This window comes from Vibrio sp. S/42/10, from assembly GCF_029890535.1.
Taxonomy (GTDB): domain Bacteria; phylum Pseudomonadota; class Gammaproteobacteria; order Enterobacterales; family Vibrionaceae; genus Vibrio; species Vibrio cyclitrophicus.
Map to the genome: position 1 here is coordinate 1 of NZ_JAKMZC010000008.1, position 115,343 is coordinate 115,343.

Genomic DNA, 115,343 nt, shown 5'->3' on the forward strand with positions numbered 1-115,343 from the left:
ATACATCGAGTACTACAATACCAAACGTATAAAAGTGAAACTAAAAGGCCTGACTCCGATAGAATATCGAACTCAGGCCTTGAAAGCCGCTTAACAGAAATGTCCAACTTTACGGGGTCACTTCATTACATGCTGGCTTTTTGTTATTCATTGTATCTGTTTTAGGATAAAACAGTATTATCGAACACTAAACTTCGATTCTGCGCCCCGTTCAAAGTTAAAACGGAACCATTTGTCTACATCATCACAAATCCCCAGATAAGTCTCACCTCGGCGTCCTAGCGTTCTTGGGTTCTGAGAACAATACTGAGTTTTACCGACTTCATAACCTTGGCCATAAGCAGCATACAAATTTGCATCAATAGAAGGTGAAGATGCAGCTTCAGCCAAACTTTCTTCCGTCTGTTTTGTTTTTCCTTTTAGTGCCATCTCTTCACCAAAACTCTGCCAATCCATAGTGTTGGATGATGTTGGCGGTGGAGTTTGCGCACAACCAAATAGCATTACCGAAAATACCACTAGTAGATATTTCATAATTTCCTCCTTTTGAAAATATGATTAGCCTATATCGAGACTTTTAACTATTACGTCAGAATGCTCTCAGTAGTTCATCAACTAAAGCGGTTATTTCGCTTACACCAGTCACCCGAAAGTATTTCTTTATTCTCTGCTAGATCAAGCTGATACAAATATACCCATGCTAATCCAAATATAGTTTCTATTTGCTCGCGACGATACTCAACCGGGACATCCTCTAACCGATCGAGCGATGCCAGAACTTCGTCGTTAATTAAATAGACCTCACCAGCGACACTTTTCTTTCCAAAAACCATCGCTGGATATGCAACTAAATCAAAAATAGCATAATATTCAGGTGTATCAAACCTTCCTAAGTACTCGCACTGCTGCAAATAGTGATGGTTAGATTGACCTTGTCTCAACGTTCCATATACAAAAACAAGATGCTGCATACGCCCTCCATGACCCTTTCTATTTGTGTACCAATCAATGTATGAAACTACAGCAACTCGAATTCAAATGAATTTACTCAAATTCGAATTGATAAAGAAGGTCCACAGCACTATCAAGGCCAGATACTGCTTCCACGTAGAGATCCTGCATCAATCGATAACGAACGGTAAACTCACCCAATGAGTTGAAGATACCCACGCCATATTTGACTTGTAACCCCGGAAGGATATAACCACTCACCGTCACTTGAGAGTCATCTCCAGAGCCTGCGGTATCCAATTGTAGATCCTGTACGCCAAATGCCTCGCCAATTTCGCCAACGACCTTACCGCTCTTCGCTAAGCTCAAACCAATTAATGTGGTCGTCATAGAACCACTCGACTCTCCATCGATATCTTGGCCCCGTAAGATATAGGATAGCGCGTTGGCTTGCGGCATCGCAGGGTCAGAATAAATCTCGATGGTCGGCTCTGTAGCAGGGCCTGTAACTCGAATCCCAGCAGTCACGTCATCCTGAGTATTATCAGGGTTGCGAATCGCATTTATCGCTACATATGGCTGATCCGGTGGCCCATTCATTAGGATCTTGCCCTCTTCAATCAGGAGGTCTTGACCGAATGATTGATAAGTACCATCTACGATATTTACTTCACCGGTGATAAACGGGCCTTGATCTTTTTGAGCCACATTCAACTTACCCACTAAATCACCTTCAAGGCCAAAGGCTGAAAGCTTAAAGTCATCACCAATTGAAATATTAATATTAGTCATCACATTGAATGGAATCGTATCTTCACTTTCTGGTTGAAGGTCTTTATTCAAAATAACTTGATCAGAAGACACACCAACTGCTGACGGAGGTAAATCTTCTACGACAATTCGCCCCCATGGCAATGCAATGTCACCCGTAATTTTTGCAAGCTCCGGCGTAACATCAATGGTCATATCAGGAACTACTTTAACCTTGACCATCGGTGGAATATCAACCATCAACTCATCAGCAAAGATCCGGACATTTGATCGCCATGCTTGAAGATCCTGCCAATCTCCGGAGCCCTCAATATCAAGGTGGCCGTCTGGAGTCTCGACATTCGCATCAAGCTTTGCGCTGTAACCGTTAAAGTCGAGATCAATACGACCGTCTTTAACATCCACAGGCGTCACATCCCCTTTAACTTGAATCCCATTAACCGAGAATTGACCAAAAACTTGGGGGTGCATCAAAGAACCTTGGACCTTTAAGTCAGTCTCAAGATCAGCCTTCAGCATGCTGTATTCACCAAGGATCGGCTGTAAGAAGTCCAAATGGAATGTCGTTAGTTTAATTGCCGCATCGACCATTTTGTCTTCAGCAACAATATCTGGTAACGACACCGTGCCAGATAAGTCACCATTATCAGAAACATCCAACTTAAAGTCGGCATCCAGTTTGTTGTCTTTCAGCCGTGCATTCAATGCAACACTTTCCCACCCCAGTGTGATTGGCTCTCCGACTTGCTGAACAACCTGACCTTTTGGCATATCGACGCTAACCGTTACTTCAGGTTCGCCTTGTTTCGACCATTTGGCATGAGCGGTCGCATTCACTAAGCCCTCTAGTTGCGTCTCTTTAGGCACAAAGGCTTTAATCTGATCGAAGTCGAATTGGTTGATGGCCAACTTGGCCTCACCCGAATTTCCAACACGAACGTCTTCATCCAAACACACACTAGAACCGGCCTGTTTCCAACAATGAGCTTGAATATCGGCAAACTGCTTGTCGGCATCGGCTTTAATTGCGACGGGTTGGTCTAGCACCCAAGGTCCTTGTTCCGTGGCGATTTTGACTCGATCTAACGACCCATTCCAAATAATAGAAGGCTTTTGAATCAGCTCACCCGAAATAGCCAAGCTTGTGGAAATCACGTCGGATACCACGTCGAGCGTCACGGTATGCTGCTTCTCACCACCTTTCACGGTGAGATCAATGCTGTCAACCTTTTGCTCTTGATAGGCTAGGTTATTCGCTTTCAATACTAAATCAGCCTGAGGCGCAGGCAATGGAATCACTGAACCACGAAGAGATAGAGATTCTAATGTAGCTTCATCGTTCCAATCGACACGGTCGACGTTAAGAACAATGTCAACTTCCGGCTCTTTGAAAGGTCCGCTGAGACCAATATCGCCAATCACTGTACCTTTCAGTTCAGGAATACTTTTCGTTAATTGGGGAAGGTTAATAGCAACGCCCATATCCCACTGCTTGTCGAGTTGACCCTGTGCTTTTATAGAATTAACACCGTGAGCTAAGCTCAGGCCGCTGGTTTTTAGTTTAGGCTCACCGCTCGCGCTGCGGTCAGACGCTGATAACTGGCCTTCGATATCCAGAGGATATTCTCGCAAGATCCCCTCGATATCTAACTTAGGCAGCTCAATCGCCCAACCACCCGCTTCGGTCAACTCACCCGAAGTAACGATGCTTCCGCTAATGTTACCTTCGGCTTCTGGCCACTGCAGACCCGGCTGAATATCCTTCAGCGTCACATCGGCTTGCCAGTTAATAAGCTTCTTCCAACTCGCTTTAACCACACCATTGAGTTCACCACCCAGCGTGTTCAGTTTTAAGCGCTCAAGTTCAATCTGCTCGGTGGTGCCCTTACCCTCTAGGTCGATGGTTAAGGCAGGTATCTCCTGACCATCCGCTTCACCTTTAAACTGCACATTAAAACCATCTAATGAGCCATCGGCTTTAAACTTCTCGATAACCGCTTGGTAATCACTTTTACCAGTAAGAGGCCATTGCGCTTTACCTCCCTCTAAAAGAAGGTCAAATGGCAGAGTCGGCTCTAAAGATTGAATATCTCCTGACAGCTTTGCCTCAATCAGTTCAGAAAACTGAGAATCGAAGTGTAGCTTCGCGACACTCCCTTGTGCTTTCAGCGACAGTTTTTGACCTGTAAGATCAGTTTCTTTCACCTGTGCATTTAAAGAAAGGTCTAACGGATAGCCATCTTTAAGCTCAACTTTAGCGGCAAGGTTAGCGCTTGCTTGTGGCATATCAAGTTCAAGAGTAGAAACTTCGACCGTGTTTTTACCCGCTCGAGCTTCAAGCCCAAGGTGGTTTACCACAATCGGTGTTTCTTGTTCTAAGGTGAAACGGTTGAGGTCAAAACGCTCCAGCACAATCTGTAAAGGGACCCAAACTTCAGGCAACTCGATAGCAGCCTTAGTTGCAGTCTCTGGTTCGACGATTTCTGCTTGCGGCTCTTCGGTAGACTCTGCAAGTTTAACCTTAAGATCATTAAATAAGGTTGGCGATACAGTCAGCTTCTCACCCTGCATACTCAAAGCCGTTGAAAACAACCCCCATTCAATCTCATGCCCCAAGATATTCAGTTTAATATCAGACAAAGCAATACGGTTGATCACGATTGGCAGCGGTGTTTTCACCGATGTCACTGGCGGAGTCGGTTCTGTTTCTTCTGTAGAGGCAGGAGGCAATTCAGTAAATGCGAAGTCCAATCCTTGAATCGCTAAACGATCGACACACAACTTAGGATCAAGCAAACAGCGAGGGTTGATAGCCAATGCCATTTTTTGAACCTTGGTATCAATATGAAGACTGTCATCTTTAAATTGAACATTATGGAGAGTAAAACTCGGAAAAAGTGCCCCATTAGTACTTTCAACTTTAAGCTGTGGCAGCGCTTTTTCAGCCCCCCACAACACCGTGTTAAGTCCTAGGTTAGTAAATAAAACAAAACCTAAAAGTGCTATCAATAACAATAGAATCGACGTCAAAGATATCGATGTCCACTTAATGCACTTACCCATCACTTTGATCATAATTCAGGCCCTAAACTGAAGTGCACTTGAAACTCATCACCTGGGTCAGCATCAAGCCCCCACGCAAAATCTAAACTTACCGGTCCAACGGGCGATGCCCAACGAACGCCAACACCAGTACCGCGCTTCCATTCTGGTTTATCATTGAAGGCATCACCAATATCGTAGAAGGCCGCTCCCCACCAATTTCCAACTAGGCGGTATTGGTATTCAAACGAGCTGGTTGCAATAAATTTTGCACCGGTTAATGCACCACTTTCATCTTTAGGAGATATAGACTCATAGCCATAACCACGGAGACTATTATCACCACCCGCGAAAAATCTTAGTGAAGGTGATAATTTATCAAACTCGTCAGCAAAGTTACCGCCAAACTGAAGCCGAGTTAAACCTCGATGATTATCGCCAATACTTCTGATCCATGCAGTTTGTCCTTGGAAACGAACTACCTTAGTTTCAGACAATATTGTGTCATCGCCCGCTTCAATCATGACGCTCTGTTTATCTCCCCACATCGGCATCGAACCACCTCGAGTTCGAGTTCGGGAAAACGCCACGCCTGGTAACACAAATTGCGCTAAATCGTCTTGTAGACCTTGTTCATAGTTTTCAACTAGGTATCGAATGAACACCGTACGTTGCCAGCCGTTATCTAATCGCCAATATCTTTCCAAAGCGAGGTTTGACTCCAAACTCTTGGTATCACGATTATCCAGATTCTTCATACCGTACTTAATTTGATAGTAATCATTAAGTACATCATCCAAAGGGATTTTATACGTTGCTGTTATCGTCTGCTCTGGTTTAGAGATAGACAAACTGCTATTGAAACTATGACCAAGTGAGTTTACCCAAGGTTTCTTCCATTTGAGGGTACCTTTTACGCCAAGGTCAGTAGATACACCGATACCTGTTTCGATTTGGTTACGCGCTTGCGGAGCAAGGCTCACCTTCATCGGAATTTCTCTGCCATCACCCAACTGACTTAAATCAGGCTCAACAAAAACAGATGAGAACCAATCAGTATTAGAGAGATTTTGGTTATACTCGCCTACTTTTGTGATCGAGTACGGTTCACCATCTTCAAATGGTTTAAGGGATTGCACCTTTTCATCTTCAATTTGGCTACCCGTCACCTGGGTAGCACCAAAGTGATATCGAATGCCACTGTTATAGTGAAGGCGAACATAAGCACGATTTAATTCGGGCGCAACTTCTAACTTACTAAGCTCATACGAGCCATCGAAATAGCCTTTGGCTAATCCAAGATTACGGATAGATGATTTCAAAGAGTCATAATTGCCGTGGTTAAGAATCGAACCTTTCGACAGTTTGCTCTTGGCGATCAGTGCTAGAAAATCAGGATCATCTTCTGCTTCACCACTTAATACGATATCTGAGGTATAAATAACAACGGGTTCACCTGGTTCAACCGTAACGGTCAATTCAGTGTCGTCTTCGGAATGGGAAAAAGCGATACGAGGTTGGTAGTAGCCTAACGCATTCAACGCTTCTTTAATAATAGACTCCAAGCGAGATTGGAACCTCAATGAAGCCGAATACTCTTCTTCGGGGATCGCACTCAGATAAGCATCAACATTATCCTCAAGCGCTCCATCAAGCCCTTTAATCTCAAGGGAAACATCAGCGAAAGCAAGCGTCGATGACAATAGAGTGCTAATCAGAACTGGTAAAGTTTTTCTTATCATGTTTAATTGGTGCAGAAGTTATAAATACGTTAATAAAGTGAATAGAAATAATACCGCTAAAAAGGCATTGAGTCTGTAATAAATCCTAGAATAACAAGGTCTAATTTAAAGACTGATTCAATATAAACCAACAGTAAATATGAGCCTACAGTTAATATAAACCTAGATCTAATGTTAACTAACGCGGTAAACGTATGCGAAAAGGAATACAACATGCTAAATAAACAACAACTGGTTTCCGCTACAACCGCATTACCGGGGAATGCTGATCCAATCCGTATCACTGAACGCCATTTCATCAATCAAACCGACTTACTCGATGCGCCTACAGGTTCCCAACAAGAAGTATTACTTGGTATGGGGTGCTTCTGGGGAGCAGAGCGACTGTTGTGGCAACTTGATGGTGTAATTTCTACCTCCGTTGGTTACGCTGGCGGATACACAGTTAATCCAACTTATGAGCAAGTATGTACCGGGCAAACAGGCCATACAGAAGTTGTTCGAGTTATTTTTGATAGTGAGCAAACGTCTTTAGCACTAATACTTGAAACATTCTGGGAACGTCACGACCCAACTCAAGGGATGCGCCAAGGTAATGACTTAGGCACTCAATATCGCTCAGCCATATATACTTTCAGTGAAGAGCAACAGGCTATCGCTGAGCACTCTAAACGTGAATACCAGCGAGCAATGACTGAATCTTTAGGCAACGAGATCACAACGGAAGTTCTGCCTGCTGGAAAATATTTTTTCGCCGAAACTTACCATCAGCAGTACCTAGCAAAAAATCCGAATGGTTATTGTGGACTAGGTGGAACAGGTGTTTGTTTCCCACCGCAATAAAGTATAACCGGATATAAAACTAGAACGACTCGCATTAAAAAGGGCTTCATTAACGAAGCCCTTTTCAATTGTTAGCATGTTTTAGGTACGACAATAAACGAAGTTAAGTTACACGGGCAACGCAGCTATCGTGCCATTAACTTCTTTAAAAATAATCAATTTTTGTTTATCTGAAACTTCAGGGAGAAGCACCTTGCCTTGGTCGAAGCGAAACTCGCCGATACCTTCAATAGCAAACTGGCCTTTGAATAGGACTTTAACGAAACGCGCCACCTGATGTGGACGGTAAGTAGAAAACTCTCTTAACATAATACAACCTCAATTCCATTTGAGTACAACTGCTGCTTCTCTGAACAAAGCCTTATTCAAAGCACATCTCATTGCTAAATCCGTTAGCTAACAGCAAGATAATCTATTGTTTACCCTGATACTGTCGCATTATACCTTTTAGTAACAAGCCCGCAACTTGTTTCTACACCGTACGATAAAAAAGTTAAAGAGGCATTTTTCAGATTTCATATTATACTTCCAATGCAAACCAATAAGCGGAACAAAAATATAATGAAAAACAAAACTCTACTGGCTTTTTTAGCCGCAGCCTCTCCACTCCTCGCCAACGCTCACAATCTATCTGTAGGCTCTTCTCTGCCTTCTGTCGATGTTAGCAATTATGGTGAAATTGTCATAAACGACGGTAAAACAGGATATCAAACTTGGGCAACCAATGAGCTCCTAGGAAAAGTTCGCGTCGTTCAAGCTATCGCTGGTCGTAGCAGCTCTAAAGAGCTAAACGCACCACTGATGGCTGCAATTACAGCATCGAAATTCTCAGAAGACAGCTACCAAACCACCACAATCATCAACCAAGATGATGCCATTTGGGGTACTGGGTCTTTTGTTAAATCGTCAGCAGAAAGCAGTAAAGAAGAATTTCCATGGTCTTCGATGGTACTAGATGAAGACGGAACGGTAGCGTCATCATGGGCTCTAAAAGAAGAGAGCTCAGCGATTATCGTTCAGGACAAGCAAGGTAAAATCTTGTTTGTTAAAGAAGGCGCACTTAACGAAACTGAAGTCACTCAAGTCATTGAGCTGATTAAAGCGAGTCTTTAATCAGATATTCGCGTCTTTTTCGAGACCTAACCAAAGGATATTGTTATATTATAACAGTATCCTTTTTTAATTCTGTGGTAAATCATCTTCATGTGGCAAAACACACCTAACAATGTGAAACGCAAAATAGGCTTTTTGCTCGGGCTGATGCTCTTGCTCAGCGTATTAGCAGCCACACATATGGTAGACTCTGATCCAGGGCATCATACTTCACACCACTGTGAACTGTTTTCGATAAACCAATTCATCACGGCGCACTCACTTCCACAGGTTCCAGAGTTCCCTTCAGAGTTTACTGTCGCTACCACAGAGTCAATAATTTCGTTACAACGCTTATATTTTGCCTATTTAGCACGCTCACCTCCTGTAAAGATCGCTTAATTACCATTACTTTTTAATTAACCTTTATTCAGGAAAAAAACATGAAACCTACTATTTTAGCCGTTGTTATCGGCATGGCTGTGTCTACGAACGTTTTAGCAAACGAAGAATTCCGCTCTCACGAAGCACATGTGCACGGTAAAGTTGAAGTGAACATAGCTCAAGATGGGCAAGAACTGCTTGTTGAAGTGACGGCTCCAGGCGCTGATGTGGTTGGCTTTGAACATGCTCCAAAAACTGCAGAGCAGAAAGCTTTGTTTGAGCAAGCTATCGCACAATTAAACAAGCCAGAAGAGCTATTTGGTTTCAATAACACTAGCTGTACGCTGAAGTTCAAGTCAGTGACTAACACACTGGAAGGCGATCATGATGACCATGAAGGCCATGACCATACAGAACACGATCATGATGACCACGAAGGCCATGACCATGCAGAACATGATCATGATGACCACGAAGGCCATGACCATACAGAACACGATCATGATGACCACGAAGGCCATGACCATGCAGAACATGATCATGATGACCACGAAGGCCATGACCATGCAGAACACGATCATGATGACCACGAAGGCCATGACCATGCAGAACACGATCATGATGACCATGAAGGCCATGACCACTCAGAAGGCGGCCACGGTGAATTTACAGCCGAGTACCACTACCAATGTTCAGATATTGCTAATCTGAATACTGTTAATACCCAATGGTTCTCGAAATTCAGTAATACAAAGTCAATGACCGTGAACTTACTGACAGATAGTGTTCAAACGCAAGAAGTTCTTAATGCAGAACGTGTTAGCTTCCGATTCTAATAAGAATTCGATAGATTTTGCGTAGATAAACAACCAAGTAAGTATTCACTTACTTGGTTGTTAAAACCGGTGTACTTGGGGAATTAATTGTCTTTTAGACTGTCCAGAAGAGACACCGCTTTAAATATTGGAGCTAGTATGTCTTTTGACAGTTCATCACTTGTGGTCAAACTAGAAAATATCAGTTTTCGTTGGAAACCTGAATTACCCCCAACGTTAGAAATACCTTCATTACATATTCAACCTAAAGAGCACCTTTTTATTAAGGGGCCAAGTGGTTGTGGTAAATCAACACTGTTAGGGTTACTTACGGGGATAAACCAAGCGCAACAAGGCGAAGTGTCTATCTTAGGCCAAGACCTTACCCAATTGACACCACGTCAGAGGGATAAGTTTAGAGCCGATCATATCGGTTATATATTCCAACAATTTAATCTACTGCCTTACTTATCAGTAATCGACAATGTGACACTTCCTTGCCAATTTTCAAAAATTCGTAGACAGCAAGTCATTGAAAGTCAGAACAGCCTACAAGCAACCGCTCAAGAATTGTTGATCAGACTAAAGCTGCCTCAAGCCTTGATGGATAAACCCGTTACTGAGTTGAGTATAGGCCAACAGCAACGTGTCGCTGCAGCTCGAGCCTTGATAGGCCAACCTAAAATCATCATTGCCGACGAACCGACATCGGCTCTGGATCATAACAACCGAGAAGCCTTTATCGAGTTGTTACTAGAACAAGCGAACCAAGCAGGTTCCACTCTCATCTTTGTTAGTCACGATCCGACATTAGAGAAACTGTTCACTCGAACCATAGATTTAAAAACCGTTAATCAAGCTAAGGTTGTCGTATGAAAGTAATTACTCACTTAGCCCTAAAAAGCGTACTCAACCGTAAAGCCACAGCCATTCTGACGATTCTTACCGTAGCGGTGTCAGTCATTCTATTACTCGGTGTGGAACGTGTAAGAACCGAAGCTAAGAGCAGCTTTGCTAATACGATTTCAGGCACTGATCTTATTGTCGGAGGTCGATCCGGTCAGGTCAACCTACTGCTTTATTCGGTATTTAGAATCGGCAATGCCACCAACAACATCGACTGGAAAAGCTATGAAGAATTTAGCCAGCACAACGCTGTAAAGTGGGCCATACCAATCTCATTGGGTGATTCACATAAAGGCTTCCGCGTAATGGGCACCAACCATAGCTACTTCGTGAATTATCGCTATGGAAGTAAGCAGCCACTTACTTTTCAAAAAGGCAAAGAGTTCGAAGAGCTATTTGATGTTGTGATTGGTGCTGATGTCGCGAAAAAATTAGATTACAAGATCGGTGATAATATCATTCTTGCTCATGGCATCAGCGACGTCGCCTTCAGCCGACACGATAACCTGCCTTTCACTATCGTAGGAATCCTTTCTCCAACTGGAACGCCAGTAGACAAAACCGTGCACGTTTCATTAGAAGCCATTGAAGCAATTCATGTCGGCTGGGAATCTGGAGCAAATCTAGGGCATACACCGAACGCTGAAGTATTGAAGCAACGTGACTTCCAGCCTAAACAAATTACCGCAATGATGCTGGGGCTAAACTCGAAGATTCAAACCTTTGCACTGCAACGAGAAATCAATAACTACCGTCAAGAACCTTTGAGCGCAATTATGCCGGGCATTGCATTGCATGAATTGTGGGGCATGATGGCCGTTGCTGAACAAGCACTGCTGATTGTGTCAGGGTTTGTTGTCGTTGCTGGATTATTGGGTATGCTGAGTAGCCTACTCACTAGCTTACAAGAGCGACGTAGAGAAATGGCCATCCTCCGAGCAATGGGAGCAAGGCCTCGACATGTTTTTGGTTTGCTGATTAGTGAAGCTAGTGCCCTAACCTTCCTTGGCATAACCTTAGGTGTCGCACTCTTGTTTGCACTGATCGCAGTAGTTGCTCCAATTGTGCAACAAAGTTATGGTATCAACATATCGATATCCGCAATCACACCTCATGAATGGAAACTACTTATGTTGGTTCAAATTGCAGGTATTATTATCGGCTTTATTCCCGCTTTCCGGGCTTACCGTCAGTCATTGTCTGATGGCATGACTATTCGAATCTAAATTAGGAACCTACGATGCAACGCAAATTCCTACTGATACTTGGACTGCTTTTGTTTCCATTTATCAGCACAGCTCACGCTGACACAACTCAGACTGACGAATCGGTATTAACACTCGATTGGATTGACTTAATTCCAGAATCAGAGCGAGCACAACTAGACTCATTTGGCATGCCGATGGTTAACCACGACAGTATGGACAAACCTCAACAATCGACAATTGGTGCTGTTCGCCCCGAGTTGAATGGCAGCACAGTGAAGATTCCTGGTTTTGTCATTCCATTGGAGGGTGATGAGAACATGATCACAGAATTTCTACTGGTACCGTACTTTGGCGCATGTATCCACGTACCACCACCGCCACCAAACCAAATCATCTACGTGAAATTCCCACAAGGAGCACCAATACAGCAATTATGGGATGTGATCTATTTAGTAGGCACGCTGAAAACAGAGTCGATCAGCCACGAATTAGCGCAAACAGGTTATCTTATTGAAGGTACAGCGATTGAAGAATACGACGACATGTAGTCATTAGAAGGGTGGCTCATGGATGAGCTACCGTCACTGAACAAATGATCTTATTCAATAACAGTTTAATAACGATGTTGTTTATCTAACTTACGCGATGTAATCAGATAAATAAGCTAGCACAGCGACATATGTAACGAGTAATAGCCCTATGCCAAGCTGTTTCTTCAGCTTGTTATCATTGACTTGATTCATAACTCCTCCTTGAGAATTACAACAAATTTAACATTTTATTATCATTAGCAAAAGTAAAATTTTGTTGAAGTATTCAACTCTGCACGCAAAATCTAGCCACCATTAAGATAAAGAGTTACATTTTAGACAGTTAAGTCGTCTCGTAACGGTACTCTTATGTCAGAAACCAAACAGCCAGTAATCATCGAACATGCTAGCGATACCCAGCATAAGCATGAAAAAAAGCCTCACATTGCCGACAGTGCCAGCAGAATGTTGCACATCGCACAAAGCTTCGGTTTAGATTCCTTAATCAGCCATAGTGCAAAACCAACTGATAAAAGTGAAAGTACACTTATCGAGCGGGCACTGTTACGAGAAAAAAAACGTAGAGAGCAGCGTCAAAAGAACCTAGAGCAGATTCTAAAGTTGGCACACTCTTCATGTAAGGATGAAGCGGCTGGAGACCCTGATCAGGACTGGCTATACCGTTTCTTCGATATGGCACAAGAGATCCACAATACATCGATGCAGAGGCTATGGGCTCAAGTACTGAAACGAGAAGTCACCAACCCAGGATCGACGTCGATGAAGGCGCTTCAGATCTTAAAAGACATGACACCAAAAGAAGCGCTCACCCTGCAACGAGCAGCGTCACTGGGTTGTAGTTTTGGTAGTGATAACAGCAGGAAGCTATTACTCGGTTTCAAAAACCATGCAGGGATATTCAGCTTTGGCAAAAGAGACACCACCAATACCATTAACCTTGGTGGGCATAACCTACCCTATTCAAGCCTATTACATCTGATTGAACTCGGGATTATTCTGGGGACTGAGCTAGAGTCTGGGGAGATTGATTTCGATCCAGCCTTGCACCTAACCTATCAAGGGAAAGGTATGTCACTGGCACCGTTGTCAAAAGGGGTGAAGCTGATTTACTACCGATTCAGTCCTACTGGAAATGAGCTGTGCGCCTTGCTTGGGAATAAACCCAATGGGCAATACTACGACCAACTTATTGCTTTATTAAGCCAAAAATTTACGGTACAAACAGAAGTTAAAAGCACCGTAAACTACACCGTCTAGACAATAGACGGTGTAAGCAATAGACAATATAAAAAGTGACGATTATTGAGAGGAATAGAAATCTAGTAGATAGGTTTCATGTCTCGATAAACCCAAGCTGGATTACTTATGAAAGCGTAAATATGCAGATAAGTAAATGGGTAGCCTTAGTCATACCAACCCTATTAATTGGCTAAAATATTACGCTTCTCTAACGCATCAATACACAATTCGACCAGTTCATCGAGTGTCTTCTCACCTGCCGGTAGATCGATTTCTGGGTTCTGAGGGGCTTCATAAGCAGAGCTAATGCCCGTGAAATTCGGGATTTCTCCAGCACGTGCTTTTTTATACAAGCCTTTAGGGTCGCGCTGCTCACACACCTCGAGCGGCGTGTTAACAAACACCTCTAAAAACTCGCCTTCCGGTAGCAGGTCTCGCACTAACTGTCTCTCCGCTTGATGAGGAGAAATAAAAGCAGACAGTACAATTAAACCTGCATCCGCCATCAATTTAGCCAGCTCACCAATACGTCGGATATTCTCTCTACGATCTTGCTCAGAGAACCCCAAATCACTACACAATCCGTGACGAACATTATCACCATCCAATAAGTAGGTATGATAACCAAGCTGTGCTAGGCGATTTTCTAATGCTCCAGCGACTGTCGACTTCCCAGAACCAGATAACCCCGTGAACCAGAGCACAGCTGGCTTTTGTGATTTAAGATCAGAGCGAAATGCTTTATCAATCGAATGTTGATGCCACACAACATTCTCATCTTTTGGTTTGAGTACTGCGGTCATAAATAGTCCTTTAAATAAACAGCATTAAAATGGAAAAAAATAAGGAATTAGGGTCAATACCAAGCCCGAATAAACAATCGAGATTGGGATACCGATACGTAGATAATCCGTGAGACGGTAATTACCTACGCTATAAACAAGTAAATTGGTTTGGTAGCCGTATGGCGAAATAAAGCTGGCGCTGGCACCAAACAGAACCGCCATAATAAACGGCATAGGATCAACTCCATAACCTACTGCCATACTATAACCAATCGGAAACGAGAGTGCTGCTGCCGCATTATTGGTCACCAGCTCTGTAAGAACCAACGTCATAAAGTAGGTCGCGACTAACGCACCAAACACGCCCCACCCATTGAAGGCTTCTATGAACATCAGCCCCATACGCTCAGATAGCCCAGATGAAATCATCAGTTGAGCAATAGAAAGAGCAGAGCCCACTATCACCACAATATCAACAGGAAAACGACGACGAAGCTCACCCAGTTGCACCACACCAAATGCCACCAGCAATAGTAAGAAACCTGCTAGTCCTTTGATAATCGGCACCACGTCAGCAAGGGCTAAACCAATCACACTGGCAAAACCGAGCAACACGAACGTCGATTTATCTGCATCAAGCTTGGCACTTGAGTCCAAGTCATTCATCAGCACAAACTCTTTGTTATGCTGCTGACGCTGCTCTTCAAAGCGTTTTCCGGGAACCAAAATCAAGGTATCACCTGCGGTTAATGTGATATTCCCTAACCCACCTTCAAGGCGTTCATGCCCACGGCGAATGGCAACCACAACTGCATCGAAGCGGTCTCTAAATTGACTAGTTTTCAGTGTTTTATTACAGAAGCTTGCCGATGAGCTCACCACTACTTCAACAAAGCTTTGTCCGTTAAGGTGGTGTTGACCAAACAAGGTTAGCCCTTGAATCTCTTGTAATGTCGCTACGCTCTCAACATCACCACAAAACAGCAGTCGATCACGAGCTTGGAGAATAAAATCAGGGTCAATAGACGCCGTAGTTTTCCCGTCTCTAATAACTTCGGCTAAGAACAGTTTTCTCAGCGCTCTAAGGTTGTTTTCACTGACACTGCGACCAACTAACGGTGAGCCGGGCTCAACCCTTGCTTCAAGAAAATACGGAAGGTCGTCCTGCGATCCATCATCGTAGCTAGGTAAAAAGTAACTCAGAGGAATAAGGATCAATACCCCACCGACCAAAACAGCTAAACCGATCAAAGTTGGCGTGAAAAAGTTTAAACTCGGCAGTCCTGCATCTTCAACAAAGCTATTAATGATCAAGTTGGTTGAGGTGCCGATCAATGTCAGGGTTCCACCTAAAATGGCAGCGTATGACAGAGGGATAAGCAGTTTAGATGGCGCGTGTTGTTGATTGCGTTTGATTGCGCCGATCAAAGAGACAACCACCGCCGTATTATTAGTAAAAGAAGAAAGTAACGCTGTGGAAATACCCAACTTCGCGACCACGGTGCCTAGCCGGCCTTCAGAAATATTGCGGCTAACCCAGCTGATCAAGCGAGTTTTCTCCAACGCACTTGATGCGAGGATAAGAAGAATTAAAGTCAGTAGCGAAGAATTCGTGAAATTACTCGCTAAGCTCGACAGATCTATCATGCCTGCCATAAAAGCAATAAACGCTGCACCAGCAAAGATAAAACTAGGCTTAATTCGGGTAACGAGCAGGCAAGTAACAATGCCGAGCAAAATCGCTAATACAAATCCTTGTTGCCACATATACCCGTCCTTTATGGCGGAAACGATGAGTTTCCGCCTTACACCATTGATTCAATGAGCAATTACTTGTCGTTTATGACTTCAGTAACTGGCTTAAATCCTTGGCATCCCAATGAGGGAAGTGTTTACGAACCAATGCGTTGAACTCAAGTTCAAATGCAGAGAAGCTACCTACTTGCTGTTCAACAGAGTCCAAACGATCTCGAATCAAACCTGCACCAACCGTTACGTTGGTAAGACGGTCAATAACAATAAAACCACCGGTATCGGCACTTTCACGATATTTATCCAGCGCAACAGTTTCGTTCAATGACCATTCACATAAACCAATACCATTCAGTGGCAGCTCATCCACTTCATAGGTCGACAAATTATTGATGTCATACTGATGACGAACTACTTCAACCTGACCAACCGTTTTCTTGCCCGCGATTTTGATGTCGTAAGCTTTACCTGGTTTCAGGGGTTGTTCAGTCATCCACACGATATCTGCCAATACATGGTTAGTGGATTCAATTTGCGCGTTTTCCAACACAATCAAATCACCACGACTGATATCGATCTCATCTTCAAGGGTCAACGTTACCGCCAATCCCGCTTGTGCAGATTCCAAATCGCCATCAAAAGTCACAATGCGTGCAACTTTAGAGGTCTTGCCAGATGGAAGCGCCTTGATCTCGTCACCCACACTCACACGTCCAGAAGCAACGGTGCCAGCAAATCCGCGGAAGTCTAAATTAGGACGGTTCACATACTGCACAGGGAATCGGAATTCACCTGCAGAGCGTTTTTGGTCAATGTCTACATTCTCTAGCACTTCTAATAGAGACGGGCCTTCGAACCATGCAAGCTCTTTGCTTGGCGCTGCAACGTTAATACCTTCAAGCGCAGAAACAGGCAGGATTTGAATATTGGTTTCGCCTTCTAGGTTTTCAGCAAATTCTAGGTACTCATCGCGAATCTCTTCAAAACGATCTTGTGCATAATCCACTAGATCCATCTTGTTGACTGCTACAATGAAATGCTTCAGACCAAGTAGATTGGAGATAAACGAATGACGACGCGTTTGATCCAATACGCCCTTACGAGCATCAATCAAGATCACAGCCAGATCACACGTTGAAGCGCCTGTTGCCATGTTGCGCGTGTACTGCTCATGCCCTGGAGTATCAGCAATAATGAACTTACGTTTTTGCGTCGAGAAGTAGCGGTACGCTACATCGATCGTAATGCCTTGCTCACGCTCAGCCTGCAGACCATCAACAAGCAGTGCTAAATCAGGCTTCTCACCCGTAGTACCTACTCGCTGACTATCAGAGTGAACAGCTGCTAGCTGATCTTCATAAATCTGTTTTGTATCATGGAGCAAACGGCCAATTAACGTACTTTTGCCATCATCTACCGAGCCACAAGTTAAAAATCTAAGCATAGATTTATGCTGATGCTGACTTAGATAACCTTCAATCCCTAGTTCAGCCAATTCGGCTTCTACTGCACTATTCATTTTTCTTTCCTTAGATTCTTAGAAATAACCTTGGCGCTTTTTCAGCTCCATCGAGCCCGACTGATCATGGTCAATCGCTCGACCTTGACGCTCACTAGAAGTAGCCACCAGCATCTCTTCAATAATGCCTGTTAACGTATTGGCTTCAGATTCAACCGCTCCAGTTAGTGGGTAGCAACCTAAAGTTCGGAAACGAACACTTTTCTCTTCAATCACTTCACCTTCTTGCAGCTCCATACGGTCATCATCAACCATGATCAGCATGCCATCACGCTCAACCACAGGGCGTTTGTCTGAAAGGTAAAGTGGAACAATATCAATGCTCTCTAAATAGATGTATTGCCAAATATCGAGCTCAGTCCAGTTTGATAGAGGGAATACACGAATGCTCTCGCCTTTATTTACTTGGCCGTTATAGGTATGCCAAAGCTCTGGGCGTTGGTTTTTTGGATCCCATGTGTGATTCTTGTCGCGGAAAGAGTAAACACGCTCTTTTGCTCGAGATTTTTCTTCATCACGACGTGCACCACCAAAAGCAGCATCGAATCCATACTTATTTAACGCCTGCTTAAGGCCTTGAGTTTTCATGATGTCAGTGTGTTTCGAAGAACCATGCACAAATGGGCTACATCCCATTTCAATACCTTCTGGGTTCTTATGGACTAAAAGGTCAAAGCCGTACTTTTTAGCCGTACGATCACGAAATTCAATCATCTCGCGAAATTTCCAATCGGTATCAACGTGTAACAGCGGGAATGGAATCTTACCTGGGTAAAACGCTTTGCGAGCTAAATGAAGCATCACAGAAGAATCTTTACCTATGGAGTACATCATCACTGGGTTATCAAACTCAGCCGCTACTTCACGGATAATATGAATACTTTCCGCTTCTAGCTGTTTTAAGTGGGTTAAACGTTCTTGGTCCATTTCAGTGCTTCCTTTAAGGCTCGCGTTACGAGCAATTCATTACTTGGCATACCAAGTAAGGGATTTAACTCATCCACTGGTGTGAATGGGAGTATTGGCACTAGAAGAAAACAGAAGCTTCGTATGAGCTATCCTTGCTATTCATCTGCCTGATACGTCCTTGATATAGGCATTATGACGAGCCTCTCATATTACTGGAAATTCTAAAATTTCATTTTTTATTCGAAAAGCTGATAAGGGATTGGATCTATCGATAAACAGATGAAATGAATGGACTAATATTATCGATATCATTTGTACATTGATGGGCAGCTTTGAGAGGTATATTGCAGAACACCATAAAGTAATCGATCAAAGTCACGATTTAACATTCGTTGTAATCATTGTTTCATTCGATTTTGTTACATTACGCAACAAATTTTCTACTATCCACTTTGGAGCTACACAATGAAAGTTGCAATAAAACCTTTGTCATTGGCTGTACTTGCGGGTCTTGGTTTGACTCTAGCAGGCTGCACAACAACACCAGATACCGATGAAGTGATTAAACTACGTGTCGTAGAAACGACGGATATCCATACCAACCTAATGGATTACGACTACTACAAAGACAAGCCATCGAAGAAAATCGGCTTAGCACGTACTGCAACTCTAGTAAAAGAAGCTCAAAACGAAGTAACCAATAGCGTATTAGTTGATAACGGTGATTTACTGCAAGGTAGCCCAATGGGTGACTACATGGCAGACAAAGGCATCGTTGCTGGTGAGGTTCACCCTGCATATAAAGCAATGAACCAACTAAGCTACGACGCTGCAAACCTAGGTAACCACGAGTTCAACTACGGTCTTGAGTTCCTAGAAGAGTCTATCAACGACGCTGATTTCCCATACATCAGTGCTAACGTTTACGACGCAGAAACCAAAGAACACTACTTCACGCCTTACATCATCAAGACTCACACGTTTGAAGATACAGCAGGCGTAAAGCATGAAGTAAAAGTCGGCTACATCGGTTTTGTTCCACCACAAATCATGACGTGGGATAAGAAGAACCTAGAAGGCAAAGTGATCGCTCGCGATATCATTGAGACAGCTAACGAGTTAGTACCTCAAATGAAAGCGGAAGGCGCTGAAGTTATCGTTGCTATCCCTCACTCAGGCGTATCAACTGACCCGTACAAAAATGGCGAAGAAAACTCAACGTTCTACCTATCTGAAGTAGACGGCATTGATGCAATCGCATTCGGCCACTCTCACGCAGTATTCCCAGGTAAAGGTTTTGATGACATTCAAGGCATCGACAACGAAACGGGCACAATGAACGGCGTTGCGGCAGTAATGCCTGGTCGTTGGGGTAGCCACGTTGGTGTTATGGATCTAACACTTGCACAAAAAGACGGTAAGTGGGAAGTCGTTAAAGGCCAATCAGAAGCACGCCCTATCTACGACAAGATAGAAAAGAAATCACTTGCTGCTGCTGATGAAGGCATCGTAACAGCACTAGAAAAAGACCACGCAGGTACTCGTGAGTTTGTTAACCAACCGATTGGTAAAGCAGACGATGTGATGTACAGCTTCCTGTCTCTAGTACAAGACGATCCAACAGTTCAAATCGTTAACCTTGCACAGAAAGATTACGTTGAACAGTTCATCCAAGGTGACCCAGACCTAGATGGTACGCCAGTACTTTCAGCCGCTGCACCATTCAAAGCCGGTGGCCGTAAGAATGATCCAGCGAACTTCACTGAAGTTGAATCTGGTCAACTGACATTCCGTAACGCAGCTGACTTGTACCTCTACCCGAACACACTAGTTGCGATGAAGGTTACAGGTCACGAAGTAAAAGAGTGGCTTGAGTGTTCTGCTGGTCAGTTCAACCAAGTGGATGTTAACTCAACTGCACCACAACAGTTGATCGAATGGGATAACTTCCGTACTTACAACTTCGATGTAATCGACGGTGTTGATTACCAAATCGACGTAACTCAACCTGCGAAATACGATGCAAACTGTAAAGTGGTTAACCCTGACTCACAGCGTATTGTTGGCCTAACTTACCAAGGTAAGCCAATCGACATGAAGCAAGACTTCCTGATCGCAACCAACAACTACCGTGCATACAGCGCTAAGTTCCCAGGCACAGGTGAAGACTTCATCGCATTTGATGCACCAGATGAGAACCGTACTGTTCTTGCAAACTACATATCTCGCGTAAGCAAAGAGCAAGGTCAAGTGAGCCCAAGCGCGGATAACAATTGGTCATTTGCGCCAATCAAAACGGATAACAAACTAGATATCCGCTTTGAAACATCTCCAAGCGACAAAGCAGCAGAGTTCATCAAAGAGAAGGGTCAATACCCGATGAAACGTGTTGCGACTGACGATATTGGTTTTGCTGTTTACCAGATTGACCTAACTAAATAGATTGCTTAAGTAATCCATAGTTAACATTCTGAAAGGCTGAGTTTAACGACTCAGCCTTTTTCTTTTTCACATGGGATCCCCATATCCAACGCCCGGCTTTCAAATCCAAAATCTCGATACATCTACTTTAAAAACAACACATTATTCGCTTTCATTTCGCTTTCATTTCGCTTTAAGATCGACTTAAACAACGCATTTCAAACCACGGATGGAATCAAGCTCGCACAAAAAATCCTCAATCATCTGTAAGTTTTTCTCAACTCCTCGTGTCTATTTAATTTACTACACTCAATGAATGACCAATAAGCCATTCATTTATAGGATAGATAGGACATTTGATGAGCACCGTCGAGAGTATCCAAGCATGGTTAAATACAGGAGAGGAATCGCTGCTATGGCTGATGCTTGGCATTATCGCGCTTTCTTATCTGCTTGAAGATCTGGCGATTGTTACGGCGGCAGGTATAGCGACTCAAGGTCTAATACTTCCTCAATATGCGCTGCTTGCCATTTTCATCGGCATTGCCACGGGTGATCTCGGTCTTTATTACTTAGGAAAGTCAGGACGTTACTTCCGAGGTGTGCGATATAAAGCTCTCACGAATAAGTACTTTCGTTTGCTTCGTACCAAACTACGTCAGAACGCATTCAGCAGCCTTTTTGTCATCCGCTTTATTCCCGGGCTTCGTACCGTCGGCTTTACCTTAAGTGGCTTTTTCGCAGTCCCACTCCCTACTTTCTTATTTGCCGTTATTAGTGCCACTGCGATCTGGACTGGCATTGTCTTCTCTGCCATCTACTATTTAGGGACATCAGCGTGGCTGCAAGCCTCTGAATATCAATGGGTCGTCATCCCATGTGCCATCGCTTTGCTGTTTATCTGCAATCGATTAATGAATAGAACCTACTCTAGAGGATTATCATGAGTTCATCGCAAGATATTCGCATCATTCCATCACATCAAATCAATGCTGGCATGCCCCTACTTGAAAAAGATACCGTGCGCAGTGTCTCTCCTTATGAGTTTCTTCCGGCTTGGTTTTTCTACACGCCAGTGGTGATTCAAAGCCTGATGCAAGGGTTACGGCACTTTGACTGGACACTGCCGCTCATCGCTAACCCGAGCATCAAGTTAAGCGGAATGGTCGGCGAATCAAAACACGAGATACTGAGCCTTGCCGGATCATCGAGTCAGCGTTGGATCTCTCCGTTTATCACCTTAACCAAAACGGATCTTAGCAGTAAGAAACAAGCTGAAGATGCGCGCAGCGCACTCATACAGTCGGATCTCTATTTCCCGATTGTGGCTAAACCGGATCTTGGTTGTCGAGGTGTTGGTGTTAAGCTGATCAACACACAAGATCAACTAGAACAGTATGTTGAATCTTTCCCAAATAATGCTCGCTTTCTATTGCAAGAAAAGGCGCCTTATCAAGCCGAAGCGGGTGTATTCTACGTTCGTTACCCAAACAAAAAGCAAGGCGAGATCATCTCGATCACACTCAAGTATGCGCCAATGGTGGTGGGTGATGGCAGCTCTACACTCAAACAGTTAATTGAAAATAGCCCGCGTGCAGGACAGCTCAGTCACCTCTATCTGCCAAGACATCAAGGTAAATTGGATCAAGTGCTCGCAGAGGGCGAAGAGTTTCAACTCGCGTTCGCAGGCAGCCATAGTCGTGGTTGTATCTTTCGAGACGGTAATCAATACATCACTCAGGCTCTAACAGAACGTTTAGACGAGATATTCGATGATTTCGATGGCTTTCATTTTGGCAGACTCGACGTCAAATTTAAGGACATGCATAGCCTAATGAACGGCGAGAATTTCACTATCCTCGAGGTCAATGGTGCGAGTAGCGAAGCCGGACATATCTGGGATCGCAACACACCACTACGAGAGATATTTTCTACACTACTTCTGCAATACCGCATTCTTTTTGATATAGGTGCTCAACAGAAGCACCGAGGCCATAAGACTCCCTCTTTCAAGAGCTTATTTGCTGCGTGGCAAGAAGAGCGACGTCTTGTTCAACAATATCCGACCACCGATTAACTTTGTACGAGGACCATGAATGAACCCCATAGCCCAACCAAGCGCCCTCACTTCTTTCTCTCCAAGTATCACAGGAGCGGTAGAAATATTGAACCAGGGGCTAGAGTTTTTGTTAGCGATATCCGACAGCGACTACCTGACACGAGCAAAGCCGCACGTTACAAGCTCTATTGGTGAACATACTCGTCATACGCTCGATCTTTTTCACGCCTTGATCTTAAAAGAGAATGCAACCGTTGATTACAACACTCGCCGTCGTGGTCATCCCGTCGAGTACGAGCGCTCAATTGCAGTAAAAGAGATCCATTATGTGATCAACTGGCTTGAGCGATTAGACCGTCGGGATCTCGAAGCGCCTATCATGATCCAAACCGAAGTTTCAATGGATGCTCAAGTATTCGCAAGCCTACCTTCTACGCTAGAAAGAGAAGTCACCTTCGCCGCGCTGCATGCCAATCATCATTACGCGATGATCAAAGTGATCACCACCTTCCTAGACATTGACACCTGCAATACCTTTGGTTACGCCCCAACGACTAGCAGCTATCTGAGGGAACAATAATATGTGCTCAGTCTCTTGGCTACTTGAAGAAAATGGTTATCAGGTCTTTTTCAATCGTGATGAACAGAAAGCACGAGCACTGGCGATGCCGCCTAAACAATATCGAGTCAACGGTGTCGATATCATAATGCCACTCGACCCTACTGGCGGTGGTAGTTGGATAAGCATTAATGAGTTCGGGCTTTCTTTATGCCTACTCAATAACTATCAAGGCATAGTACCTGCTGGTCCTTTGGTCAGCCGCGGTTTATTACTTAAAAACCTATCATCGAGTCGTAACATCAGTAAGCTCTCTGAAGCATTTCATCAGCTAGACCTACACTCTTTTGCTCCTTTTACCTTGTTGGCTTTCGCCCCGAATTTAACTCAGAACAGTGGTTTGGTTATCGCCTACATGTGGGATGGTATTCAACAAAAAATCGTCGACACTGATTCTCCACTCTTCTCATCCGGTGTCGATTTAGAACGCGTGCAAGCTTATCGTAAAGCGAAATATGATCAGCTGATGGAAACCGGTAAGAATCAACAGAACTTACTGATGTTCCACTCTCATCATCACAGCGAACAACCTCATTTAGCAACCTGTATGCATCGTGAAGACGCACACACGGTGAGCTTTACTCATTTACGCAACCTACACGGCCAAGCTTCGATGTTTTATGCACCTGGCTCGCCTTGCGAACCCATTAAGCCATGTCGGATAAATCAACAGCGCTTTACCTTCGATTTATCACCCGCAATCAATCTATAGATGGAGTCTATCATGAGAAAACTATTAACCATGGTTCTGCTACTTGTTAGCCCGTACGTATTTGCCGCCGATGAAATCTACACCGGATTCTTTAGCAGCAAGGCACTCGATGGCTACGATACTGTCGCGTATTTCACTTCCGGTAAGCCCGTCGAAGGCAGTCAAAAATTCAGCACCGAGTACAAGGGTGCAGACTGGTATTTCTCTTCTGAAAAGAATTTGACTTTATTTGTTAATAATCCTGAAAAATATGCCCCTCAATATGGAGGTTATTGCGCTTGGGCTGTATCAGCCAAGAGCGACTTTGCACCTGGAGACCCTCATCAATGGACGATTGTTGATAACAAGCTTTACCTCAACTACGACCAGGAGATTAAGCAACGCTGGGAGCAAGACCAAGCACAACATATCCAACAAGCCGATAAAGTTTGGCCGAAACTGATCAAGTAAGGGAATAACGATGACATTCACTCCAACCAAGCATATCCCTGCGGCATTTATCGCGTTTGTGTTTATTCAGTCACTGTTTTTTAAGTTCACTGGCTCATTCGAGACTGAACATATCTTTGGCACTCTCGCGACATGGTCTGGACTAAGTTGGTTCGGCTCGCTTGGCGGCTATTTAATTGGATTCGCGGAATTGATTGCTGCTATTTTGCTATTCACACGCTGGCATGGCCTTGGAGCCATCATGACAGTGGGAATTATGAGTGGCGCGATTTTCTTCCACCTGTTTACGCCACTCGGCATTCAAATGCCTGAGTTCAATACAGCGGGTGACATTGTCGGTTATGACGGCGGGTTATTGTTTGGTATGGCATGCCTAGTCTGGTTATGCGGTGCATTTTTAAGTGTGAAAGATTTCAAGAATCAAGACGGTTTCCTAAACAACTTTAGTCAATAAGGTAGCTTCATTATGATTGATAGTCCTTTTCGTTTACCACGTTACACACCTTTTGGTTTAGGTGAGTCTGTTGTCGAGTGGGCAACTGGGCTATCTAAGCTAGACAAACTCTATCAAGATAGACCGAACGAGTTATCTAGCTTTGAGTTTATGCATCACACTCTATCGGCACTCAATATCGACTATTCGGTTTCATCTGGAACCACAGAGAATATTCCAGAAGATGGGCCTGTGGTGATTGTGGCCAATCATCCTCTTGGCGCGATTGAAGGCGTGATCCTTGCTGATCTCGTAGGATCGGTAAGGAAAGATGTAAAGGTACTGGCGAATGAGTTGCTCAAGCGACTGCCTGAACTGGATGATCTTTTCATCGGAGTCGATGTCTTTAATAGCAAAGAATCGAAACGAACCAACGCCAAAGCGATTCGAGATGCCAATCGTCACTTAGCAGATGGTGGACTGCTGATTGTGTTCCCTGCGGGCGAAGTCTCGAGTTACCGCAAAGGGGCAAAGACACTGACAGACATCGAATGGAGCAAATCGGTAGCCAAATTCGTCAAACGTCATCAAGCCACTACGGTACCTATCTTTATCAATGGTAAAAACAGTGAGCTTTTCTATCAAGCTGGCCGTGTCCATCCACTATTAAGAACAGCTCTACTCGGCCGTGAACTCCTCAATAAGCAAGCGACCACGATCGCTATCTCTATTGGCTCTTCGATTCCATATTCAGAAATAAAATCGTTTGAACAAGAAATGGATATCGTCAACTACCTGCGACTCAATACCTACCTGATGAGTCAACAAGATAGCCCGAACACACCAATCCACGCGCCCTCTTTTGATACTCAAGTGATTGCTCCGATTCCACAAGAAGTCTTGGCAATAGAGATAAATTCACTCCCTGAAGAGATGAAACTGCTCGAGCAAGGTGACTTCGAGGTCTACTGCACGCCAAGCCAATCTATCCCTAACTTAATGCGCGAGATTGGTCGAGTCAGAGAAGAAAGCTTTAGAGAAGTCGGAGAAGGCAGCGGCCTTGCCTGTGATTTGGATGAGTATGACCTTTACTACCATCAACTGTTTGTGTGGAATAAAACTAAAGCAGAACTAGTCGGTGCGTATCGACTCGGTATGGTCGACAAGCTAATCGCTGAGCATGGGCTTGATAAACTCTACTCTCGTAGCCTGTTTAACTACAATCAAGAGTTCATTAACACCTTAGATAACAGTATTGAACTAGGACGCTCCGTAGTGAGTAAACCTTATCAAAAGAGTCTTAACTCACTGTTACTATTATGGAAAGGCATCGCGGCCTTTGTATATCACCACCCTCAATATACCCATTTATTTGGTCCGGTAAGTATCAGTAATGATTACAGCCACAATGCACGATTATTGATAGCGACCACCTTATCCATACATCATTACGATGAACAAAAGGCGAACCTGGTTTCTCCTTCGTCACCACTCAATACCAGTAATAATGTGTTCTGGCAGAATCACCTACTATCGTCATTGGCGAGTGTCCCTCTGCTTTCTAAAGTGTTGGCTCGTATGGAGCAAGGAAAAGGCCTACCAGTACTGCTTCGCCAATACCTGGGGATGAACGGTAAACTGGTGTGCTTTAACGTCGACCCATCGTTTAATGATGCTTTGGATGGCTTGATTGTCGTCAACCTCAAGAAGGTACCATTGAAAACTCTAGGCAAATATATGGGCCGAGAACTTGCTCAAGACTATCTAGAGCAGCATTCAAAGCATTAGGTCATTAATACTGACCCTATATTGATATTCAAATTCTGTACCTCTCCCCAAATAAGTGCGATGATTTCGACACTTATTTGGGCTAGGTCACCTTCATGCACACGTCTTTTATCGAACAACTACAAAGCTTTGATTTCTCTGAAAATCAGATTGAATCTCTATTAGCCGTCGCAAAGCCCCTTGAGCTCCCAACAAGACACATCCTGATCAATCAAGGTGAGATGGCGAGTTCAATCTACTTTGTGCTTGAAGGCTTATGTCATGCTTGTTACCTCACTAATGACGGAAAACAATACAGTAAAGAATTCTACTGGGAACAAGACTGGATCATAGGCTTTGAGAGCTTGATAAAAAACCAAGCGTCCCCTTACCTATTAGAAACGCTCACACCCATCACCATGTTAGAACTGCCAATGAACGCCGTAATCGAGTGGCGAGCATCAAACAACCCTCTATACCTAAAGTTGTTAGAAACTCAGCTCATGCATAAAGAAAACAAAGAACGCTTTATGCTGCTCTATACTCCTGAACAACGTTACCAACTGTTCTGCGAACATTATCCTGATCTTGAACAGCGCTTGAACGACAATCAAATTGCCGCTTACCTAGGAATAACCGCCATCAGCCTTAGCAGAATTAAAAGTCGAATTAACAATAGTTAATGCCAACAATCATCGCGCATAGTACATTCAGAGCATCGATAATCTCTGGATGTAAACATGATCACTTGGCACTCAATTCCTTTTTCTGAACTCTCAACACAACAGCTGTATCAACTACTTAAATTAAGAGTCGATGTATTTGTGGTTGAGCAAACTTGTCCTTATCCAGAGCTCGACGGCAAAGATATACTCACAGGTGTTGAGCACCTACTTGGTTATTCTGATAAAGAGTTAGTAGCGTGTGCACGCATACTCCCTCCTGGCACCACATACGATAACGTCAGTATCGGTCGTGTCGCGACCAAGCAATCAGCAAGAGGAAATGGCTTAGGGCACCAATTGATAAAAGAGGCATTGATTCGTTGTGAAGAACTTTGGCCAAACGCGACCATAGACATCGGTGCACAAGAACACCTAGAAAACTTCTATGCAAGCCATGGGTTCAATACGGTGTCTGAGATGTATCTGGAAGATGATATTCCACATCTAGACATGAGATTAGAGAAATAATGTCGAATATCACTGTCGGTATTTTATTACTGATTGCAGGTAACTTGTTTGCCTCGTTTTCCGACGTAGCGGTAAAACTGTTGAATGGCGAAGTGCCGCCACTTCAGTATATTTTTTTCCGACAGTTGATATCTCTGATCATCATTACGCCTTTGTGGCTGCAGCAGAAAAAAGAAAAACGGCACTTAAAACAAGCTAAAATAACCTTCATACGAGGGCAGCTTATCTTAATCGGTAGTGGATGTATGGTTGTTGCAATCACTCACTTATCTTTGGCCACCGCTAATGCTGTATTTTATGTCGCGCCCTTATTGATGTTGCCTCTATCGATGTTTCTACTAAAAGAGCAACCAGCACTCGGTAAAGTTATCGCCACCACAATAGGCTTTATTGGTGCGCTGATTGTATTGAGACCTTCGCAATTTCATTGGGCAGCGCTGTTTGCTTTGGGGACAGCACTCACTCTCGCACTATTTAATGTACTCGTAAGAAAGCTTCCTAGTGAACAAACCGTCATCACAACACTGTGGTGGACAACGCTATTTTCCATTCCTGCATCATTGATACTGTGCTTTCTATACTGGCAACCCGTGTCTGTCGAGCACTTGGGATACATAGCCCTGAGTGCAACACTCATATTAAGCTATAACGGCTTTGCCGTTTCCGCTTACCAAAAAGCTCATTCCAACCAAATAGCATTAGCTGAATATTCAGGATTAGTCTTTGTCGCACTTATAGGTGCGCTATGGTTTAACGAGATTCCAGACACATTAACTTTTACCGGAATAATGCTCATTATCTTACCACTAGCACCTTTTAAGCGACCAAAAAAAAGAGCTAACGCTTAGCTCTTTTTATCACTGATCTATGTCTATGAAGTGCCTTAACTAACGGGTCAGAATCGCTCTATTTGCTTCGACCAAAACCACCGTCAGACAGTCTAAAGAACATTACCGAAGTATCACCCTTCTCTAGCTGAAGAATATCCAGTTGCCCAGTCTCAGCAAGTTTGAAACGAACGAGCTGACCCTTGCGGATCTGGCTTAGTGGCTTATCAGCACCTTCAATACGAACCAAGGCATTAAGATCAGACAATGGCAAATCATTATTTCGGAAAACCTGCGCTAGAGTATCTCCTTGTTTAACAAGGTACTCTTGCCAATTACTGGGTTCTGATGAATTGCTTTTGGCATTTTGCTGTTCACTTAAACCAACGGTGTTTATCTCAAGCTCAACGCGCGATGTTATCGGAGCAGAATCCACTTTCGGTTCTGGTAGCGGCACAAAAAGTAAAATTAATACAATCGGCGAAATCACCATCAATAATCTCTGGTGCAGCTTTGGTAATGAACTCCAAGTTTCCGTTATCGAAGTCTTCATCTTCTTTATATCGATTGAGTTCAATTTCGCTTTTATCTGTTCCAGTCGAACCTTGAGCTCTGCTAAGTGGTCAACTTTTTGCTTTTTCTTTTGACGACGATTCATGCCACTGCGTCCTATATATTGAATAACTACAGTATAAAAACCAAAGTACCAACAGTATAGATCTTTCCGTCACAACGGAGAGCAAAGCGAGAAAATTGACATCCCTGTGATATCAGCACGGTAAAGCACAAGTGATCATAGGCTAGCCGTTTCTTCACGCTGCTAATACTGGTATTCTTACCCTTTTCGTACTGACAAAAAGAGTGACTTTTCATGTCTGAAGTAAAATTTGAAACTGTAGAGCAAAAAGCTAGCTACGGTATCGGTCTACAAATGGGCCAACAACTTGCTGGTTCTGGTCTTGAAGGCCTAAACGTTGACGCAATTGCTGCTGGTATCGCAACAGCTCTAGTTGGTGACATGCCAGCTATCGAAGTTGACGAAATCAACAACGCACTACAAGAACTACACACTCGTGGTGAAGCTGCACGTCAAGAACTAGCTAAAGCTGCTGCTGCAGATGGCGAAGCTTTTCTAGCTGACAACGCTCTTCGTTCAGAAGTAACAGTTCTTGAGTCTGGTCTTCAATACGAAGTACTAACTGAAGGTACTGGTGAAATCCCAACTGCAGACAAGCAAGTACGTGTTCACTACCATGGCGAACTAACTGACGGTACTGTTTTCGACAGCTCTGTATCTCGCGGTCAACCAGCTGAATTCCCAGTAACTGGCGTAATTCAAGGCTGGGTACAAGCTCTACAAATGATGCCTGTTGGCTCTAAGTGGAAGCTATACATCCCTCAAGATCTAGCATACGGTGAGCGTGGCGCAGGTGCTGCAATCCCACCATTTGCTGCTCTAGTATTTGAAGTAGAACTTCTAGCTATTCTTTAATTTTTATAAAAAGCCTCAGTGAAACAAATTACTATATAGGCAAATAAAATTAAAATAATCCAACGGCGATGTGACTACATCGCCGTTTTTCGTTTATAGTGGAAGAGTAAATGACTTTATTACTTAAGGACAAATAATGAAGAAAGTACTCATCACTGTTTTAAGCAGCCTTGCTGTTGTCTCTTGCGCTAGTACTAGCGATTCTGGCACAACCAGTTCTACTTCTGATACCAACTATTCCCAATTGACTCAAACTGCACTTATGGCTGCGGTGAATATGTGGTCTCAACAAAATGAAACAACACCTCTGGCAGATACCGTTGCCAATCAAGCATCAGTTACGAGCGATCAAGCTGTTGGCGGGATTGGTTCGATGCTCGCTCTTGCACAGAATTCACTTGGCACAGCAGATAACAACGAGCTTGCGTCACTCATTCCAGGAATGTCTACGCTTGAATCTACTGGCCTAACATCGGTACTAAATTCGCAAGGCGCGGTTGAAAGTGCTTTCTCAGGTTTAGGAATGGATTCGTCAATGATCAGCACGTTTGCGCCAATCATTCTTCAAGCACTTCAATCCCAAGGTGCGACGAGTGGCCTAATGGATTCACTTGCAGCTGTTTGGCAATAAGATTAGCGATTAGCGATTAGCGATTAGCGATTAGCGATTAGCGATTAGCGATTAGCGGAATAATATCGATAAGAAGAGCACAGAGGTGCTCTTTTTTGTACGTGGAAGAAAGGAGATACGAGATATTTTTGGAAAATGGCTCAGATCAAGCAAGTAAAAATGCCAAACATCATGGTACAAGTTCTTAATATACATTTCCTTACTCTACAGATACAAAAAAGCCGAGCTAATGCTCGGCTTTTGTATTAAGAATCTAGTTTAGATTACTCAGCAGCTTCTTCAGCAGCTGGGCGGTCTACAAGCTCAATGTAAGCCATTGGAGCTTTATCACCAGTACGGAAACCACATTTAAGAATGCGAGTGTAACCACCTTGGCGAGCCGCGAAACGCGGGCCTAGTTCATTAAATAGTTTTGCTACCACTTCGTTATCACGAGTGCGAGCAAATGCAAGACGACGGTTAGCAACACTGTCTGTCTTAGCTAGGGTAATCAATGGCTCAATTACGCGACGTAGTTCTTTTGCTTTTGGCACGGTAGTTTTAATAACTTCGTGACGAACAAGAGAGCTAGCCATGTTGCTGAACATCGCTTTGCGATGACTGCTGTTGCGGTTGAGTTGACGACCACTTTTACGATGGCGCATGACCTAATCCTTCTAACTTTTCGATTAATCTTCAGCGATTGACGCTGGTGGCCAGTTTTCTAGACGCATGCCTAGAGAAAGACCACGTGAAGCAAGCACATCTTTAATCTCTGTAAGAGATTTCTTACCAAGGTTTGGCGTTTTAAGTAGCTCAACCTCAGTGCGCTGTACAAGATCACCGATGTAGTGAATCGCTTCTGCTTTCAAACAGTTAGCAGAGCGAACTGTTAGTTCAAGATCGTCTACAGGACGTAGTAGGATAGGATCGAATTCTGGCTTCTCTTCCTTCTCCTCAGGTACACGTACATCACGAAGATCTACGAACGCATCCAATTGTTCAGCTAAAATAGTAGCTGCGCGACGGATTGCTTCCTCAGGTTCTAGAGTACCGTTCGTTTCCATATCGATAACAAGCTTGTCTAAATCAGTACGTTGTTCTACACGTGCTGCTTCTACAGCGTAAGCGATTTTATCAACCGGGCTGTAAGTAGCGTCAACTAGTAGACGACCGATAGGACGCTCATCTTCTTCAGTATGGATACGAGCTGAAGCTGGAACGTAACCACGACCACGTTCTACTTTGATACGCATAGCGATCTCAGCATTGTCATCCGTTAGGTGACAAATTACGTGCTCAGGGTTAGCGATCTCTACATCACCATCGTGGGTGATGTCACCTGCAACAACAGGGCCTGAGCCTGATTTGTTCAGTGTAATAAACACTTCATCTTTGCCTTCAGCAACGCGTACAGCTAAACCTTTAAGGTTTAGAAGGATTTCCAGGATATCTTCCTGAACGCCTTCTTTAGTGCTGTATTCGTGTAGCACACCTTCAATTTCAACTTCTGTTACGGCACAACCCGGCATAGAAGATAGAAGAATGCGGCGAAGAGCATTACCTAGAGTGTGGCCGAAACCGCGCTCTAATGGCTCAAGAGTTACTTTCGCGTGTGTCGTATTGATCTGTTCAATGTCAACAAGACGCGGCTTAAGAAATTCTGTTACAGAACCCTGCATTGTGTCCTCTCTTTTTTTAACCTTACTTAGAGTAAAGTTCGACGATCAAGTGTTCATTGATGTCAGCTGATAGGTCAGAACGCTCAGGCATACGCTTGAATGTACCTTCCATTTTGCCAGCATCTACTTCAATCCAAGTTGGCTTTTCACGTTGTTCAGCAACTTCTAAAGCCGCTTTAATACGAGATTGCTGTTTAGCTTTCTCGCGGATAGAAACAACGTCGTTTGCCGCTACTTTGAAAGAAGGAACGTTTACAACTTTACCGTTAACTAGGATAGACTTGTGGCTAACTAGTTGACGAGATTCAGCACGAGTAGCGCCAAAACCCATACGGTAAACTACGTTATCAAGACGACCTTCAAGAAGCTGAAGCAGGTTTGCACCCGTGTTGCCTTTAAGACGTGCAGCTTCTTTGTAGTAGTTGCGGAATTGTTTTTCTAGAACGCCGTAGATACGACGAACTTTTTGCTTCTCACGAAGCTGAACGCCATACTCAGATAGACGACCGCGACGAGCGCCGTGTACACCTGGTGCGTTATCAATTTTACACTTGGTATCGATCGCACGGACACCAGACTTAAGGAATAAGTCAGTACCTTCGCGACGGCTAAGCTTCAGCTTAGGACCCAAATATCTTGCCATGATCTTTCTCCAATATTCCTAGAAACGAAACTTAAACGCGACGTTTCTTAGGTGGACGACAACCGTTATGAGGGATTGGTGTCGCATCAACAATGTTAGTGATACGGAAACCAGCAGCGTTCAGTGCACGAACAGTAGATTCGCGACCTGGACCTGGACCCTTAACCATAACTTCCAAGTTCTTTAGGCCATATTCTTTAGCCATTTCACCACAACGCTCAGCTGCAACTTGTGCTGCGAACGGAGTAGATTTACGAGAACCACGGAAACCTGAACCACCTGCTGTAGCCCATGCAAGAGCATTGCCTTGACGGTCAGTGATAGTTACGATTGTGTTGTTGAAAGAAGCATGAATGTGCGCTACGCCATCAGCTACTTGCTTGCGTACGCGCTTACGCGCGCGAGTTGGTTGTTTTGCCATTGTACTCTACCTTATCCGACTATTTCTTGATCGGCTTGCGCGGACCCTTACGGGTGCGAGCGTTGGTTTTAGTACGCTGTCCACGTAGTGGTAGACTGCGACGATGACGAAGACCGCGGTAACAGCCAAGGTCCATAAGACGCTTGATGTTCATCGATACTTCACGACGTAGATCACCTTCTACAGTGTATTTAGCTACACCATCACGCAGTTGATCGATCTGCTCTTCAGTTAGTTCACTGATCTTAGCATCTTCAGCAATACCCACTTCAGCTAGAATAGCTTGAGAGCGAGTTTTACCAATACCGTAGATTGCAGTAAGTGCAATTACAGAATGCTTATGATCAGGAATGTTAATGCCGGCTATACGGGCCATTATTCACTCCTAAGGGGTTCATAAAAGAATTATCCGCAGCAAAGCCCGTTATGGATACGCTGCGGCATACTACTTCTTTTGCACGCAAAAGGTAGGCCGAGGAATATACTCGACTCTACCTAGTATTTCAAGTAAAAATTTCTGCTGATTAGCCTTGGCGTTGCTTATGCTTTGGCTCACTGCAAATCACGCGAACGACACCGTTACGCTTGATAACTTTACAGTTACGGCAGATTTTTTTAACGGAAGCACGAACTTTCATTGCTAAACTCCGTAAATGGAATCGAAATAATTACTACCGAATTAACGGCCGTAACCTTTCAGATTCGCTTTCTTTAACACAGAATCATACTGTTGTGACATCAGATGAGTCTGTACCTGTGCCATGAAATCCATGATAACTACCACTACGATTAGTAGTGATGTGCCGCCGAAGTAGAAACGAACGTTCCACGCGACCATCATGAATTCAGGAATCAGACATATAAAAGTAATGTATAGAGCGCCCGCAAGGGTTAGTCTAGTCATCACTTTATCGATATATTTCGCTGTCTGCTCACCTGGGCGGATACCGGGTACGAATGCACCAGACTTCTTCAAGTTATCAGCTGTCTCGCGAGGGTTAAACACCAACGCTGTATAGAAGAAACAGAAGAAGATTATAGCTGCTGCATAAAGCATTACATACAAAGGTTGACCTGGGCTAAGAGCTAATGACACGTCAGTTAACCAACCGAACGCGCTGCTTTCACCATTTTGACCAAACCACTGCGCTAATGTTCCTGGGAACAAAATAATACTTGATGCAAAAATCGCTGGAATAACACCTGCCATATTAATCTTAAGAGGCAAGTGAGAGCTTTGTGCTGCAAAAACTTTACGACCTTGTTGACGTTTCGCATAGTTAACGACGATACGACGTTGACCACGTTCCATGAAAACTACGAAGTAAATAACAGCAAAAGACAATACAGCAATCAACAGCAGAAGAAGCACATGCAATTCACCTTGACGCGCTTGCTCGATTGTTTGACCGATTGCAGAAGGCAATCCAGCAACAATACCTGCAAAAATCAGAATGGAAATACCATTACCGATTCCTCGCTCAGTGATTTGTTCACCTAACCACATTAAAAACATGGTACCAGTTACTAAACTCACGGTAGCAATAAGCGTAAACATGGTTTGGTTGATAACAACCAGATTGTCGACCATGTTTGGTAAGCCTGTTGCGATACCAATAGCTTGGAATGTTGCAAGTACAAGCGTGCCGTAGCGTGTATATTGGCTTATCTTACGACGGCCTGCTTCACCCTCTTTCTTGAGTTCCGCTAACGCTGGATGAACTACAGTTAGCAATTGGACTACGATCGATGCCGAAATGTACGGCATGATACCCAATGCTAATATAGATGCACGCTCAAGAGCACCACCGGAGAACATGTTAAACATTTCAACGATGGTACCTTTTTGCTGATCGAACAAATCGGCAAGTACAGCTGCGTCAATACCAGGGATCGGCACAAAAGAGCCGGCTCGGAATACTAAAAGTGCACCAATTACGAATAATAAGCGCGACTTTAGTTCACTTAAGCCGCTCTGAGCACTACGAAAATCTTGTCCTGGTTTCTTAGCCATCTGTACCTCGTTCCTCGAGATTATTCCTCGATTTTACCGCCTGCAGCTTCGATTGCAGCTTTAGCGCCTTTAGTCACGCGTAGACCTTTAACAGTCACAGCTTTGCTTAGGTCACCAGAAAGAACGATCTTAACAAATTCGATGTTCTTAGTGATAACGTTAGCAGCTTTAAGGCTGTTAAGATCAACTACGTCACCTGTTACTTTCGCTAGCTCAGCTAGACGAACTTCAGCAGACACTAGGCTCTTACGAGAAGTGAAACCGAATTTAGGTAGACGTTGTTTTAGAGGCATTTGACCGCCTTCAAAACCTGGACGAACAGAGCCGCCAGAACGTGACTTTTGACCTTTGTGACCGCGGCCACCTGTTTTACCAAGGCCAGAACCGATACCACGACCTACACGCTTCTTAGAAGGTTTAGAGCCAGCAGCCGGCGATAGAGTATTCAAACGCATTCTGATTACTCCTCAATCTTAACCATGTAGTAAACCTTGTTGATCATACCGCGTACGCACGGTGTATCTTCAAGTTCTACTGTATGGTTGATGCGACGAAGACCTAGACCTTTAAGGCACGCTTTGTGCTTAGGTAGGCGACCAATTGAGCTTTTAGTTTGAGTTACTTTAATAGTTGCCATCGTGTTCTTACTCCGAAATAGATTCAACAGTTAGACCACGTTTAGCAGCAACCATTTCTGGTGACTTAACGTCTACTAGAGCACCAATCGTTGCACGAACGATATTGATAGGGTTCGTTGAACCGTATGCTTTAGAAAGTACGTTATGTACGCCCGCAACTTCAAGTACAGCACGCATTGCACCACCGGCAATAACACCTGTACCTTCTGCAGCTGGCTGCATGTAAACTTTAGAGCCCGAATGACGACCTTTCACCGGGTGGTGAAGAGTGCCTTCGTTAAGCGCAACAGTAACCATGTTACGACGCGCTTTTTCCATTGCTTTTTGAATCGCAGCAGGTACTTCACGAGCTTTGCCGTAACCGAAACCTACGCGACCATTACCGTCACCAACTACTGTTAGTGCAGTGAAGCTCATGATTCGACCACCTTTAACCGTCTTAGATACACGGTTAACAGCGATCAGCTTTTCTTGCAAATCATTAGCTTGTTGTTGTTCTTTAGCCATCTTCCAACCCTACCTTAGAATTTCAGACCAGCTTCGCGAGCAGATTCTGCTAGCGCCGCTACTCGACCGTGGTATTGGAAACCAGAACGATCGAATGCAACCGAAGCTACGCCTTTTTCAAGAGCGCGCTCAGCAACAGCTTTACCAACTGCTTTAGCTGCATCAACGTTACCAGTGTTCTTAACTTGCTCACGGATCGCTTTTTCTACAGTAGAAGCAGCTGCGATAACCTCAGAGCCGTTTGCCGCGATAACTTGTGCGTAAACATGACGAGGAGTACGGTGTACTACCAAGCGAGTTGCGCCAAGTTCTGCAATCTTACGACGTGCACGTGTAGCACGACGGATGCGAGATGCTTTCTTATCCATAGTGATACCTTACTTCTTCTTAGCTTCTTTAGTACGCACATTTTCATCTGCGTAACGAACACCTTTACCTTTGTAAGGCTCAGGAGCACGGTAAGAACGAATGTCAGCCGCAACTTGACCTACTACTTGCTTATCGCAACCAGTAATAATGATCTCAGTTTGGCTAGGGCACTCAGCTTTAATACCTTCAGGTAGAGCGTGCTCTACTGGGTGAGAAAAACCAAGAGTTAGACCTACAGAGTTGCCTTTCATAGCAGCACGGTAACCAACACCCTTAAGAGTTAGCTTCTTAGTGAAGCCCTCAGTAACACCCACAACCATGTTGTTAACTAGAGCGCGAGCTGTACCAGCTTGTGCCCATGCGTTAGCAACACCTTCTTTCGGACCGAAAGTTAGGTTGTTTTCTTCTTGTGCAATAACTACGGCGCTGTTAAGAACGCGAGTAAGCTCACCTTTGCTACCTTTTACAGTAACTTCTTGGCCGTTTAGTTTCACCTCTACGCCAGCTGGAATAGCGACAGGTGCTTTAGCAACACGAGACATAATCTACTCCTTAAGCTACGTAACAGATGATTTCACCGCCAAGACCTGCTTTACGAGCAGCACGGTCAGACATCAGACCCTTGGAAGTAGAAACAACTGCAATACCAAGACCACCCATCACTGTAGGTAAAGAGTCTTTATTTTTATAAACTCTTAGACCAGGACGTGATACACGCTTGATTTGCTCGATTACAGGTTTAGCTTGGAAGTACTTAAGAGTAACTTCTAGCTCAGGTTTTGCTTCGCTGTCAACAGCGAAGTCTACGATGTAACCTTCAGCTTTAAGTAATGCAGCAATTGCAACTTTAAGCTTTGAAGAAGGCATTTTTACAGCAACTTTGTTTGCTGCCTGACCGTTACGAACGCGGGTCAGCATATCCGAAATCGGATCTTGCATGCTCATAAGATTTACTCCAAATGATTAAGTGGCAATTACCAGCTAGCCTTACGAAGACCCGGAATCTCGCCTTTCATGCAAGCTTCACGAACCTTAATGCGGCTTAGACCGAATTTACGTAGGTAACCGTGTGGACGACCAGTTTGGTTGCAACGGTTGCGCTGACGTGATGCACTTGAATCACGTGGAAGAGATTGCAGTTTAAGAACCGCATTCCAACGATCTTCTTCAGATGCGTTTACATCGCTAATGATAACTTTTAGCGCAGAACGCTTTTCAGCGAACTTAGCTACTAGTTTTGCACGTTTAGCTTCACGTGCTTTCATTGATTGTTTAGCCATAACAGTAACCCTACCCTTACTTACGGAATGGGAAGTTAAAGGCAGCCAGCAGAGCTCGGCCTTCCTCATCGGAACCCGCAGAAGTCGTGATAGTGATATCAAGACCGCGGACGCGATCGACTTTATCGTAGTCGATTTCCGGAAAGATGATTTGCTCGCGAACGCCCATGCTGTAGTTACCGCGACCGTCAAAAGACTTAGCGCTAACACCACGGAAATCACGTACACGTGGAAGTGCAATAGAGATTAAACGCTCTAAAAATTCCCACATGCGCTCACCACGCAAGGTTACTTTACAACCAATTGGGTAGCCTTCACGAATTTTGAAACCAGCTACAGATTTACGCGCTTTAGTGATAAGTGGCTTTTGACCAGAGATCGTTGCCATATCAGCTGCTGCGTTTTCTAGCAGTTTCTTATCGTTGATTGCTTCACCAACGCCCATGTTTAGGGTGATTTTCTCAATCCTAGGGACTTGCATGACGCTTGTGTAGCTGAACTCTTTGGTAAGCTCAGCGACTACAGACGACTTGTAGTAATCATGCAGTTTCGCCATAGTAGAACTCCAAATTACTTCTAATTAGTTAGAAACAGTTTCGCCGTTAGATTTGAAGAAACGAACTTTCTTGCCATCTTCGATACGGAAACCGATACGGTCTGCTTTACCAGTAGCCGCGTTAAAAACAGCAACGTTAGAAGCATCAATAGCTGCTTCTTGTTCAACGATGCCACCTTGTTGACCTAGAGCCGGAACCGGCTTTTGGTGTTTCTTAACAAGGTTGATGCCTTCAACGATAACTTTACCAGTTGTCAGAACCTTAGTTACTTTACCTTTCTTGCCTTTATCTTTACCAGCAAGAATGATTACTTCGTCATTACGACGGATTTTAGCTGCCATGTTGCCGCTCCTTACAGAACTTCAGGTGCTAGTGATACAATCTTCATGAATTTCGCGTTACGAAGTTCACGAGTCACAGGACCAAAGATACGTGTGCCGACTGGTTGCTCAGTAGTGTCATTTAACAATACACAAGCATTACTGTCGAAGCGAATGACAGAACCGTCTGGGCGACGAACGCCTTTACGGGTGCGCACTACTACCGCCTTCAGAACATCACCTTTCTTTACTTTACCGCGAGGAATCGCTTCCTTCACTGTAACCTTGATGACGTCACCGATATGTGCATAACGGCGGTGAGAGCCACCCAGAACCTTAATACACATTACCTTGCGCGCGCCAGAGTTATCTGCTGCGTCAAGTGTACTTTGCATCTGGATCATTGTTAGTGCTCCGCTAAATATTAAAACTAGACCCTCTCGGGTCGGGCTGCCTCTTTAAAAGGGACGCGAATTGTACCACCCTTTTTTTAAATTGGGTAGACAAAAAACAAGCGGCTCCAAAAAATAATTTGGAGCCGCTTATAAGTTATAGAATTACAAAGATTAAATCTTCGCTTTTTCTAGAACTTTAACCAATGTCCAAGACTTAGTCTTAGACAGAGGACGACACTCAGCGATTTCAACTTTGTCGCCTAGGCCACAAGTGTTGTCTTCGTCGTGTGCGTGTACTTTAGTCGTGCGTTTGATGAACTTGCCGTAAATCGGGTGTTTTACAGTACGTTCAATAGCAACAACGATAGACTTGTCCATCTTGTCACTTACTACACGGCCTTGCTGGATGCGGTTAGTTTCGCTCATTATGCGCCTGCCTTTTCAGTCAAAACAGTTTTCACACGTGCGATGTCACGGCGTACAGCTTTTAGAGTATGAGTTTGCTGAAGTTGACCAGTTGCAGCTTGCATGCGCAAGTTGAACTGTTCACGTAGCAAATTCAATAGCTCAGCGTTAAGCTCTTCAACGTTCTTTTCGCGTAGATCTTGTGCTTTCATCACATCACCTGCTTAGTTACAAAAGTAGTTTTAACAGGCAGTTTACGTGCCGCTAGGCGGAACGCTTCACGTGCCAACTCTTCAGGTACGCCATTCATCTCGTACATAACTTTGCCTGGTTGGATTTGAGCAACCCAGTACGCAACTGAACCTTTACCTTTACCTTGACGAACTTCAAGAGGCTTTTCAGTAATCGGTTTGTCTGGGAAAACACGGATCCAGATTTGACCTTGACGCTTAATGTGACGTGTCATAGCACGACGTGCCGCTTCGATTTGACGTGCAGTCAGACGACCACGGCCAACAGCTTTAAGACCGAATTCGCCGAAGCTTACTTCAGTACCTTTAGCTAGACCACGGTTACGACCAGTCATAACCTTGCGGAACTTAGTACGTTTTGGTTGTAGCATCGTTCGACTCCTTACTTACGGCCTTTACGCTGCTTCTTAGGCTTATCGCCTTTTGGCTCTACTGCGTTAGCAGCTGGCATACCGCCTAGAATCTCACCTTTGAAGATCCAAACTTTAATGCCGATCACACCGTATTGAGTGTGAGCCGAAGAAGTTGCGTAATCAATGTCTGCACGTAGAGTGTGTAGAGGCACACGGCCTTCACGGTACCACTCTGAACGTGCGATTTCAGCACCGCCAAGACGGCCGCCTACTTGTACTTTGATGCCTTTAGCGCCTAGACGCATAGCATTTTGTACCGCACGCTTCATTGCACGACGGAACATAACACGACGCTCTAGTTGAGACGCGATGCTATCAGCTACAAGCTGACCATCTAGCTCAGGCTTACGTACTTCAGCGATGTTAATTTGCGCTGGTACACCTGCGATTTTAGCTACAGCTGCGCGTAGCTTCTCTACGTCTTCACCTTTCTTACCGATAACAACGCCAGGGCGAGCAGTGTGAATAGTCACACGGATGCTCTTAGCTGGACGCTCGATAACGATACGAGATAATGATGCTTTTTGTAGTTCCTTTGTAAGGAACTGACGTACCTTGAAGTCGCCGTCTAGGTTGTCAGCGAATTCGTTGGTATTAGCAAACCATGTAGCATTCCAAGGCTTAACGATGCCAAGACGAATACCATTAGGATGTACTTTCTGACCCATTGCTTACTCTCCTAGTCTTTAGCGATCTGCTACAACAATAGTGATGTGGCTTGAACGCTTCAAGATACGATCCGCACGACCTTTAGCACGAGGCATAATACGCTTCATGATAGGGCCCTCATCTACGAAGATTTTAGCGACATTTAGATCGTCGATATCTGCACCTTCGTTATGTTCCGCGTTAGCGATAGCTGACTCAAGAACTTTCTTAACTAATACAGCAGCTTTTTTGTTGCTGAAAGTTAGAATTTCTAGAGCCTGGTCTACCGACTTACCGCGAATTTGGTCTGCAACTAAGCGAGCTTTCTGTGGAGAAATACGAGCAAAGTTATGTTTAGCTAAAGCTTCCATCATCTACTCCTTATTTCTTCTTAGCTTTCTTATCTGCAGCATGACCGCGATAAGTACGAGTTGGTGCAAATTCGCCCAGTTTGTGACCGATCATTTCTTCGGTAACGAAAACTGGAACGTGCTGACGACCATTATGGACAGCGATGGTCAAACCAATCATTGTTGGGATGATCATTGAGCGACGGGACCAAGTCTTAATAGGCTTTTTGTCTCCGCTTTCCACCGCTTTCTCTACCTTCTTCAGCAAGTGTAGGTCAATAAAAGGACCTTTCTTGAGAGAACGTGGCATGGCGATTCCTCTTTATAAATTATTTAGTGCGACGACGTACGATGTACTTGTCAGTGCGCTTGTTCTTACGAGTCTTGAAGCCCTTAGTAGGAACGCCCCAAGGAGATACTGGGTGACGACCACCAGATGTGCGGCCTTCACCACCACCATGTGGGTGATCCACCGGGTTCATTACTACACCACGTACGGTTGGACGTACGCCGCGCCAGCGTGAAGCACCAGCTTTACCAAGTTCACGTAGCATATGCTCAGAGTTACCAACTTCACCGATCGTTGCACGACCTTCAGAAAGTACTTTGCGCATTTCACCAGAACGTAGACGGATAGTTACGTATGCACCATCGCGAGCGATGATTTGAGCATAAGCACCAGCCGAACGAGCTAGTTGAGCACCTTTACCAGGCTTAAGTTCAACACAGTGTACAGTAGAACCTACTGGGATGTTGCGCATCGGCAGAGTGTTACCTGCTTTGATTGCAGCATCTACGCCAGATTGAATCTGGTCGCCTGCGTTAACACCTTTAGGTGCAATGATGTAACGACGCTCACCGTCTGCGTACAGAACTAGAGCGATGTTAGCACTACGGTTTGGATCGTATTCTAGACGCTCAACTTTCGCTGGGATGCCATCTTTAGTACGTTTGAAGTCAATTACACGGTAATGGTGCTTATGACCACCACCGATGTGACGTACTGTAATACGACCGTTGTTGTTACGACCACCGTTCTTAGAGTTTTTCTCTAGAAGTGGTGCGTATGGCTTACCCTTGTGTAGGTCAGCGTTAACAACTTTAACGACGTGACGACGACCAGGGGAAGTCGGCTTACATTTAACAATAGCCATTTTTACTACTCCTGTTATTCCGCGCCGCCAACGAAGTCAAGATCTTGACCTTCTTTCAAAGTAACGTAGGCTTTCTTAACGTCTGAACGACGGCCTTCACGCATACCTTGACGTTTGGTCTTACCCTTTAATACAAGAGTATTTACAGACTTAACTTCAACTTCAAATAGCTTTTCTACAGCTGCTTTGATCTCTTTCTTAGTTGCATCTTTAGCTACTTTGAAAACGATAGTGTTCGCTTTCTCAGCTGCCATAGTTGCTTTTTCAGAGATGTGCGGAGCACGTAGAACTTTTAAGATACGCTCTTCAGTGATCATGCTAGCATCTCCTCAACTTGCTTAACTGCGTCAGCAGTCATTAGAACCTTGTCGAAAGCGATAAGTGATACTGGATCAACACCAGCAACATCACGTGCATCTACTTTGTATAGGTTACGAGCAGCTAAGAATAGATTTTCATCTACTTCGCCAGTTACAATCAGAACGTCGCTTAGCTCAAGCTCTTTAAGCTTAGCTACAAGTTCTTTTGTTTTTGGTGCTTCTACAGAGAAGTTATCAACAACGATTAAACGCTCTTGACGAACTAGCTCAGAAAGAATGCTCTTCATAGCACCGCGGTACATTTTTTTGTTTACTTTTTGGCTGTGATCTTGTGGTTTCGCAGCAAAAGTAACACCACCTGTACGCCAGATTGGGCTACGAATTGTACCAGCACGTGCGCGGCCAGTACCTTTTTGACGCCATGGCTTAGCGCCACCGCCAGATACTTCAGAACGAGTCTTTTGAGCACGAGTACCTTGACGAGCACCTGCTGCATATGCAACAACTACTTGGTGTACAAGAGCTTCGTTGAAGTCACGTCCGAAAGTAGTCTCGGAAACAGTTAGTGCATCAGCACCTTTAACCATCAATTCCATTACTTACTCCTAGACGTTATGCTTTAACAGCAGGTTTTACGATCACGTTTCCGCCTGTTGAGCCCGGTACTGCACCTTTAATAAGGAGTAGATTGCGCTCAGCGTCAACACGTACGATCTCTAGGTTTTGAGTCGTTACACGCTCAGCACCCATGTGACCTGCCATTTTCTTGCCTTTAAACACGCGGCCTGGAGTTTGACATTGGCCAATTGAACCCGGTGCGCGGTGAGACAAAGAGTTACCGTGAGTCATATCTTGAGTAGAGAAGTTCCAACGCTTGATAGCGCCTTGGAAGCCTTTACCTTTAGATGTACCAGTAACGTCTACTTTTTTAATTTCGTTGAAAAGTTCTACGTTTAGCTCAGCGCCAACTTCAAACTCTTCGCCGTTTTCTAAACGGAATTCCCAAAGACCGCGACCTGCTTCTACACCCGCTTTCGCGAAGTGACCAGCTTCAGGTTTAGTTACACGGTTAGCTTTCTTAGCACCAGTAGTTACTTGGATTGCTGCGTAGCCGTCTGTCTCAAGAGTTTTAACTTGAGAAATACGGTTCGCTTCAACCTCAACAACAGTTACTGGGATAGAAACGCCTTCTTCAGTAAATACGCGGGTCATACCCACTTTACGTCCGACTAGACCAATCATTATTCTTATCTCCCTTAACCTAGGCTGATTTGAACATCAACGCCAGCTGCAAGATCAAGACGCATTAGAGCATCAACAGTTTTATCTGTTGGCTCAACGATGTCGATCAAACGCTTGTGAGTACGAATTTCGTACTGGTCACGTGCATCTTTGTTGACGTGTGGAGAGGTAAGAACAGTGAAACGCTCTTTACGAGTAGGTAGTGGAATAGGACCACGAACCTGTGCGCCAGTACGTTTTGCTGTTTCAACGATTTCCGCAGTTGAAGCATCGATTAGCTTGTAATCAAACGCTTTAAGGCGGATACGAATACGTTGGTTCTGCATGAGACAGAGCTCCAATTATTAAAAATTACACAAACAATATCGCCACTCAAGCTCGAAAGAACGAGAGAATGCCGATTGATTTATGTGAAACCGTAGCATCCAAAATCAGGACGCATTGTCAGTTAACTTTTGAAGTAAATGCAAGATTTACTATTTTTATTAACCGCGAACATAAGCTGAGTATACATTACTAGGTAAGACCTACTCCTCAGTGCTCATTGGTTCACAAACCGGCGTTAGCCAGTGCGATGCATTATACAGATCACACTTTAGTATGCAAGTGGTGTTGGAAAAATAATCGGAATATATTGAAAAAGGAGCTTAAAGGATGTGAGGTATTGCGCGGGAAAAGGCTTTATTTATAAACAAAAAAAGGGAAGCTAAAGCTTCCCTTTTTAAATGCGTGCTCTTCTAATGAAGAGTGTGCAAAAATCTAAATGCTATTAAGCGAAGATTTTAGCTACAACACCAGCACCAACTGTACGGCCACCTTCGCGGATTGCGAAACGTAGACCTTCGTCCATTGCGATTGGAGCGATTAGCTCAACAGTCATTTGAACGTTGTCACCTGGCATTACCATTTCTACGCCTTCAGGTAGAGTGATGTCGCCTGTTACGTCAGTTGTACGGAAGTAGAACTGTGGACGGTAACCCTTGAAGAAAGGAGTGTGACGGCCGCCTTCGTCTTTAGAAAGTACGTATACTTCAGACTCAAACTTAGTGTGTGGGTTGATTGAACCTTTCGCAGAAAGTACTTGACCACGTTCAACGTCATCACGCTTAGTACCACGTAGAAGTGCACCAACGTTCTCACCTGCACGACCTTCGTCAAGCAGTTTACGGAACATTTCAACACCAGTACAAGTAGTAAGAGTAGTCTCTTTGATACCAACGATTTCTACTTCGTCACCTACACGTAGGATACCGCGCTCGATACGACCAGTTACAACAGTACCACGACCTTGAATTGAGAATACGTCTTCAATTGGTAGTAGGAACGGCTGGTCTACTGCACGCTCTGGCTCAGGAATGTAAGAATCTAGTGCTTCTGCAAGCTCAACGATCTTGTCTTCCCATTGCTTCTCGCCGTTTAGTGCGCCAAGTGCTGAACCTTGGATTACTGGTAGGTCATCACCTGGGAAGTCGTATTCAGAAAGAAGTTCACGAACTTCCATCTCAACTAGCTCAAGTAGCTCTTCGTCATCAACCATGTCACATTTGTTCATGAATACGATGATGTAAGGGATACCAACTTGACGACCAAGTAGGATGTGCTCACGAGTTTGAGGCATAGGGCCGTCAGTCGCAGCAACAACTAGGATACCGCCGTCCATTTGTGCAGCACCAGTGATCATGTTTTTAACATAATCCGCGTGTCCTGGACAGTCTACGTGTGCGTAGTGACGTGCTGGAGTGTCGTACTCAACGTGAGAAGTTGCGATTGTGATACCGCGCTCACGCTCTTCTGGAGCGTTATCGATAGATGCGAAATCTTTAGCAACACCGCCGTACACTTTTGCAAGAGTAGTACAGATAGCAGCAGTTAGAGTTGTTTTACCGTGGTCAACGTGGCCGATAGTACCAACGTTTACGTGCGGTTTCGTACGTTCAAATTTTTCTTTAGACACAATCGTGTTCCTTCCTAGTTATGATTCGCCACGTTCATTATTGAGCGAGACGCGCCAGAAATTGCTATTTTATGCGCCAACTCTCGTTAGCGCAATATTTGGACGCATTGTTCTTTCAAAAAATGAAAAAAAATGCGTCCGTCTTGTTTAACCACGTTCTGCAATGATTGCTTTTGCAACATTGTTAGGCACTTCAGCGTACTCACTAAACTCCATAGAGTAAGAAGCACGACCTTGTGTCGCAGAACGTAAATCAGTTGCGTAACCGAACATGACAGACAACGGAACTTGTGCACGAATTATCTTCAGGCCAGCTGTCCCCTCGTCCATACCTTCAATGAGGCCGCGGCGACGGTTAATATCACCAACAACATCACCCATCCAGTCTTCTGGAGTAGTTACTTCAACTTTCATCATAGGCTCAAGCAGAACTGGTTGCGCTTCAAGTGCACCCGTTCTGAAAGCCATAGAGGCAGCGATTGTAAACGCCATCTCACTTGAATCTACTTCATGGTAAGAACCATCATATAGTGTAGCTTTGATATCCAAAACTGGATAGCCAGCAAGTACACCATTGTTCATCTGCTCTTCAACACCTTTAGCAACTGAAGCGATAAACTCTTTTGGAACGATACCGTTGGCAATTTCGTCTACAAAGACAAAACCTTCGCCAACTTCTGATGGTTCGAGCTTAAGCCATACGTGACCGTACTGACCTTTACCACCATGTTCGCGGATGAACTTACCTTCCGCTTTCGCTGTACCACGAATGGTTTCACGGTAAGCAACTTGCGGGTTACCAACGTTGCAGTTAACGTTAAATTCACGTTTCATGCGGTCAACGATGATATCTAAATGCAGTTCACCCATACCAGAAATTAGTGTCTGGCCTGTTTCGTCATCCGTTTCAACACGGAACGATGGATCTTCTGCTGCTAGCTTACCTAGAGCGATCGTCATTTTGTCTTGATCAGCTTGAGAGCGCGGCTCTACAACGATCTGAATAACTGGATCTGGGAACTCCATGCGCTCAAGAACGATTTTATGGTTCTGGTCACAAAGCGTTTCACCAGTGGTCACATCTTTAAGGCCAATAATAGCTGCGATGTCACCTGCTCGTACTTCTTTTACTTCTTCACGTTTGTTTGAGTGCATTTGAACAATGCGACCTAAACGTTCACGTTGTTGCTTCACTGAGTTGTAAGCCGTTTTACCGCTTTCAACAACACCAGAGTAAACACGGATGAAAGTTAAAGTACCAACAAATGGGTCTGTTGCAATTTTAAATGCCAGTGCAGAGAACGGTTCTTTGTCGTCTGCGTGACGCTCTGCTTCATTCTCGTTCTCATCGATACCTTTAATAGCAGGTACATCAACAGGTGAAGGAAGGAAATCAACGACGGCATCTAGAACAGCTTGTACGCCTTTATTTTTGAACGCACTACCGCAAGTTGCGAGTACGATTTCATTGCTAAGGGTACGAGTACGTAGACCTTGTTTGATTTCAGCTTCAGTCAGTTCACCTTCTTCAAGGTACTTATCCATTAGCTCTTCAGATGCTTCTGCAGCTGCTTCAACAAGTTCTGTACGATACTCTTCAGCCATTTCTTGCATGTCTGCTGGAATATCTTCGTACGTAAAAGTCATGCCTTGATCAGCGTCGTTCCAGTTGATTGCCTTCATCTTGATAAGATCGACAACACCTTGGAAATTATCTTCAGCACCAATGTTCAGTTGAATTGGAACAGGAGTCGCGCCTAGGCGGTCCTTGATCTGTTCAATTACACGCAAGAAGTCTGCGCCTGTACGGTCCATTTTGTTAACGAAAACCATACGTGGAACTTGGTACTTATCAGCTTGACGCCAAACTGTCTCTGACTGAGGTTCAACACCCGACGAGCCACAGAACACGACAACGGCTCCATCAAGTACACGCAGAGAACGTTCTACTTCAATAGTGAAGTCAACGTGTCCTGGAGTATCGATGATATTGATACGGTGGTCTGGGTACTGAGCTTCCATACCACGCCAAAACGTAGTAGTTGCAGCCGAAGTGATCGTAATACCGCGCTCTTGCTCTTGCTCCATCCAATCCATGGTTGCTGCACCATCGTGAACTTCGCCGATTTTGTGAGAAAGACCGGTATAGAACAGAATACGTTCACTTGTGGTTGTTTTACCTGCATCTACGTGAGCAACGATACCAATATTTCGGTATTGCTCTATAGGAGTTTTACGAGCCACGGTTGAATCCTCTTATTCGAGACTTAGGGACTATTGCTATGTCTAGATTATGCGTTAATGGCGATACTTCGCTAAAAAAGGCTTGCCCTAGAAATAGCAATAGTTCCTAGCATAAGCATAGGAACTAAAGAAGTACTGCAAGGAACCTTGCAGTACTAAAAAGGTATTACCAACGGTAATGTGCGAACGCTTTGTTTGCGTCAGCCATGCGGTGAACGTCTTCACGTTTCTTAACCGCAGTACCTTTGTTCTCAGACGCGTCTAGCATTTCAGCAGCTAGGCGTTGAGCCATAGATTTTTCACCACGCTTACGCGCAGCTTCAACTACCCAACGCATAGCAAGAGCGTTACGGCGAACCGGACGAACTTCTACAGGTACTTGGTAAGTTGAACCACCTACACGGCGAGATTTAACTTCTACCGCTGGGCGAACATTTTCAAGAGCTTCTTCAAATACAGCTAAGTGGTCTTTACCAGACTTCTCAGCCATTGAATCTAGTGCAGTGTAAACAATTTTCTCTGCAGTAGATTTCTTTCCGTCAACCATAAGGATGTTAACGAATTTTGCCAGCAATTCAGATTTGAACTTAGGATCTGGAAGGATCTTACGCTGACCTATTACGCGACGACGTGGCATGGATATTCTCCGTTGTCTTCTTCAGGTTTTTTCCAAAACTTTTCAGAATAATAAATAAAATAGTGTTTGGCCTTACTTAACGCTTTCTTTTAAAAAAGAAAATGCATTAAGACTTAGGACGTTTCACACCGTACTTAGAACGACCTTGTTTACGGTCGTTAACGCCAGCACAGTCAAGCGCGCCGCGAACAGTGTGGTAACGTACACCCGGAAGGTCTTTTACACGACCGCCACGGATTAATACAACACTGTGCTCTTGAAGGTTGTGACCTTCACCACCGATGTACGAAGTTACTTCGAAACCGTTGGTTAGACGTACACGACATACTTTACGTAGTGCCGAGTTAGGTTTTTTAGGTGTAGTAGTGTAAACACGAGTACATACACCACGTTTTTGTGGGCACGCTTCTAGTGCAGGCACGTTGCTTTTAACAACTTGCTTTACACGAGGTTTGCGAACCAACTGGTTAATAGTTGCCATTAACTAGCTCCTGAAATTTACTTGAAAGTAAGCTTTGTGAAAAATCTATCCCTAATTACAAGTCGTAATTAGGGACGCAAAATTCTATTCAGCAGTGGGAGGTGTGTCAAGAAATATACAGATCTTTTTTAGCCATCTAGAGCTCAGGATGGTTTATTTTTGACCACAATGATAAAAGATAGTTACCAAGTTACTGATTTGTCGTTTAAAACCGTTAATTTAACAAATCCATCGAAGTCTACTTGAGCCAATGAACTTGAAGCCAACTGTTGTAAACCTCGACTGTCGAGATCCGGTTTTAATACCGACACATCTTCAACTGCAGAAATTTGAGTGTATAACTCATGATTTGGAAGGCAAACATACACAGCATCCTCGACCAAAATAAACTGATCCTGTGGTTGGGAATACAATAATGCGAGTTTTAGTTTCTCTGCCGATTTTACAATATGAAGCATAGCGTTTCCTAAAAAGTCAGTATTTGTTGGCATTGAGCTAACTTTCGCGCTAATTGATCCACTTCAACAACCGTCACATCAATCAGTAAATTGTCCGTCGATAAACCAAATTGATTTAGGCTACGTTGACACACATACACCTGTTCGATGTCGTATAGGTCCATTAATTTAAATGCAGAGATGTAGTCACGTGATAGTGTTTCGCTTGGCTGCTGTGCTTTGAGAAGCTGTGTCACACCATCTCCGACAAAGAACACGGTAATATCTTCACTGAAAGCTGAAGCCGCGAGCAATGCATCTAGCCCTTCTCTACCAGCCGCGGTTGTGTGAGGAAAACTATTAAATATAAAGGCTAATTTTCTCAAAACTGCACCACCCTATCTTGTGTTAGTAACGCTTCAGATAAGCTTCCCAACCCAGTTTGAGTGAAGCCAGATGCTAGATTAGAACCGCTTAATTGATGTTGCTCAGATTCTTCAGAGCTTACCACACCTCGTCTTAAGGCCGCTGCGACACAAGTTTCAAGGCTAATATCATATTCACTTGCAAGCTTTTGCCACTCAGAAGCTAAATCAAATTCATCATTAGCAGGCACAGTGAGATTCGAGCCATTGCTCACACCGTCTTGATAGAAGAATACACTGTGTAGCTTATGGCCCTGCTTTAGTAGAGCCAATGCAAACTGGTAAGCACTTCTGGCAGATTGTGAACCATAAACAGGTCCATTGACTAAGAGCGTATAACTTAACAACCCTCTTCATCCTCTGTTTTACGTTGACGGATGTACAAGTACACGGTGTGCTTAGAGATATTCAAACGCTCAGCAACACGGTTAATCGCGTCTTTGATGTCGAAAATACCTTTGTCGTAAAGCTCCATCACTATTTGACGGTTCTTGGTGTTGTTCGATACAGACTTGTCTGCATTGATTTCTTCAATGGTTCGTTCAACCGTTTGGTCAACAAGTTCCTCAACATCACTAGCAAAGTTAACCGAAGATGCAGCTTCGTCAGCATCTTGCGTCGGCATAAAAGATTGCAGCACTTGTGAGAAAGGTGCATCTAAGTTGACGTTAATACACAACAAGCCAATCACTCGGTCTTCACCATTGCGAATAGCAACCGTGATTGACTTCATTAATACTCCACCTTTAGCGCGAGTAAAGTATGAACGAGAGAAGTTACGCTTAGAACCTTCAATATCTTTTAGCATCTTTAGCGCAAGATCGGTGATCGGTGATCCAACCTGACGACCTGTGTTTTCGCCATTGGCAATTTTGATTGCAGAAGTATTGAGGTCTTCTAGAGAGTGTAAAACGATTTCACAAAACGGACCAATCAGGCTCGCGATACCGTCGACCACGGCCTCGTAAGATCTTAAGATAATTTTATCGTGTTCACTGAATGGCATGACATGGACTGATTCCATTTCGAGTAACACGTCCGCATTGACTGTTTCTGTAGTAGTCACTTATTCCTTACCTTCGTGTGAAAAATCAACAAATTTATGTAAGTTTATCAGAAAATTTTAATTGCACACCTAGCTAACATTGCAACTAGTGATTTAGAACAAGTTTAAAAATCAAATACTCACCTTCAAATCATAAAAAAAGCCTAACTTGAAGTTAGGCTTTTTGTTCAATCAACGAATTTGAGAACAAGAGTTCTCACTGATATTACTGAGCAGGAGCCGCTTCAGCGTTATCAATGTTTAATAGTTCAACTTCGAACACTAACGTTGAGTTAGCAGGGATAGTCGGTGTGTCTTGCTCACCGTATGCTAGCTCTGGCGGAATAACGAACTTGTACTTAGAACCAACTTGCATCAGTTGTACGCCTTCAGTCCAACCCGGGATTACGCGGTTTAGTGGGAATGTTGCTGGTTCGCCACGATCGTAAGAGCTGTCGAACTGAGTACCGTCTGTTAGCGTACCTTTGTAGTGTACTTGAACGGTATCAGTGTCTTTTGGAGAAGCACCTTCACCAGCAGTCATTACTTGATAAAGTAGGCCTGATTCAGTTTGCTTTACGCCTTCAGTTTTTGCGAACTCAGCGCGGAACTCATCGCCCGCTTTTTTCACTTCTGCTGACTTTTCTGCAGCTTGTGCTTGCATCGTTTCAGCAACACGCTTGTCTAGAGCTTCAAGAGCAGCGCGAGTTTCTTCTTCGTTCAGTGCTGTTTTCTCTGCGAATACGTCTTCGATACCTTGAAGAACCATATCTTTGTCTAGGTTAATGCCTAGCTCACTTGGCTTATCAATACTTGTGCTTAGGTAGTTTGCGAAAGATACACCGATTGCGTAAGCCGCTTTGTCATCTTCTGTTTTAAAGTTTACTGCTTCTACTTTAACTTCTTCAACCTGTGGAGCTTCTGCCTTTGGTTCTTCTTTCTGACAACCAACTGCTAGCATAACCGTTGCGGCAAGCAGTGATACTTTTAAAACTGATTTCATTGAATTCTCCAATTAATGGCCAAGCCATTGGTTATTGTGCACAAATCTAATGATTAGATTGGTGTGAATACGTTAGTTATAACAATATACTAGTCATATGTCTTTCGACACAAACCGGATTATTAGATGTGATGCGAATATTTTTCCACTCATTGCTATATACAATTGTCATCACCTTGTTAAATGGTTGCTTTTTCTTCCAGGATGATGAACAGCGTTGGGAAATAGAACCCAATGGCGCCACCAGCTTTGCACTCAGCAGAGATGGACGTTTTGCCCTGCTCTACTCTCAAGAAAAACAACTGCTCCTTTGGGATTTAGATCAAAACAAAGAACTCGCTCAACTTGGCCCCCAAGACCAATCCGAAAACCAAGTATCGCGAATCCGCATCTCAGACAATGGCCGCTTTGCCATTACCGCCAGCCAGATGAACTTCGCCGTTTGGGACTTATCTTGGACTCAGGCTGAGGGGCTCTGGTCTATTTCCGATGGCTTGATTCGTGATGTCGATATTTCTAGCAATGGTGAAAAAGTCTTGCTTGGCCTATCTAATGGCAAAGCTATCTATGTGGACTTAGTCACCGGACGCCGTCTTGAGTTCCTCGCTCACAGAGAAAAAGTAAATTCAGTCTCCCTTTCTTCGAATGGGCGCTACGCATTATCAGGCGGTAACGACTACAAAGCTTACCTTTGGGACACCGAATCAGGCTTAGTGTTACGTACCTTCAAGCATGAACAAAGAGTAGTACGAGTTGCACTACAACGGGATGGAGAATTAGCTTTTACTTCCGATGGCGGCAACCAAGCGATGATATGGGATTTGGAAACAGGTGAACCTCAAGCGCAATTGCAAAGCTGGTCTCGACAGCTGATATTCTCTAGCGCTCGCTTTTCTGATAACGGCAGTATGCTGGTGACAGGTACGCCATCAAGCCAAGTGAGTGTGTGGAATACTCAAGATGGAAAACGAATTTCTCGTCACGATGCTGAGCCACTAAAAGATGCTCGCCCTCCCCGTGCGGTAGTGTATGATGCAGCCTTTGATGAAAAGAACCGTGTGATATCGGGCACCTCTGCGGGCATCGCCCAAGCTTGGAATGTGGATTAGAACGATGACAGAAAAGCGAATTGAACAACTAGAAAGCCGTGTGAATGACCTAGAATGTCAGTTGGCTTTCCAAGAACAAACCATTGAAGAACTCAATGAAGCGCTTAGCCAACAACAGATGTTGATCACGAGAATGCAAGATCAAATGAAGTTCGTGGTGGGTAAAGTAAAAAATATGGACGGCTCCAACTTAGCTGACGCATCAGAAGAGACGCCACCTCCGCACTATTAAGCGCAGTTCAAAATGACGAATAGATTCTAGTGACGCATATCGCTAGTCTCTCGCCCTCGATGTGTAAACTCATTTCAGGACGGGACATAGAAAACTAAAAGGGCGACAGATGCTTATCTGTCGCCCTTTTGTTCGTTTAATCTTCGCTAATTCAACTAAAGCTAGTTAAGCTAATAAAAGCTTAGTCATCAGCATAAATTTTCACTTCCACACAACCGTTAGTATCAACACTCGCGCGATACATCCCTGAACTGTTCATGCCAAAATGAATATCACCTTGGCCATCAATAGCGATCAAGCCACCTTCTCCACCCATGGCCTTCAACTCACCTTGAATGATAGTTTCACAAGCCGTATGTACATCTTCTTTGAGATAACGCATTCGTGCTGCGACATCACTGGCGACCATTTTACGTAGGAAGAACTCGCCCATACCTGTTGTTGAAACAGCCACGTTGCCATTTTCAGCAATAGTGCCTGCGCCTATAATTGGAGAGTCTCCCACACGACCGTATTTCTTATTGGTCACACCACCAGTACTGGTTGCTGCAGCTAAGTTCCCGGATTGATCTAACGCCACGGCGCCAACCGTGCCGTACTTCTTATCATCTGGATATTTATGGGCTTGCTGTTCATCATATTTCGCTTCAGACAAAGCAAAAATGCCCTTCTCTTTCATTGATAGAAGTTGGTCATAACGACGCTCGGTAAAGAAGTAATCCTGCTCGGTGAAGGTGTACTCATGCTCAAAGGCGAACTTCTCAGCGCCTTCACCAATCAACAACACATGATCGCTTTTCAGCATTACATCACGTGCAAGTTCAATGGGATTCTTGATATGACGAACACCCGCAACCGCACCGGCATCCATTTCACTACCATGCATAACAGAAGCATCCATCTCAACAAACTCATCATGAGTCAGCACCGAGCCTTTACCAGCATTAAAGTGTGGGCTGTCTTCCATCACTTTTACCGAAGCAACTACAGCATCCACAGCATCACCGCCCGATTGCAGCACCTGGTAACCAGCTAACACCGATTTTTTTAAAGCTTCTGTGATGCCTGTTTTTAATTCATCACTCATTTGCTCTCGCAAGATGGTTCCTGCACCACCATGAATGGCAATTGAAAAAAGCTGTGACATGTGAATTCTCCACTGACGTATTTTTATAATGTTGTTCTATCAATACCACATCCATGATCCGATGTCTGATAGTAGAAACTAAACTTTTTCGGATGGTTGCCTTATTAGATAAACAGTTAATCCAAACAAGCCTCGGCTCCAATACGAAAAAACCTCCACAAGGGAGGTTTTCAGCGTTCTTAATCTAAACCGTTCATTCGGTATTAGTGAGAACCACAGCTACCGCCGCCGCAGCAGCCTTCTTTTTTCTCTTCACCGTGGTCATGGCCTTCGCCACCACAACAACCACCTTCGTGATCATGGTCGTGATCACCACAGCCACCTTCTTGGTGTACGTGACCATGTTGAACTTCTTCTTCAGTCGCTTCACGAACCGCTACAACTTCAACGTCAAACGTTAGAGTTTGGCCAGCTAGCATGTGGTTACCGTCAACAACAACTTCGTCGCCATCTACTTCAGTCACTTCAACTGGGATTGGACCTTGGTCAGTATCCGCTAAGAAACGCATACCAACTTCGATTTGCTCAACACCTTGGAATACGTCAGCAGGAACACGTTGAACTAGGTCGTCGTTGTGTTCACCGTAAGCGTCTTCTGGAGTAACCGTTGCAGAGAACTTGTCACCAGCAACTTTGCCTTCAAGCTCTTTTTCAAGACCTGTAATTAGGTTGTTGTGACCGTGAAGGTAATCTAGTGGAGCTTCTGCAGTTGATTGGTCAACTACTACGCCATCTTCAAGTTTCACTTGATATGCAACACTAACTACTACGTTCTTTTCAATTTTCATGAGAGCTCCAAGGAGGTTTGGACTAGGCTCGAACAGTTGAGCCTAGGAATAAATTTTATACACCCGGTATTATGGGGATGAATTAGTGAAACTCAATCATTCTGGTTTAAAAATACCGATCATTTCTTGATTCGCGTGTTCAGATTTCTCTACAGTTTTCGGTTTCCGCTGCTCATTGAAATTACAATCAACACATTCCACCAATTCGATATTATTCTCTATCCACCAGCGAAGAGTATCTTGAGTGTTGCAGCTTGGGCAGCTCGCCCCAGCGATAAAGCGTTTTTTCTGTTTCACGTTAATGTCCTTTACTACTCTGGATTCGCAGTTCATCCCGCCCGCTCTATTAGAAACTAAGCAGAGACCGCGTTTATTATTAGGTTGGTTCTTTAGACTGCTATTTCTGAGTTCAGTTATATTCCTAAGCTCGGGTTATTCACTCTAGACTCAGGCTACTGCCAATAGTTTCGAGACTGATGATCATTTTCCATCTCGTGTCCAAAAATTTCTTCCAGCTCTTTACGAGCCTCTTTCGCTCTTTGAGCTAGCTCGGCATCTTCGTTGTGCTGAGGAAGTAACTCTTTGAGCATACCATTATCCAATTTCCTAAAATGTGCTTCTGCTCGCTTCGCTTTATATGGATGCATGCCAAGTTCAGTCAATGTTTGACGTCCTAAGTCTAATGCTCCAAGGAAAGTTTCACGAGAGTAGTTGCTCACACCATGGTTAAGTAATTGATAGGCTTCAACACGGCTTCGTGCACGCGCTAAGATCTTTAAGCGCGGGAAGTGCTGCTTACATAAATCGACGGTTTTCATGATTTCATCGGGAGAGTCAGTACACAGTACAATCGCCTCCGCTCTATCAGCGCCTGCGGCACGTAACAGTTCTAGATGAGTTGAATCACCGTAAAATACCTTGTAGCCGAATTTTCTAAGGATATGTATTTGGCTGGCATCACTTTCAAGGACGGTGATACGAATCTTATTAGCGTACATCAAGCGACCAATGATCTGACCGAAACGACCAAAACCAGCAATGATCACTCTAGGGCTACGATCAACCACATCAGAAGACATCGCGCTTTCACTGATTTGATTAAGTTGACGAGCAAAGAATCGGTCTTGCAGCTTAAGCATCAATGGCGTAGTCACCATTGATAAACTCACCACGACCAGTAAGAACGATACCTGTTCACCACTTAAAATACCCTGTGCACTCGCCGCAGTAAAAATAACAAAGGCAAACTCACCACCTTGGCTGAGTATCATCGCCATTCGGCTACGCGCTTTTGTCTGTGTACCAAAGATACGGGCAAGTGCATACAGTACCAAACCTTTCAACACGACCAATGCACAAACTGCAATCAGTATCGCGAATGGGCTTTCGGCTAGTAAACCTAAGTTCACCGCCATACCCACAGAGATAAAGAACAGGCCAAGCAATAACCCTTTGAATGGGTCAATCGCAATTTCAAGCTCGTGTCGATATTCACTTTCTGCTAGAAGAACACCCGCTAAGAAAGTACCCAGCGCCATCGACAAACCAATCTGCTGCATGATGACGGCAATACCAATCACCAATAGCAGCGCTGCAACGGTAAACAACTCACGAACACCGCTCATGACCACATAGCGGAATAGTGGTCTCAGTAAGAAATGACCACCAACAAGTAAGCCAATCACGCCGCCTAGCATCCACAACATGTCAGCCCAACTACCGCCCGTATTGCCCGCAAGCAGAGGCAACACCGCTAACATAGGGATTACTGCAATATCTTGGAAAAGTAAGACTGCAAAGCCTGACTGTCCCGCTTCTTTACCACCAAGCTCTCGCTCTTCAATAACGCGCAAGGCGATGGCTGTCGAAGATAAGGCTAACCCCATACCTATCACGAGGCTAGTTTGCCAAGTCAATCCGAACAAACAGGCGATGGCGGTAATAATCAAGGTGGTGATCAACACTTGCGCCCCCCCTAAGCCGAGAATAGGCGCCCGCATCTGCCACAGTTTTTTGGGGTTAAGCTCTAAACCAATAAGGAAGAGCAGCAGCACCACCCCGAACTCTGAGAAATGTAGAATGGCCTCTACGTCACTGATTAGGCCAAGCCCCCATGGACCAATAGCGACACCCGCTAATAAGTAACCTAATACTGAACCTAAGCCTGCTCGCTGCGCGATAGGAACCGCAACCACAGCCGCCGCTAAAAATATAGCGCTACTTTGTAGGAAATCATTAGTCAGAGCCATCATTTGCTCCTATATCTTGTAGCGGATCTCGCAACCAATTTCGATATTCTTCAGCGTGTTGGTAACGCGTCATATCCGAGACATTTCGAGCCCAATGTAAAACTAAAGGTGACATCCAGTGCATCTGGCACAAAGCGGCAGTTAGCTCAAACGGTTGCAAGATCTCTTGTAAGGGATACTTATTATAGCCTGCAGCACCAAACGCCTCTTCTTTACCACCCGTGGTGATAACACTGCGCCAATGCTTACCCTTAAGTGCACTTTGCTCACCAAACGCAAAGCCCTTGCCTAATACTCGGTCAAACCATTCCTTCAATAACGAAGGGCATGAGTACATAAACAAAGGATGTTGGAATACAATCACATCGTACTGCAGAAGCAGTTCATGCTCATAAGGCACATCAATAAAGAAGTCAGGATAGAGGGCATAAAGATCGTGGATTTTAACATTCCCAAGCGACTCTATCTTTTTAACCATGATCTGGTTAGCGATAGAGGTTTGCGGCTCTGGGTGCGCATAGATCACTAATACCTTTGGCACGGGTTTGTCTATCGAGGGAGTAATACTCATTCCTTTGAAACATTCCTTTAAGGGCTAAACGGTGGCAAGGCCACTAGAATTTAAATAAAAGTTATTAATATGTTATTGGCATCATAACGCAAATTGCATTGTGATCGACTTTTATCTGGATTCAGCCTACTATGCAGGCGTCTGTTCACCTCTAATTTCTATGCTACCTCTATATGATTACTTTCTCTGATATTCAATTGCTACGCGGCGGTAAGCCACTCCTCGACCAAGCATCTGCGACTTTTCATCCTGGCGACAAGATCGGTTTGGTTGGTAAAAACGGCTGTGGTAAATCTACGCTGTTCGCCTTAATTAAAGACGAGCTGTCTATTGATGCTGGCTCATTCAGTAAACCAGCCCATTGGGAAATGGCTTGGGTTGCTCAAGAAACGCCAGCACTAGAAAGAACAGCGATTGAATACGTGATTGATGGCGACCGTGAATATCGCGGCCTTGAAGATCAACTAGAGAAAGCTGAACAAGCCGACAACGGCACATTAGTAGCAGAGATCCACGGCAAAATTGAAACCATTGGTGGTTACAGCATCAAAGCACGTGCTGCTGAGCTATTGGATGGCTTAGGATTTCGCCAAGAACAAATGACATGGAACCTAACCCAGTTCTCGGGTGGTTGGCGTATGCGTTTGAACTTAGCGCAAGCCCTATTGTGCCGCAGTGACCTACTGCTACTCGATGAGCCAACCAACCACTTGGATTTAGACGCAGTAATGTGGCTAGAACGCTGGTTACAAAACTACCCTGGCACACTCGTTCTTATCTCGCACGATAGAGATTTCTTGGATCCTATCGTCAACCGCATCGTGCATGTTGAAAACCAGCTGCTCAATGAATACACCGGCAACTACTCATCGTTCGAAACTCAACGCGCGCAAAAACTGATCCTGCAACAAGCGATGTACCAAAAACAGCAGAAACAAATGTCTCATATGCAGAGCTACATTGACCGTTTCCGCTACAAAGCCTCAAAAGCTCGCCAAGCGCAAAGCCGTATCAAAGCATTAGAGAAAATGGAACAAGTGCTGCCCGCTCAATTTGATAACCCATTCAGCTTTGAGTTTAGAGAACCAGACGCGCTACCAAATCCAATCATGATGATGGATGAAGTCTCTGCGGGTTACGATGACAACCTGATTCTAGAGAAGATTCGCTTGAACCTAGTACCGGGCAGTCGTATTGGTCTACTTGGCCGAAATGGCGCTGGTAAGTCAACGCTGATTAAACTCCTTTCTGGCGAACTGAAACAGCAAGGTGGTGAACTGAGCTATTCACAAGGCGTTAAGATGGGTTACTTTGCACAGCACCAATTAGAGACGCTGCACCCAGAAGAAACACCGCTGCAACACATGATGCAGATTGCCCCTAAACACACAGAGCAACAACTGCGTGATTACCTAGGTAGCTTCGGTTTCCAAGGTGAAAAAGCGCTCGATAAAGTAGCCCCCTTCTCAGGCGGTGAAAAAGCGCGTTTAGTTCTGGCGCTACTAGTATGGCAAAAACCGAATCTTTTGCTGCTCGATGAACCAACCAACCACTTGGATCTCGACATGCGTCAGGCACTGACGTTTGCATTGCAGACGTTTGAAGGCGCAATGGTTATCGTATCGCATGACCGTTACCTACTCCGTGCGACTACCGATGATTTGTATTTGGTACACGACCGTCAAGTTGCACCGTTTGATGGTGACCTAAGCGATTACTACAAGTGGCTAACCGAACAGCAGAAAGTTGAACGCAAAGAAGCACAAGCATTGGCACCAGCAAAAGACGGCGCCAACAGTGCGGCAGCAAAAAAAGATCAGAAACGTAAAGAAGCAGAGTTCCGTAAACTAACGGCACCAATTCGTAAAAAGCTGAGTCAATTTGAAAAGCAGATGGATAAATTAACGTTGGCTCTTGAAGAAGCCGAGCAAGAATTATCCGACACTTCACTGTATGAAGCTGAAAATAAGGCTAAACTGAATAAAGTACTCGCTCTCCAAGCGAGCAGTAAGTCACAGCTAGAAGAAGTTGAAATGGATTGGATGTCCACTCAAGAAGAGCTTGAGCAGATGGAACAGGATATGGATAGCTTATGAGCCCAGAGCACGCCCCAATATCACTAACACTGGAACGACTATGGCAATTTAGCCTTCAGTATTACAGTGTGCGTGGTGTAAAGGATGCGTGCCTAGCTTTACAAAACCAGTTTCACGGCAACGTCAATCTACTGCTGCTGCTCAAATGGCTTGATGAGCAGCAATTGTCTTTTGCCGAAGAAGAGTGGCACAAAGTTCAACAGTGCTTGAGCCGCTCTGAAACCCTGCTTCATAGTTATCGAGAGCTACGTAAGCATCTCAAAGCACACGTTGTTGATTCACTCTACCGTGAAGCCTTACAGTTCGAATTACAACTAGAGAAGCAACAACAATCTGATCTCGTCGACTACATAAACTCTCTTCAGCTTTTCGCAAACCAACAAGCGCCTCTCGCTTTTCAATACTGTCGATTATTAGGGGCAGAAAACCTCTATGTTGCTTTTTCTGAACCAGCCCCTCAGCCCTAAGGCATTCCCTTTTCCTTTTGTTAGATCAAGATCCAAGCTTATTGGGGACTATCGTTCTTCGTGTTCACGCGATGGTGGCTCGGATTATTAGCAATATATAGAGCTTAACCTCGATAGTATTCAACCAGTTACCTACAACCTGTTTTGTAACCTGTATGAGTGAAACTCTTGCGCTTATGCCGAGAATCAACCAAGCTCAAATAAAAACATGGGCGTTTCACTAAAAGCTCAACACTTTATCAAAGCCCATAAAAGAAGCATGGACTGTTTTATGACAATATTTACCGCAGCGGCTGGTCTCTCTAATCCGCACTTACAAACCTTAGTGCCACGGTTTATTAGAAAGCAGGCGTTATTTGATCCTCAATGGCAAACCTTAGAAACTCCCGACGGTGATTTCCTCGACCTTGCATGGAGCGAGGACCCGAAGGGAGATAGCCCCAATAGTGATAATAAAAGCAGAGGAGATGCGAATAATAAGCCCATTTTCGTTCTATTCCACGGTTTGGAAGGCAGCTTTGAAAGCCCTTACGCCAATGGACTGATGAATGCGTTTGCTAAAGATGGTTGGTTATCCGTGATGATGCACTTTAGAGGATGCAGCGGAAAACCGAATCGCTTGGCTCGCGCGTACCATTCAGGAGAAGTAGAAGATGCTCGTTTCTTTCTACGACACTTACACGCGCAATTTCCCAATAACCCAAAGGTTGCGGTTGGTATATCTCTAGGCGGAAACATGCTGGCGAACTACTTGGCTGAGTATGCGGACGACCCATTACTGTCGGCGGCAACGATAGTTTCTGCTCCTTTTGATTTAGCTTGCTGCTCCAGTCGTATTGAAAGAGGCTTCTCTAGGCTCTATAAAAAATACCTGCTCAACTCACTCAAATCGAATGCCTTGAAAAAGGTTAAGCTGTTACAAGAAAAAATAGGTATCTCCGCTGAAACCATCAAAAAAATAGACAAACTGTATGAGTTTGATGAAAGGATCACTGCGCCTCTGCATGGATTTAAGAATGCTCAAGACTACTATGCTCAATGTTCAGCGCTTCCAAAACTGAATAAGATTAAGCTACCGACTCAGATCATTCATGCTAAAGACGATCCTTTCATGACTGATGATGTTATTCCAAAATTCGTACTACCAGACAATATTGATTATCGCCTGTTTCAGAAAGGTGGCCATGTGGGGTTCATTACCGGTAGCACGCTCAAGCCCAGGTTTTGGCTAGAAGAAGCATTGCCAGCCTACTATGAAAGTATCCAAGATTCGGCATAATGACCGAGCCTTAGTAAATAGAAGTAAAAACATTACTAATTAATAAACATAGTTATCAACATATCCATGAACATAAAAGAGAGAAGTATTTATGATCATCCCATGGCAAGACATTGCACCAGAAACACTGGAAAACCTCATCAAAGAGTTCGTGCTGCGTGAAGGTACAGACTACGGTGATGTAGAGGTTTCATTGCAAAACAAGATTGACCAAGTGAAACATCAATTAGCCTCAGGAGAAGTCAGTATCGTATTTTCTGAGCTGCATGAAACCGTTGATATTCAAGTCACAAAACGCTTCTAGGCTGCGCTCATAAAGGAGCCGTGTTATAGTGGTAAACGATTGCTAACAAGTAAGTTACTCAAAAGACAAGGGTTGTCATGTCCGCTAAACATCCAATTATTGCGGTGACGGGTTCATCAGGAGCCGGCACCACCACCACCTCAGAAGCCTTCCGTAAAATGTTCAATATGATGGACGTGAAGGCCGCTTGGGTTGAAGGGGATAGTTTCCATCGCTTCACTCGACCAGAGATGGATGTCGAGATCCGTAAAGCGCGCGAGCAAGGTAAGCACATCAGCTACTTTGGTCCACAAGCCAACGACTTTGGTGCGCTAGAAGAGTTCTTCCGTAAATACGGTAACGAAGGTACAGGCAAGGTACGTAGCTACCTGCACACGTTCGATGAAGCCGTTCCTTACAATCAAATGCCAGGCACCTTTACGCCATGGCAAGAGATCCCAGAAAATTCAGATGTGATGTTTTACGAAGGCCTGCACGGCGGTGTGGTTGATGGCGATATCAATGTTTCTCAACACGTCGACTTGCTGATCGGCATGGTACCTATCGTCAACTTAGAATGGATCCAGAAATTCGTTCGCGACACACGCGATCGTGGTCATTCTCGTGAAGCAGTAATGGACTCGATTGTTCGCTCGATGGATGATTACCTTAACTACATTACTCCTCAGTTTTCGCGTACTCACATCAACTTTCAGCGTGTTCCAACGGTAGACACATCAAACCCTCTCAACGCTAAAGGGATCCCAAGTTTAGACGAAAGCTTCGTTGTTATACGTTTGCGCGGCATCAAAAACGTCGATTTCCCTTACCTTTTAGCTATGATTGATGGCTCATTTATGTCTCGCCACAACACGCTTGTGGTACCAGGAGGGAAGATGAGTTTTGCTATGGAGCTCATTGTAAGGCCGATCCTACAACAACTCATCGAAACCGGAAAAATTGGTTAACAGAGCACCATTCTGGTTGATTACTTTTCATACCGTGATCATGTGCACAATTTTGCGTAAAAAATCGTAGCTTGGTCACGATTAAAATCAAGAAATAGTACCTGAAAAAGGATACTATTCTTAAACGAAACACAAGATAGCTTGCAGCGCTCAACGAGTGCTCTTATCCTACAAGTCAATCCAGGCTTAGCTAAAATACGGAAAGCGGCAAGCATACCCTGCAGAGGAAGTGAGATATTATGGTTCTAGGTAAACCTCAAACCGATCCAACATTAGAGTGGTTCCTTTCACACTGTCATATTCATAAGTACCCATCAAAAAGTACTTTGATTCATGCTGGTGAAAAGGCAGAAACCTTGTACTACATTGTTAAAGGTTCTGTGGCAGTTCTTATCAAAGACGAAGAAGGTAAGGAAATGATTCTTTCTTACCTAAACCAAGGCGACTTCATCGGTGAGCTAGGCTTATTCGAAGAAGACCAAGAGCGTACAGCTTGGGTTCGTGCAAAATCTCCTTGTGAAGTAGCTGAAATTTCTTTCAAGAAATTCCGTCAACTTATCCAAGTGAACCCAGACATCCTAATGCGTCTATCAGCGCAAATGGCAAACCGTCTACAAGTAACTAGCCAAAAAGTTGGTGACTTAGCGTTCCTTGACGTAACTGGTCGTATCGCACAAACGCTACTAAACCTAGCAAAACAACCAGATGCAATGACTCACCCTGACGGCATGCAAATCAAGATCACTCGCCAAGAGATTGGCCAGATCGTTGGTTGTTCTCGTGAGACAGTTGGTCGTATCTTGAAGATGCTAGAAGAGCAGAACCTAATTTCTGCACACGGTAAAACTATCGTGGTATATGGCACTCGTTAATCTCGATTAACTGAGCCTAAAATTTGAAAGCCACCAAATGCAAATTTGGTGGCTTTTTTGTTTTCTAAAGATCTACAAAGAAAATACGAATGAAACACCTACAGCTTCGAAGCGCAAACACTCTCGAAGCGAAGCCTATCTGCATCTTTAGGGTAAAGTCCGTACTCGTATCTTTCTTTAACCGTTAGTGCTTTCGAAGATCTTGTCAGCCGATGCTGCCACAAAACCGGTATAAAGCTCACCATTAGCCGTCGCATAACGCTTAGCGAACTCATAGAAGCCTCCAGGAATCATCTCATTGCCCTCAACAAATGAAACTGGGACTTTATCTGCCATTGTTGATGATTGCTCTAATAAGACCTCTGGAGAGCCTTTAACCTGGCCACCAGATGCATTGATCGTGAAGCCTGATTCGCTCAAATAATCATTCACTGCCTGCACTTCATCAAAAGCATCGAGTTGATTAACGCTCACTGTAAAGTGGTTGGCACCGTAACCATGAGCTGCGAGCCAAGACGCGTATTCACTTTCTTTTGCAAGCACTTGGAAATCTGCGAAGCTCAAGTCCCATAGACGACCACCAAATAAGAATTCATGGCCTTGAAGCTTGCTTACGTCGACTTGCTCAACCAATTTAGCAACGATCTGTTGTAAGTCACTTGAACACTCTTCGACCTTCAACTCACTAATGAACACTTTAGGTTGATTTGGATCTGGGTGCTCGTAATGCTTCGCGACTAGCTTCTTACTCTCAAACAAGTAATCGCCACACGCTTTATAACCTAGCTCAAGGAAAGGCTTAGCCAATGTTTCAATACCTAGCGGAGCAACATTGAAAGTACGCAGTGCAATGTGATCATTAATCAGAGCTTCGTCTTCTTTCAGCAAGTGATGTACTTTCTCAGCCGATGGACAAAGCCTGTGAATGTAATCGTCCCAAAGTGATTTAAAGAGTAGATCGGGCGTCATGGTGACTCCTTGTCAGAGGTTCTAGCAAGCTAGTAATTTGGATTAGAAAGGGAGAGGCTGAGACACAGAGTCAGCAGCCATCAGCCTGTGACATACTTTTCTATTATTATCTACCGCCCAATCTAGGTGTTGGGCGTGATGGAAAAAGGAAGCGATAGCACCGCTTCCTATTTCAAACTTAACGCATAAGCCTAAGACTCATTAGCCTAAATTAAAGCTCAATACCTGGGCTAAACGTTGCCGGAAGTTGAGTTTCGCCACCTTCCATTGAAGCCATAGGGTAAGCACAGTAGTCAGCCGCGTAGTAAGCACTTGGGCGTAAGTTGCCCGAAGCACCTGGACCACCAAATGGAGCATCGCCACTTGCGCCTGTTAGCTGGCGGTTACGGTTAACAATGCCCGCACGGATATGGTCAACAAAGTATTCCCATTCAGAATCATCTGTTGATACTAAGCCAGCAGATAAACCAAAGCGTGTGTCGTTAGCTAGCTCAACCGCTTGCTCTAGCGATTGATAACGGACCACTTGTAGCAATGGACCAAAGTACTCTTCATCCGGCAGTTCAGCAATGTTGGTTGCGTCGATAATACCAGGAGAAACAAACGCCGCTTGACCCGCTTTTGCTTCTACTAGACTTACACCGCCTAACGATTGCAGATTCGCTTGTGCGTCCAGAATGAACTTAGCCGCAGCTTCAGAGATCTGTGGGCCCATGAAGGGTGCTGGCTCAGCGAATGGCTGATCGACACGAATTTTCAAGGTCGCAGCAACGAGCTTATCCAGTAGTTGATCGCCCTTATCTCCTATTGGAACATACAAGCGACGTGCACATGTACAACGTTGACCCGCACTGATGAAAGCTGATTGGATGATAGTGTATACCGTTGCGTCTGCATCACCGTATTGGTCGCTGATCACCATAGGGTTGTTGCCGCCCATTTCTAGTGCCAGCATCTTGCCCGGTTGGCCCGCGAATTGACGATGCAGGATATGACCGGTATTGGCACTACCTGTGAACAGCACGCCATCAAGGCCTTTAGCATCAGCCAGTGCTATACCTGTCTCTTTGGCACCTTGTACTAGGTTAATTACGCCAGCAGGAAGGCCAGCTTCTTGCCATAGTTTCATCGCAAACTCACCCGTCCAAGGTGTCTGCTCTGACGGCTTAAATACCACGGTATTACCCGATAGCAGTGCTGGAACAATATGACCGTTAGGTAGATGACCAGGGAAGTTATAAGGACCAAATACTGCCATTACGCCTAATGGACGATGACGCAGTACAATTTGGTTGCCTGCAGCTTCACGTGAAGCTTCACCAGTACGTTCATGGTAAGCACGAATAGAGATAGCAATTTTGCCCGCCATCGCGCCCGCTTCAGTACGCGTTTCCCAAATCGGTTTCCCCGTCTCTTTTGCAATAATTTGTGCTATTTCTTCGCTGTTCTCTTTAACTTTCTCAGCAAAATTCAACACGACCGCTTCACGCTCGGCAAAGCTCAGTTTTTTCCAAACTAAGAAGGCTTCACGAGCCGCTGCTACTGCAGATTCAACCTGTGCAGGAGTTGCGCTATCACCCTGCCATACTACTTCATTATTGTATGGGCTTACTGATGCCATGGCGTCACCTTGACCTGCCACCCATTGTCCTGCTATCCACTGAGTCATACTTCTATCCTTAAAATCTTCGACAGATAATCGCTGCTCTTACTGAGCTAACATGCGAACGAATTCGCCTTCTTTTACTTCAAGAGCGCTTGCTACTTCAGATGATAAAATCACTGTGTCACTTGCTTGGTCATACGCACCTTTCGCAGCGACTGCGCGGAAGTTCTCGAACGAGGTATTACCAATTAGGAAGTCTTTAGAGCTGGAGTGCTCTGCAATTTTTACTTGAGCACGAATCGCATAACGTACCGATTCAATGTTTCTTAAATCACATTCAACCGTTGGCCCCGCATCAAAGATGTCAACGTAGCCTCGGTTAGTGAAACCTTCACGTTCCAGCAACTTAAGTGCAGGGCGCGTATTATCATGTACCTCTCCAATCACCGCCTGAGCCTCTTTGCTCAGTAGGTTCACGTAGATAGGCAGCTTCGGCATTAGGTCAGCAATGAAGCCTTTCTTACCAATACCGGTTAGGTAATCAGCAAGCGTGAAATCAATCGAGAAGAAGTGCTCTTGCAGCCATTGCCAGAAAGGAGAGTTGCCTTCGGCATCCGATACACCACGCATCTCAGCAAAAATCGTTTTTGAGAAACGCTCTGGGTGTTCCGCCATGATCAAAAACCGACACTTCGACATCAAACGACCGTTCAAGCCGCCACGGAAATCTGGACGCAAAAATAGCGTACAGATCTCACTGCACCCGGTGTAGTTATTACCGAAAGTCAGTAGCTTAACGACGTTGTTCACGCCTAGCTTTTGTGATGAGTGGACTACTTTGCTGATGTGGTAAGAATAAAACGGTACATCCCAGCCAATCGAGGCTTCTATGCCGGTCGTACCCGCCACTTCTCCGGTTTCGGTATCGTAGCCAACCATCAGGTAGCCTTCATCACCGGGCTCGGTCACGTCTTGTTTCGCGAAGCTGTATTCAGAGTGAGTAATACGATTGGTTAACAGTTCTTCGTTAACCGGAAGAGATGTGAATCCATGTCCTGACTCAACAGCGCAGGTATGCAACGCGTCGTAATCAGATAGTTTAATTGGGCGAACAACTAGCATCAATATTCCCTCCAGATGCAAAATAGGCCCAAAACCAGAAGCTTGGGCCTTTAGCAAAACGTCATGGGATCGCTCTAATGGCGATCATTCCTATGACGCCGCTTAGGCTAAACTAGCGTAGCGATTGCTTTGTCTAGTTTTGATAAGCCTTCTTCAATTTCTTGTGTAGTAATAACCAGTGATGGCGTAAAACGAACCACGTTTGCACCCGCAACCAATACCATCAAGCCTTGTTCGCCTGCTGCTACTAATACGTCACGTGCACGTCCTTGCCACTCGTCATTTAGTGCAGCGCCTAATAATAGGCCTTTACCACGAACTTCACTGAATATTTGATATTTGTCATTAATCTTAGCTAAGCCGTCACGAAATAGCTCTTCACGCTCTTTTACGCCAGCTAAGGTTTCTGGTTGGCTAACGACGTCAACAACCGCTTCAGCAACGGCACACGCTAGTGGGTTACCGCCGTATGTTGAACCGTGCGTACCGACTTTTAGGTGTGTCGCGAGTTCAGTCGTTGTTAGCATCGCGCCGATAGGGAAACCACCACCGAGTGATTTTGCTGTACTTAAGATATCAGGTGTCACACCTAGGCCTTGATACGCATAAAAATTGCCCGTACGGCCATTACCTGTTTGCACTTCATCAAAAATAAGCAGCGCATTGTGCTTGTCACACAGCTCACGAACCGTGTTCACAAACTCAGAGGTTGGAGAGATGATGCCACCCTCACCTTGCAGAGGTTCCATCATGATTGCACATGTGCGATCAGAGATGTGCGCTTCTAGCGCGGCAATATCATTGTAAGGCAGGTGAGTTACATCGCCCGGTTTAGGACCAAAGCCATCAGAATAAGCTTCTTGACCACCTACAGTTACAGTAAAGAAAGTACGACCATGGAAACCTTGTTTGAATGCAATGATTTCAGACTTCTCAGGGCCATGAACATCTGCCGCCCAACGACGAGCCAACTTCAATGCTGCTTCATTCGCTTCTGCGCCAGAGTTGGCAAAAAATACTTTTTCTGCAAAACATACGTCGGTTAGCTTCTTCGCTAGACGAAGTGCAGGTTCGTTGGTCATCACGTTACTCAGATGCCAAATCTTGTTTGCTTGCTCAGTTACGGCATTCACCATTGCTGGGTGACAGTGACCCAAGCAGCTCACAGCGATACCGCCAGCAAAGTCGATATACTCTCGGCCTTGTTGGTCCCAAACGCGTGCGCCTTCCCCTTTTACCGGGATCATTTCCATTGGGTTATAACAAGGCACCATCACCTCATTAAAAAGACTACGTTCTACATTATTTTCCACTGTCATCGTACATTCCTTCTCGATACCGCAAGCTTCGCAAATAAGCGTAATGGTTCATAAGTGAGATAAAGATATTTTGTCCCGCCATAATCCCGCTGCAGCATTATATTTACATTTAATTAACCTTTTCAATAGTAGATTATTCTTTAGCCATCCCTAACAACCAGCTAAACGCCACTACCTATGACTATTTATGCATCAAACAATCTGTTTTATGAAGCTTTTTTTAACTAAACGTCTATCCATCAACAGCAAAGCCTTACTGGTACAGCGGTATAAGGGGTTCGAGAGGAAATAAGGCGAATAATATTGCATAGACTAAAAACTTAGCCTGAAGAGGGAGAAATGTTATAAAAAGTGATCGGCGTCAGAGGGATGAAGACGCGGCGCGCCCGAATTAAAACGCTTAACGAACGAGGTAATACGTTTAACTGGCTTATTTGAACGAATGAAAAGCCAAATTTAAACACTCAACGCGCTAAGAAGTTAGCAAGAAGCTGGTGTCCTTGCTCTGTTTTAATCGATTCAGGGTGAAATTGGACGGCATCAATCGGCAAGGTTTTGTGTTGATAACCCATGATCTCATCCATACTGCCATCTTCAAACTCTGTCCAAGAAGTGAGTTCAAAGCAGTCAGGGAGCGTACCATTTTTCACCACTAAAGAGTGGTAACGAGTCACAGTCAGAGGATTATTGAGACCTTGAAAAACGCTCTTACCGTTATGACGGATCGGAGAGGTTTTACCATGCATCACTTGTCTGGCTCTCACCACTTCACCACCAAAGACTTGAGCAATGGCTTGATGACCAAGACACACACCTAAGATCGGCAACTTACCCACGAAGTGCTCAATGACTTGCAGAGAGATTCCCGCATCATTCGGCGTACAAGGACCCGGAGAGATAACAAGATGGCTAGGGTTCAGCGATTCGATACCCGCAATATCAATCTCATCGTTGCGAACAACTTTCACAGTGACCCCTAACTCACAGAAATACTGATACAAGTTATAGGTAAAAGAGTCGTAGTTATCGATGATAAGTAACATGGGTCGAAATCGTTTGCTAAATACTAAATGATTGAGAGATATAGGGGCGGTATTGTGCAATACCCATGGCGAAAGGCAAGTGGAAACTGCATTTCGCCAATAATTAAGGCCAACCTAAGTTGACCTTAATTGTTTACAGATAGCCCTAAGTTATCTGAACTGGCTTGTCTCGCTTCTAGCGGACTTAATTGTGACTAAGCGGCTTACGACGACGCCACATTGCTAAACCAAACAATGACATCAGTGCACCGAAGCCGAAAGAACCGCCAACAGTACCCTCTGGTTCGGTAGGAACGGTGGGAGTTGTATCTGACTTCTCAACAGTAACCTCACGCTCAGAGCTGAACTTAACCGTTTCACCAGTAGAGTCAGTTAATTTTTCTTCTAGTAGGTACTGCCCTTGATCTAACTCTTCGTTAAATTCAACATTTACACTTCGAGCATCAATATCAGCCTGGTCCAAAGTCACACTAGCAGTGTAACCTTGAGCTTCAGAGTCGGATGAGGCAGCTTGAATTGCCCCAGTTAGAGTTAAGCTGACCGTAACAATGTCATTCACGGCTGCATTTGGTGGCAGACGAACTTCAACTGCGAACTTCTCACCTGGGCTAGGCAAATCAAGATCGGTGTTAGGAAAGTCTATAGCAATGATCACTGGATCATGGTCCGACGCTGAGAATGCATCTTTGTACTTCGGCATATTACCAGTGTACTTGCTGCTATATTCGAACAAGTTACTTTCTAGCGAGTTAATGTGCCAATCTTCAATAGCAACTACTTTTTGAGCCAAACTACTGCTCGCCAGTGCATGATCCAAGTTACCTAGCTCACCAGAATAAGTGTATGAAAAAGTATCAGAACCGTGCAGTACCGTATTCAAATTGTGGTAACCGTAACCTTGTTGAATTTGCGTTTTTTCTACCTGTAGCTCGCCACCATCTAATGTTGTGTAAGACGCAGTGTAAATATCACGCTCGTATTTATCTTTTGAGTAGTCGGTTAAAGTTAATAAAGGATCTTCCATACCGTAGGCATTCAGATCACCCATGACCAACATATCACCTTGAATGTCTTTCAATGCTTCACCAACAACATGGGCAGCGGAAACACGGAAGTTATTACAGTTACCTTGAAGGTCAGTTGGCTCTGAATCTTCAACACCTGCGAGCCACTCTTCAATACACTCAGAGCCCTTCGATTTAAAGTGGTTAACTACAATTGAAAGATCTTCACCCGTCTCTTGCACTGTAAAGGTTTGCAACAAACTATGACGCTGATATTTATCGTATGACGGGTTATTTTCAGCACCTTCATTACGAGTTATTGTATTTGCCTCAATGTGTTGTTCAGGAGTCACAATGACTTTAGCCGCTTGCTTTGGCATCACGGCCTTCGCGCGGTACAAGATAGCAACCATGATTGCATCGCTACCAAAGTACTCATCTTGATATTTATCTTGTTCAGAAACCTCAACATAAGTGTAATGATCATCGACATCATCGATCTCAGCGTTTAATGCGTTAACTAGGTTATTCAAAGCACTATCGTCACCGAAACCGTTGTTCTCGATTTCCATTAAACCAATAATGTCTGCATCCATTTTGCTCATCGCTGCAACGATTTTTGCTTGTTGAATTAAGAATTCATCAAGGTTTGTAGCACCCCGGTTTTGTCCGGTTGGATTGTCATGACCACTGTCAGCAACAGAAGTAAAATAATTGAGAACATTAAAACTCGCGACACGCAGATCAGACTCAGCAATCGATGGTGTTGCTTTTCGAGCTACGTCGAAATTATCACCTGATGTCACAAAGTTTGTGTTATTTACCTCATTTGTGGCGATCAAACGATATTCGTTGTAACTGTAACTGACCACACCATGTAGACCCTCAACACGAGAACCAAGGCGAATATGTTGCTCAGAAGTACCATCTTGATCAGCATCTTGGCCAAATTCTGGGTAATAAGGGATCTGACCGTTAGCCGCTTTGTCATCGGACTCTAAGAACACGCGATTACTAGCATTCTCTTTTGCTAGATCAGTCGCACCTTCACTTTCCGCCGCATACAGTTGAGTTGGTTTAAGTAAAGGCGCTTGATATGACAGCATCATATTGTTGCGCTTTGAATCATAGTCATAAGAAAAATTACGTGTAACAAACAAATCGCTCGCTGAGCTCAATTCAACTTGCATTCCTTCGTGACGCTCTAGCGCATCACGTAAGGTTTCCCCTTCTTTGATGTTCAGTTCAGTAACAAGAGAGATATCGGACTCTCCCGTCTTAATGTAGCTATTTGCATCAGAGGAAAGCTGAGTACTACTATAATACTCTTGGACTTTACCTTTCACACACACAACATCTCCCGGCTTTAAGTCTGTATCTGCGGTATCGGTATGAATAAATAAGCCTTCGGAAGTCTTATCATTATTATCGTTCTCAATAGCCTGCAAATAGAAACCTTTTGTTAAACCAGTGGTTACGGCACTGACAACACCAGTTACAAAGTGATCTTCTTCTGTAATGTACGGATAACCGTCAATAAGTGGAGAGGAGCCTTCTTCACCCTGAATATCTTGAATGGTTGTGAAGGTAGGTTGTTGTCCATCGACTTCACAAACAAACGGAACTGGCGGTTCAACGGTATTTAAATCTCCAAGACCATCAATGTTATCTTTTGCGAATGCAGTCCATTGTGCAGCTTGGTAGGTCGCAGAGGGAGTTAAGGCATCACTATTACGAACTAGAGTGGTATCTTTACCAAAATCAACATCCCCCATAACACCGAGAATGTCGTGTACTTCGCCATTTTTCAGTAATGCTAATGGGTCATCACCGTTGAAATTAGCTACACTTTTATCGGTAAAGTCAGCAATAGCTGTAATCGCGGCGCTCGAGTCACCATGAGCAACAACATATACTTGGTTCGCTTGCAAAGTCACTGTGCTCAGGTCTAGCTTACTGCCCCAACTACCATCTCCATTCGAAGATTTAGCCAATTCATAGCCAGTCAAGGTTACTGCTGTATCCCCAATATTCGCGATTTCTACCGCTTTATTGTATGAGCCACCTTCGACATACTGGGAAATAATAATTTCAGCATTAGCATTGGCACTGAGCGTGCTAGCAATTGTCAATGCAAGTAAAGAGGGTTTGATTAACGTGTCCATTGTCGTACCTGATATTTATTTAAATACAAACTAAGCCCTAAGCAAAGAGCCCACCATTTGTGCTTACTATCAGGTTTATTTATGAAACAAATAAGAAAGAACAACAGAAGCCGTGAAATCAATCACATACGAATGTTAAAAATTATGCCAGAGCTGCTCATTTAAACAATTTTTGTAACAAATATATCAATTAACTAAATCAAAACTAATAATTGGAGTTATTACTCAGATTTATATTTTTCATTATGTTAAGTGAGCTGAGCAATAAAATAACTAGTCTAATCTTTTAGCTCCGATGCAGGTGGTGTATACGATTTAGAACAAAACGAATAGATAACCTGAGTAGAATAAGCGATACAATCCATCACAATAGTTTAATTCGATTCTCCTCTTCATCTTATAAGAAGAAGTGAACCTTACGACGCAGCACTCTTATATTAATACCTCATCGACAATAGACATAAAAAAGCCCCGCCAGTGGCGAGGCTCTAAAGTCTTATTATCATCTCAGTAAGGTCTACGGACGAGTTACAAAACCTACCGCTTCGTATGCTTTTTTCAGTGTTACTGCAGCACGCTCAGAGGCTTTTTCAGCACCCGCTTTCATTACTGCATCCATGTAGGCACGATCAGCACGGATACGGTGATATTCAGATTGAATCGGCTCAAGCATCTCAACCAATGCTGCGCCTACATCTTTCTTGAATGGACCGTACATTTCAACGCCTTGATATTGCGCTTCGATCTCTTCAAACGTTTTACCCGTCGCCGCAGAGTACAGACCCATTAGGTTAGAGATACCCGCTTTGTTTTCCCAATCGTGAGCAATACGTGGTGGCGTTTCTGCATCGGTTTGCGCTTTGTTGATCTTCTTGATGATCGACTTAGGCTCTTCTAGCAGAGTAATTACGTTCTTACGGTTGTCATCCGACTTAGACATTTTCTTAGTCGCATCTTGCAGGCTCATAACACGTGCATTCACTGTTGGAATGTAAGGTTCTGGTACTTGGAAGATTGGCGTTTCAGGGCCGTAGATGTTGTTGAAACGAGTTGCGATATCACGCGCTAGCTCTAGGTGTTGTTTCTGGTCGCTACCTACCGGCACCTGGTGAGCACCGTAAAGCAGGATGTCTGCAGCCATCAGAACTGGGTAGTCGTATAGGCCTACGTTTACATCATTTGAGTGACGTGCAGACTTATCTTTGAACTGAGTCATACGGCTCAGTTCACCCATTTGTGTGTAACAGTTAAGAAGCCAACCAAGTTGAGCATGCTCTGGTACGTGTGACTGAACAAATAGCGTGCTCTTCTTTGGATCAACACCGACAGCAAGACAGATTGCTAATGCGTCTAGAGTCGCTTCATGCAGTGCTTTCGGATCTTGGCGAACCGTAATTGCGTGAAGGTCTACAACACAGTATTGGCAATCGTAATCATCTTGCATCTGTTGCCATTGACGTAGAGCACCCAAGTAGTTACCGATACTTAGTTCACCAGATGGTTGAACACCACTCAATACGATGGGCTTGCTCATGGTTTTAATTCCTTTGCTTGTTCGCTAAGCTCGTTAACTTAGTTTCTTAACGTAGTATCTGAAAAACTTAGCTTCTTAACTTTAAAATAGAAAAGCCGCACAGCTCTTCTGTACGGCTCATCCAGTGTACTCATTGATAAGTATTTTGCTAGTAGGTTAGCTAACTTTTGTCCGCTTTATGCTGAAACTAGAACGACATCTAGTAATTGCGCAATGTTGTCTGCGACATAGTCAGGGTTCGATGCTGAAATTGGCTCACCGTGGTTGTAGCCGTAAGTCAGACCAAACGAGTGGCAGCCTGCATTCTTAGCGGCTTTGATGTCGTTGCTTGAATCACCAACCATCAGCATCTCTTCAGCCTTCACATTGTGCTTTTCTAGCAACCAGTTCAGCGCCACTGGGTTCGGCTTTTTCTCTGGGAAAGAGTCGCCTCCCAACACATCAACAAAGTACTTACCGATACCGTGCTGCGCCAGAACGTCTGGTACAAATTTCGAGGGCTTGTTGGTGACAAGCGCCATCGTGAAGCCCGCTTTGTCTAGCTCAGCGAGTGTCTCTTTAACCGATGGGTAAAGGTGGCTCAGCTTATGACCACCCTGCTCGTAGAAATCATCAAACAGGATACGTGCTTTCTTTAGCAGCTCAGGCTCTAGGCTTGGATCAACCGTCAGGTTGCGGCTGAGTGAACGTCCGATAAGAACGTCAGCACCATTACCCACATAGTCGCGAACTTGCTCTTCGCTTACTGAAGGGAAATCCAGCTCCCGACAAGCTTGGTCAGCCGCGACAGCCAAATCCGGTACGCTGTCTAACAAGGTTCCATCCAAATCAAAGGCGATCAGTTTTATTGAGCTTAATGACATCTTACTTTCCTATTTATTATGTTCATCTTACAGGTTGAGCTACAAGACGTAAAAAAGGGGCTAATTAGCCCCTTATTCTAAATTTTTAGTTTGGGTCAACAGACCCTAGTTCTACTTTTATGCGTTAACTTTTGCAAGCTCTGCTCGCATCTCATCAATCACTTCTTTGTAATCCGGTTGATTGAAGATTGCTGAGCCAGCAACGAACATATCAGCGCCCGCTTCTGCAATTTCACGGATGTTATCCACTTTCACGCCACCATCAATCTCAAGGCGAATATCGCGGCCTGACTCATCAATGAGTTTACGAACAGCACGCAGCTTATCAAGAGTGTGTGGAATGAAAGATTGACCGCCAAAGCCAGGGTTCACAGACATCAGTAGAATCATGTCTACTTTGTCCAGGATGTAATCTAAGCAAGACAACGGTGTTGCCGGGTTTAGAACAACACCTGCTTTACAGCCGTGTTCTTTGATCAGCTGTAGAGTACGATCTATGTGCTCTGATGCTTCAACGTGGAAGGTAATCATTGATGCGCCAGCTTTAGCGAACTCAGGTACGATGCTGTCTACTGGCTTCACCATTAGGTGAACATCGATAGGAGCAGTAATACCGTAGTCACGCAGTGCTTTACAAATAGGCGCGCCAAAAGTCAGGTTAGGTACGTAGTGGTTATCCATCACATCAAAGTGCACAACGTCGGCACCGGCTGCGAGTACTTTTTCTACGTCTTCACCAAGACGAGCAAAATCTGCAGACAAAATAGATGGAGCGATTAGAAAATCTTTCATACCTGACCTCTTAAGAGTGAGTAAAATGCGGGCGTCACTGCCTCTATGGCTGGTTCACAAAAGAAACACAGACACACAAGCTATTTAGGGCGTAATTCTACCTAAGCACCTAAGCAGATCCTAGCAGTTCGAAAGATTAGTTTAAGAAAGTATCCGTTGGTCACTCAATTTAATGAGTTTGGCGGTTATTCTGACCAGTACTATTCCGCAGATGCGTGTTGCTGGTTTTTCTCTTTATGGAAAAGCGCCAGTAGCTCATCAACTTTATTACGCCCCGCGCCATTACGGCTGATAGTGCGTTTCACCTTAACCACGTTCAACTCCGCCCCGTGATATAAGCGACGTGTTAACGTCGTATCGTGGTTAGATATCAAAACGGGAATACCGCGCTCCATTGCTGCTCTTTCAGCAACGTCAGCCAAGGCCGCTTGATCATCTAAGCTGAAGCCATTACCTGCATAAGAGGTAAAGTTAGCCGTGTTCGACAACGGTGCGTATGGGGGATCACAATAAACCACGCAGCCTTTACGGGCGCGGCTAAAGGTTTCATGGTATCCCTCACAGACGAAAGTGGCTTTTTTCGCTTTCTCAGCAAAAAACTCCAGCTCGGCTTCTGGGAAGTAAGGTTTTTTGTAAGAACCGAACGGAACGTTAAAGCCGCCCTTCTTGTTGTAACGACACAAGCCATTGAAGCCAAATCGGTTCATATACAAGAAAGCAAGCGAGCGATACATGATGTTATCTGTACCGTTGAACTGAGCTCGAATATCTAGAAAGACTTCTTTGCGGTTGTTCTCAGGGCAGAACCAACGCTTTGCTTCAGTGATGTACGTTTCAGGGTCGGTTTTCAGTAGGTTATATAGGTTGATAAGGTCGGGATTGATATCGGCTAGTAGGTACTGCTCAAAATCAGTGTTCAAAAATACTGAACCAGCACCGACAAACGGTTCTACCAATTTACGAGCAGGTGGCAGGTGACGTTGGATGTCTTCAACTAGGCCATATTTACCACCAGCCCATTTTAGAAAGGCACGCTGCTTTTTCATTTACTGCTCTATCTATCAACTCAAAAATAAGGCTGCGGAATGTAACATATTTTGAGGCTAAGCTCAGGGTTATTTCGCACGTTCTATCTCTCGATGCACTTGATTCATCGATTTTGCCCAAGGTTCCAACTGTTGAAGTGGTTTTGATAATGCACTTACCGCGTCCCGAGCTACTTGAATCGTTGGATAATCTTGATAAGTAATAATAAACCACTTGGTGTCATTACGAAGTGTTGGATAGATACGAACCTTGTCTTCGACTTCATATTCTTCAATAAAAGACTGAACGTCTTCTAATGACGTCATGGCACTCAACTGCAGAGTATAAGCTCGTGGTGAGATAGCTTGTAACTCTTCGCGAGCAAATGAGAAAGTGATCTTTTTCGTCGGAGGATTTGAATTTGTTAGGTCTAACTCTTCATCGATCGAAGGCTGTGACTCTACCTTTTCTGATTCTGGCTGTGGACTAACCGGGTCACCTGTGTTTTCTTCAACAACAGCATCAATCACACTGGTATCGGCACTCTCCGGTTTATCGTCAAGTAGAGCATCAACCACATCAGAGGTAATCACGACACGTTGCTGATCTTGCTCCACCTCTCCAACACTAGCGGTATCTTCAACAACGGTTGGTGGCAGAGATGAACTATCATCATCAGCACCTTGGTAGCTCATGTCAGTTTCGGCTTCAGCACTTAGCGCTCCGTCGACTCCAACCTGTTCGGAACTACTTTCCACTTCAAAGGTTGGGATAGCTGTCTGTTCAATGGGAGCAATAAGAGATTGCGCTTTATCGTCAGGGGTTGGTTGACTGAACATCCACCAATAACCACCACCAATTAAAACCAACATCAAGGCCACCACTATTGCAATGTTGATGGGCGAGCCAATAATTGAGCGAATAATAATCCTTTTTTCCACTTTCAATTCTCCTAAAGCCATTAACTCACCGGGCAGAGGTTGTGCTTTATTAAACGCACGTCGCACGCGAGTTTCAGACTCATCATCTACATATCGAATCACCAGAGATTCAAAGAAATGTTCAGCCTCTGATTGTGAAAGGTCATCGATCTCGAGATCGATAGGCTTGTGTTGCTGACCGTAACTCAGACGTGTTAATAACGTATCTAAGTGGCCACTTTCCGAAAAGAGAACGATATTGATCGTCCATTGAGGGTTTGATTGAGCCTCAAGTACCAACATCCATAATTCGGATACTAATAGCTCTGAGAGTCGGTGGGCATCATCAACAACAATAACCACGTTGCACGAGTCTCCGTCAAGTAACCTAGTAAGGCTATCTGACAAGGAATCATGTTGGTTAAACAGTGGATCAGAAACAATTTGGCTAAGAATAAGCGCTCGATGTTGTTGATCATCTTGGCTCGGATGGCAAAGCAGTAAACACTGATTTTTTTCTGTGGACCACGCTTCAAGATAACGCTGAGCTAACCAAGAACGGCCAGAGCCAGCTTTACCAGCTACCGTCACAAGGTTTGAACCAAAGTTCGTCAAAAGTTGTAAGCGTTCTAGTAGCTCAACTTGAGACTCTAACTCCAATACTCTTAATTCATGAGCCAAACTCATTGGGGATCCCTACTGAATAAGACCGATCAGTAAAACGCTTCAGTTGCCTAGGGTTTAGCTAGGCAACCTCACAACCAAATTTAAAGAGTACGGCAGAAATCAATCGCTTGTTTAATGATGTCCTGAGGCACATCAGCAACCACTTCAGCAGTACCAATACTTGTTGGCAATACCAGACGTAACTGACCAGACAGCACTTTTTTATCTCGCATCATATGCTTCATAAAGTCTTCAAAAGACATGCTTTCTGGCGTATGGATTGGCAGTTTCGCATTCTTGAGTATAGAAATAATTCGCTCAAGTTGCTGCTGAGAAATCAGCCCCTGTAATTGAGCAGTTTTCGCTGCTATTACAGTACCTGAAGACACAGCTTCACCATGTAGCCAATTACCATAGCCTAGTTCAGCTTCGATCGCATGACCAAATGTATGACCTAGGTTCAATAACGCTCTGATTCCTGACTCTTTTTCATCGATAGCAACCACTTCAGCTTTAATTGCACAACAACGAGCAATAGCAGTGATCAGTGCTTGTTCATCAAGTTGATAAAGTTTCTCTAGATTCAGTTCCAACCAATCAAAGAAAGCTTCATCATAAATGATGCCGTATTTAATGACCTCAGCAATACCCGCTGCAAATTCACGCTCAGGAAGTGTGGCTAAACAGTTAGTATCGATGATGACAGATTTTGGTTGGTAAAAAGCGCCGATCATGTTCTTACCAAGAGGATGGTTCACTGCAGTTTTACCGCCTACAGAAGAATCCACTTGAGAAAGAAGTGTCGTCGGGATTTGAATGAAATCAATACCGCGTTGGTAACAAGAAGCAGCAAAACCGACCAAATCACCGATAACACCACCACCCAAAGCAATTACCACCACATCGCGGCTGTAATTTCCTTCAAGCATGTAGCTCATCACTGAATTGAATGTTTCAAGGGTTTTATACTGCTCGCCGTCTGGCAACTCTAAAAGAGAAGTCTGACAACCAACTTGATCCAATAACGATAAAATTTTATCAGCATAAAGGGGCGCTACTGTTACATTACTGATAACAACAACTTTCTGTTTGCCTGATAAAAAAGAAAGGTACGCCGGGTCTTCAAATAACCCGGCGCCAATAGAGATAGGGTAGCTACGCTCAGCTAGATTGACCGTAATCCGTTCCATGGGTTTGCTCTCCGAAAAATGAACTTAACGTTCTTCTAGCATTTTTACGATCTGGTTGGCTACCACTTTTGCACTTTGGTCGTCAGTACGAACTGTGTAGTCCGCCACTTCTTCGTATAGTGCGTTGCGAGATACAGCTAGATCTTCTAGCACATCACGCGGGTTGTCTGTTTGAAGTAGAGGGCGTTTCTTGTCGCGGTTAGTGCGAGCAAGTTGCTTTTCAATTGTTGTCTCTAGGTATACAACAATGCCTCGTGCAGATAGACGGTTACGGTTTTCTTTGCTCAGCACTGAACCACCACCTGTCGCAAGAACAATACCTTGTTCTTCTGTCAGATCGTTGATTACAGATTCTTCGCGCTTACGGAAACCATCTTCGCCCTCAACATCAAAAACCCATGCGATGTCTGCGCCAGTGCGCTCTTCGATCACAGTGTCGGAGTCTAAAAACTCCATATGAAGTTGGGAAGCTAGGTGTCTACCAATTGTACTTTTGCCGGCGCCCATTGGGCCAACAAGAAAAATATTGCGTTTCTCAGCCATGTTTTTAGCAGTAATTTACAACGTTAATTCAATGACATCGCCACAAGGTAGGTCAGTACAAGTACTGAAATTAAAAGGCCCGTGGCACCGATTCCTCACAGATAATTCGTGATAAGACCCGAAATTATCAAGGTTAGGTGCCACTAATGCAACTTTATTTTTAATCTAATTGTTCATTACTGAATCACAACTTTAGGTGTAACAAAAATAAGTAGTTCACTTTTGCCTACATTTTCATAGCTGCGACGGAACAATGCGCCTAAAACTGGCAGGTCGCCCAACAGCGGAACTTTGTCGACAGTACTGCTGACACTATGTTGAAAAATCCCGCCAAGTACGACCGTTTCACCATTATTAACAAGCACTTGCGTTCCTATTCGTTGAGTATCAATGGCCACTGCTTCGCCCGTTCCTGTTTTCACTACCTGCCCAGGTCTATCTTGAGTCACACTCAAGTCCAACACTAAGCGGTTATCTGGCGTGATCTGCGGTGTCACCTTCAAACTTAATACCGCTTTCTTAAATGCGACCGACGTTGCACCACTTGAAGAGGACTCCAAATAAGGAATTTCCGTACCTTGCTCAATATAAGCCGGTTTTTTATTGGTGGTGATTAAGCGTGGGCTCGAAATTATTTCGGCTTTAGATTCTTGTTGTAGCGCTGATAATTCAAGATCGAGCAGCGTATCCGAACCCAACTTAGCAACCTGAAACGCAATACTCGATGCGTTCGGCGATGTTGCCCCTAAATTGACGTTGAGATAATCATCAATCGCACTATTCCCACCATTATCGTCATACGGCGTAATTTGCGATGGGTGGTTGCCTTCAATTGAACCGCCAACGGTGAAGCTTCCGTTGTTTGAGGAAACGCCCCAGCGCACACCAAGCTCATCCAGGTTACCCTCGGTGACAGTTACGATGCGCGCCTCTATCTGAACTTGCTTCACCGGAATATCTAGCGATTCAATGATGCCTCGGATCACCGCAATGTTTTCTTCCAACTCACGAATGAGCATTGAGTTGGTTCGTTCATCAATGGTAATTGAACCTCGATCAGACAACATACTCACCGCACCTTCACCGCCAATCATGTCGGCAATGTCGGTCGCTTTAGCAAAGTTGATTTTGATGATTTCAGATTTGAGTTCACCCAACTCCTCTTCTAAACGCGATTTCTCGAGCGCTTGCTGCTCTCGAAGATCGAGTTCCGCTTTCGGTGCGACCAAGATAACGTTGCCATCAACACGTTTATCTAAGCCTTTAACTTGCAAGATAATATCGAGAACTTGCTGCCAAGGTACGCCATCTAAACGTAAAGTTAGGTTACCTGCCACCGAATCAGATACGACTAGATTGAAATCATTGTAATCGGCAATCAGCTGCAAGACATTTCGTACCGGGATATCTTGGAAGTTAATCGATATCAGTTTGCCCTCTTTTTCTAAGATACTTTTCTCAATCGCAGCTTCATCGATCTTAGGCTGACTCACAACAACCTCAATAAAACGTCCTTTGAGGTTGTACTCATATTGGTAGTCATTGGAGATGTTTGCCAACAGCCGAGTGCTCGGCAACTCCCTAAAGACTTCAATCCCCTCAACTAAAGTCGCAAAGTCCTTTACGTCCAGTAGGTACAGTTTATCGTCGTCAACCTGAGTATTGATCAGTTCAATACTCAACCCTTCTTGCACTCGCTGAACATCGACAACCGCAGTAGTCGTTGCCAGTTCAATAATGATGACCGCTTCTTTGTCCTTGTTGACCCTGAAATCAATATTCTCCAGCTTGTTGGAGGTCTCTGCATGACTCATCACCGTAAAAAACAACACCACCGACAACACAATGCCTTGCAGCCCTCTGTTCATTGTCTCACTTATTCCTTTAATCATAGTTACATCTCATATCCACATCATGTGACATTGGTTTACTTCAGAGCCAGCCTAACGTTGCGCTTGTGCCAACAACCTAAGCCATCTGGAAGAGTTTCATTAATCAGAACGTACTGGCTTGTTACCTTGGTAACTCGACCATTGTTTAAGCCGATGAACTGACCTTTCTTAACATTCACAACGTTACCTATAGGCGTCTGCACAAGGCCAAATACACTTGAGTCACTTCCCATTACACCTTTTAAACGCAACTGATTTAGCGGGTACTTTTCTAATTTTCCATTACGAGCACGAGTACTGGGCTGCCAACAGTTTTTTTTAACCAGAGGTTGATTCTGCACAATAGCTTCCTGAGGAAGTTCAAAAGGAGGACGAAAAGCTCGGCGTTGATAAGTGGCAGCAGCAAACTCAGAGGCAGGAACAAGCTGTTCCACCTCTTTCCTCGCCTTGACCTCAACTTGCACAACAAAGTCTTCTAACGAATCCTCATTTGCTTTGCAGCCCGACAATAAAAGTAATAACAAGATCGAATAAAGCGTGTTACTGGGTTTCATCATTCACCTCCGACTTAAACTGGTAGGTATAAGCGCGAACCCTAAAGTGCAGCGTGCTACTTTCTTGACTGACTCGCTGCCAGTTCACATCATCAAAGCTAATAATTCGTGGCAGCTTAGCGATGGCCGCCGAGAAATCACCAATCTCATGGTAGTCACCCGTCAACTCGATATTGAGAGGTAACCGATACAGAAACGCTTTGTTTTGCTTCTGCCCCCAATCAATCCGTGTAAACGTCAGCTTGTTATCCAAGCCAAGTTCATTCACTGAGGCCAACATGCTGGCCAGCTCCTTTTGAACCGGTAGTTGCTCTAACAAGTAGTCGTAACGGCTAGTTAATTCATCTAACTGACTCTGCAACTTAGGCAAGGCTGCAACCTTATTGGCCTTTATTCTCAAGGTCGCTTTTAAGGTTTGCTCTTGTTGTTTCATTTTCTGTAGCTCATCGTCCAAAGGCAGAATATAGAGCCAAGTCCCTAATCCTTGGATAAGCACCATCAACAACAGAATCACCAGTAATTGAGGCAGTAACGGCCATTCGGTGATTTCATCAACATCAAGATCTTGCAAGCTCATCCTATTTTGCCAACTAATCCTATTTTGAAGGTTAGCCATGATTCGCCCCCTTCTCTTTTATGTTCGCAGTTGTGCCCTCTGCGGTTGTGTTTTCTAAAGAAACAGGGCTAAACACAAAAGAGACCTTGAAGCTCTGAAACTCTTTATTGAAGCGCTTACGGTTATGAACAATAGAGTGCATCTCAACTTCTTTAAGAGAGTCAGAACGTTCTAGGTTGTCCAACATGGTGGCTAGACGAGCGGTGCTGTCGCTGATGCCCGACATTTCAATCTCCTGACCATTCATCTTTATCTTGTCGACATACACGCCCTCAGGAATCAGCTCCGGCATCAGGTTCATAAAGTCGGTGGTTTTATTGCGCCCGAACTGTAAAGACTCCACGACAGCAAGTCGTGTAAGGATGGCTTTGTGCTCTTGCTCTGCGACTTTTAATGACTGGATTTGTCGGTCGAGCACTCCGATGTACTTATCGAGATAACTGAGGCGCGCTTGCTGCTTGGCTTGTTGGTCATGAAAATAGTGTCCCACCGCCCATTGCCCGGCAAGCGCAATGATGACGCCAAGAATGACCAGATGAATGAAACGCTTTTTATGCTGAGCGCGAATCTCATCACGCCACGACAACAGGTTAATTTGATGCAACATGCTTTTCTCCCTGCCACTTGAGTCCACTCATCGCCATGCCTGCTGCAATACCAAAATGTTGCCAATCCATGGGTAATCGACGTTTTTTCGCGACCTTATTCTCAAACAAAGATAGGGGGTTCAAAGACTCACAACTTAACTGAAAATGTCGCTCTAACTCTTCAACGACCATCGGCATACTTGCTCCTTCGCCCATTAGCCAAATTCCTGAGATAGGTTGAAGCGCATTGACCGATGAATAGAGCTGTAACTGACGCTTGAGTTTTTCAATCAAATTGACAATAAACTTATGCTTCTCCTCAACGTTACTAAACCCACCCTCCATATCCATCGAGTTACCCGTACTGCAAAGATCTTGAATGCCAAAGGCAATATCTTTATAAAATGGCGCTGAACCTTGGGGAATAATGCCTAATGAAGTTTGATCAACGCCAACATCCACCAACAGCCAATTCTTTTTTTCTGGATACAAATGCGAAGCCAATTGCCAAATGTTGAGTAAACCATGGGCCTGAGTGTCGACAACGATGGGCTTAAACCCTGCTTTCGTTAGCGCGTCAGCTCGGCTATCAACCACCTCTTTACGAGTCGCATACACTTGATAGCTGCTTGTTGCTCCTTTACCAAATCGTTTGTCTTCTAGCTTTACAAAATCTAAACTCAGCTCCTCGATAGGAAAGGGAGATTGATGAGCAAAGGTTTGATAGATCGAGAACTCCTTTTCTCTATCTTCTAATTCGCTCTCTATTTGCAGTACTTTGCTGATCACCGTGTTATCCGGTACCGAAATAGCGACGTTGCGGCTTCCAAAAGGCAGCCCTTTCCTAAGTTCTTTGAGTTTCTTAACAGTTTTCTGATACTCCAAAGTATGGTTAGCTGTAAAAATGTCGTCCGAAATCGGCAGCTCTTTGTATCCCACCAGGGCATACGACTCCCCAACGGGTTTTAGTACCACGGCTTTGATGCTGTGGTGATTTATATCTATACCTGTAATTAATGATGAACCCATGTGACCTAGCTCCTGAAGTGCCAAGCATTTCGTTGATTATCTAGGGGTTGTGATTATTAGTTAAATAAGCGTTAATAAACGAAAGCTAAGTTTTTAACCTAGAGTACAAGGGTTTGCTGCTTATCAGCCTTAACTAATCAGGGATTATCCGGTGAAGTTCATAAAGCGATTATTCATATTTACATTGGTTTGCATGATTCTTGGAGTCAGTACAATTTTCGGGTTTTATTATTACGTAAAACCAGAGTTGCCTGATGTTGCCACTTTGCGTGACGTAGAACTCCAAACGCCAATGCAAGTCTTCAGTCAAGACGGTAAATTGATCTCTCAATTTGGTGAAAAACGTCGTAACCCAGTCACTTATGACGAGATCCCTCGCCACTTAATTGAGGCTCTGATTGCCACCGAAGACAGTCGTTTTTACGAGCACCCAGGTATTGACCCAATCGGTATTACTCGTGCAGCGATCGTGGTTGCGATGTCGGGTTCAGCAAAACAAGGGGCGAGTACCATTACTCAGCAACTTGCACGTAATTTCTTCTTATCTAATGAGAAGAAGATCATGCGTAAAATCAAAGAGATCTTTATTGCGATCCACATTGAACAGCTGCTAAGTAAAGAAGAGATCATGGAACTGTACGTGAACAAGATTTTCCTTGGTCATCGTTCATATGGTTTCGGCGCCGCAGCTCGTGTTTACTTCGGTAAAGACCTTCCAGAACTAACACTCAGTGAGCTCGCTACGCTTGCTGGTATGCCAAAAGCACCGTCAACCATGAATCCTATTTACTCGGTAGAGCGCGCAACTCATCGTCGTAACGTTGTATTGCGTCGTATGTTAGACGAACAGTACATCACTCAAGAAGAGTACGATGACGCTCGCAGTGAAGAACTTATCTCTAAGTACCACGGTGCCGAAATTGAACTCAGTGCACCGTATGTTGCTGAAGTCGCACGTGCTTGGATGGTTGAGCGATACGGTGAAGCCGCTTACACATCAGGTATGAAGGTTTATACGACTGTTGATTCAAAGCTGCAGAAAGCCGCAAACCAAGCTGCGATTAAAAACCTACTTGGTTATGATGAGCGTCACGGTTACCGCGGTGCTGAAAAAGTGTTGTGGCAAACTGAGCAATCGGCTTGGGAGCATGAACAAATCGTTAAGCACCTTAAATCTCAACCAACCTATGGCGACCTAGTCCCAGCAGTGGTTACGGCCGTCGATGCAAAAAGCGCACAAATCTGGGTTAAGAACCAAGGTGAAGGCTCTATCGAATGGCAGGGTATGAATTGGGCGCGTAAATTCCTAACCGACAACCGCCAAGGACCTGCGCCTTCTCAAGCAAAAGAGATTCTGGCTGTTGGTGAACAAATTTGGGTTCGCCATGAAGCAATTACAGGCGACGAAGTATCTGAAGAGCCTAAAGAAGAATCAGCGATAACTGAACCTGCAAAACCTGTTGTATGGCGACTAAGCCAAGTACCCAATGCGAATACCGCTTTTGTTGCAATGAATCCAAATAACGGCGCGGTATTGTCGATGGTCGGTGGTTTTAACTTTGTTCACAACAAATTCAACCGCGCGACGCAATCTATTCGTCAAGTCGGTTCTGGTATCAAACCATTTATTTACTCGGCGGCGATTGATAAAGGCTTAACGCTGGCATCACTGATCAACGATGCGCCTATCAACCAATGGGATAAGAGCCAAGGTACGGCATGGCGACCAAAGAACTCACCACCGACATACGTGGGTCCTACGCGTTTACGTATTGGCTTAGCTCAATCTAAAAACGTAATGGCTGTCCGTGTACTACGTGAAGTGGGGTTGGATGACACTCGTAATTACCTAACTCGTTTTGGTTTTGATATTGATGAAGTACCTCGCTCAGAAACTATTGCTCTAGGTGCTGGCAGCTTAACACCAATGAAAGTAGCGCAAGGTTACTCAGTATTTGCGAATGGCGGCTACTACGTAGAGCCTTTCTACATCAGTCGTATTGAAACGCCATTTGGTGAAATTGAATTTGAAGCGACACCAAAAGTGGTGTGTAAGGATAATTGCGAGCAGAACGTCGCTACAGACCCAATGGCCGATGAGTTTGCAGAGCAAGATGTTGACGCGAAAGTACAATACGCGCCTCAAGTTATCTCTGAGCAGAACGCTTTCCTTGTTCGTGAAATGATGTACAGCAACATCTGGGGTGGCGGAGATTGGAGTGCTGGTACTGGTTGGAACGGTACAGGCTGGCGTGCTCAGCCATTGAAGCGTCGTGACATTGGCGGTAAAACTGGCACCACTAACGATTCAAAAGATACTTGGTACAGCGGCTACGGCCCAGGCATGGTTGCAACGGTATGGGTGGGTTTTGATAACCACAACCGCAACCTAGGTAGAACCAAAGCGAACTCAAACCTTGGCAAGAACCAGATTACAGGTGCAGAAGCTGGTGCTAAAACAGCAGAGCCTGCATGGGTAGATTTCATGGGTACAGCGTTAGCTGGCGTGCCAGCACAACGTAAAGAACTTCCGGAAAACATCATCCGTGTTCGTATCGACCGCGAAACTGGCTTACTGACAAACAAGTTCGATAGTTCATCAATGTTCGAGTACTTCGAGAAAGGCACAGAGCCAACCGAATACATCACTGAACGTTTCAATGACATCTACTCAACATCATCAGGTGAAGCCGTAGAAGAACTGTTCTAACTAGGGTTTGTTGAACCTAGCAACATGAACCAACAAAAAGGGTTGATATGAATTCATATCAACCCTTTTTTATATCTATTATTTAATACAAACCGCTAAACTGCTTTCTCTAATTGAACTCGGATAGTGTCCGCCAGTTGCTCAAAACGTCCCTTCAATGGAGAGCCCGGTCGATATGCGACCACAATACGACGTGAAGGTGTTGGATTAACAGCCGGTACGTAACACACACCGTCTTTCTTTTTTTCCTTTGGAACGGAAAGTTGAGGTAACAAGGTAATGCCTGCCCCTGCGGCGACCATGTTACGAAGCGTCTCTAAACTGGTCGCTTTAAAGCGTTCATCATCTTTTGCACCTGCGGCAAAACAAAACCCTAACGCTTGGTCTCGTAAACAATGCCCATCGCCCAAAGCCAGTACCGTTCTCCCGTTAAGCTGCAACATGTCCACACTGTCTTGATTCGCCCATTCATGGTCGCATGGCACGGCAACACTCAATGGCTCATCGTAAACATCAATTTCTTTAAAAGAAGCCGTTTCATCAACCGCAGCCAGTACTAAACAATCCAATTTGCCATCTTCTAGCTGACTCACTAATTGATTTGTCTGTGCTTCATGCAAGTAAAGCTCAAGATCTGGAAAGCACTCTTTCAGATGAGGAATAATTTTCGGCAAGATGTATGGGCCAACGGTCGGAATAAAACCAATATGCATTGGCCCCGTCATCGCTTCACCATGCCCGCTCGCCATATCTTTAAAAGTTTTCACTTCATTAAGAATACGCTTTGCCTGCTCGACAAGTTGTAAACCCGATTCTGTAAATATTACCTTCCTTGGGCTACGCTCGGTTAACTGAAGTCCAATTTCATCTTCTAGTTTACGTATCTGTCCGCTCAAGGTGGGCTGACTGACAAAGCACGCTTCTGCCGCTTTTCTAAAGTGCTTATGCTCTGCAAGAGCCACTAAGTATTCAAAGTCACGAATGTTCATGATCTGTCTCTTACCTCAAGTTTTAAAAAGAACAAAGGTCTGAATATAAATATTTTGGAATAAAATACTTTTGATAGAATTTACCTATCAAAACCATAACATCAAACGATTAGAACTATCAAAGGTTTTATCTAATAATGGGCTCAACGAAACGAAACAGAGCAAAGAAAAACGTTAAGCTCTGATAGAACAAAATTAAAATACTATTTAAGGAAATCAATATGTTTGCATCTAAAGAAGGTCAATCAATCCCTCAAGTAACATTCCCAACTCGCCAAGGTGATGCATGGGTTAACGTAACGACGGAAGAACTATTCAAAGATAAGACAGTTATCGTATTCAGCCTGCCAGGTGCGTTTACACCAACATGTTCTTCAAGCCACTTACCTCGTTACAACGAACTACACTCAGTGTTCAAAGAAAACGGCGTTGATGACATCCTTTGTGTTTCAGTAAACGATACGTTCGTAATGAACGCATGGAAAGCAGACCAAGAAGCTGAAAAAATCACATTCATCCCAGATGGCAACGGTGACTTCACAGACGGCATGGGTATGCTGGTTGAGAAAAACGACATCGGCTTCGGCAAACGTTCATGGCGCTACAGCATGCTGGTTAAAAACGGCGTGGTAGAAAAAATGTTCATCGAAGAAGATGTACCAGGCGACCCGTTCAAGGTTTCTGATGCAGATACTATGCTTAACTACATTGCTCCTGAGCACAAAGAGCAAGAGTCGATCACAGTATTCACTAAGCCAGGCTGTCCTTTCTGTATGAAAGCGAAACAAAACCTAATCGACAAAGGTCTAAACTACGAAGAAGTGGTGTTAGGTAAAGACGCAACAACAGTAAGCCTACGTGCAATCTCTGGTCGCACTACCGTTCCTCAAGTATTCATCGGTGGCAAACACATCGGTGGCAGCGAAGAACTAGAAGCTTTCCTAGGTTAATCACTTAGTCGCTAATAAACGCCTAGCAATTAAATAACCTAAGTAATTAAATAACCTAAGTAATTAAATAGCTTAGTAATACCAGCTAACCCAACCTCTTGTGGGTTAGCTATTCCAAATCACTCTTATATGAGCTTTGGAAAAGATAAAGCTTCTGACTCGCGAACTTTTAACTAACCTATAGTTAGTAACAAAAAGCTGAATCACAAGCTAAACCTAATAAAACAGAATCACAAAACTGACCCGCTATCCTGACTCTCAACAAATCACCAGAGTTGGAGGGGTTTGTTCAAACTAAATTTAGCCATTGCGAGAAGATTATTATGAAACAAGTCAATGTAGATGTAGCAGTTATCGGGGGCGGTACGGCAGGTCTAGGTTCTTACCGCGCTGCAAAAGCACACACTGACAGTGTTGTGATGATTGAAGGCGGCCCTTACGGTACAACCTGTGCTCGTGTTGGTTGTATGCCATCGAAACTGCTTATTGCAGCTGCAGAAAGCGTACACCAAATAGAGAAAGCTCCGGCTTTTGGCGTTCACCCACAAGGTGATATCGTGATTAACGGCCGTGAAGTGATGGATCGAGTGAAGTTTGAGCGTGACCGTTTTGTTGGTTTTGTTTTAGAAGGTGTTGATGAAATCCCAGAGCAAGACAAGATCTCTGGTTACGCAAAGTTCTTAGATGACAACACGCTACAAATTGATGATCACACGGTTGTCACCGCTAAACGTATTGTTATAGCAACCGGTTCTCGCCCTGCATATCCTGCAGTTTGGAATGAGCTTGGTGACCGTCTGATCATTAACGACGACGTGTTCAGCTGGGATGATTTACCGGAATCAGTCGCAGTATTTGGCCCTGGTGTTATTGGGCTTGAGCTTGGTCAGTCACTGCACCGCTTGGGTGTAAAAACAAAACTGTTCGGTTTAGGTGGTCAAGTAGGCCCAGTAACCGACCCAGAGATCATGGCTTACGCAGACAAAGCTTTCAATGAAGAGTTCTACCTAGATGCTGACGTAAAAATCGAAAGCATGAAGCGTATTATGACTGAATCAGGCGAAGTTCGCGTCGAAATCCAGTTCATCAATAAGCAAGGTGAACTAGAAACCAACATCGTTGAGTTCGTACTGGCAGCAACAGGTCGTCGTCCTAATACAGACAAGCTTGGACTAGAAAATACCTCTCTAGAACTTGATGAGCGTGGTGTTCCAATCGCAGACCACTACACGCTACAAACATCGCTACCATCAGTATTCATTGCAGGTGATGCAAGCAACCAACTGCCTCTACTACATGAAGCAGCAGACCAAGCTCGTATTGCGGGCGACAACGCAGGTCGTTTTCCTGAAATTCGAGCAGGCTTACGCCGCTCTAAAATTTCAGCGGTATTCTCTGACCCGCAAATCGCGATGGTTGGTGAAACGTACAAAGAGATCACAACACGATTGGGCACATGTGGTTGTTTCGCAACAGGTGAAGTGTCGTTTGAGAGCCAAGGTCGTTCACGAGTGATGCTACGCAACAAAGGTATCCTGCACGTTTACGGCGAACAAGGCACTGGTCGCTTCCTTGGTGCTGAGATGATGGGACCAAATGCGGAACACTTGGCGCACCTATTAGCTTGGGCACATCAGAATAAGATGACGATTTCGGAAATGCTAGACATGCCTTTCTACCACCCAGTGATTGAAGAAGGTGTACGGACAGCACTACGTGACTTGAATGCGAAACTGCACCTAGGTCCAGAGACGGTGAAACACTGTCTAGATTGCGGACCGGGCTGTTAATCTCAGATTATCGTTAGCAGTTAGCAAACACTAGATACTAAAAAGGAAAGCCATTGGCTTTCCTTTTTTTGCAACGAGCAAATAACAGACTCCCTATTACGCTCCTTCGTCACTATCGGAAATGACGATAATTTTCACAATATGGTAGGAACAAAATCCTCTACGTCATTCCAGAACCGAGGGACGAGGTATCTGGAGTCTCTTGAAGCCATAGCCTGTCGCTAAATACTTAGCAGTTACTTCTCAGCAGCAATCACAGAGATTTCAACAAGTAGCGCTTCGCGAGCCATATCGCCAGTCACACATGCGCGAGCTGGAGCGTGACCTTCTGGTACCCATGCATCCCAAACTGCGTTCATTTCTTGGAAATCTTTCATGTCTTTCAAGTAAATCGTTGCTGACAGCATGTGCTCTTTGTCGCTGCCTGCTTGCTCAAGTAGCACTTCTACTTTATCTAGCATCGTCTGTGTTTGCTCAGTGATGTCTTTGGTTGCATCAGCACACACTTGGCCACATAGGTAGATAGTGCCGTTGTGTTTCACAATACGGCTCATGCGTTGTTTGGTGTCTTGGCGCTCAATCATCGACTTTCTCTCTCTGTGTCACCGTGATCCAATATCTTGTGACGTGTTATTATCAGGGCAACAAGCATAACGCGAATCAAACCCAAGATGACATGCATTCATTGCAATAAAAGTGAAAAAATCCGTAACAAACTCGGTCGCTGCCAGCGTTGCATGAATCAGCTGATGGTGTTGTCGATTTTGAGTTGGGGAGTATGGTGGCTATTTTTCAGAGAAGATCCAAAAACCATCAATGCCATCGCTTTGATGATGGCCGCTTTCGCGTTCAGTGGTTTGTTGTCGCTGCATTGGTTCATGAAGTTTGTCGTGCTGCCTTTAAGGAACAAAAAGCATTAATAACGAGATTGGTTGGATAGAGGATAACGGCTAAGTGCTAAGTGCTAAGTGCTAAGTGCTAAGTGCTAGATTCAATACACAAAGAATTAATCTCAACTCGAGTTATCATCACTTCTCAAACAACAGATAGAAAAAAGCCCCAGAACCAATCGATTCTAGGGCTTTCTTAGAAAATTCTAAGAAAAAGCAGTGGTACTTTAATAGACCGGACTTTTCTTAATTTGTTCCCAAAAAAGATCAGATTTTTGATCTTTTTTTAGGGAGCTACAAAATCAATGCGTTATGCCACATTAACCTTTGCGATAATCTGCTCTACCAAGTTTACTTCCAAGGCCACTTCATCACATGCATGTTGACGAGGGCACTGGTCACAATCTTTCAGTACTTTCTCTGGCAACAAAGATTTTGAAGTTGGTAAGAAGTCATGCTTCATAAAGAACTCAGGAGTGCGCGTCAGTACAAACACCTTCTTGATGGCCATTTGTCGTGCTTTATCAACCAAGTGTTGCACAATCGCCGTACCCTGCCCTTGACCTTGCCAGCCAGCTTCCACACCAAGTGAGCGAATTTCTGCTAAGCCAGAGTCATACACATAGAGTGATGCACAACCAGTGACTTCACCATGATGTTCTGCGACCGCAAACGAGCCAATATCACGCACCAGTTCATTACGAGAGCGAGGTAGGTTTTCACCCATATTCGCCCAGTAGGCCACCATGCCTTCTAATGCTTCAATATCGGTCAGACGAGCAGGACGAACCTTCACAATAGAAGTGTCACGCTGTGATAAACGTTTCTCTGCTTGGTCAACCGCGTAAGCCACCTGCTGTGGTGATACACCGCCTAGCGCACTACGTTTTTCAAGACACGATTCAATGGTTAGGATGTCATACACATCCTCTTCTATCACCTCAGAGAACTCTTTCATCTCTGCGATGGTTAATTCTTCTAATGCGCAGCCTTTTGCAATCGCCGCCACTACCGTTACACCGACAATGTGGTGAGCTTCACGGAAAGGAATGCCTTTCGCTACTAGATAATCAGCCAGTTCAGTTGAGTTCGCGTAGCCTTGTTTTGCCGCTTCAAGTGTACGCTCGCCGTTCACTTTAATACCGTCAAAACACAATGCCGCCATTTCCATACAATCATTCCAAGTATCTAAAGCGTCGAACAGACCTTCTTTATCTTCTTGCATGTCTTTGTTGTACGCCAAAGGCAGAGCTTTCACTGTCATCATCATTGCGGCTAATGAGCCATAAACACGGCCAGTTTTGCCACGAATCAATTCTAGCGCATCAGGGTTTTTCTTTTGTGGCATAAGAGATGAACCTGACGTCACGGTATCCGCTAACTCGATGAAGTTTGATTCACCTGAGTTGTAGAAAATCATATCTTCTGCAAGACGTGAAAGGTGAAGCATTGAAATAGAAGCGATCGACATCAGCTCCATCACATGGTCACGGTCAGAAACTGAATCTAGAGAGTTGCGCGTTGCACGACGGAAACCTAAGTTGTGAGCTAACTCTTCACGGTCCATCGGGTAAGCAGTTCCTGCAAGGGCACCAGAACCCAGCGGACATGTATCTAGACGCTTAATCGCATCATTCAAACGTGAATAGTCACGCTCAAGCATTTCAACGTAAGCCAAGCACCAGTGAGCAAAAGTTACCGGCTGAGCACGCTGTAAGTGAGTGTAGCCAGGAAGCACGGTTTCTTGATGCTGAGAAGCAACATTCACCATTTGGCTCTGCAGACGATCAAGCGCTAGCAACAGTTGGTTGCCTTGTTGACGACACCATAGCTTAAGGTCTGTCGCCACTTGGTCGTTACGAGAACGGCCAGTGTGGAGCTTTTTACCTAAATCACCGACTTTGCCGATAAGTTGTTGCTCAACCCAGCTGTGAATATCTTCTGCATCAGAACGTAAGATCTGTTCAGGGTCTTCCATCACTTCAAGTTTTAGCTCATTCAGCGCTAACTCAAGCTTCTGTTGCTCTTCTTCTGTTAATACGTTGACCGATTGTAGAGCTTTTGACCAGGCAATTGAGCCCACAATGTCTTGCTCAGCCAATCGGTAATCAAAACGAAGAGAATCGTTAAAATCTTTAAACCGGGTGTCTGCTGCTTGGGTAAATCTACCGCCCCATAATGCCATTGTGTATCTCCTAATTGCACAGTGCTCACTGTTTTTGCAAATGATAATTCTGATTAAGATTCAGTATTTTTCTGATGGTTTAAACTTACGGCAATTCAAAATGAAAATAAAGTATTAATTCATTATTTTCACATATTTATTCACAAAAAGTTCAATCCATTGATTATTTCATTGTGGAGCGTGAATTATATGCCATTCGATAGTAAAAACCGAAGCTGATTTATTAAACAAACAGAAAGCAAAAAGCCCACTCACTAATCAATAGTGAATGGGCTTTGCATAATAATGTCTGTTTACTGGCCTTCAACCTTTCGCGGAGGCTAGCTCACTAACTCATAGTTAGGATTACTTTTGACTATTCAAAGCACGGATACGGCTTGATAGTGAGTAAAGACGGATGAAGCCTTCAGCATGGCTTTGGTCGTAAACTTCATCTTCACCAAAGGTTGCAAATTCTTCTGAGTACAAACTGTTGTCAGAACGTTTCTGAGTCACCGTTGCATGGCCTTTGTAAAGCTTAATAACCACTTCACCATTTACGTCTTGTGCTAGTTCATCTGTCGCCGCAAGAATTGACTTACATAGCGGAGTGAACCAACGACCATCGTATACAAGGTGAGAAGCTTTAACACCTAGCTCTTCACGGAATTCGAATGCCGCTTTATCAAGAACCAGTTGCTCTACTGCACGCAGTGCTTCCATCATGATTGTGCCACCTGGAGTTTCGTAACAACCACGAGACTTCATACCAACAAGACGGTTCTCTACGATATCGATACGACCAACACCGTGCTTAGCACCCTTCTCATTGAGGTAAACCAGTGCGTTGTATGGCGTCATTGCTTCGCCATCTACCGCTACCACTTCGCCTTTTTCAACTTTCAGCGTTACTGTTTCAGATTCGTTTGGTGCTTGCTCTGGATCTACCGTCCAAGCCCAGCAATCTTCATCAGGTGCATTCCATGTATTTTCCAGAACACCGCCTTCTGTAGAGATGTGCCATGCGTTTGCATCACGTGAGTAAATCTTAGTAAGAGAAGCTGTACAAGGAATGTTACGCTCAGCTAGGTAATCTAGACACTCTTCACGGCTCACTAGATCCCACTCACGCCATGGCGCAATTACGTGTAGATCTGGAGCCAGTGCAGCGAATGCGCCTTCAAAACGAACTTGGTCATTACCTTTACCTGTACAACCGTGACAAAGTGCGTCAGCGCCAACTTTACGCGCAACTTCAACTTGTGCCTTCGCGATGATTGGACGCGCCATTGAAGTGCCTAGTAGGTATTTACCTTCGTAGTAAGCACCTGTTTTTAGCGTTGGGTAGATGTAGTCTGCGACCATTTCTTCTTTAAGGTCAGCGATGTAACATTCAGATGCTCCAGACGCTTTTGCTTTTTCTTCGATGCCAATCAGCTCTTCATCACCTTGGCCTACATCAGCAACAAATGCGATAACTTCGCAATCATAGTTCTCTTTCAACCATGGAATGATTACTGATGTGTCTAGACCGCCAGAGTAGGCTACTACAACTTTCTTTACGTTAACTTTGCTCATTTTCTTTCTCCTAGTTTCCATACTGCACATGGCGGTCAGCGTTGGAAATGACTTTAATAGTTATATGTTTGTACTAAATTTTTTTGTCTAAATTCTTTAAGTAGTAACTCGTTGTGAGGCCTACTGAGGTAAAAACTGTGTTCCTATACTTTTACCTGAAAAAAGTTGTGTTAGTTTTTCTGGATATCGCCAAGTAGCAACTTCGATAGGTCGTCCTAAGTCGTTAGCAGCTTCTAGTGCGGCTTGTACCTTGACGATCATGCCATCGGTAATCACTTTACCGGTAATCAGGTCATCGGCTTGTTTTTGGTTAAGGCTTGGAATGAGGTGGCCTTTGCCATCCAACACACCACTGACATCAGAAAGTAGCACCAATTCAGCATCGAGTGCGCCAGCAACGGCAACCGCCGCTTGGTCTGCATTGACGTTCATCAGTTGGCCTTGTTCAGTCAAACCAATCGAGCTAATGATTGGCAATGCGCCAGCATTAAGAATGGCTTGTAGAACAGTTGAGTCTCCCGGCTCCGCTTTGCCTACCGCGCCCAGTTCAGGATCCAGTTCGCTCACTTTACATAAGCCGCCATCTGCTAGGCTCAAACCAACAGCGTTGATGCCATCTTTAATCGCCTGACCTTGAAGTAGTTTGTTAGCCGTGCCCGCTAATGCACCGGCGATCACAGGGATTTGGTCGTAAGGGGTAACACGTAGCCCCTCTTTCTTCACCGTCTTTAGGTTTAAATTCTTCATCAAGTCATCAACAAGGTAGCCGCCACCGTGCACAATCACGATTGGTCGTTGTGCCTGTTGTTGGTAAGCAGAAATTGCACCAAATAACTTGCTAAGTGTTTCACCACAAGATAGCGCAGCGCCACCTAACTTTATGATTAATGGTTGATTATTCAGGCTCATATCTGGATTCCTTTACACTAACGCAGTTAATGGTGCAAAACCATAACGTAAATTTAAACACTGCATCGCTTGACTAGATGCACCCTTTAATAAGTTATCAATCGCTGAAACAACGATGATGTGCTGACCTTGAACCTTCCAACCTAAATCGCAGAAAGGTGTCTGTTCTACATCTTGAATTCTTGGCAGTGTCTCTTCGAGTAATCTCACTGCTGGCTTACCTTGATAAGCTTTCTCAAAGGCTTCTTGTATCTGTTTTTCTGTCACGCCTTCAGCCAACTTCATGGTAATGGTTGCCAAAATACCGCGCTTAAAATTCCCTAGGTGCGGTGTGAAAATCACATCACATCCTAGATGGGCAGCCATTTCAGGTTGATGACGGTGGTTAAATACACCATAGGCTTGCAGGCTTACTTCACAGAAGCTGTTAACCATACTCGCCTTTCGACCAGCACCAGTTACACCACTGGTCGCGTTAATCACTGGCCATTGGTTTGTATCAAGTAGCTTTGCTTCCACAAGAGGTTTAATCGCCAATTGGGAGGCCGTTGGGTAGCAACCCGCTACTGCGACAAGTTGAGCTTCTTTAATTTCTTGCTCATTCCACTCAGCTAATCCGTAAGCCGCTTTATCTAACCATTGTTCGTGTTGATGCTCAAAGCCGTAGAACTCTTCGTAAAAATTTTCACCTTTCACTCTGAAGGCACCTGACAGATCGAATACTTGGCACCCATTTTCAAGAAAGATGGGTGCTAGGTCGTGACTGACTTCATGCGCGGTTGCTAAGAAAATCACATCAGACTGCTTTGCCACTTCTTCAGGATTGGTTAACGGCTGTACTGGCATATCAATCAAGCCAGCTAACTTACCGTGCAATGCTGCAATAGGTTTGCCTGCATCTACACTATTGGCTGAGACATATAAACCTGATAGCGTGAGCTCAGGGTGTCTGTTTATCATTAGAGCCAGTTCTGCTCCTGTGTAGCCGCTTGCGCCAATGATCGTGGTTTTCAACATCTCAACACATCCATTCTTGAGGTAAGTAACATTTCAAATTTGACTATTCATACTTAATTTTTAGCTTTATTTGATTTCTTATGCATTAAATATGATTTAATATGTGTTTTACCGACTTATGGTTTTCCTGTCAATAGTAGAAGTGAAGATAATATGCAATTACCGAGTTTTCTTGAGGTCTATAAAGGCCTAATTTCCACAGACTCTATTAGCTCTACCGATCCAAGCTGGGATCATGGCAACGAAAAAGTCATAGAAAAAATGGCGCAATGGTTTAAAGACCTGGGCTTTAGCGTTGAAGTAGTGGAAGTCGAACCCGGCAAGCATAATATGGTTGCGAAGATGGGTTCTGGTGAAGGTGGCTTGCTACTTGCGGGACACAGCGACACGGTTCCCTTCGATGAAGGACGTTGGAACTTCAACCCTCATGCGCTTACTGAACACAACAATCGCTTCTACGGACTAGGCACCGCAGATATGAAAGGCTTTTTCGCTTTCGTTTATGAAGCTGCGAAGAAAATGGATTGGAGCAAACAAACCAAACCACTTTATGTATTAGCCACCTGTGACGAAGAAACCACCATGTTAGGTGCTCGTCATTTCACGGAAAATGCACCATTTAAGCCGGATTACTGCATTATTGGTGAGCCAACCAGCCTAGTGCCGATTCGCGGTCACAAAGGTCACGTGGCAAATGCAGTGCGAGTAACGGGCAAATCAGGCCACTCTTCAGATCCAGCTTTAGGCGTCAACGCCATCGAGATCATGCATGAAGTATTGTTTGCTTTAATGCAACTGCGTGACAAGTTAGTAAAAGAGTATCATCACCCTGGTTTTGCGATTCCAAGTCCTACTCTAAACCTGGGACATATCCACGGTGGCGACAGCGCCAACCGTATCTGTGGTTGTTGTGAACTGCACTATGATGTTCGTCCTTTACCAGGCATCAGCTTAGATGGCTTGGATAACATGCTGCGTAGCGCACTTAAAGAAGTCGAAGCAAAATGGCCGGGCAGAATTGAGATTACTCCATTGCACGAACCTATTCCGGGTTACGAGTGTCAGCACGATCATCCCTTTATTGGTGGAATGGAATCGGTGTGTGAAACTGAATCTCAAACCGTGAACTACTGCACAGAGGCACCTTTCCTTCAAGAGTTGTGTCCAACCTTAGTACTGGGCCCAGGTTCAATTGATCAAGCTCACCAACCCGACGAATTCCTGAGCTTCGATTTTATTGACCCAACGATTGATGTTCTAAGTAAATCGATCCGTAAATATTGTTTCTAGTTACCCACTATCCATTCGATATTTTCCGATAAAAGCCACCCTAAAAAGTGGCTTTTATTCTGCTATCCCTGATATAGCCTTAATCTTGTAATTAAATTTCACTTTTTACCTAAGTTTTGGAAAATTTACTTCTCCCGCATTTTTAAAACTAATAATTGCAAACTTAGAATGCTTTATTTGACTAGATACAGCACTTTTCGCTAGATTGTGTACTTAACAAGGAACAATGGATGTAATTTTTTTACGAGGCAGGATGACAATGAACGAGAAATACGCCGCTCTCAAGAGTAACGTAAGCATGCTAGGACGCTTGCTAGGTAACACAATCCAAGATGCACATGGTGACGTTATCTTAGAGAAAGTGGAGACTATCCGTAAACTTTCCAAATCCGCCCGCGCAGGCAACAAAGCTGACCGTGACAGCCTAGTTGAAGAAATTAAAAACCTGCCGAACGAACAACTCACTCCTGTTGCTCGTGCATTTAACCAATTTCTCAACCTCACCAACATGGCAGAGCAATACCACACAATCTCTCGCCACTGTGAGGAGCATGTTTGCGAACCTGACGTGCTGCAGTCTCTATTTTCCAAATTAAATCAAAATGACATCAGCAAGTTAGATGCTGCTCAAGCTGTTCGCGATCTGAATATTGAGCTCGTTTTGACAGCTCACCCAACAGAAATTACTCGTCGCACCATGATCAACAAGTTAGTTAAGATCAACGAGTGTCTGTCTAAATTAGAATTAAGCGATCTATCACACAAAGAGCGTGTGAAAACAGAGCGTCGCCTAGAACAACTTATCGCCCAAGGTTGGCACTCAGATGTGATTCGCCAGCAACGCCCAACACCACTTGATGAAGCTAAATGGGGCTTTGCGGTTGTCGAAAACTCGCTTTGGGAAGCTGTGCCTGATTTCCTACGTGAAATGGACGGTCGACTAAAAGGCTATCTGGGTGAAGGCTTGCCAATTGATGCTCGCCCTGTCCACTTCTCATCTTGGATGGGTGGTGACCGAGATGGTAACCCATTCGTAACACACACCATCACTAAAGAAGTACTGCGTCTATCTCGCTGGAAAGCCGCTGACCTTTATCTAGGTGACGTAAACGAACTGATTACTGAACTGTCGATGACTAAGTGTAATGATGCCGTTCGTGAATTGGCTGGCGATGAACACGAAGCTTATCGTGCAATCCTCAAAAGCCTACGCACTCTGCTGAACAACACACTAGAAGTGCTCGATGCAAAACTGCATGACACTGAAGTGCCAAAGAAAGAAACACTACAGAACATCGACCAACTTTGGACACCACTTTACGCGTGTTACCAATCGCTACACGAATGTGGCATGGGCGTAATCGCAGACGGTTCTCTGCTTGATACGTTGCGCCGTCTAAAAGCATTCGGTGTACACCTGGTTCGTCTCGATGTTCGTCAAGAAAGTACACGTCACTCAGATGTGCTATCTGAACTGACTCGCTACCTAGGCATTGGCGACTACGACCAGTGGAGCGAGCAAGACAAGATTGCTTTCTTAACCAATGAATTAAGTTCTAAACGCCCACTGCTACCACGCGATTGGGAGCCATCTGAACAGGTTAAAGAGGTTTTAGACACCTGTAAGGTAATTGCAGCTCAACCTCGTGAAGCCTTCGGCGCTTACGTAATCTCAATGGCTCGTACAGCCTCTGATGTATTGGCTGTTCATTTGCTTCTGCAAGAATGTGGTTGCCCGTACCGCATGGACGTTTGTCCATTGTTCGAAACGCTAGACGATTTGAACAACTCAGAAGCCGTAATGAAACAGCTAATGAGCATCGACTTGTACCGTGGCTTTATCCAAAACCACCAAATGGTAATGATCGGATACTCTGACTCAGCAAAAGATGCTGGCGTAATGTCTGCAGGTTGGGCTCAGTATGACGCAATGGACAAGCTAGTTAAGGTTTGTGAAGAAGAAGGTATTGAACTGACTCTATTCCACGGTCGTGGTGGTACGGTTGGTCGTGGTGGTGCTCCAGCGCACGCAGCCCTACTTTCTCAGCCACCTAAGAGCTTAAAAGGCGGCTTACGTGTAACAGAACAAGGCGAAATGATCCGCTTTAAGCTTGGCCTACCAGATGTTGCCGTAAACAGTTTCAACTTATACGCAAGTGCGATTCTAGAAGCGAACCTTCTGCCGCCACCTGAGCCAAAACAAGAGTGGCGCGACCTAATGGAAGTTCTGTCTCAAGTCTCTTGCGAGGCTTACCGCAACGTGGTTCGTGGTGAAGAGAAATTCGTACCTTACTTCCGTCAAGCGACGCCTGAACTGGAGCTAGGTAAACTACCTCTTGGTTCTCGCCCTGCAAAACGCAACCCGAACGGAGGCGTAGAAAGCCTACGTGCAATTCCGTGGATCTTCTCTTGGAGCCAAAACCGTTTAGTTCTTCCTGCATGGTTAGGCGCTGGTGAAGCGATTCAATACTCAGTAGACCAAGGCCATCAAGCGCTACTTGAAGAGATGTGTCGTGAATGGCCATTCTTCTCGACTCGCCTTGGCATGCTAGAAATGGTGTACTCTAAGTGCAACATGGAAATTGCCAAGTACTACGATCAACGTCTTGTTGACGAAGAACTGTTACCTCTAGGTGAATTACTGCGTGAACAGCTGCAAAAAGACATCAAAGCAGTGCTGAATGTAGAAAATAACGAGAACTTGATGCAAAGCGACCCTTGGGGGCTTGAATCGATTCGTCTACGTAACATCTATGTTGAGCCACTAAACATGCTTCAAGCAGAGCTGCTTTACCGAACTCGTAAGTGTGAGACACCACCAGCAGAGCTAGAAGAAGCACTAATGGTGACGATTGCAGGTATTGCTGCTGGTATGCGAAATACAGGTTAATTAGCGAACCCTACTATAATCTAAGTAGCATTTACCTCTAAAAAAAGAACAAAAGGTCGCCATGTGCGACCTTTTTATTTTGTCATAAAACAATTAATGAGTATTTTGTCAGTTTTTCGGGTTATTTTGTCCATGTATTCTACTTTATGCTTATTATTTAGATATACTACTGCTCCGCTGCGGAAACACTCCAAAAAAATAATCTGCAGCAACTTGACCAATAAACTGGTCAACCTAGGTGATAAACGGCTTTGTAAGGTGACATAACCAACCGATGAGTTGGTGCTACTTAGACATAACCAATATAACGTGCCATTAGAAGCACACTTGTTGTTTAAGTATTTGTTTACTGTTTACCATTTGGATTTCAGACATGTCATTACCACACGTAATTCTAACCGTTTTAAGTACACGCGATGCTACTGGTTACGATATCACAAAAGAATTCTCCGCAAGCATTGGTTACTTCTGGAAAGCTAGCCACCAACAAGTTTACCGCGAGCTAAATAAAATGGCTCAGAACGACCAGGTAACTTGCGTGCTTGAGCCTCAAGAAGGCAAACCTGATCGTAAAGTTTACTCTATCACTGATGCAGGCCGTGGCGCGCTAGGTGAATGGTTTGAACAACCAACTGCACACCCAACTGTTCGTGACGAGTTCTCAGCTAAGCTAATGGCTTGTGCTGTGCAACCTTCTGACGCTTACCGCGTACAACTTGCTGAGCTAGTAGAAGAGTCTCGCAAACTGGTTTCTCACTACAAAGAAATCGAAGCAGCTTACTACGCAACGCCATCGACGCTAGACAAGCAAGCACGCCTTGAACGCCTAACGCTTCGTCGTAACCTACTTATCCGTGAAGCATGGATTGTATGGGCTGAAGAAGTACTGCTTGAACTTGGCGCTCTTGCTTAAGTTAAGCTAGAAGCTGAAAAGCAAAAGGCTTGAACTCTTAGAGTCCAAGCCTTTTTTGTATCTATAAGATTTGAGAGGTACAGCCGATGGCTTTTTATCCGAGCCTGAGCTTAACTACAAGGCAGCGACTTATGGACGAACACCCAAAGTATGGCAAAGTGCATAAGTCATTTCTGCACGGTTTAGCGTGTAGAAGTGGAAGTCTTTCACACCTTCACGGCTCAACGTACGAACCATATCGATCGCTTGACTAGCACCCACTAACTGGCGAGTCGTTGGATCATCATCCAAACCTTCAAATTGCTTGGCCATCCAGCCCGGAACTTTCACGTTATTCATCGCAGCAAAGCGAGACGCCTGCTTGAAGTTAGAAACAGGTAAGATGCCCGGTACGATTTCAACATCGATACCTGCCGCCACACAGCGATCACGGAAACGTAAGTAACTTTCTACATCAAAAAAGAATTGCGTGATGGCACGGTTAGCGCCAGCATCCACTTTACGCTTCAAGTTAATAAGGTCTGATTGAGCACTTTTTGCTTCAGGGTGAACCTCAGGGAAAGCTGCAACAGAGATATCAAAGTCGTGGCGAGATTTAAGCAGCTCAACCAAGTCAGATGCATACATATCTGGAGCGCCACCGCCTGCTGGGATATCACCACGCAACGCAACAATGCTCTCAATGCCATTTGCCCAGTAATCATCAGCAATTTGAATCAGCTCTTCACGGCTAGCATCAATACACGTTAAGTGTGGTGCAGCAATTAGGCCTGTTTGGTTCTTAATTTCTTTAATAATTGAGTGGGTACGATCACGCTCACCCGAGTTTGCACCGTAGGTTACTGATACAAATTTTGGTTGGAGTGTTTTAAGACGGTGAACAGAATTCCACAAGGTCTCTTCCATCTTCTCACTGCTTGGTGGAAAAAACTCAAATGACACATTGATGTTGTCAGAAAGCTCAGCGATATTCTGATTTAAAGCGTCGATATGGCCTGCGTGTGTGTATCCCATCTTACTCTCCCTGTGGCAAAAACAACCACTAAAACTCAAATCCTTAAACGACGTTTAGACGTCTATATGTCTGTAGAATGTATTGAATACGATTTAATGTCAACAGATCCATTATGAATTTTTCTCAAGTAGATCGTGAGAAAAACTCAAGTCGTTAGGTGAGTTGCCAAGAAGAAATAATGTAAAAAAAAGGCTGAAAAACACATCGTGCTTCCAACCTTATTTATCTTAGTGAATAGTATGCTATTTAGAATTTAAAACAGGCTAGACATTCTGTTTAGATCAGATTGAATTGCACCTGCCGTCACTTCACGCCCCGCTCCTGGGCCACGAATAACCAATGGATTATCTTTGTACCATTTGCTCTCAATCGCAAAGATGTTATCGCAAGGCAGTAAGTTAGCCAGCGCATGCTCTTTCGACAACGCCTCCACACCGACCGTTGCCTTGCCGTTCTTCTCTAAACGCGCTACGTAACGTAAAACCTTCTGCTGAGAGTGCGCTTTTTCTAAACGCTCGGCCAGTTCTTCACTCAACACAGAAGCCTTATCAAAGAAATCATCCACTGATAAATCTTGCAGCGCTTCAGGTACTAGCGATTCGACTTTTACGTTTTCAGGCTCGATCTCTAAACCAGATTCACGCGCTAGAATCACCAACTTACGCATTACGTCTGAACCATCTAAGTCAGCACGTGGGTCTGGTTCAGTAAGGCCTTGTTGCCATGCTAAGTCGACCAACTCACTGAACGGTACTGTGCCATCAAACTGTTGGAACAACCAAGACAACGTGCCTGAGAAAATGCCAGACAACGCAATGATGTCATCGCCACTCTCACGCAGGTCGCGTACCGTGTGGTTAATCGGCAAACCTGCACCAACGGTCGCGTTGTATAACCAGTGACGGCTGATCTTAGCAAACGCATCTTGCACCTGATGGTAATACTCACTTGATGCAGAGCCTGCAACCTTGTTGGCCGAGATCAAATGAATGCCTTGTTGTGCGATTTGCAGATATTTTGCTGCAAGCACTGGGCTCGCTGTAACATCAAGAACCACCGCTTCATCGTAACCCTGAATCGAACCTAAGCGCTCTAACCAATCGTTACCATTATTAGCAATCGCTTCATCATCAAAACGCTTACTAACAGACGTCGCATCAATGCCTTGATCGTCAAACCAATAGGTTTGGCTATCAACCACCGCAACCAACTCAAAGTTCATTCCACGACGCTTTTCAAGTTCAGCCTTTTGCTCAGCAAACAGGCTTAACCAACTTGAACCAATGTTTCCCTTACCACATAAGGCAATCGCCACACGCTTCTGTGCTTGAAACAATTGAGAATGAATGCCTTTCACTAAGCTTGAGGTTTCACTCTTACGAATCACTGCGACCAAGCTTAAGCCTGAATTCGCTTCTGAGATAAATTCAACCGGTGAGCTCTTTAGTTGCTGGTAGAAGCCGTAGCAATGGTTCGGGTTTTTAGTCACACCCGCACCCACTGCAGCAATCAGAGAGAAACCTTCCTTTAGTTTGATTTCAGCTTCAATCGCATGGTCTTGTAGGTATTCCAGAGCACCACCAGCGATCTCTTCTGTGTAAGCAAGACGCAAGCAATGTTGATCCGGTTCAAGTTCATAAGCAAGTGGCTCTAGTTGAGCACGCTTAAGACCTTCCAACACTTCACTTTCTAGACGGTCGAAATCATGTCCGTGACCAAACGTCAGTTGCACGATAAGAACTTCATCTAAAGAGGTAATAATTTTTGCACCGCGACCTGAAGCCAGTACTCGCTCTATCTGTGTAGAGCCCGCCTCTGGCTGGTAACTGCAGCGTAAGCTCAGATCCATAGCACTTTGAGCCACAGGTTGTAGCGTTCGGCTATGAAGCACAGGAGCCGCTAGACGAGCCAGTTCACTCGCTTCATCAAGGCGAAGTAAAGGTAACAAACACGCATCTGAAACTAAACGAGGATCAGCGCTGTATACACCAGCCACGTCACTCCAAATCGTTACGCGTTCAACTTCTGCCAAAGCACCAATCACGGTCGCCGAGTAATCCGAACCGTTGCGGCCGAGCAGCACTGTTTCGCCCTCGCAGTTCTGAGCCATAAAGCCAGTAATCACTACACGGCAATGCGTATGCTGAGCCAAAACTTCTTTAATCAGAGGGTAAGAACGTGCGCGATCAACTTCAGGTTGAGCGCCCACTTCTGCTCGTAAAAAAGCACGCGCATCTTGAGCGACGGCTTGTAAATCATTTTGGCACAACAAAGCCGCCAACAAGCGTGAAGACCAAACTTCGCCATGACCAAGCACTTGCGCTTTTTGCACTTCACTTAGAGGAGCAGTTAACTCTCCTAAAGCGGTGAATTCTTGTTGGATGGTTGCCGTTAGTTGCACTGCGAGCTCACCTTCAAGAAGCACTTCAATCAGCTCTAGTTGGAACTGACGAAGAGTTTGTAGGCACTCATGGGCAATACGACCATCTTTATCGAGAGCTTCAACAAACTCTATCAAGCGGTTGGTTGTTTTACCTGCGGCAGATACCACAACCAAATCGGTTGCTGATGAATATTCTCTAAGAATGTTCACAACGCGTTGGTAACATTCAGGGTTCGCTAAGCTGCTACCACCAAATTTATGTAGCTGGCGAAAGGTTGTCATTATTAACCCTCCCCTTCAGCGATAAAGCGTTTTGTCTTTTCAAAGGCTTGCTTGAGATCGTCAATCAAATCTTCAGCGTCTTCTAAACCAACCGAAAGGCGTAATAGTTGCTGAGAGATCCCCGCTTCTGCCAAGGCTTCTTCACCCATTGCACGGTGAGTCATCGACGCAGGGTGACAAATCAAGCTTTCAACACCGCCCAAAGACTCAGCTAAAGAGAACAGCGCTAACTCGCCAACAAAGTATTTAAGCGCCTCAAATGAGCCTGAAAATTCAAAGCTCAGCATTGAACCAAAGCCAGACTGCTGTTTCTTCGCAATATCATGACCTGGGTGGTCAGATAAACTTGGGTGATAAATAGTGCCAACAAGATCTTGCTGCTGTAGCGAAGTTAAGATTTCACGCGAGCTCTCTTCATGAACACGCATACGAGCCCCAAGCGTACGAATACCACGTAGCGTCATGTAGCTATCAAACGGTGTGCCGGTCGCACCGATGCAGTTGCCCCACCAAGCTAACTCTTCAGCGTGCTCTTCCGTCTTGGTAACGACCACACCACCAATCACGTCTGAGTGACCATTAATGAATTTCGTTGTTGAGTGGATAACAAAATCGGCACCTAGCTCTAACGGCTTTTGGAACACAGGCGTCAAAAACGTATTATCAACAGCAACCAATGCACCCACTTCTTTTGCTTTACGGCAAGTTTCAGCAATATCAACCACGCGAACCAGTGGGTTCGATGGAGTCTCTAATAAGATCAGCTTAGGCTTAAGTGCGATCGCCGCATCTAGCGCAGCTTGATCCGATTGATCAACAAACAGCACTTTAAAATCGCCTTTAAGCGAACGCGTGTTAAATAGACGGTAAGTACCACCATAACAATCGTGTGGTGCGACAATAAGATCATCACCACCTAAGAAAGTAGACACCCATAAGTTAAGCGCCGACGTGCCACAGTTAGTCACAACGGCACCTTTACCAGACTCCAGTTCAAACAGAGCAGTTTCTAATAAACCACGGTTTGGGTTACCAGAACGGGTGTAATCGTACTTTGGCACTTCACCAAAAGCGGGAAAACCGTAGTTAGTCGACAGATAAATAGGTGGAACTACGGCATGATGTTGAGTGTCTGACTCGATGCCAGTACGTACGGCGATGGTTGCTGGCTTCCGGCTGCTCATAGGTGCTTCCTTACAAGTTTGGCGTCTGGGTATCACAGCAGCTTGTGGGGTTTTTGCGGCTGTGTTAGATATATGTTATTCACTTTACTTTCATAAACGCGAGACGTCAACACTTCTAGACGTCTATATGTCTTTGCTTATGGCAGTAAATCCCGCTAAAATCACCACTATTAATTTATTCTAACAACTAAAGTGATGAAGGTACGCAATGGCCGACTGGAATGGTGAATACATAAGCCCATATGCTGAGCATGGAAAGAAAAGCGAACAAGTAAAGAAAATTACAGTTTCTATCCCTCTAAAAGTGTTAAAGGTTCTCACTGACGAGCGTACTCGCCGCCAGATTAACAACCTACGCCATGCAACAAACAGTGAGCTACTGTGCGAAGCCTTTCTACATGCGTACACAGGCCAGCCACTGCCAACGGATGAAGACCTTCGTAAAGATCGCCCAGATGATATTCCTGCTGAAGTGAAAGAACTGATGACAGCAATGGGTATCGAGTTCGAAGCATTTGACGAAGAATAACAATAACTCAGTCGCTGCCTTCAGTATTGATCCGCTATAGCTGAACCCTATTTGTCACATCAGCCACTATCTTATCTAGGCGTGTGCTGTAAATGATAGACATAAAAAAACCGACTCCTGATGAGTCGGTTTTTTATTATTCTTTTTTGCTCAATCGAGCAACCGCTATAACAAGCGATTACGCCATCCAGTATCTATGCCATATGCTTTTATGCCATACGCTTTTATGCCATATAGTTAGCAGGCATCTCAATACGAGCTACGCCAGATTCAACGGCCGCTTCTGCTACCGCTTTTGCTACACGAGGAAGTAGACGTGGGTCCATTGGCTTAGGAATGATGTAACCCTTACCGAACTCCAGTGCAGTCTCACCTGCAGCTGCTAGTACTTCAGCTGGAACTTCTTCTTTCGCTAGTTCACGAATAGCTTTAACCGCCGCTAGCTTCATTTCGTCATTGATTTCGCTCGCACGTACGTCTAGTGCACCACGGAAAATGAATGGGAAACAAAGTACGTTGTTTACCTGGTTAGGGTAATCACTGCGGCCTGTACCCATAATTAGATCAGAACGAACTTCGTGAGCAAGCTGTGGCTTGATCTCTGGATCAGGGTTTGAACATGCAAACACAACTGGCTTATCAGCCATTAGCGTTAGTGCTTCTGCTGGTAGCAAATTAGGGCCAGATACGCCCAAGAAAAGATCAGCACCTTCAATAACATCTTCAAGCGTACGCTTGTCGGTGTTGTTTGCGAACAGTGCTTTGTACTCATTCAGGTCATCACGACGAGTGTGGATCACACCTTTACGATCAAGCATGTAGATCTTCTCACGCTGAGCGCCACACTTAATCAGTAGTTCCATACAAGCAACTGCGGCTGCTCCTGCGCCTAAGCAAACGATCTTACACTCTTCGAGTTTTTTACCTTGAAGCTCGATTGCATTCAGCATACCCGCGGCAGTTACAATCGCAGTACCATGTTGGTCATCGTGGAATACAGGTACATCACAACGCTCAATCAGGCGACGTTCAATTTCAAAACAGTCTGGTGCTTTGATGTCTTCTAGGTTAATACCGCCGAATGTATCTGCGATATTCGCAACCGTATCAACGAACTCATCGATTGTGCGGTGTTTCACTTCAATATCGATAGAATCTAAACCAGCAAAACGCTTAAACAGTAACGCTTTACCTTCCATAACAGGTTTAGAAGCAATAGGGCCAAGGTTACCTAAGCCAAGAATCGCGGTACCGTTAGAGATAACTGCAACCATGTTGCCTTTACCTGTGTACTTGTAAACGTTATCGACGTTCTGTGCGATCTCTCGGACTGGCTCAGCCACACCAGGACTGTATGCAAGTGCTAGGTCTTCTGCAGAGTTTGCAGGCTTCGTCAGTTCTACGGCAATTTTGCCAGGAATTGGGAACTCATGGTAATCAAGAGCTTGCTGACGGAATTGTTCTTGAGGCGACAATTCTTGAGAGGATTGAGCTTGGCTGCTGTCTTCAGACATAGGTGTAGGTTCCTAGGATATTATTATTTGGGGGATCTTGTTCATGTTAATGGATGTACTTCAAAGTTCCTAGATGGTTGAAGCCTCTGTCTCATTAAAAAACGAGATTTCACTACTAATAAGACCAGTGAGCAGTTGAACTTACTGTCGCTTGTTGCACTTTCGAGTAGATTTCAATCATGCATGATTCAGGCGGAACGATGAGAGTTAAGCTTAGTTGGCGAAAGAGTATAAGAATAGGTTAAGAACGGAATAATATTGATCTGTTTATCAAACGCCAGAAAACAAAAAAGGACACCGAAGTGTCCTTTTTGTTTCTAAATAGCGAGAATTACTTCTTGCTAGAAAGAGCACCGAAACGCTTGTTGAAGCGATCAACACGGCCGCCCGTATCTACGATACGTTGCTTACCAGTGTAGAATGGGTGACATTTGTCACATACGTCTAGGTGGATAGATTCTTTTGCAAGCGTTGAGTTGAACTCAAATGTGTTGCCGCAAGAACAAGTTGCAGTAACTGCTTTGTATTCTGGGTGGATTCCAGCTTTCATGGGATAACCTCAAGTAGGCCGTGTCGCTATACGATTCTAAGCCGCACACCACACGTAGTTAAAAATAAATAAAGACACCGCTGTATCACTAAATAGAGATAAAGCCATACCTTTAAGGCGCAGTATAATAATGAATCTGTGAGATAGGATCAACTAATTTGATACATTTTTCACCAATCGTATCTTTATTTTCTACATCGAGTGGGATTTAGACGTGCTAGTTGGCTTCATACGCTAACTCAGCCTTCTCATCCAAACTGCTTCTCGAATTTAACTGGCTTATCCTTTAGACTGTTCGCTCTCGTCAACTCAGATAAAGCCGTCCCTTTATGCGTCCAATGATTGCCCGTGTGGCACTGCCTGTTCCACTCGACAAGCAGTTCGATTACAAGATTCCCAACCACCTATTTCCTATCATTGGCGGTCGAGTATCTGTGCCATTCGGACGACAAACCTTAACTGGCATCGTCACGGCTCTGGTTAACGAATCAGAATTCGAGCTAGACAAGCTCAAGCCAATCAAAGCTTTATTAGATAACCAACCCGTTTGGCCAGAATCAGTCTACTCACTCTTAATGTGGTGTAGCCAGTTTTATCAGTATCCATTGGGTGAAACTTTGGCTAACGCTCTACCAAGCGCTTTACGAAAAGGAAAAGCGGCCGACTTCGCAACACTTGTCGAGTGGCAACTGACCCCATCAGGTAGAGATCAGCTGATGCAAGGCTTTGGTCGTGCGGTCAAGCAAGCCAAAGTGATGCACATGCTTGAGCACGGTCCCGTTCCTCATCAAGAGTTCATCGATAAAGAAGTCGGTAGTGCTGTACTCAAGACACTCGAAGAAAAAGGTTGGATTGAATCTGCTGAGAAAAAACCGAAACGCCAACCGTGGCCAACTGACCTCGAAAACGACCAAGACAAACCTAAGCTCAACGAAGAGCAAGCTATCGCGATAGCAACGGTAAATAGCCAAACCGACTTTGGTTGCTTCTTATTAGAAGGTGTCACGGGCTCAGGTAAAACTGAAGTCTACCTTAATATGATCAAGCCGATTCTAGACCAAGGTAAACAAGCGTTAGTCTTGGTTCCTGAAATAGGCCTGACACCTCAAACGATTAACCGCTTTAAACGACGCTTTAATGTACCCGTTGAGGTCATCCATTCAGGGTTAAACGATTCTGAGCGATTGAATGCTTGGTTATCGGCGCGTGATAAAATTGCGGGTATCGTGATTGGTACACGCTCGGCTCTATTCACGCCTTTTGCCGATCTGGGCATCATTATTGTCGATGAAGAACATGATGCTTCATATAAACAGCAAGACAGCCTCCGCTACCACGCTCGTGATGTGGCGATCATGCGTGCTCACAAAGCACAGATTCCGGTTGTTCTTGGTTCAGCTACTCCGGCCTTTGAGACACTGCACAATGCTCAGATCGGTAAATACAGCTACCTCACTCTCACCTCACGCGCGGGGGTCGCTCTGCCGACCACCAATAAAGTATTGGATGTTAAGGGGGAATACCTAGAAAGCGGCTTATCTGCGTCGTTGATTGCAGAAATGCAAAGGCATCTCAAGGCGGGTAACCAAGTGATGTTGTTCCTCAACCGCCGTGGGTTTTCTCCAGCACTGATGTGTCACGATTGTGGTTGGACTGCAGAATGTAAACGCTGTGACGCTTACTACACCTATCACCAATACAGTAATGAGATGCGCTGCCACCATTGTGGTTCACAACAGCATATCGTACATAATTGCCAAGGCTGTGGTTCAGCGAACTTAGTAACCGTGGGTGTCGGTACCGAGCAACTAGAAGCTCAACTTGGCCAACTATTCCCTGAATACAAAACCATTCGCATTGATCGCGATAGTACTCGCCGTAAAGGCAGCCTAGAAAATGCATTAGAGTCGATTCGCAAAGGTGAATACCAAATCCTGATTGGTACACAGATGCTTGCTAAAGGGCATCACTTCCCAGATGTCACACTTGTTGCGTTATTGGATGTTGATGGCTCTTTATATAGTAGTGACTTTAGAGCTTCAGAACGCCTTGCTCAGTTATTCATTCAAGTAGCGGGACGCGCCGGTCGTGCAAGTAAACCGGGTGAAGTCATCTTACAAACTCACCACCCTGAACACGGATTACTGCAAGCACTATTACATAAAGACTATAACCACTTCGCTCAGACTGCCTTAGCCGAACGCAAACAGGCGATGTTACCGCCATATACCTTTATGACGTTATTCCGAGCGGAAGCTAACGACACGCGCTTAGTGGAAGAGTTTCTACGTCAAGTGCGTCATACATTAGAATCGCACCCGCTGTTTGACCAATATTGTATGGTGTTAGGGCCAACCCCTGCCCCGTTAGCAAAACGAGCGGGCAAGTCGCGCTGGCAGTTAATCTTACAAACTCAGACGCGTTCATTAATGCAGAAGCTATTAATGAGCGCGAAACCGGCAATCAATATGTTACCCGCTGCAAAAAAAGTCCGCTGGTCACTCGATATAGAGCCTCAAGATTTGAGCTAAATCCCATCGGGTTAAAACTAATGATAAGTTTGTTCACAAATCTTTCATACTTCTCGTGAGCAACTTCACACTAGTCATGTGATTTTTGTTAATCTAGCCGTAACTTTACACAGATTAAACGAATAAAATATTGCAATAAAAAAAGTGTTAGCAACACTTTCACAATATCTATTCGATTAAATTTATTATTCATGCCTTAGATACTTAGGCAGCAAAGGAACTTACAAGAGGGTTTAATTTATGGCGACAATGAAGGATGTTGCCCAGCTAGCAGGCGTCTCAACAGCAACGGTATCACGTGCATTGATGAACCCTGAAAAAGTCTCTGTTTCTACTCGTAAGCGAGTCGAAGCGGCAGTGCTAGAAGCTGGATACTCACCCAACACATTAGCTAGAAACTTACGTCGCAACGAATCAAAAACCATCATCACTATCGTTCCTGATATCTGTGACCCTTATTTTGCTGAAATCATTCGTGGTATCGAAGACGCCGCAGTAGAAAATGATTACCTTGTTCTACTGGGTGATAGCGGCCAGCAAAAGAAGCGCGAGTCTTCTTTTGTTAACTTGGTTTTCACCAAGCAAGCTGACGGTATGCTGCTGCTTGGCACTGACCATCCGTTTGATGTCAGCAAGCCTGAACAAAAGAATTTACCGCCGATGGTGATGGCATGTGAATTCGCCCCTGAGCTCGAATTACCGACAGTACACATCGATAACTTAACCTCTGCATTTGAAGCGGTTAACTACCTAGCCCAATTAGGTCATAAGCGTATCGCTCAAATATCTGGCCCAATATCAGCGACACTGTGTAAATTCCGCCAACAAGGCTACCAA

121 protein-coding genes (1 of these 121 running past the window's edge) are annotated in these 115,343 nt (G+C 44.5%); 40 read left to right on the forward strand and 81 right to left on the reverse strand.

Annotated features, from left to right (window positions below; all coding sequences use genetic code 11):
* The coding region (locus L8S15_RS10495; RefSeq protein WP_133146159.1) for an IS3 family transposase at positions 1-94 on the forward strand (94 nt) is incomplete at its 5' end.
* Positions 95-177: 83 nt separating this feature from the next.
* Here the strand turns inward: L8S15_RS10495 and L8S15_RS10500 are convergent.
* The 4 genes from L8S15_RS10500 to L8S15_RS10515 all read right to left on the reverse strand — a co-directional run bounded on the left by L8S15_RS10500 (position 178) and on the right by L8S15_RS10515 (position 6,506).
* The gene (locus tag L8S15_RS10500; RefSeq protein WP_010435071.1) at positions 178-534 is read right to left on the reverse strand and encodes a DUF2799 domain-containing protein; all 357 of its coding nucleotides are present in this window, start codon (positions 532-534) and stop codon (positions 178-180) included.
* A gap of 77 nt (positions 535-611) precedes the next feature.
* Positions 612-971, reverse strand: coding sequence for a gamma-glutamylcyclotransferase (locus L8S15_RS10505; protein ID WP_010435072.1), 360 nt, complete (start codon positions 969-971; stop codon positions 612-614).
* Between the two features lie 73 nt (positions 972-1,044).
* A complete protein-coding gene (locus L8S15_RS10510) occupies positions 1,045-4,797 on the reverse strand; it encodes a translocation/assembly module TamB domain-containing protein (protein WP_010435073.1) in 3,753 nt (1,250 codons plus the stop codon).
* Positions 4,794-6,506 carry an autotransporter assembly complex family protein gene (locus L8S15_RS10515; RefSeq protein ID WP_010435075.1) on the reverse strand — a complete coding sequence of 571 codons (1,713 nt, stop codon included), beginning with the start codon at positions 6,504-6,506 and terminating at the stop codon, positions 4,794-4,796. Before L8S15_RS10515 ends, L8S15_RS10510 begins: the two co-directional genes overlap by 4 nt.
* Positions 6,507-6,719: 213 nt before the next feature.
* Between L8S15_RS10515 and msrA the strand changes: the two genes are divergently transcribed.
* Positions 6,720-7,349, forward strand: coding sequence for a peptide-methionine (S)-S-oxide reductase MsrA (gene msrA / locus L8S15_RS10520; RefSeq protein ID WP_010435076.1), 630 nt, complete (start codon positions 6,720-6,722; stop codon positions 7,347-7,349).
* A gap of 108 nt (positions 7,350-7,457) precedes the next feature.
* Here the strand turns inward: msrA and L8S15_RS10525 are convergent, their stop codons facing one another.
* Positions 7,458-7,658, reverse strand: a complete 201-nt coding sequence (locus L8S15_RS10525) for a DUF1107 family protein (RefSeq protein ID WP_010435077.1) — start codon at positions 7,656-7,658, stop codon at positions 7,458-7,460.
* 252 nt (positions 7,659-7,910) lie between these two features.
* On the opposite strand from L8S15_RS10525, the gene L8S15_RS10530 reads away from it, so the two are divergent.
* The 7 genes from L8S15_RS10530 to L8S15_RS10560 all read left to right on the forward strand — a co-directional run bounded on the left by L8S15_RS10530 (position 7,911) and on the right by L8S15_RS10560 (position 13,562).
* Positions 7,911-8,462 carry a YtfJ family protein gene (locus L8S15_RS10530; RefSeq protein WP_016787847.1) on the forward strand — a complete coding sequence of 184 codons (552 nt, stop codon included), beginning with the start codon at positions 7,911-7,913 and terminating at the stop codon, positions 8,460-8,462.
* A 90-nt stretch (positions 8,463-8,552) separates the two neighbouring features.
* Positions 8,553-8,843, forward strand: coding sequence for a DUF2607 family protein (locus L8S15_RS10535; RefSeq protein ID WP_010435081.1), 291 nt, complete (start codon positions 8,553-8,555; stop codon positions 8,841-8,843).
* Between the two features lie 41 nt (positions 8,844-8,884).
* Positions 8,885-9,661, forward strand: coding sequence for a DUF2796 domain-containing protein (locus tag L8S15_RS10540; RefSeq protein ID WP_280572974.1), 777 nt, complete (start codon positions 8,885-8,887; stop codon positions 9,659-9,661).
* 138 nt (positions 9,662-9,799) lie between these two features.
* Positions 9,800-10,516: an ABC transporter ATP-binding protein gene (locus L8S15_RS10545; RefSeq protein WP_016783717.1), complete on the forward strand. Its 717-nt coding sequence runs from the start codon at positions 9,800-9,802 to the stop codon at positions 10,514-10,516.
* Positions 10,513-11,772 carry an FtsX-like permease family protein gene (locus tag L8S15_RS10550; protein ID WP_016783716.1) on the forward strand — a complete coding sequence of 420 codons (1,260 nt, stop codon included), beginning with the start codon at positions 10,513-10,515 and terminating at the stop codon, positions 11,770-11,772. Before L8S15_RS10545 ends, L8S15_RS10550 begins: the two co-directional genes overlap by 4 nt.
* A gap of 14 nt (positions 11,773-11,786) precedes the next feature.
* Positions 11,787-12,302, forward strand: a complete 516-nt coding sequence (locus L8S15_RS10555) for a DUF3299 domain-containing protein (protein WP_010435088.1) — start codon at positions 11,787-11,789, stop codon at positions 12,300-12,302.
* 351 nt (positions 12,303-12,653) lie between these two features.
* Positions 12,654-13,562, forward strand: coding sequence for a TIGR03899 family protein (locus tag L8S15_RS10560; RefSeq protein WP_010435089.1), 909 nt, complete (start codon positions 12,654-12,656; stop codon positions 13,560-13,562).
* Positions 13,563-13,726: 164 nt separating this feature from the next.
* On the opposite strand, the gene cysC is transcribed toward L8S15_RS10560, so the two are convergent.
* From cysC to cysD, 4 genes are all read right to left on the reverse strand, one after another.
* A complete protein-coding gene (gene cysC, locus L8S15_RS10565) occupies positions 13,727-14,347 on the reverse strand; it encodes an adenylyl-sulfate kinase (RefSeq protein WP_010435090.1) in 621 nt (206 codons plus the stop codon).
* A 24-nt stretch (positions 14,348-14,371) separates the two neighbouring features.
* Entirely contained in the window at positions 14,372-16,096 is a 1,725-nt protein-coding gene (locus tag L8S15_RS10570; protein WP_010435091.1) for an SLC13 family permease, read from the reverse strand.
* Positions 16,097-16,169: 73 nt separating this feature from the next.
* Positions 16,170-17,600: a sulfate adenylyltransferase subunit CysN gene (gene cysN / locus L8S15_RS10575; RefSeq protein WP_016768648.1), complete on the reverse strand. Its 1,431-nt coding sequence runs from the start codon at positions 17,598-17,600 to the stop codon at positions 16,170-16,172.
* A gap of 18 nt (positions 17,601-17,618) precedes the next feature.
* Positions 17,619-18,563, reverse strand: a complete 945-nt coding sequence (gene cysD, locus L8S15_RS10580; protein ID WP_226088532.1) for a sulfate adenylyltransferase subunit CysD — start codon at positions 18,561-18,563, stop codon at positions 17,619-17,621.
* A 411-nt stretch (positions 18,564-18,974) separates the two neighbouring features.
* On the opposite strand from cysD, the gene L8S15_RS10585 reads away from it, so the two are divergent.
* The 11 genes from L8S15_RS10585 to L8S15_RS10635 all read left to right on the forward strand — a co-directional run bounded on the left by L8S15_RS10585 (position 18,975) and on the right by L8S15_RS10635 (position 29,011).
* The gene (locus L8S15_RS10585; protein ID WP_280572987.1) at positions 18,975-20,951 is read left to right on the forward strand and encodes a bifunctional 2',3'-cyclic-nucleotide 2'-phosphodiesterase/3'-nucleotidase; all 1,977 of its coding nucleotides are present in this window, start codon (positions 18,975-18,977) and stop codon (positions 20,949-20,951) included.
* Between the two features lie 338 nt (positions 20,952-21,289).
* Complete coding sequence (locus tag L8S15_RS10590; RefSeq protein ID WP_102265451.1) at positions 21,290-21,877, forward strand: DedA family protein; 588 nt, start codon at positions 21,290-21,292, stop codon at positions 21,875-21,877.
* Positions 21,874-23,007 (forward strand): ATP-grasp domain-containing protein, encoded by a 1,134-nt coding sequence (locus L8S15_RS10595; RefSeq protein WP_280572996.1) that lies wholly within the window; start codon positions 21,874-21,876, stop codon positions 23,005-23,007. Before L8S15_RS10590 ends, L8S15_RS10595 begins: the two co-directional genes overlap by 4 nt.
* Positions 23,008-23,026: 19 nt before the next feature.
* A complete protein-coding gene (locus tag L8S15_RS10600) occupies positions 23,027-23,569 on the forward strand; it encodes a hypothetical protein (RefSeq protein WP_016768652.1) in 543 nt (180 codons plus the stop codon).
* Between the two features lies 1 nt (position 23,570).
* Positions 23,571-24,320: an NRDE family protein gene (locus tag L8S15_RS10605; protein WP_016788484.1), complete on the forward strand. Its 750-nt coding sequence runs from the start codon at positions 23,571-23,573 to the stop codon at positions 24,318-24,320.
* A 12-nt stretch (positions 24,321-24,332) separates the two neighbouring features.
* Positions 24,333-24,770 carry a YHS domain-containing (seleno)protein gene (locus L8S15_RS10610; protein WP_016768653.1) on the forward strand — a complete coding sequence of 146 codons (438 nt, stop codon included), beginning with the start codon at positions 24,333-24,335 and terminating at the stop codon, positions 24,768-24,770.
* 10 nt (positions 24,771-24,780) lie between these two features.
* Positions 24,781-25,224, forward strand: coding sequence for a hypothetical protein (locus L8S15_RS10615; protein ID WP_102460969.1), 444 nt, complete (start codon positions 24,781-24,783; stop codon positions 25,222-25,224).
* 12 nt (positions 25,225-25,236) lie between these two features.
* Entirely contained in the window at positions 25,237-26,991 is a 1,755-nt protein-coding gene (locus tag L8S15_RS10620; RefSeq protein WP_280573003.1) for a lysophospholipid acyltransferase family protein, read from the forward strand.
* Between the two features lie 95 nt (positions 26,992-27,086).
* Complete coding sequence (locus tag L8S15_RS10625; RefSeq protein ID WP_010435114.1) at positions 27,087-27,653, forward strand: Crp/Fnr family transcriptional regulator; 567 nt, start codon at positions 27,087-27,089, stop codon at positions 27,651-27,653.
* Positions 27,654-27,710: 57 nt separating this feature from the next.
* Positions 27,711-28,163 carry a GNAT family N-acetyltransferase gene (locus L8S15_RS10630; RefSeq protein WP_010435116.1) on the forward strand — a complete coding sequence of 151 codons (453 nt, stop codon included), beginning with the start codon at positions 27,711-27,713 and terminating at the stop codon, positions 28,161-28,163.
* Positions 28,163-29,011: a DMT family transporter gene (locus L8S15_RS10635; protein WP_010435119.1), complete on the forward strand. Its 849-nt coding sequence runs from the start codon at positions 28,163-28,165 to the stop codon at positions 29,009-29,011. Before L8S15_RS10630 ends, L8S15_RS10635 begins: the two co-directional genes overlap by 1 nt.
* 58 nt (positions 29,012-29,069) lie before the next feature.
* Here the strand turns inward: L8S15_RS10635 and L8S15_RS10640 are convergent, their stop codons facing one another.
* Entirely contained in the window at positions 29,070-29,648 is a 579-nt protein-coding gene (locus tag L8S15_RS10640; protein ID WP_010435121.1) for a LysM-like peptidoglycan-binding domain-containing protein, read from the reverse strand.
* A 213-nt stretch (positions 29,649-29,861) separates the two neighbouring features.
* Here L8S15_RS10640 and L8S15_RS10645 point away from each other — a divergent pair, with 213 nt between their 5' ends.
* Positions 29,862-30,482, forward strand: a complete 621-nt coding sequence (locus L8S15_RS10645; protein ID WP_008220519.1) for an FKBP-type peptidyl-prolyl cis-trans isomerase — start codon at positions 29,862-29,864, stop codon at positions 30,480-30,482.
* Between the two features lie 136 nt (positions 30,483-30,618).
* Entirely contained in the window at positions 30,619-31,113 is a 495-nt protein-coding gene (locus L8S15_RS10650) for a DUF2780 domain-containing protein (RefSeq protein WP_010435125.1), read from the forward strand.
* A 263-nt stretch (positions 31,114-31,376) separates the two neighbouring features.
* On the opposite strand, the gene rplQ is transcribed toward L8S15_RS10650, so the two are convergent.
* The 37 genes from rplQ to fkpA form a co-directional block, all read right to left on the reverse strand.
* Complete coding sequence (gene rplQ, locus L8S15_RS10655) at positions 31,377-31,757, reverse strand: 50S ribosomal protein L17 (protein ID WP_004729812.1); 381 nt, start codon at positions 31,755-31,757, stop codon at positions 31,377-31,379.
* Positions 31,758-31,781: 24 nt separating this feature from the next.
* Positions 31,782-32,774: a DNA-directed RNA polymerase subunit alpha gene (gene rpoA, locus L8S15_RS10660; RefSeq protein WP_004729813.1), complete on the reverse strand. Its 993-nt coding sequence runs from the start codon at positions 32,772-32,774 to the stop codon at positions 31,782-31,784.
* Between the two features lie 22 nt (positions 32,775-32,796).
* A complete protein-coding gene (gene rpsD / locus L8S15_RS10665) occupies positions 32,797-33,417 on the reverse strand; it encodes a 30S ribosomal protein S4 (RefSeq protein WP_004738777.1) in 621 nt (206 codons plus the stop codon).
* 31 nt (positions 33,418-33,448) lie between these two features.
* On the reverse strand, positions 33,449-33,838 hold the full coding sequence (gene rpsK, locus L8S15_RS10670; RefSeq protein WP_004738778.1) for a 30S ribosomal protein S11: 390 nt from the start codon (positions 33,836-33,838) through the stop codon (positions 33,449-33,451).
* 19 nt (positions 33,839-33,857) lie between these two features.
* The gene (rpsM, locus tag L8S15_RS10675; RefSeq protein WP_004738779.1) at positions 33,858-34,214 is read right to left on the reverse strand and encodes a 30S ribosomal protein S13; all 357 of its coding nucleotides are present in this window, start codon (positions 34,212-34,214) and stop codon (positions 33,858-33,860) included.
* 148 nt (positions 34,215-34,362) lie between these two features.
* Complete coding sequence (rpmJ, locus tag L8S15_RS10680) at positions 34,363-34,476, reverse strand: 50S ribosomal protein L36 (RefSeq protein WP_000868186.1); 114 nt, start codon at positions 34,474-34,476, stop codon at positions 34,363-34,365.
* 41 nt (positions 34,477-34,517) lie between these two features.
* The gene (gene secY / locus L8S15_RS10685) at positions 34,518-35,852 is read right to left on the reverse strand and encodes a preprotein translocase subunit SecY (RefSeq protein WP_004738781.1); all 1,335 of its coding nucleotides are present in this window, start codon (positions 35,850-35,852) and stop codon (positions 34,518-34,520) included.
* A gap of 20 nt (positions 35,853-35,872) precedes the next feature.
* Entirely contained in the window at positions 35,873-36,307 is a 435-nt protein-coding gene (rplO, locus tag L8S15_RS10690; protein WP_004736758.1) for a 50S ribosomal protein L15, read from the reverse strand.
* 5 nt (positions 36,308-36,312) lie between these two features.
* A complete protein-coding gene (rpmD, locus tag L8S15_RS10695) occupies positions 36,313-36,489 on the reverse strand; it encodes a 50S ribosomal protein L30 (RefSeq protein ID WP_004736756.1) in 177 nt (58 codons plus the stop codon).
* 7 nt (positions 36,490-36,496) lie between these two features.
* Positions 36,497-36,997 carry a 30S ribosomal protein S5 gene (gene rpsE, locus L8S15_RS10700; protein ID WP_004738783.1) on the reverse strand — a complete coding sequence of 167 codons (501 nt, stop codon included), beginning with the start codon at positions 36,995-36,997 and terminating at the stop codon, positions 36,497-36,499.
* Between the two features lie 14 nt (positions 36,998-37,011).
* Positions 37,012-37,365, reverse strand: a complete 354-nt coding sequence (gene rplR / locus L8S15_RS10705; protein WP_004738784.1) for a 50S ribosomal protein L18 — start codon at positions 37,363-37,365, stop codon at positions 37,012-37,014.
* Positions 37,366-37,374: 9 nt separating this feature from the next.
* The gene (gene rplF / locus L8S15_RS10710; protein WP_010435141.1) at positions 37,375-37,908 is read right to left on the reverse strand and encodes a 50S ribosomal protein L6; all 534 of its coding nucleotides are present in this window, start codon (positions 37,906-37,908) and stop codon (positions 37,375-37,377) included.
* Positions 37,909-37,918: 10 nt separating this feature from the next.
* Complete coding sequence (gene rpsH, locus L8S15_RS10715) at positions 37,919-38,311, reverse strand: 30S ribosomal protein S8 (protein WP_009847785.1); 393 nt, start codon at positions 38,309-38,311, stop codon at positions 37,919-37,921.
* A gap of 29 nt (positions 38,312-38,340) precedes the next feature.
* On the reverse strand, positions 38,341-38,646 hold the full coding sequence (gene rpsN / locus L8S15_RS10720; protein ID WP_004738789.1) for a 30S ribosomal protein S14: 306 nt from the start codon (positions 38,644-38,646) through the stop codon (positions 38,341-38,343).
* Between the two features lie 16 nt (positions 38,647-38,662).
* A complete protein-coding gene (rplE, locus tag L8S15_RS10725) occupies positions 38,663-39,202 on the reverse strand; it encodes a 50S ribosomal protein L5 (protein ID WP_004738790.1) in 540 nt (179 codons plus the stop codon).
* A gap of 24 nt (positions 39,203-39,226) precedes the next feature.
* Positions 39,227-39,544: a 50S ribosomal protein L24 gene (rplX, locus tag L8S15_RS10730; RefSeq protein ID WP_004738792.1), complete on the reverse strand. Its 318-nt coding sequence runs from the start codon at positions 39,542-39,544 to the stop codon at positions 39,227-39,229.
* A gap of 11 nt (positions 39,545-39,555) precedes the next feature.
* Positions 39,556-39,927: a 50S ribosomal protein L14 gene (gene rplN, locus L8S15_RS10735; RefSeq protein WP_004736740.1), complete on the reverse strand. Its 372-nt coding sequence runs from the start codon at positions 39,925-39,927 to the stop codon at positions 39,556-39,558.
* Between the two features lie 162 nt (positions 39,928-40,089).
* A complete protein-coding gene (gene rpsQ / locus L8S15_RS10740) occupies positions 40,090-40,344 on the reverse strand; it encodes a 30S ribosomal protein S17 (protein WP_004736739.1) in 255 nt (84 codons plus the stop codon).
* Entirely contained in the window at positions 40,344-40,535 is a 192-nt protein-coding gene (gene rpmC, locus L8S15_RS10745) for a 50S ribosomal protein L29 (RefSeq protein WP_004736737.1), read from the reverse strand. Before rpmC ends, rpsQ begins: the two co-directional genes overlap by 1 nt.
* On the reverse strand, positions 40,535-40,945 hold the full coding sequence (rplP, locus tag L8S15_RS10750; protein ID WP_004736736.1) for a 50S ribosomal protein L16: 411 nt from the start codon (positions 40,943-40,945) through the stop codon (positions 40,535-40,537). Before rplP ends, rpmC begins: the two co-directional genes overlap by 1 nt.
* A gap of 11 nt (positions 40,946-40,956) precedes the next feature.
* On the reverse strand, positions 40,957-41,655 hold the full coding sequence (gene rpsC / locus L8S15_RS10755; protein ID WP_004736734.1) for a 30S ribosomal protein S3: 699 nt from the start codon (positions 41,653-41,655) through the stop codon (positions 40,957-40,959).
* Positions 41,656-41,673: 18 nt separating this feature from the next.
* Entirely contained in the window at positions 41,674-42,006 is a 333-nt protein-coding gene (rplV, locus tag L8S15_RS10760) for a 50S ribosomal protein L22 (RefSeq protein ID WP_004736732.1), read from the reverse strand.
* Positions 42,007-42,016: 10 nt separating this feature from the next.
* Positions 42,017-42,295: a 30S ribosomal protein S19 gene (rpsS, locus tag L8S15_RS10765; RefSeq protein ID WP_004736729.1), complete on the reverse strand. Its 279-nt coding sequence runs from the start codon at positions 42,293-42,295 to the stop codon at positions 42,017-42,019.
* A 19-nt stretch (positions 42,296-42,314) separates the two neighbouring features.
* Positions 42,315-43,139 carry a 50S ribosomal protein L2 gene (rplB, locus tag L8S15_RS10770; RefSeq protein WP_010435149.1) on the reverse strand — a complete coding sequence of 275 codons (825 nt, stop codon included), beginning with the start codon at positions 43,137-43,139 and terminating at the stop codon, positions 42,315-42,317.
* 14 nt (positions 43,140-43,153) lie between these two features.
* The gene (rplW, locus tag L8S15_RS10775) at positions 43,154-43,456 is read right to left on the reverse strand and encodes a 50S ribosomal protein L23 (RefSeq protein ID WP_004736765.1); all 303 of its coding nucleotides are present in this window, start codon (positions 43,454-43,456) and stop codon (positions 43,154-43,156) included.
* A complete protein-coding gene (gene rplD, locus L8S15_RS10780; protein ID WP_004738803.1) occupies positions 43,453-44,055 on the reverse strand; it encodes a 50S ribosomal protein L4 in 603 nt (200 codons plus the stop codon). Before rplD ends, rplW begins: the two co-directional genes overlap by 4 nt.
* A gap of 16 nt (positions 44,056-44,071) precedes the next feature.
* A complete protein-coding gene (gene rplC / locus L8S15_RS10785; RefSeq protein WP_004736763.1) occupies positions 44,072-44,701 on the reverse strand; it encodes a 50S ribosomal protein L3 in 630 nt (209 codons plus the stop codon).
* Between the two features lie 14 nt (positions 44,702-44,715).
* Entirely contained in the window at positions 44,716-45,027 is a 312-nt protein-coding gene (rpsJ, locus tag L8S15_RS10790) for a 30S ribosomal protein S10 (RefSeq protein ID WP_004736761.1), read from the reverse strand.
* A gap of 443 nt (positions 45,028-45,470) precedes the next feature.
* A complete protein-coding gene (tuf, locus tag L8S15_RS10795) occupies positions 45,471-46,655 on the reverse strand; it encodes an elongation factor Tu (RefSeq protein ID WP_010435158.1) in 1,185 nt (394 codons plus the stop codon).
* Positions 46,656-46,802: 147 nt separating this feature from the next.
* Positions 46,803-48,899: an elongation factor G gene (gene fusA, locus L8S15_RS10800; protein ID WP_016768003.1), complete on the reverse strand. Its 2,097-nt coding sequence runs from the start codon at positions 48,897-48,899 to the stop codon at positions 46,803-46,805.
* Between the two features lie 166 nt (positions 48,900-49,065).
* A complete protein-coding gene (rpsG, locus tag L8S15_RS10805; RefSeq protein WP_010435163.1) occupies positions 49,066-49,536 on the reverse strand; it encodes a 30S ribosomal protein S7 in 471 nt (156 codons plus the stop codon).
* Between the two features lie 106 nt (positions 49,537-49,642).
* The gene (rpsL, locus tag L8S15_RS10810) at positions 49,643-50,017 is read right to left on the reverse strand and encodes a 30S ribosomal protein S12 (protein ID WP_004737194.1); all 375 of its coding nucleotides are present in this window, start codon (positions 50,015-50,017) and stop codon (positions 49,643-49,645) included.
* Between the two features lie 182 nt (positions 50,018-50,199).
* Positions 50,200-50,475, reverse strand: a complete 276-nt coding sequence (gene tusB / locus L8S15_RS10815; protein ID WP_010435170.1) for a sulfurtransferase complex subunit TusB — start codon at positions 50,473-50,475, stop codon at positions 50,200-50,202.
* Between the two features lie 8 nt (positions 50,476-50,483).
* Positions 50,484-50,840 carry a sulfurtransferase complex subunit TusC gene (tusC, locus tag L8S15_RS10820; protein WP_010435172.1) on the reverse strand — a complete coding sequence of 119 codons (357 nt, stop codon included), beginning with the start codon at positions 50,838-50,840 and terminating at the stop codon, positions 50,484-50,486.
* Positions 50,837-51,226 carry a sulfurtransferase complex subunit TusD gene (gene tusD / locus L8S15_RS10825; RefSeq protein ID WP_010435174.1) on the reverse strand — a complete coding sequence of 130 codons (390 nt, stop codon included), beginning with the start codon at positions 51,224-51,226 and terminating at the stop codon, positions 50,837-50,839. Before tusD ends, tusC begins: the two co-directional genes overlap by 4 nt.
* The gene (locus L8S15_RS10830; protein ID WP_004729851.1) at positions 51,220-51,945 is read right to left on the reverse strand and encodes a transcriptional regulator; all 726 of its coding nucleotides are present in this window, start codon (positions 51,943-51,945) and stop codon (positions 51,220-51,222) included. Before L8S15_RS10830 ends, tusD begins: the two co-directional genes overlap by 7 nt.
* Positions 51,946-52,150: 205 nt before the next feature.
* Positions 52,151-52,927: an FKBP-type peptidyl-prolyl cis-trans isomerase gene (gene fkpA / locus L8S15_RS10835; RefSeq protein WP_010435176.1), complete on the reverse strand. Its 777-nt coding sequence runs from the start codon at positions 52,925-52,927 to the stop codon at positions 52,151-52,153.
* A gap of 131 nt (positions 52,928-53,058) precedes the next feature.
* On the opposite strand from fkpA, the gene L8S15_RS10840 reads away from it, so the two are divergent.
* Both L8S15_RS10840 and L8S15_RS10845 read left to right on the forward strand, forming a co-directional pair.
* Complete coding sequence (locus L8S15_RS10840; protein WP_280573111.1) at positions 53,059-54,036, forward strand: hypothetical protein; 978 nt, start codon at positions 53,059-53,061, stop codon at positions 54,034-54,036.
* A gap of 4 nt (positions 54,037-54,040) precedes the next feature.
* Positions 54,041-54,268, forward strand: coding sequence for a SlyX family protein (locus tag L8S15_RS10845; protein ID WP_004729640.1), 228 nt, complete (start codon positions 54,041-54,043; stop codon positions 54,266-54,268).
* A 181-nt stretch (positions 54,269-54,449) separates the two neighbouring features.
* Here the strand turns inward: L8S15_RS10845 and L8S15_RS10850 are convergent, their stop codons facing one another.
* The 5 genes from L8S15_RS10850 to kefG form a co-directional block, all read right to left on the reverse strand.
* Complete coding sequence (locus L8S15_RS10850) at positions 54,450-55,415, reverse strand: isoaspartyl peptidase/L-asparaginase (protein WP_016791426.1); 966 nt, start codon at positions 55,413-55,415, stop codon at positions 54,450-54,452.
* Positions 55,416-55,618: 203 nt separating this feature from the next.
* Positions 55,619-56,203 (reverse strand): peptidylprolyl isomerase, encoded by a 585-nt coding sequence (gene slyD / locus L8S15_RS10855; protein WP_016783707.1) that lies wholly within the window; start codon positions 56,201-56,203, stop codon positions 55,619-55,621.
* Between the two features lie 96 nt (positions 56,204-56,299).
* Entirely contained in the window at positions 56,300-56,500 is a 201-nt protein-coding gene (locus L8S15_RS10860) for a YheV family putative zinc ribbon protein (protein ID WP_022570897.1), read from the reverse strand.
* Positions 56,501-56,655: 155 nt separating this feature from the next.
* Complete coding sequence (gene kefB / locus L8S15_RS10865; protein WP_010435193.1) at positions 56,656-58,452, reverse strand: glutathione-regulated potassium-efflux system protein KefB; 1,797 nt, start codon at positions 58,450-58,452, stop codon at positions 56,656-56,658.
* The gene (kefG, locus tag L8S15_RS10870; protein ID WP_010435196.1) at positions 58,439-59,023 is read right to left on the reverse strand and encodes a glutathione-regulated potassium-efflux system ancillary protein KefG; all 585 of its coding nucleotides are present in this window, start codon (positions 59,021-59,023) and stop codon (positions 58,439-58,441) included. The genes kefB and kefG overlap by 14 nt, the downstream gene beginning before the upstream one ends.
* A 173-nt stretch (positions 59,024-59,196) precedes the next feature.
* On the opposite strand from kefG, the gene L8S15_RS10875 reads away from it, so the two are divergent.
* From L8S15_RS10875 to crp, 6 genes are all read left to right on the forward strand, one after another.
* On the forward strand, positions 59,197-61,119 hold the full coding sequence (locus tag L8S15_RS10875) for an ABC transporter ATP-binding protein (protein WP_016767995.1): 1,923 nt from the start codon (positions 59,197-59,199) through the stop codon (positions 61,117-61,119).
* Positions 61,116-61,586: a TIGR02444 family protein gene (locus tag L8S15_RS10880; protein WP_010435202.1), complete on the forward strand. Its 471-nt coding sequence runs from the start codon at positions 61,116-61,118 to the stop codon at positions 61,584-61,586. Before L8S15_RS10875 ends, L8S15_RS10880 begins: the two co-directional genes overlap by 4 nt.
* 271 nt (positions 61,587-61,857) lie before the next feature.
* The gene (locus tag L8S15_RS10885; RefSeq protein WP_016783703.1) at positions 61,858-62,865 is read left to right on the forward strand and encodes a hydrolase; all 1,008 of its coding nucleotides are present in this window, start codon (positions 61,858-61,860) and stop codon (positions 62,863-62,865) included.
* Between the two features lie 91 nt (positions 62,866-62,956).
* Positions 62,957-63,169 (forward strand): YheU family protein, encoded by a 213-nt coding sequence (locus L8S15_RS10890; RefSeq protein WP_010435208.1) that lies wholly within the window; start codon positions 62,957-62,959, stop codon positions 63,167-63,169.
* Positions 63,170-63,246: 77 nt separating this feature from the next.
* Complete coding sequence (locus L8S15_RS10895; protein WP_010435210.1) at positions 63,247-64,116, forward strand: phosphoribulokinase; 870 nt, start codon at positions 63,247-63,249, stop codon at positions 64,114-64,116.
* Positions 64,117-64,355: 239 nt separating this feature from the next.
* Complete coding sequence (crp, locus tag L8S15_RS10900; protein ID WP_004729651.1) at positions 64,356-64,988, forward strand: cAMP-activated global transcriptional regulator CRP; 633 nt, start codon at positions 64,356-64,358, stop codon at positions 64,986-64,988.
* A gap of 177 nt (positions 64,989-65,165) precedes the next feature.
* On the opposite strand, the gene L8S15_RS10905 is transcribed toward crp, so the two are convergent.
* The 18 genes from L8S15_RS10905 to pilM form a co-directional block, all read right to left on the reverse strand.
* Positions 65,166-65,957, reverse strand: coding sequence for a DUF1338 domain-containing protein (locus L8S15_RS10905; protein WP_016788477.1), 792 nt, complete (start codon positions 65,955-65,957; stop codon positions 65,166-65,168).
* A 211-nt stretch (positions 65,958-66,168) separates the two neighbouring features.
* Positions 66,169-67,626, reverse strand: coding sequence for a succinylglutamate-semialdehyde dehydrogenase (gene astD, locus L8S15_RS10910; protein WP_016783702.1), 1,458 nt, complete (start codon positions 67,624-67,626; stop codon positions 66,169-66,171).
* A gap of 39 nt (positions 67,627-67,665) precedes the next feature.
* On the reverse strand, positions 67,666-68,685 hold the full coding sequence (gene astA, locus L8S15_RS10915) for an arginine N-succinyltransferase (RefSeq protein ID WP_016767993.1): 1,020 nt from the start codon (positions 68,683-68,685) through the stop codon (positions 67,666-67,668).
* A gap of 107 nt (positions 68,686-68,792) precedes the next feature.
* A complete protein-coding gene (locus L8S15_RS10920; RefSeq protein ID WP_016767992.1) occupies positions 68,793-70,004 on the reverse strand; it encodes an aspartate aminotransferase family protein in 1,212 nt (403 codons plus the stop codon).
* Positions 70,005-70,468: 464 nt separating this feature from the next.
* Positions 70,469-71,047: an aminodeoxychorismate/anthranilate synthase component II gene (locus tag L8S15_RS10925; protein WP_010435229.1), complete on the reverse strand. Its 579-nt coding sequence runs from the start codon at positions 71,045-71,047 to the stop codon at positions 70,469-70,471.
* A 184-nt stretch (positions 71,048-71,231) separates the two neighbouring features.
* Positions 71,232-74,216: an ExeM/NucH family extracellular endonuclease gene (locus L8S15_RS10930; RefSeq protein WP_010435231.1), complete on the reverse strand. Its 2,985-nt coding sequence runs from the start codon at positions 74,214-74,216 to the stop codon at positions 71,232-71,234.
* 517 nt (positions 74,217-74,733) lie between these two features.
* A complete protein-coding gene (trpS, locus tag L8S15_RS10935) occupies positions 74,734-75,750 on the reverse strand; it encodes a tryptophan--tRNA ligase (RefSeq protein ID WP_010435234.1) in 1,017 nt (338 codons plus the stop codon).
* A gap of 176 nt (positions 75,751-75,926) precedes the next feature.
* Complete coding sequence (locus L8S15_RS10940; RefSeq protein ID WP_280573036.1) at positions 75,927-76,613, reverse strand: phosphoglycolate phosphatase; 687 nt, start codon at positions 76,611-76,613, stop codon at positions 75,927-75,929.
* Positions 76,614-76,730: 117 nt separating this feature from the next.
* Positions 76,731-77,405, reverse strand: coding sequence for a ribulose-phosphate 3-epimerase (gene rpe / locus L8S15_RS10945; RefSeq protein WP_010435263.1), 675 nt, complete (start codon positions 77,403-77,405; stop codon positions 76,731-76,733).
* A 200-nt stretch (positions 77,406-77,605) separates the two neighbouring features.
* Positions 77,606-78,451: a Dam family site-specific DNA-(adenine-N6)-methyltransferase gene (locus L8S15_RS10950; protein WP_010435266.1), complete on the reverse strand. Its 846-nt coding sequence runs from the start codon at positions 78,449-78,451 to the stop codon at positions 77,606-77,608.
* A gap of 69 nt (positions 78,452-78,520) precedes the next feature.
* Positions 78,521-80,038, reverse strand: a complete 1,518-nt coding sequence (locus tag L8S15_RS10955) for an AAA family ATPase (RefSeq protein WP_016767990.1) — start codon at positions 80,036-80,038, stop codon at positions 78,521-78,523.
* An 80-nt stretch (positions 80,039-80,118) separates the two neighbouring features.
* Positions 80,119-81,207, reverse strand: a complete 1,089-nt coding sequence (gene aroB / locus L8S15_RS10960) for a 3-dehydroquinate synthase (protein WP_280573039.1) — start codon at positions 81,205-81,207, stop codon at positions 80,119-80,121.
* Between the two features lie 24 nt (positions 81,208-81,231).
* Complete coding sequence (gene aroK, locus L8S15_RS10965) at positions 81,232-81,750, reverse strand: shikimate kinase AroK (protein ID WP_009848907.1); 519 nt, start codon at positions 81,748-81,750, stop codon at positions 81,232-81,234.
* A 176-nt stretch (positions 81,751-81,926) separates the two neighbouring features.
* Positions 81,927-83,618: a type IV pilus secretin PilQ family protein gene (locus tag L8S15_RS10970; protein ID WP_010435279.1), complete on the reverse strand. Its 1,692-nt coding sequence runs from the start codon at positions 83,616-83,618 to the stop codon at positions 81,927-81,929.
* Positions 83,619-83,677: 59 nt separating this feature from the next.
* The gene (locus L8S15_RS10975; protein WP_016767989.1) at positions 83,678-84,196 is read right to left on the reverse strand and encodes a pilus assembly protein PilP; all 519 of its coding nucleotides are present in this window, start codon (positions 84,194-84,196) and stop codon (positions 83,678-83,680) included.
* Complete coding sequence (gene pilO, locus L8S15_RS10980; RefSeq protein ID WP_010435284.1) at positions 84,183-84,812, reverse strand: type 4a pilus biogenesis protein PilO; 630 nt, start codon at positions 84,810-84,812, stop codon at positions 84,183-84,185. The genes L8S15_RS10975 and pilO overlap by 14 nt, the downstream gene beginning before the upstream one ends.
* Positions 84,805-85,419 carry a PilN domain-containing protein gene (locus L8S15_RS10985; protein WP_016767987.1) on the reverse strand — a complete coding sequence of 205 codons (615 nt, stop codon included), beginning with the start codon at positions 85,417-85,419 and terminating at the stop codon, positions 84,805-84,807. Before L8S15_RS10985 ends, pilO begins: the two co-directional genes overlap by 8 nt.
* A complete protein-coding gene (gene pilM / locus L8S15_RS10990) occupies positions 85,403-86,428 on the reverse strand; it encodes a type IV pilus assembly protein PilM (protein ID WP_016767986.1) in 1,026 nt (341 codons plus the stop codon). The genes L8S15_RS10985 and pilM overlap by 17 nt, the downstream gene beginning before the upstream one ends.
* A gap of 151 nt (positions 86,429-86,579) precedes the next feature.
* Here pilM and L8S15_RS10995 point away from each other — a divergent pair, with 151 nt between their 5' ends.
* The gene (locus L8S15_RS10995; protein WP_010435294.1) at positions 86,580-89,138 is read left to right on the forward strand and encodes a PBP1A family penicillin-binding protein; all 2,559 of its coding nucleotides are present in this window, start codon (positions 86,580-86,582) and stop codon (positions 89,136-89,138) included.
* A gap of 95 nt (positions 89,139-89,233) precedes the next feature.
* Here L8S15_RS10995 and oxyR read toward each other — a convergent pair whose 3' ends face one another.
* Positions 89,234-90,127, reverse strand: a complete 894-nt coding sequence (gene oxyR / locus L8S15_RS11000) for a DNA-binding transcriptional regulator OxyR (RefSeq protein WP_010435297.1) — start codon at positions 90,125-90,127, stop codon at positions 89,234-89,236.
* 221 nt (positions 90,128-90,348) lie between these two features.
* Between oxyR and L8S15_RS11005 the strand changes: the two genes are divergently transcribed.
* The gene (locus L8S15_RS11005; RefSeq protein WP_010435300.1) at positions 90,349-91,077 is read left to right on the forward strand and encodes a glutathione peroxidase; all 729 of its coding nucleotides are present in this window, start codon (positions 90,349-90,351) and stop codon (positions 91,075-91,077) included.
* 323 nt (positions 91,078-91,400) lie between these two features.
* A complete protein-coding gene (locus tag L8S15_RS11010) occupies positions 91,401-92,867 on the forward strand; it encodes a dihydrolipoyl dehydrogenase (protein ID WP_010435302.1) in 1,467 nt (488 codons plus the stop codon).
* Between the two features lie 236 nt (positions 92,868-93,103).
* On the opposite strand, the gene L8S15_RS11015 is transcribed toward L8S15_RS11010, so the two are convergent.
* The gene (locus L8S15_RS11015) at positions 93,104-93,451 is read right to left on the reverse strand and encodes a RidA family protein (protein WP_010435305.1); all 348 of its coding nucleotides are present in this window, start codon (positions 93,449-93,451) and stop codon (positions 93,104-93,106) included.
* An 87-nt stretch (positions 93,452-93,538) separates the two neighbouring features.
* On the opposite strand from L8S15_RS11015, the gene L8S15_RS11020 reads away from it, so the two are divergent.
* A complete protein-coding gene (locus L8S15_RS11020) occupies positions 93,539-93,787 on the forward strand; it encodes a DUF3624 domain-containing protein (RefSeq protein ID WP_080572706.1) in 249 nt (82 codons plus the stop codon).
* 280 nt (positions 93,788-94,067) lie between these two features.
* Here the strand turns inward: L8S15_RS11020 and argH are convergent, their stop codons facing one another.
* The 4 genes from argH to argC form a co-directional block, all read right to left on the reverse strand.
* Positions 94,068-95,942 carry an argininosuccinate lyase gene (gene argH, locus L8S15_RS11025; RefSeq protein WP_010435308.1) on the reverse strand — a complete coding sequence of 625 codons (1,875 nt, stop codon included), beginning with the start codon at positions 95,940-95,942 and terminating at the stop codon, positions 94,068-94,070.
* Positions 95,943-96,287: 345 nt separating this feature from the next.
* Positions 96,288-97,499, reverse strand: coding sequence for an argininosuccinate synthase (locus L8S15_RS11030; RefSeq protein WP_010435312.1), 1,212 nt, complete (start codon positions 97,497-97,499; stop codon positions 96,288-96,290).
* A 120-nt stretch (positions 97,500-97,619) separates the two neighbouring features.
* On the reverse strand, positions 97,620-98,408 hold the full coding sequence (argB, locus tag L8S15_RS11035; RefSeq protein ID WP_010435314.1) for an acetylglutamate kinase: 789 nt from the start codon (positions 98,406-98,408) through the stop codon (positions 97,620-97,622).
* A 12-nt stretch (positions 98,409-98,420) separates the two neighbouring features.
* Positions 98,421-99,425: an N-acetyl-gamma-glutamyl-phosphate reductase gene (gene argC, locus L8S15_RS11040; protein ID WP_016767982.1), complete on the reverse strand. Its 1,005-nt coding sequence runs from the start codon at positions 99,423-99,425 to the stop codon at positions 98,421-98,423.
* Between the two features lie 153 nt (positions 99,426-99,578).
* On the opposite strand from argC, the gene argE reads away from it, so the two are divergent.
* The 3 genes from argE (at position 99,579) to L8S15_RS11055 (ending at position 104,518) form a co-directional block, all read left to right on the forward strand.
* The gene (argE, locus tag L8S15_RS11045) at positions 99,579-100,715 is read left to right on the forward strand and encodes an acetylornithine deacetylase (protein WP_016783697.1); all 1,137 of its coding nucleotides are present in this window, start codon (positions 99,579-99,581) and stop codon (positions 100,713-100,715) included.
* Between the two features lie 253 nt (positions 100,716-100,968).
* Complete coding sequence (ppc, locus tag L8S15_RS11050) at positions 100,969-103,605, forward strand: phosphoenolpyruvate carboxylase (RefSeq protein ID WP_016783696.1); 2,637 nt, start codon at positions 100,969-100,971, stop codon at positions 103,603-103,605.
* 373 nt (positions 103,606-103,978) lie between these two features.
* The gene (locus L8S15_RS11055; RefSeq protein ID WP_010435321.1) at positions 103,979-104,518 is read left to right on the forward strand and encodes a PadR family transcriptional regulator; all 540 of its coding nucleotides are present in this window, start codon (positions 103,979-103,981) and stop codon (positions 104,516-104,518) included.
* Positions 104,519-104,647: 129 nt separating this feature from the next.
* On the opposite strand, the gene metF is transcribed toward L8S15_RS11055, so the two are convergent.
* The 3 genes from metF to L8S15_RS11070 form a co-directional block, all read right to left on the reverse strand.
* A complete protein-coding gene (gene metF, locus L8S15_RS11060) occupies positions 104,648-105,532 on the reverse strand; it encodes a methylenetetrahydrofolate reductase (RefSeq protein WP_010435323.1) in 885 nt (294 codons plus the stop codon).
* A 254-nt stretch (positions 105,533-105,786) separates the two neighbouring features.
* The gene (locus L8S15_RS11065; RefSeq protein WP_010435325.1) at positions 105,787-108,198 is read right to left on the reverse strand and encodes a bifunctional aspartate kinase/homoserine dehydrogenase II; all 2,412 of its coding nucleotides are present in this window, start codon (positions 108,196-108,198) and stop codon (positions 105,787-105,789) included.
* A gap of 2 nt (positions 108,199-108,200) precedes the next feature.
* Complete coding sequence (locus L8S15_RS11070; RefSeq protein WP_010435327.1) at positions 108,201-109,382, reverse strand: O-succinylhomoserine (thiol)-lyase; 1,182 nt, start codon at positions 109,380-109,382, stop codon at positions 108,201-108,203.
* A 208-nt stretch (positions 109,383-109,590) separates the two neighbouring features.
* Between L8S15_RS11070 and metJ the strand changes: the two genes are divergently transcribed.
* The gene (gene metJ / locus L8S15_RS11075) at positions 109,591-109,911 is read left to right on the forward strand and encodes a met regulon transcriptional regulator MetJ (protein WP_010435330.1); all 321 of its coding nucleotides are present in this window, start codon (positions 109,591-109,593) and stop codon (positions 109,909-109,911) included.
* A gap of 224 nt (positions 109,912-110,135) precedes the next feature.
* Here the strand turns inward: metJ and L8S15_RS11080 are convergent, their stop codons facing one another.
* Together L8S15_RS11080 and rpmE are read right to left on the reverse strand one after the other, a co-directional pair.
* Positions 110,136-111,425: a malic enzyme-like NAD(P)-binding protein gene (locus L8S15_RS11080; RefSeq protein WP_016783694.1), complete on the reverse strand. Its 1,290-nt coding sequence runs from the start codon at positions 111,423-111,425 to the stop codon at positions 110,136-110,138.
* 331 nt (positions 111,426-111,756) lie between these two features.
* Entirely contained in the window at positions 111,757-111,975 is a 219-nt protein-coding gene (gene rpmE / locus L8S15_RS11085) for a 50S ribosomal protein L31 (RefSeq protein ID WP_004737142.1), read from the reverse strand.
* 329 nt (positions 111,976-112,304) lie between these two features.
* Between rpmE and priA the strand changes: the two genes are divergently transcribed.
* Positions 112,305-114,506: a primosomal protein N' gene (gene priA, locus L8S15_RS11090; protein WP_102291989.1), complete on the forward strand. Its 2,202-nt coding sequence runs from the start codon at positions 112,305-112,307 to the stop codon at positions 114,504-114,506.
* A gap of 240 nt (positions 114,507-114,746) precedes the next feature.
* On the forward strand, positions 114,747-115,343 hold the 5' portion of the coding sequence (gene cytR / locus L8S15_RS11095) for a DNA-binding transcriptional regulator CytR (protein ID WP_010435348.1). It continues 408 nt past the right edge of the window; only the first 597 of its 1,005 coding nucleotides appear in the window; the start codon lies at positions 114,747-114,749; its stop codon lies off the right edge, out of view.

What these genes read in the sequence shown, in the direction of transcription:
- crp (WP_004729651.1), top strand. Translation starts at nt 64,356, where the DNA reads ATGGTTCTAGGTAAACCTCAAACCGATCCAACATTAGAGTGGTTCCTT.
- L8S15_RS10925 (WP_010435229.1), bottom strand. Translation starts at nt 71,047, where the DNA reads ATGTTACTTATCATCGATAACTACGACTCTTTTACCTATAACTTGTAT.
- metJ (WP_010435330.1), top strand. Translation starts at nt 109,591, where the DNA reads ATGGCCGACTGGAATGGTGAATACATAAGCCCATATGCTGAGCATGGA.
- fkpA (WP_010435176.1), bottom strand. Translation starts at nt 52,927, where the DNA reads ATGAAATCAGTTTTAAAAGTATCACTGCTTGCCGCAACGGTTATGCTA.
- L8S15_RS10550 (WP_016783716.1), top strand. Translation starts at nt 10,513, where the DNA reads ATGAAAGTAATTACTCACTTAGCCCTAAAAAGCGTACTCAACCGTAAA.
- rplV (WP_004736732.1), bottom strand. Translation starts at nt 42,006, where the DNA reads ATGGAAGCTTTAGCTAAACATAACTTTGCTCGTATTTCTCCACAGAAA.
- L8S15_RS10610 (WP_016768653.1), top strand. Translation starts at nt 24,333, where the DNA reads ATGAGAAAACTATTAACCATGGTTCTGCTACTTGTTAGCCCGTACGTA.
- L8S15_RS10595 (WP_280572996.1), top strand. Translation starts at nt 21,874, where the DNA reads ATGAGTTCATCGCAAGATATTCGCATCATTCCATCACATCAAATCAAT.
- cysN (WP_016768648.1), bottom strand. Translation starts at nt 17,600, where the DNA reads ATGAATAGTGCAGTAGAAGCCGAATTGGCTGAACTAGGGATTGAAGGT.
- pilO (WP_010435284.1), bottom strand. Translation starts at nt 84,812, where the DNA reads ATGGCTAACCTTCAAAATAGGATTAGTTGGCAAAATAGGATGAGCTTG.
- L8S15_RS10540 (WP_280572974.1), top strand. Translation starts at nt 8,885, where the DNA reads ATGAAACCTACTATTTTAGCCGTTGTTATCGGCATGGCTGTGTCTACG.
- L8S15_RS10615 (WP_102460969.1), top strand. Translation starts at nt 24,781, where the DNA reads ATGACATTCACTCCAACCAAGCATATCCCTGCGGCATTTATCGCGTTT.
- rplO (WP_004736758.1), bottom strand. Translation starts at nt 36,307, where the DNA reads ATGCGTTTGAATACTCTATCGCCGGCTGCTGGCTCTAAACCTTCTAAG.
- L8S15_RS10510 (WP_010435073.1), bottom strand. Translation starts at nt 4,797, where the DNA reads ATGATCAAAGTGATGGGTAAGTGCATTAAGTGGACATCGATATCTTTG.
- L8S15_RS10930 (WP_010435231.1), bottom strand. Translation starts at nt 74,216, where the DNA reads ATGGACACGTTAATCAAACCCTCTTTACTTGCATTGACAATTGCTAGC.
- L8S15_RS10840 (WP_280573111.1), top strand. Translation starts at nt 53,059, where the DNA reads ATGCGAATATTTTTCCACTCATTGCTATATACAATTGTCATCACCTTG.
- L8S15_RS10505 (WP_010435072.1), bottom strand. Translation starts at nt 971, where the DNA reads ATGCAGCATCTTGTTTTTGTATATGGAACGTTGAGACAAGGTCAATCT.
- rpsH (WP_009847785.1), bottom strand. Translation starts at nt 38,311, where the DNA reads ATGAGCATGCAAGATCCGATTTCGGATATGCTGACCCGCGTTCGTAAC.
- secY (WP_004738781.1), bottom strand. Translation starts at nt 35,852, where the DNA reads ATGGCTAAGAAACCAGGACAAGATTTTCGTAGTGCTCAGAGCGGCTTA.
- L8S15_RS10645 (WP_008220519.1), top strand. Translation starts at nt 29,862, where the DNA reads ATGTCTGAAGTAAAATTTGAAACTGTAGAGCAAAAAGCTAGCTACGGT.
- L8S15_RS11055 (WP_010435321.1), top strand. Translation starts at nt 103,979, where the DNA reads ATGTCATTACCACACGTAATTCTAACCGTTTTAAGTACACGCGATGCT.
- rpmE (WP_004737142.1), bottom strand. Translation starts at nt 111,975, where the DNA reads ATGAAAGCTGGAATCCACCCAGAATACAAAGCAGTTACTGCAACTTGT.
- L8S15_RS10950 (WP_010435266.1), bottom strand. Translation starts at nt 78,451, where the DNA reads ATGAAAAAGCAGCGTGCCTTTCTAAAATGGGCTGGTGGTAAATATGGC.
- rpsJ (WP_004736761.1), bottom strand. Translation starts at nt 45,027, where the DNA reads ATGCAGAACCAACGTATTCGTATCCGCCTTAAAGCGTTTGATTACAAG.
- rpsC (WP_004736734.1), bottom strand. Translation starts at nt 41,655, where the DNA reads ATGGGTCAGAAAGTACATCCTAATGGTATTCGTCTTGGCATCGTTAAG.
- L8S15_RS10920 (WP_016767992.1), bottom strand. Translation starts at nt 70,004, where the DNA reads ATGACAGTGGAAAATAATGTAGAACGTAGTCTTTTTAATGAGGTGATG.
- L8S15_RS10525 (WP_010435077.1), bottom strand. Translation starts at nt 7,658, where the DNA reads ATGTTAAGAGAGTTTTCTACTTACCGTCCACATCAGGTGGCGCGTTTC.
- L8S15_RS10880 (WP_010435202.1), top strand. Translation starts at nt 61,116, where the DNA reads ATGAGCCCAGAGCACGCCCCAATATCACTAACACTGGAACGACTATGG.
- L8S15_RS10895 (WP_010435210.1), top strand. Translation starts at nt 63,247, where the DNA reads ATGTCCGCTAAACATCCAATTATTGCGGTGACGGGTTCATCAGGAGCC.
- rpsL (WP_004737194.1), bottom strand. Translation starts at nt 50,017, where the DNA reads ATGGCAACTATTAACCAGTTGGTTCGCAAACCTCGTGTAAAGCAAGTT.
- kefB (WP_010435193.1), bottom strand. Translation starts at nt 58,452, where the DNA reads ATGGCTCTGACTAATGATTTCCTACAAAGTAGCGCTATATTTTTAGCG.
- L8S15_RS10985 (WP_016767987.1), bottom strand. Translation starts at nt 85,419, where the DNA reads ATGTTGCATCAAATTAACCTGTTGTCGTGGCGTGATGAGATTCGCGCT.
- kefG (WP_010435196.1), bottom strand. Translation starts at nt 59,023, where the DNA reads ATGAGTATTACTCCCTCGATAGACAAACCCGTGCCAAAGGTATTAGTG.
- msrA (WP_010435076.1), top strand. Translation starts at nt 6,720, where the DNA reads ATGCTAAATAAACAACAACTGGTTTCCGCTACAACCGCATTACCGGGG.
- L8S15_RS10605 (WP_016788484.1), top strand. Translation starts at nt 23,571, where the DNA reads ATGTGCTCAGTCTCTTGGCTACTTGAAGAAAATGGTTATCAGGTCTTT.
- L8S15_RS10555 (WP_010435088.1), top strand. Translation starts at nt 11,787, where the DNA reads ATGCAACGCAAATTCCTACTGATACTTGGACTGCTTTTGTTTCCATTT.
- L8S15_RS10650 (WP_010435125.1), top strand. Translation starts at nt 30,619, where the DNA reads ATGAAGAAAGTACTCATCACTGTTTTAAGCAGCCTTGCTGTTGTCTCT.
- L8S15_RS11010 (WP_010435302.1), top strand. Translation starts at nt 91,401, where the DNA reads ATGAAACAAGTCAATGTAGATGTAGCAGTTATCGGGGGCGGTACGGCA.
- rplW (WP_004736765.1), bottom strand. Translation starts at nt 43,456, where the DNA reads ATGATCACTGAAGAGCGTATCTTAAAAGTTCTACGTGCTCCGCACATC.
- L8S15_RS10850 (WP_016791426.1), bottom strand. Translation starts at nt 55,415, where the DNA reads ATGTCACAGCTTTTTTCAATTGCCATTCATGGTGGTGCAGGAACCATC.
- rplB (WP_010435149.1), bottom strand. Translation starts at nt 43,139, where the DNA reads ATGGCTATTGTTAAATGTAAGCCGACTTCCCCTGGTCGTCGTCACGTC.
- argH (WP_010435308.1), bottom strand. Translation starts at nt 95,942, where the DNA reads ATGGCATTATGGGGCGGTAGATTTACCCAAGCAGCAGACACCCGGTTT.
- trpS (WP_010435234.1), bottom strand. Translation starts at nt 75,750, where the DNA reads ATGAGCAAGCCCATCGTATTGAGTGGTGTTCAACCATCTGGTGAACTA.
- rpsS (WP_004736729.1), bottom strand. Translation starts at nt 42,295, where the DNA reads ATGCCACGTTCTCTCAAGAAAGGTCCTTTTATTGACCTACACTTGCTG.
- rplP (WP_004736736.1), bottom strand. Translation starts at nt 40,945, where the DNA reads ATGCTACAACCAAAACGTACTAAGTTCCGCAAGGTTATGACTGGTCGT.
- L8S15_RS10600 (WP_016768652.1), top strand. Translation starts at nt 23,027, where the DNA reads ATGAACCCCATAGCCCAACCAAGCGCCCTCACTTCTTTCTCTCCAAGT.
- L8S15_RS11015 (WP_010435305.1), bottom strand. Translation starts at nt 93,451, where the DNA reads ATGATTGAGCGCCAAGACACCAAACAACGCATGAGCCGTATTGTGAAA.
- ppc (WP_016783696.1), top strand. Translation starts at nt 100,969, where the DNA reads ATGACAATGAACGAGAAATACGCCGCTCTCAAGAGTAACGTAAGCATG.
- cysC (WP_010435090.1), bottom strand. Translation starts at nt 14,347, where the DNA reads ATGACCGCAGTACTCAAACCAAAAGATGAGAATGTTGTGTGGCATCAA.
- rpe (WP_010435263.1), bottom strand. Translation starts at nt 77,405, where the DNA reads ATGAAAGATTTTCTAATCGCTCCATCTATTTTGTCTGCAGATTTTGCT.
- L8S15_RS10625 (WP_010435114.1), top strand. Translation starts at nt 27,087, where the DNA reads ATGCACACGTCTTTTATCGAACAACTACAAAGCTTTGATTTCTCTGAA.
- L8S15_RS10975 (WP_016767989.1), bottom strand. Translation starts at nt 84,196, where the DNA reads ATGAAACCCAGTAACACGCTTTATTCGATCTTGTTATTACTTTTATTG.
- rpmC (WP_004736737.1), bottom strand. Translation starts at nt 40,535, where the DNA reads ATGAAAGCACAAGATCTACGCGAAAAGAACGTTGAAGAGCTTAACGCT.
- L8S15_RS10620 (WP_280573003.1), top strand. Translation starts at nt 25,237, where the DNA reads ATGATTGATAGTCCTTTTCGTTTACCACGTTACACACCTTTTGGTTTA.
- L8S15_RS11070 (WP_010435327.1), bottom strand. Translation starts at nt 109,382, where the DNA reads ATGAGCAGCCGGAAGCCAGCAACCATCGCCGTACGTACTGGCATCGAG.
- L8S15_RS11005 (WP_010435300.1), top strand. Translation starts at nt 90,349, where the DNA reads ATGTTTGCATCTAAAGAAGGTCAATCAATCCCTCAAGTAACATTCCCA.
- L8S15_RS10630 (WP_010435116.1), top strand. Translation starts at nt 27,711, where the DNA reads ATGATCACTTGGCACTCAATTCCTTTTTCTGAACTCTCAACACAACAG.
- L8S15_RS10560 (WP_010435089.1), top strand. Translation starts at nt 12,654, where the DNA reads ATGTCAGAAACCAAACAGCCAGTAATCATCGAACATGCTAGCGATACC.
- L8S15_RS11030 (WP_010435312.1), bottom strand. Translation starts at nt 97,499, where the DNA reads ATGAGCAAAGTTAACGTAAAGAAAGTTGTAGTAGCCTACTCTGGCGGT.
- L8S15_RS10890 (WP_010435208.1), top strand. Translation starts at nt 62,957, where the DNA reads ATGATCATCCCATGGCAAGACATTGCACCAGAAACACTGGAAAACCTC.
- rpsN (WP_004738789.1), bottom strand. Translation starts at nt 38,646, where the DNA reads ATGGCTAAACAATCAATGAAAGCACGTGAAGCTAAACGTGCAAAACTA.
- L8S15_RS10845 (WP_004729640.1), top strand. Translation starts at nt 54,041, where the DNA reads ATGACAGAAAAGCGAATTGAACAACTAGAAAGCCGTGTGAATGACCTA.
- priA (WP_102291989.1), top strand. Translation starts at nt 112,305, where the DNA reads ATGCGTCCAATGATTGCCCGTGTGGCACTGCCTGTTCCACTCGACAAG.
- astD (WP_016783702.1), bottom strand. Translation starts at nt 67,626, where the DNA reads ATGACTCAGTGGATAGCAGGACAATGGGTGGCAGGTCAAGGTGACGCC.
- L8S15_RS10940 (WP_280573036.1), bottom strand. Translation starts at nt 76,613, where the DNA reads ATGTCATTAAGCTCAATAAAACTGATCGCCTTTGATTTGGATGGAACC.
- L8S15_RS10885 (WP_016783703.1), top strand. Translation starts at nt 61,858, where the DNA reads ATGACAATATTTACCGCAGCGGCTGGTCTCTCTAATCCGCACTTACAA.
- aroK (WP_009848907.1), bottom strand. Translation starts at nt 81,750, where the DNA reads ATGGCTGAGAAACGCAATATTTTTCTTGTTGGCCCAATGGGCGCCGGC.
- rpsM (WP_004738779.1), bottom strand. Translation starts at nt 34,214, where the DNA reads ATGGCCCGTATAGCCGGCATTAACATTCCTGATCATAAGCATTCTGTA.
- argB (WP_010435314.1), bottom strand. Translation starts at nt 98,408, where the DNA reads ATGAGCCTGAATAATCAACCATTAATCATAAAGTTAGGTGGCGCTGCG.
- tusB (WP_010435170.1), bottom strand. Translation starts at nt 50,475, where the DNA reads ATGCTTCATATTGTAAAATCGGCAGAGAAACTAAAACTCGCATTATTG.
- L8S15_RS11020 (WP_080572706.1), top strand. Translation starts at nt 93,539, where the DNA reads ATGACATGCATTCATTGCAATAAAAGTGAAAAAATCCGTAACAAACTC.
- rplF (WP_010435141.1), bottom strand. Translation starts at nt 37,908, where the DNA reads ATGTCTCGTGTTGCTAAAGCACCTGTCGCTATTCCAGCTGGCGTAGAG.
- L8S15_RS10545 (WP_016783717.1), top strand. Translation starts at nt 9,800, where the DNA reads ATGTCTTTTGACAGTTCATCACTTGTGGTCAAACTAGAAAATATCAGT.
- L8S15_RS10875 (WP_016767995.1), top strand. Translation starts at nt 59,197, where the DNA reads ATGATTACTTTCTCTGATATTCAATTGCTACGCGGCGGTAAGCCACTC.
- L8S15_RS11080 (WP_016783694.1), bottom strand. Translation starts at nt 111,425, where the DNA reads ATGTCTGAAGACAGCAGCCAAGCTCAATCCTCTCAAGAATTGTCGCCT.
- L8S15_RS11065 (WP_010435325.1), bottom strand. Translation starts at nt 108,198, where the DNA reads ATGACAACCTTTCGCCAGCTACATAAATTTGGTGGTAGCAGCTTAGCG.
- L8S15_RS10640 (WP_010435121.1), bottom strand. Translation starts at nt 29,648, where the DNA reads ATGAATCGTCGTCAAAAGAAAAAGCAAAAAGTTGACCACTTAGCAGAG.
- rplQ (WP_004729812.1), bottom strand. Translation starts at nt 31,757, where the DNA reads ATGCGCCATCGTAAAAGTGGTCGTCAACTCAACCGCAACAGCAGTCAT.
- aroB (WP_280573039.1), bottom strand. Translation starts at nt 81,207, where the DNA reads ATGGAACGGATTACGGTCAATCTAGCTGAGCGTAGCTACCCTATCTCT.
- rplX (WP_004738792.1), bottom strand. Translation starts at nt 39,544, where the DNA reads ATGGCAGCTAAAATCCGTCGTAATGACGAAGTAATCATTCTTGCTGGT.
- metF (WP_010435323.1), bottom strand. Translation starts at nt 105,532, where the DNA reads ATGGGATACACACACGCAGGCCATATCGACGCTTTAAATCAGAATATC.
- rpsE (WP_004738783.1), bottom strand. Translation starts at nt 36,997, where the DNA reads ATGGCTAAAGAACAACAACAAGCTAATGATTTGCAAGAAAAGCTGATC.
- rplN (WP_004736740.1), bottom strand. Translation starts at nt 39,927, where the DNA reads ATGATCCAGATGCAAAGTACACTTGACGCAGCAGATAACTCTGGCGCG.
- L8S15_RS10515 (WP_010435075.1), bottom strand. Translation starts at nt 6,506, where the DNA reads ATGATAAGAAAAACTTTACCAGTTCTGATTAGCACTCTATTGTCATCG.
- argC (WP_016767982.1), bottom strand. Translation starts at nt 99,425, where the DNA reads ATGTTGAAAACCACGATCATTGGCGCAAGCGGCTACACAGGAGCAGAA.
- L8S15_RS10530 (WP_016787847.1), top strand. Translation starts at nt 7,911, where the DNA reads ATGAAAAACAAAACTCTACTGGCTTTTTTAGCCGCAGCCTCTCCACTC.
- slyD (WP_016783707.1), bottom strand. Translation starts at nt 56,203, where the DNA reads ATGAAAATTGAAAAGAACGTAGTAGTTAGTGTTGCATATCAAGTGAAA.
- rpmD (WP_004736756.1), bottom strand. Translation starts at nt 36,489, where the DNA reads ATGGCAACTATTAAAGTAACTCAAACTAAAAGCTCAATTGGTCGCCTA.
- rpsK (WP_004738778.1), bottom strand. Translation starts at nt 33,838, where the DNA reads ATGGCAAAACAACCAACTCGCGCGCGTAAGCGCGTACGCAAGCAAGTA.
- L8S15_RS10970 (WP_010435279.1), bottom strand. Translation starts at nt 83,618, where the DNA reads ATGAACAGAGGGCTGCAAGGCATTGTGTTGTCGGTGGTGTTGTTTTTT.
- astA (WP_016767993.1), bottom strand. Translation starts at nt 68,685, where the DNA reads ATGCTAGTTGTTCGCCCAATTAAACTATCTGATTACGACGCGTTGCAT.
- L8S15_RS10570 (WP_010435091.1), bottom strand. Translation starts at nt 16,096, where the DNA reads ATGTGGCAACAAGGATTTGTATTAGCGATTTTGCTCGGCATTGTTACT.
- argE (WP_016783697.1), top strand. Translation starts at nt 99,579, where the DNA reads ATGCAATTACCGAGTTTTCTTGAGGTCTATAAAGGCCTAATTTCCACA.
- pilM (WP_016767986.1), bottom strand. Translation starts at nt 86,428, where the DNA reads ATGGGTTCATCATTAATTACAGGTATAGATATAAATCACCACAGCATC.
- L8S15_RS10905 (WP_016788477.1), bottom strand. Translation starts at nt 65,957, where the DNA reads ATGACGCCCGATCTACTCTTTAAATCACTTTGGGACGATTACATTCAC.
- rpmJ (WP_000868186.1), bottom strand. Translation starts at nt 34,476, where the DNA reads ATGAAAGTTCGTGCTTCCGTTAAAAAAATCTGCCGTAACTGTAAAGTT.
- L8S15_RS10535 (WP_010435081.1), top strand. Translation starts at nt 8,553, where the DNA reads ATGTGGCAAAACACACCTAACAATGTGAAACGCAAAATAGGCTTTTTG.
- L8S15_RS10590 (WP_102265451.1), top strand. Translation starts at nt 21,290, where the DNA reads ATGAGCACCGTCGAGAGTATCCAAGCATGGTTAAATACAGGAGAGGAA.
- rplD (WP_004738803.1), bottom strand. Translation starts at nt 44,055, where the DNA reads ATGGAATTGATGGTTAAAGGTGCTGATGCACTAACTGTTTCCGAGACT.
- oxyR (WP_010435297.1), bottom strand. Translation starts at nt 90,127, where the DNA reads ATGAACATTCGTGACTTTGAATACTTAGTGGCTCTTGCAGAGCATAAG.
- rpsG (WP_010435163.1), bottom strand. Translation starts at nt 49,536, where the DNA reads ATGCCACGTCGTCGCGTAATAGGTCAGCGTAAGATCCTTCCAGATCCT.
- rplR (WP_004738784.1), bottom strand. Translation starts at nt 37,365, where the DNA reads ATGGATAAGAAAGCATCTCGCATCCGTCGTGCTACACGTGCACGTCGT.
- rpsQ (WP_004736739.1), bottom strand. Translation starts at nt 40,344, where the DNA reads ATGAGCGAAACTAACCGCATCCAGCAAGGCCGTGTAGTAAGTGACAAG.
- L8S15_RS10500 (WP_010435071.1), bottom strand. Translation starts at nt 534, where the DNA reads ATGAAATATCTACTAGTGGTATTTTCGGTAATGCTATTTGGTTGTGCG.
- L8S15_RS10635 (WP_010435119.1), top strand. Translation starts at nt 28,163, where the DNA reads ATGTCGAATATCACTGTCGGTATTTTATTACTGATTGCAGGTAACTTG.
- rplC (WP_004736763.1), bottom strand. Translation starts at nt 44,701, where the DNA reads ATGATTGGTCTAGTCGGACGTAAAGTGGGTATGACCCGCGTATTTACT.
- rpoA (WP_004729813.1), bottom strand. Translation starts at nt 32,774, where the DNA reads ATGCAGGGTTCTGTAACAGAATTTCTTAAGCCGCGTCTTGTTGACATT.
- L8S15_RS10955 (WP_016767990.1), bottom strand. Translation starts at nt 80,038, where the DNA reads ATGAGTTTGGCTCATGAATTAAGAGTATTGGAGTTAGAGTCTCAAGTT.
- rplE (WP_004738790.1), bottom strand. Translation starts at nt 39,202, where the DNA reads ATGGCGAAACTGCATGATTACTACAAGTCGTCTGTAGTCGCTGAGCTT.
- rpsD (WP_004738777.1), bottom strand. Translation starts at nt 33,417, where the DNA reads ATGGCAAGATATTTGGGTCCTAAGCTGAAGCTTAGCCGTCGCGAAGGT.
- L8S15_RS10585 (WP_280572987.1), top strand. Translation starts at nt 18,975, where the DNA reads ATGAAAGTTGCAATAAAACCTTTGTCATTGGCTGTACTTGCGGGTCTT.